At 66.8% G+C, this 114307-nt stretch carries 102 protein-coding genes, 2 tRNA genes and 5 pseudogenes (2 of these 109 only partly in view); 54 read left to right on the top strand and 55 right to left on the bottom strand.

What is annotated here, in order from left to right:
- The 4 genes from KW83_RS00765 to KW83_RS21315 all read left to right on the top strand — a co-directional run.
- Nucleotides 1-374, top strand: partial view of an NADH-quinone oxidoreductase subunit D gene (locus KW83_RS00765; protein ID WP_200879649.1) — the 3' portion only. It extends 838 nt beyond the left edge of the window; only the last 374 of its 1212 coding nucleotides appear in the window; the start codon falls outside the window, past its left edge; its stop codon occupies nt 372-374.
- Nucleotides 371-778 (top strand): hypothetical protein, encoded by a 408-nt coding sequence (locus KW83_RS20345; RefSeq protein ID WP_152563434.1) that lies wholly within the window; start codon nt 371-373, stop codon nt 776-778. The genes KW83_RS00765 and KW83_RS20345 overlap by 4 nt, the downstream gene beginning before the upstream one ends.
- Nucleotides 779-871: 93 nt before the next feature.
- Nucleotides 872-2380 carry an NADH-quinone oxidoreductase subunit NuoE gene (gene nuoE, locus KW83_RS00760; RefSeq protein ID WP_036173147.1) on the top strand — a complete coding sequence of 503 codons (1509 nt, stop codon included), beginning with the start codon at nt 872-874 and terminating at the stop codon, nt 2378-2380.
- A gap of 62 nt (nt 2381-2442) precedes the next feature.
- Nucleotides 2443-3639 (top strand): hypothetical protein, encoded by a 1197-nt coding sequence (locus KW83_RS21315; protein WP_051928080.1) that lies wholly within the window; start codon nt 2443-2445, stop codon nt 3637-3639.
- A gap of 48 nt (nt 3640-3687) precedes the next feature.
- Here the strand turns inward: KW83_RS21315 and KW83_RS00750 are convergent, their stop codons facing one another.
- On the bottom strand, nt 3688-4131 hold the full coding sequence (locus tag KW83_RS00750) for a GNAT family N-acetyltransferase (protein WP_036173144.1): 444 nt from the start codon (nt 4129-4131) through the stop codon (nt 3688-3690).
- 97 nt (nt 4132-4228) lie between these two features.
- Between KW83_RS00750 and KW83_RS00745 the strand changes: the two genes are divergently transcribed.
- The 16 genes from KW83_RS00745 to KW83_RS00670 all read left to right on the top strand — a co-directional run bounded on the left by KW83_RS00745 (nt 4229) and on the right by KW83_RS00670 (nt 20766).
- On the top strand, nt 4229-4447 hold the full coding sequence (locus tag KW83_RS00745; protein WP_036173129.1) for a DUF5337 domain-containing protein: 219 nt from the start codon (nt 4229-4231) through the stop codon (nt 4445-4447).
- Between the two features lie 31 nt (nt 4448-4478).
- Nucleotides 4479-5774 carry an NADH-quinone oxidoreductase subunit NuoF gene (gene nuoF, locus KW83_RS00740; protein ID WP_036173126.1) on the top strand — a complete coding sequence of 432 codons (1296 nt, stop codon included), beginning with the start codon at nt 4479-4481 and terminating at the stop codon, nt 5772-5774.
- Between the two features lie 154 nt (nt 5775-5928).
- Nucleotides 5929-6285: a hypothetical protein gene (locus KW83_RS00735; protein ID WP_036173123.1), complete on the top strand. Its 357-nt coding sequence runs from the start codon at nt 5929-5931 to the stop codon at nt 6283-6285.
- 176 nt (nt 6286-6461) lie between these two features.
- Nucleotides 6462-6869: a DUF5333 domain-containing protein gene (locus tag KW83_RS00730; protein ID WP_036173120.1), complete on the top strand. Its 408-nt coding sequence runs from the start codon at nt 6462-6464 to the stop codon at nt 6867-6869.
- Nucleotides 6869-7297, top strand: coding sequence for a hypothetical protein (locus tag KW83_RS00725; RefSeq protein ID WP_036173117.1), 429 nt, complete (start codon nt 6869-6871; stop codon nt 7295-7297). The genes KW83_RS00730 and KW83_RS00725 overlap by 1 nt, the downstream gene beginning before the upstream one ends.
- A gap of 153 nt (nt 7298-7450) precedes the next feature.
- Nucleotides 7451-9472 (top strand): NADH-quinone oxidoreductase subunit NuoG, encoded by a 2022-nt coding sequence (gene nuoG / locus KW83_RS00720; RefSeq protein WP_036173114.1) that lies wholly within the window; start codon nt 7451-7453, stop codon nt 9470-9472.
- 186 nt (nt 9473-9658) lie between these two features.
- Nucleotides 9659-10696: an NADH-quinone oxidoreductase subunit NuoH gene (gene nuoH, locus KW83_RS00715; protein ID WP_036173110.1), complete on the top strand. Its 1038-nt coding sequence runs from the start codon at nt 9659-9661 to the stop codon at nt 10694-10696.
- Between the two features lie 4 nt (nt 10697-10700).
- Nucleotides 10701-11195 (top strand): NADH-quinone oxidoreductase subunit NuoI, encoded by a 495-nt coding sequence (gene nuoI / locus KW83_RS00710; protein ID WP_036173108.1) that lies wholly within the window; start codon nt 10701-10703, stop codon nt 11193-11195.
- Nucleotides 11196-11279: 84 nt separating this feature from the next.
- Nucleotides 11280-11891 (top strand): NADH-quinone oxidoreductase subunit J, encoded by a 612-nt coding sequence (locus KW83_RS00705; protein ID WP_036173105.1) that lies wholly within the window; start codon nt 11280-11282, stop codon nt 11889-11891.
- A 198-nt stretch (nt 11892-12089) separates the two neighbouring features.
- The gene (gene nuoK / locus KW83_RS00700) at nt 12090-12395 is read left to right on the top strand and encodes an NADH-quinone oxidoreductase subunit NuoK (protein WP_036173102.1); all 306 of its coding nucleotides are present in this window, start codon (nt 12090-12092) and stop codon (nt 12393-12395) included.
- A 4-nt stretch (nt 12396-12399) separates the two neighbouring features.
- The gene (gene nuoL, locus KW83_RS00695; RefSeq protein ID WP_036173099.1) at nt 12400-14577 is read left to right on the top strand and encodes an NADH-quinone oxidoreductase subunit L; all 2178 of its coding nucleotides are present in this window, start codon (nt 12400-12402) and stop codon (nt 14575-14577) included.
- A 1-nt stretch (nt 14578) separates the two neighbouring features.
- Complete coding sequence (locus KW83_RS00690; protein WP_036173096.1) at nt 14579-16129, top strand: NADH-quinone oxidoreductase subunit M; 1551 nt, start codon at nt 14579-14581, stop codon at nt 16127-16129.
- A 13-nt stretch (nt 16130-16142) separates the two neighbouring features.
- Entirely contained in the window at nt 16143-17582 is a 1440-nt protein-coding gene (gene nuoN / locus KW83_RS00685) for an NADH-quinone oxidoreductase subunit NuoN (protein ID WP_036173093.1), read from the top strand.
- Entirely contained in the window at nt 17572-18309 is a 738-nt protein-coding gene (locus KW83_RS00680; protein ID WP_036173090.1) for a biotin--[acetyl-CoA-carboxylase] ligase, read from the top strand. Before nuoN ends, KW83_RS00680 begins: the two co-directional genes overlap by 11 nt.
- Before the next feature lie 13 nt (nt 18310-18322).
- On the top strand, nt 18323-19099 hold the full coding sequence (locus KW83_RS00675; protein ID WP_036173087.1) for a type III pantothenate kinase: 777 nt from the start codon (nt 18323-18325) through the stop codon (nt 19097-19099).
- Entirely contained in the window at nt 19099-20766 is a 1668-nt protein-coding gene (locus tag KW83_RS00670; protein ID WP_036173083.1) for a ribonuclease J, read from the top strand. The genes KW83_RS00675 and KW83_RS00670 overlap by 1 nt, the downstream gene beginning before the upstream one ends.
- A 57-nt stretch (nt 20767-20823) precedes the next feature.
- Here the strand turns inward: KW83_RS00670 and KW83_RS00665 are convergent, their stop codons facing one another.
- The 10 genes from KW83_RS00665 to KW83_RS00620 all read right to left on the bottom strand — a co-directional run bounded on the left by KW83_RS00665 (nt 20824) and on the right by KW83_RS00620 (nt 30800).
- Complete coding sequence (locus tag KW83_RS00665; protein WP_036173080.1) at nt 20824-21465, bottom strand: hypothetical protein; 642 nt, start codon at nt 21463-21465, stop codon at nt 20824-20826.
- Between the two features lie 94 nt (nt 21466-21559).
- Nucleotides 21560-22141, bottom strand: a complete 582-nt coding sequence (locus KW83_RS00660) for a hypothetical protein (protein ID WP_051928076.1) — start codon at nt 22139-22141, stop codon at nt 21560-21562.
- Between the two features lie 40 nt (nt 22142-22181).
- A complete protein-coding gene (locus tag KW83_RS00655) occupies nt 22182-23237 on the bottom strand; it encodes an NAD-dependent epimerase/dehydratase family protein (RefSeq protein WP_036173076.1) in 1056 nt (351 codons plus the stop codon).
- A 30-nt stretch (nt 23238-23267) separates the two neighbouring features.
- Nucleotides 23268-24761 carry a GMC family oxidoreductase N-terminal domain-containing protein gene (locus KW83_RS00650; RefSeq protein ID WP_200879637.1) on the bottom strand — a complete coding sequence of 498 codons (1494 nt, stop codon included), beginning with the start codon at nt 24759-24761 and terminating at the stop codon, nt 23268-23270.
- A 71-nt stretch (nt 24762-24832) separates the two neighbouring features.
- Entirely contained in the window at nt 24833-25201 is a 369-nt protein-coding gene (locus KW83_RS00645; protein ID WP_036173074.1) for a hypothetical protein, read from the bottom strand.
- 4 nt (nt 25202-25205) lie between these two features.
- The gene (locus KW83_RS00640) at nt 25206-25541 is read right to left on the bottom strand and encodes a DMT family transporter (RefSeq protein ID WP_036173071.1); all 336 of its coding nucleotides are present in this window, start codon (nt 25539-25541) and stop codon (nt 25206-25208) included.
- Between the two features lie 33 nt (nt 25542-25574).
- Nucleotides 25575-26597, bottom strand: coding sequence for an NAD-dependent epimerase/dehydratase family protein (locus tag KW83_RS00635; protein ID WP_036173068.1), 1023 nt, complete (start codon nt 26595-26597; stop codon nt 25575-25577).
- 55 nt (nt 26598-26652) lie between these two features.
- Nucleotides 26653-28164, bottom strand: coding sequence for a UbiA family prenyltransferase (locus KW83_RS00630; protein ID WP_235191333.1), 1512 nt, complete (start codon nt 28162-28164; stop codon nt 26653-26655).
- Complete coding sequence (locus tag KW83_RS00625; protein ID WP_036173065.1) at nt 28133-29659, bottom strand: glycosyltransferase family 39 protein; 1527 nt, start codon at nt 29657-29659, stop codon at nt 28133-28135. Before KW83_RS00625 ends, KW83_RS00630 begins: the two co-directional genes overlap by 32 nt.
- Before the next feature lie 208 nt (nt 29660-29867).
- Nucleotides 29868-30800 carry an IS5 family transposase gene (locus tag KW83_RS00620; RefSeq protein WP_036173063.1) on the bottom strand — a complete coding sequence of 311 codons (933 nt, stop codon included), beginning with the start codon at nt 30798-30800 and terminating at the stop codon, nt 29868-29870.
- A gap of 50 nt (nt 30801-30850) precedes the next feature.
- Between KW83_RS00620 and KW83_RS20840 the strand changes: the two genes are divergently transcribed.
- Nucleotides 30851-30994 carry a hypothetical protein gene (locus KW83_RS20840; RefSeq protein ID WP_161785430.1) on the top strand — a complete coding sequence of 48 codons (144 nt, stop codon included), beginning with the start codon at nt 30851-30853 and terminating at the stop codon, nt 30992-30994.
- 305 nt (nt 30995-31299) lie between these two features.
- Here KW83_RS20840 and KW83_RS00615 read toward each other — a convergent pair whose 3' ends face one another.
- Nucleotides 31300-33123: a UvrD-helicase domain-containing protein gene (locus KW83_RS00615; protein WP_036173060.1), complete on the bottom strand. Its 1824-nt coding sequence runs from the start codon at nt 33121-33123 to the stop codon at nt 31300-31302.
- Between the two features lie 11 nt (nt 33124-33134).
- A complete protein-coding gene (locus KW83_RS00610) occupies nt 33135-34931 on the bottom strand; it encodes an ATP-dependent nuclease (RefSeq protein WP_036173056.1) in 1797 nt (598 codons plus the stop codon).
- A 181-nt stretch (nt 34932-35112) separates the two neighbouring features.
- Here KW83_RS00610 and KW83_RS00605 point away from each other — a divergent pair, with 181 nt between their 5' ends.
- Together KW83_RS00605 and KW83_RS00600 are read left to right on the top strand one after the other, a co-directional pair.
- On the top strand, nt 35113-37566 hold the full coding sequence (locus KW83_RS00605) for a ParB/RepB/Spo0J family partition protein (protein WP_200879636.1): 2454 nt from the start codon (nt 35113-35115) through the stop codon (nt 37564-37566).
- Between the two features lie 183 nt (nt 37567-37749).
- Nucleotides 37750-38166 (top strand): hypothetical protein, encoded by a 417-nt coding sequence (locus KW83_RS00600; RefSeq protein WP_036173047.1) that lies wholly within the window; start codon nt 37750-37752, stop codon nt 38164-38166.
- A 386-nt stretch (nt 38167-38552) separates the two neighbouring features.
- Here KW83_RS00600 and KW83_RS00595 read toward each other — a convergent pair whose 3' ends face one another.
- The 3 genes from KW83_RS00595 to KW83_RS00585 form a co-directional block, all read right to left on the bottom strand.
- The gene (locus KW83_RS00595; RefSeq protein ID WP_036173044.1) at nt 38553-39485 is read right to left on the bottom strand and encodes an IS5 family transposase; all 933 of its coding nucleotides are present in this window, start codon (nt 39483-39485) and stop codon (nt 38553-38555) included.
- 505 nt (nt 39486-39990) lie between these two features.
- Complete coding sequence (locus KW83_RS00590; protein WP_081904389.1) at nt 39991-40302, bottom strand: H-NS histone family protein; 312 nt, start codon at nt 40300-40302, stop codon at nt 39991-39993.
- A 112-nt stretch (nt 40303-40414) separates the two neighbouring features.
- Nucleotides 40415-42382 (bottom strand): methylmalonyl-CoA mutase family protein, encoded by a 1968-nt coding sequence (locus tag KW83_RS00585; RefSeq protein WP_036173037.1) that lies wholly within the window; start codon nt 42380-42382, stop codon nt 40415-40417.
- 145 nt (nt 42383-42527) lie between these two features.
- On the opposite strand from KW83_RS00585, the gene KW83_RS00580 reads away from it, so the two are divergent.
- The 6 genes from KW83_RS00580 (at nt 42528) to KW83_RS00555 (ending at nt 48557) form a co-directional block, all read left to right on the top strand.
- Nucleotides 42528-43898, top strand: a complete 1371-nt coding sequence (locus KW83_RS00580; protein WP_036173034.1) for a 1-acyl-sn-glycerol-3-phosphate acyltransferase — start codon at nt 42528-42530, stop codon at nt 43896-43898.
- Nucleotides 43899-44001: 103 nt separating this feature from the next.
- Entirely contained in the window at nt 44002-45279 is a 1278-nt protein-coding gene (gene ccrA, locus KW83_RS00575) for a crotonyl-CoA carboxylase/reductase (protein WP_036173031.1), read from the top strand.
- A 163-nt stretch (nt 45280-45442) separates the two neighbouring features.
- Nucleotides 45443-45631 (top strand): hypothetical protein, encoded by a 189-nt coding sequence (locus KW83_RS00570; protein ID WP_036173027.1) that lies wholly within the window; start codon nt 45443-45445, stop codon nt 45629-45631.
- Complete coding sequence (locus KW83_RS00565; RefSeq protein ID WP_036173024.1) at nt 45603-46316, top strand: helix-turn-helix transcriptional regulator; 714 nt, start codon at nt 45603-45605, stop codon at nt 46314-46316. The genes KW83_RS00570 and KW83_RS00565 overlap by 29 nt, the downstream gene beginning before the upstream one ends.
- Before the next feature lie 88 nt (nt 46317-46404).
- Nucleotides 46405-46992 (top strand): acyl-homoserine-lactone synthase, encoded by a 588-nt coding sequence (locus KW83_RS00560; protein WP_051928072.1) that lies wholly within the window; start codon nt 46405-46407, stop codon nt 46990-46992.
- Between the two features lie 41 nt (nt 46993-47033).
- Complete coding sequence (locus KW83_RS00555; protein ID WP_036173021.1) at nt 47034-48557, top strand: ATP-dependent DNA helicase; 1524 nt, start codon at nt 47034-47036, stop codon at nt 48555-48557.
- A gap of 3 nt (nt 48558-48560) precedes the next feature.
- Here KW83_RS00555 and KW83_RS00550 read toward each other — a convergent pair whose 3' ends face one another.
- The 15 genes from KW83_RS00550 to trpS all read right to left on the bottom strand — a co-directional run bounded on the left by KW83_RS00550 (nt 48561) and on the right by trpS (nt 62379).
- The gene (locus KW83_RS00550) at nt 48561-49322 is read right to left on the bottom strand and encodes a TIGR02186 family protein (RefSeq protein ID WP_036173018.1); all 762 of its coding nucleotides are present in this window, start codon (nt 49320-49322) and stop codon (nt 48561-48563) included.
- Nucleotides 49319-50227 (bottom strand): sulfite exporter TauE/SafE family protein, encoded by a 909-nt coding sequence (locus KW83_RS00545; protein ID WP_036173016.1) that lies wholly within the window; start codon nt 50225-50227, stop codon nt 49319-49321. Before KW83_RS00545 ends, KW83_RS00550 begins: the two co-directional genes overlap by 4 nt.
- A gap of 64 nt (nt 50228-50291) precedes the next feature.
- The gene (locus tag KW83_RS00540) at nt 50292-51098 is read right to left on the bottom strand and encodes a purine-nucleoside phosphorylase (RefSeq protein WP_036173013.1); all 807 of its coding nucleotides are present in this window, start codon (nt 51096-51098) and stop codon (nt 50292-50294) included.
- Between the two features lie 2 nt (nt 51099-51100).
- Nucleotides 51101-52066 (bottom strand): ABC transporter permease, encoded by a 966-nt coding sequence (locus tag KW83_RS00535; protein ID WP_036173010.1) that lies wholly within the window; start codon nt 52064-52066, stop codon nt 51101-51103.
- Between the two features lie 10 nt (nt 52067-52076).
- The gene (locus KW83_RS00530; RefSeq protein ID WP_036173005.1) at nt 52077-53186 is read right to left on the bottom strand and encodes an ABC transporter permease; all 1110 of its coding nucleotides are present in this window, start codon (nt 53184-53186) and stop codon (nt 52077-52079) included.
- A gap of 9 nt (nt 53187-53195) precedes the next feature.
- A complete protein-coding gene (locus tag KW83_RS00525; protein WP_036173004.1) occupies nt 53196-53456 on the bottom strand; it encodes a hypothetical protein in 261 nt (86 codons plus the stop codon).
- A 5-nt stretch (nt 53457-53461) separates the two neighbouring features.
- Nucleotides 53462-55048 (bottom strand): ABC transporter ATP-binding protein, encoded by a 1587-nt coding sequence (locus tag KW83_RS00520; RefSeq protein WP_036173001.1) that lies wholly within the window; start codon nt 55046-55048, stop codon nt 53462-53464.
- Between the two features lie 65 nt (nt 55049-55113).
- Nucleotides 55114-56115, bottom strand: coding sequence for a BMP family lipoprotein (locus KW83_RS00515; protein WP_036172998.1), 1002 nt, complete (start codon nt 56113-56115; stop codon nt 55114-55116).
- A gap of 154 nt (nt 56116-56269) precedes the next feature.
- Entirely contained in the window at nt 56270-56680 is a 411-nt protein-coding gene (locus KW83_RS00510; RefSeq protein WP_036172993.1) for a GNAT family N-acetyltransferase, read from the bottom strand.
- On the bottom strand, nt 56677-57351 hold the full coding sequence (gene tsaB / locus KW83_RS00505) for a tRNA (adenosine(37)-N6)-threonylcarbamoyltransferase complex dimerization subunit type 1 TsaB (RefSeq protein ID WP_036172991.1): 675 nt from the start codon (nt 57349-57351) through the stop codon (nt 56677-56679). The genes KW83_RS00510 and tsaB overlap by 4 nt, the downstream gene beginning before the upstream one ends.
- A gap of 293 nt (nt 57352-57644) precedes the next feature.
- Nucleotides 57645-58205 (bottom strand): NifU family protein, encoded by a 561-nt coding sequence (locus KW83_RS00500; protein WP_036172988.1) that lies wholly within the window; start codon nt 58203-58205, stop codon nt 57645-57647.
- Between the two features lie 252 nt (nt 58206-58457).
- Nucleotides 58458-58913 (bottom strand): universal stress protein, encoded by a 456-nt coding sequence (locus KW83_RS00495; protein WP_036172985.1) that lies wholly within the window; start codon nt 58911-58913, stop codon nt 58458-58460.
- A 173-nt stretch (nt 58914-59086) separates the two neighbouring features.
- Nucleotides 59087-59944 carry a branched-chain amino acid aminotransferase gene (locus tag KW83_RS00490; RefSeq protein WP_036172982.1) on the bottom strand — a complete coding sequence of 286 codons (858 nt, stop codon included), beginning with the start codon at nt 59942-59944 and terminating at the stop codon, nt 59087-59089.
- A 207-nt stretch (nt 59945-60151) separates the two neighbouring features.
- On the bottom strand, nt 60152-60631 hold the full coding sequence (locus tag KW83_RS00485) for a VOC family protein (RefSeq protein ID WP_036172980.1): 480 nt from the start codon (nt 60629-60631) through the stop codon (nt 60152-60154).
- 677 nt (nt 60632-61308) lie between these two features.
- Nucleotides 61309-62379: a tryptophan--tRNA ligase gene (trpS, locus tag KW83_RS00480; RefSeq protein WP_051928070.1), complete on the bottom strand. Its 1071-nt coding sequence runs from the start codon at nt 62377-62379 to the stop codon at nt 61309-61311.
- Between the two features lie 77 nt (nt 62380-62456).
- Between trpS and KW83_RS00475 the strand changes: the two genes are divergently transcribed.
- Complete coding sequence (locus KW83_RS00475; RefSeq protein WP_036172978.1) at nt 62457-63143, top strand: rhomboid family intramembrane serine protease; 687 nt, start codon at nt 62457-62459, stop codon at nt 63141-63143.
- A gap of 26 nt (nt 63144-63169) precedes the next feature.
- Here KW83_RS00475 and murJ read toward each other — a convergent pair whose 3' ends face one another.
- Complete coding sequence (gene murJ / locus KW83_RS00470) at nt 63170-64723, bottom strand: murein biosynthesis integral membrane protein MurJ (RefSeq protein WP_036172975.1); 1554 nt, start codon at nt 64721-64723, stop codon at nt 63170-63172.
- A gap of 1042 nt (nt 64724-65765) precedes the next feature.
- Complete coding sequence (locus tag KW83_RS00465; protein ID WP_036172972.1) at nt 65766-66209, bottom strand: GNAT family N-acetyltransferase; 444 nt, start codon at nt 66207-66209, stop codon at nt 65766-65768.
- Between the two features lie 329 nt (nt 66210-66538).
- Here KW83_RS00465 and KW83_RS18920 point away from each other — a divergent pair, with 329 nt between their 5' ends.
- The gene (locus tag KW83_RS18920; RefSeq protein ID WP_152563433.1) at nt 66539-68149 is read left to right on the top strand and encodes a PQQ-dependent sugar dehydrogenase; all 1611 of its coding nucleotides are present in this window, start codon (nt 66539-66541) and stop codon (nt 68147-68149) included.
- 179 nt (nt 68150-68328) lie between these two features.
- Here the strand turns inward: KW83_RS18920 and KW83_RS00455 are convergent, their stop codons facing one another.
- Nucleotides 68329-69264 carry a nucleoside hydrolase gene (locus tag KW83_RS00455; protein ID WP_036172970.1) on the bottom strand — a complete coding sequence of 312 codons (936 nt, stop codon included), beginning with the start codon at nt 69262-69264 and terminating at the stop codon, nt 68329-68331.
- A gap of 154 nt (nt 69265-69418) precedes the next feature.
- Between KW83_RS00455 and KW83_RS00450 the strand changes: the two genes are divergently transcribed.
- Nucleotides 69419-69949, top strand: a complete 531-nt coding sequence (locus KW83_RS00450; RefSeq protein WP_036172967.1) for a methanogen output domain 1-containing protein — start codon at nt 69419-69421, stop codon at nt 69947-69949.
- Between the two features lie 13 nt (nt 69950-69962).
- A complete protein-coding gene (locus tag KW83_RS00445) occupies nt 69963-71024 on the top strand; it encodes a PAS domain-containing sensor histidine kinase (protein ID WP_036172964.1) in 1062 nt (353 codons plus the stop codon).
- 3 nt (nt 71025-71027) lie between these two features.
- Here KW83_RS00445 and KW83_RS00440 read toward each other — a convergent pair whose 3' ends face one another.
- Complete coding sequence (locus KW83_RS00440; RefSeq protein WP_036172961.1) at nt 71028-72398, bottom strand: M20/M25/M40 family metallo-hydrolase; 1371 nt, start codon at nt 72396-72398, stop codon at nt 71028-71030.
- Nucleotides 72399-72641: 243 nt separating this feature from the next.
- Between KW83_RS00440 and hemA the strand changes: the two genes are divergently transcribed.
- The 3 genes from hemA to ispG all read left to right on the top strand — a co-directional run bounded on the left by hemA (nt 72642) and on the right by ispG (nt 76453).
- Complete coding sequence (gene hemA / locus KW83_RS00435; protein ID WP_036172958.1) at nt 72642-73865, top strand: 5-aminolevulinate synthase; 1224 nt, start codon at nt 72642-72644, stop codon at nt 73863-73865.
- A gap of 126 nt (nt 73866-73991) precedes the next feature.
- On the top strand, nt 73992-75248 hold the full coding sequence (locus KW83_RS00430; RefSeq protein WP_036172956.1) for a helix-turn-helix domain-containing protein: 1257 nt from the start codon (nt 73992-73994) through the stop codon (nt 75246-75248).
- Between the two features lie 74 nt (nt 75249-75322).
- A complete protein-coding gene (ispG, locus tag KW83_RS00425) occupies nt 75323-76453 on the top strand; it encodes a flavodoxin-dependent (E)-4-hydroxy-3-methylbut-2-enyl-diphosphate synthase (RefSeq protein ID WP_036172953.1) in 1131 nt (376 codons plus the stop codon).
- A gap of 106 nt (nt 76454-76559) precedes the next feature.
- Here the strand turns inward: ispG and KW83_RS00420 are convergent, their stop codons facing one another.
- The 4 genes from KW83_RS00420 to hisB all read right to left on the bottom strand — a co-directional run bounded on the left by KW83_RS00420 (nt 76560) and on the right by hisB (nt 79363).
- Nucleotides 76560-77378 carry a LysR family transcriptional regulator gene (locus KW83_RS00420; RefSeq protein WP_036172951.1) on the bottom strand — a complete coding sequence of 273 codons (819 nt, stop codon included), beginning with the start codon at nt 77376-77378 and terminating at the stop codon, nt 76560-76562.
- 238 nt (nt 77379-77616) lie between these two features.
- The gene (locus tag KW83_RS00415) at nt 77617-77994 is read right to left on the bottom strand and encodes a HesB/IscA family protein (protein ID WP_036172947.1); all 378 of its coding nucleotides are present in this window, start codon (nt 77992-77994) and stop codon (nt 77617-77619) included.
- A 68-nt stretch (nt 77995-78062) separates the two neighbouring features.
- Nucleotides 78063-78704: an imidazole glycerol phosphate synthase subunit HisH gene (gene hisH / locus KW83_RS00410; protein WP_036172945.1), complete on the bottom strand. Its 642-nt coding sequence runs from the start codon at nt 78702-78704 to the stop codon at nt 78063-78065.
- Nucleotides 78705-78775: 71 nt separating this feature from the next.
- Nucleotides 78776-79363 carry an imidazoleglycerol-phosphate dehydratase HisB gene (hisB, locus tag KW83_RS00405; protein WP_036172942.1) on the bottom strand — a complete coding sequence of 196 codons (588 nt, stop codon included), beginning with the start codon at nt 79361-79363 and terminating at the stop codon, nt 78776-78778.
- A 290-nt stretch (nt 79364-79653) separates the two neighbouring features.
- Between hisB and aceE the strand changes: the two genes are divergently transcribed.
- From aceE to KW83_RS00375, 5 genes are all read left to right on the top strand, one after another.
- Nucleotides 79654-82308, top strand: a complete 2655-nt coding sequence (gene aceE, locus KW83_RS00395; protein WP_036172936.1) for a pyruvate dehydrogenase (acetyl-transferring), homodimeric type — start codon at nt 79654-79656, stop codon at nt 82306-82308.
- A 30-nt stretch (nt 82309-82338) separates the two neighbouring features.
- Nucleotides 82339-83694, top strand: coding sequence for a 2-oxo acid dehydrogenase subunit E2 (locus tag KW83_RS00390; RefSeq protein WP_036172933.1), 1356 nt, complete (start codon nt 82339-82341; stop codon nt 83692-83694).
- Nucleotides 83695-83704: 10 nt separating this feature from the next.
- Nucleotides 83705-85510, top strand: coding sequence for a dihydrolipoyl dehydrogenase (lpdA, locus tag KW83_RS00385; RefSeq protein ID WP_036172930.1), 1806 nt, complete (start codon nt 83705-83707; stop codon nt 85508-85510).
- 159 nt (nt 85511-85669) lie between these two features.
- Nucleotides 85670-86167 carry a phasin family protein gene (locus KW83_RS00380; RefSeq protein WP_036172927.1) on the top strand — a complete coding sequence of 166 codons (498 nt, stop codon included), beginning with the start codon at nt 85670-85672 and terminating at the stop codon, nt 86165-86167.
- Between the two features lie 178 nt (nt 86168-86345).
- On the top strand, nt 86346-87629 hold the full coding sequence (locus KW83_RS00375; RefSeq protein ID WP_036172925.1) for a DUF3422 family protein: 1284 nt from the start codon (nt 86346-86348) through the stop codon (nt 87627-87629).
- Here KW83_RS00375 and KW83_RS00370 read toward each other — a convergent pair.
- Nucleotides 87595-88998, bottom strand: a complete 1404-nt coding sequence (locus KW83_RS00370; protein WP_081904387.1) for an MATE family efflux transporter — start codon at nt 88996-88998, stop codon at nt 87595-87597. The two genes, KW83_RS00375 and KW83_RS00370, sit on opposite strands and share 35 nt — an antisense overlap.
- 125 nt (nt 88999-89123) lie before the next feature.
- Between KW83_RS00370 and KW83_RS00365 the strand changes: the two genes are divergently transcribed.
- Together KW83_RS00365 and KW83_RS00360 are read left to right on the top strand one after the other, a co-directional pair.
- A complete protein-coding gene (locus tag KW83_RS00365) occupies nt 89124-90482 on the top strand; it encodes an NAD(P)/FAD-dependent oxidoreductase (RefSeq protein ID WP_036172923.1) in 1359 nt (452 codons plus the stop codon).
- Between the two features lie 13 nt (nt 90483-90495).
- Nucleotides 90496-91653, top strand: coding sequence for an amidohydrolase (locus KW83_RS00360; protein ID WP_036172921.1), 1158 nt, complete (start codon nt 90496-90498; stop codon nt 91651-91653).
- Nucleotides 91654-92051: 398 nt separating this feature from the next.
- On the opposite strand, the gene KW83_RS00355 is transcribed toward KW83_RS00360, so the two are convergent.
- The 3 genes from KW83_RS00355 to KW83_RS00345 all read right to left on the bottom strand — a co-directional run bounded on the left by KW83_RS00355 (nt 92052) and on the right by KW83_RS00345 (nt 94799).
- The gene (locus KW83_RS00355; RefSeq protein WP_235191332.1) at nt 92052-93335 is read right to left on the bottom strand and encodes a glycosyltransferase family 4 protein; all 1284 of its coding nucleotides are present in this window, start codon (nt 93333-93335) and stop codon (nt 92052-92054) included.
- A 26-nt stretch (nt 93336-93361) separates the two neighbouring features.
- A complete protein-coding gene (locus KW83_RS00350; protein WP_036172919.1) occupies nt 93362-93826 on the bottom strand; it encodes a CoA-binding protein in 465 nt (154 codons plus the stop codon).
- A gap of 199 nt (nt 93827-94025) precedes the next feature.
- On the bottom strand, nt 94026-94799 hold the full coding sequence (locus KW83_RS00345) for a TrmH family RNA methyltransferase (protein ID WP_036172917.1): 774 nt from the start codon (nt 94797-94799) through the stop codon (nt 94026-94028).
- Between the two features lie 87 nt (nt 94800-94886).
- Here KW83_RS00345 and KW83_RS20340 point away from each other — a divergent pair.
- Nucleotides 94887-94970, top strand: a tRNA-Tyr gene (locus KW83_RS20340).
- Nucleotides 94971-95532: 562 nt separating this feature from the next.
- Here the strand turns inward: KW83_RS20340 and KW83_RS21310 are convergent.
- The 4 genes and pseudogenes from KW83_RS21310 to KW83_RS21670 form a co-directional block, all read right to left on the bottom strand.
- Nucleotides 95533-96495, bottom strand: a pseudogene (locus tag KW83_RS21310) (recombinase family protein); the annotation flags it as partial.
- Nucleotides 96496-96517: 22 nt separating this feature from the next.
- Nucleotides 96518-97087, bottom strand: coding sequence for a hypothetical protein (locus tag KW83_RS20335; RefSeq protein ID WP_152563432.1), 570 nt, complete (start codon nt 97085-97087; stop codon nt 96518-96520).
- A 31-nt stretch (nt 97088-97118) separates the two neighbouring features.
- On the bottom strand, nt 97119-98768 hold the full coding sequence (locus KW83_RS00330; RefSeq protein ID WP_036172911.1) for a type IV secretory system conjugative DNA transfer family protein: 1650 nt from the start codon (nt 98766-98768) through the stop codon (nt 97119-97121).
- 84 nt (nt 98769-98852) lie between these two features.
- A complete protein-coding gene (locus KW83_RS21670) occupies nt 98853-98981 on the bottom strand; it encodes a hypothetical protein (protein ID WP_268745522.1) in 129 nt (42 codons plus the stop codon).
- Between the two features lie 83 nt (nt 98982-99064).
- On the opposite strand from KW83_RS21670, the pseudogene KW83_RS19485 reads away from it, so the two are divergent.
- A pseudogene (locus tag KW83_RS19485) lies at nt 99065-99333 on the top strand (transposase); the annotation flags it as partial.
- Here the strand turns inward: KW83_RS19485 and KW83_RS00325 are convergent.
- Nucleotides 99329-100300, bottom strand: a complete 972-nt coding sequence (locus KW83_RS00325) for an IS481 family transposase (RefSeq protein ID WP_036172908.1) — start codon at nt 100298-100300, stop codon at nt 99329-99331. The pseudogene KW83_RS19485 and the gene KW83_RS00325 sit on opposite strands and share 5 nt — an antisense overlap.
- 93 nt (nt 100301-100393) lie before the next feature.
- A protein-coding gene (locus KW83_RS00320; protein WP_152563431.1) for an IS3 family transposase occupies nt 100394-101541 on the bottom strand; the annotation gives its coding sequence in 2 pieces (ribosomal slippage) (nt 100394-101292 and nt 101292-101541; 1149 coding nt in all).
- A gap of 37 nt (nt 101542-101578) precedes the next feature.
- Here KW83_RS00320 and KW83_RS20330 point away from each other — a divergent pair.
- A complete protein-coding gene (locus KW83_RS20330; RefSeq protein ID WP_161785429.1) occupies nt 101579-102106 on the top strand; it encodes a hypothetical protein in 528 nt (175 codons plus the stop codon).
- Here the strand turns inward: KW83_RS20330 and KW83_RS00310 are convergent.
- Nucleotides 102087-103019, bottom strand: coding sequence for an IS5 family transposase (locus KW83_RS00310; protein WP_036172902.1), 933 nt, complete (start codon nt 103017-103019; stop codon nt 102087-102089). The genes KW83_RS20330 and KW83_RS00310 overlap by 20 nt on opposite strands.
- 34 nt (nt 103020-103053) lie before the next feature.
- On the opposite strand from KW83_RS00310, the gene KW83_RS19480 reads away from it, so the two are divergent.
- The 6 genes and pseudogenes from KW83_RS19480 to KW83_RS21780 all read left to right on the top strand — a co-directional run.
- The gene (locus KW83_RS19480; RefSeq protein ID WP_081904385.1) at nt 103054-103257 is read left to right on the top strand and encodes a DUF2274 domain-containing protein; all 204 of its coding nucleotides are present in this window, start codon (nt 103054-103056) and stop codon (nt 103255-103257) included.
- A gap of 737 nt (nt 103258-103994) precedes the next feature.
- A complete protein-coding gene (locus KW83_RS00305; RefSeq protein ID WP_036172899.1) occupies nt 103995-104927 on the top strand; it encodes an IS5 family transposase in 933 nt (310 codons plus the stop codon).
- 121 nt (nt 104928-105048) lie between these two features.
- Nucleotides 105049-105300: a hypothetical protein gene (locus tag KW83_RS21095; RefSeq protein WP_036172895.1), complete on the top strand. Its 252-nt coding sequence runs from the start codon at nt 105049-105051 to the stop codon at nt 105298-105300.
- A 164-nt stretch (nt 105301-105464) separates the two neighbouring features.
- Complete coding sequence (locus KW83_RS21305) at nt 105465-105683, top strand: hypothetical protein (RefSeq protein ID WP_235191331.1); 219 nt, start codon at nt 105465-105467, stop codon at nt 105681-105683.
- Nucleotides 105680-106075 carry an HVO_A0114 family putative DNA-binding protein gene (locus tag KW83_RS00290; protein ID WP_036172891.1) on the top strand — a complete coding sequence of 132 codons (396 nt, stop codon included), beginning with the start codon at nt 105680-105682 and terminating at the stop codon, nt 106073-106075. The genes KW83_RS21305 and KW83_RS00290 overlap by 4 nt, the downstream gene beginning before the upstream one ends.
- Nucleotides 106072-107163 (top strand): annotated as a pseudogene (locus KW83_RS21780) (recombinase family protein); the annotation flags it as partial. The gene KW83_RS00290 and the pseudogene KW83_RS21780, both read left to right, overlap by 4 nt.
- Before the next feature lie 147 nt (nt 107164-107310).
- On the opposite strand, the gene KW83_RS00280 reads toward KW83_RS21780, so the two are convergent.
- Nucleotides 107311-107547, bottom strand: a complete 237-nt coding sequence (locus tag KW83_RS00280) for a hypothetical protein (protein ID WP_036172884.1) — start codon at nt 107545-107547, stop codon at nt 107311-107313.
- Between the two features lie 141 nt (nt 107548-107688).
- Nucleotides 107689-107778, bottom strand: a tRNA-Ser gene (locus KW83_RS00275).
- A 486-nt stretch (nt 107779-108264) separates the two neighbouring features.
- On the opposite strand from KW83_RS00275, the pseudogene KW83_RS22090 reads away from it, so the two are divergent.
- Nucleotides 108265-108414 (top strand): annotated as a pseudogene (locus KW83_RS22090) (IS481 family transposase); the annotation flags it as partial.
- An 82-nt stretch (nt 108415-108496) separates the two neighbouring features.
- On the opposite strand, the pseudogene KW83_RS19465 reads toward KW83_RS22090, so the two are convergent.
- Nucleotides 108497-109562: pseudogene (locus KW83_RS19465) on the bottom strand (DDE-type integrase/transposase/recombinase); the annotation flags it as partial.
- A 1067-nt stretch (nt 109563-110629) separates the two neighbouring features.
- On the opposite strand from KW83_RS19465, the gene KW83_RS19460 reads away from it, so the two are divergent.
- Nucleotides 110630-111570, top strand: a protein-coding gene (locus KW83_RS19460; protein ID WP_161785428.1) for an IS630 family transposase whose coding sequence is annotated in 2 segments (ribosomal slippage) — nt 110630-110962 and nt 110965-111570 — 939 coding nt in all. Because the reading frame shifts where the segments join, the coding sequence is not laid out codon by codon here.
- Between the two features lie 113 nt (nt 111571-111683).
- On the opposite strand, the gene selD is transcribed toward KW83_RS19460, so the two are convergent.
- Together selD and KW83_RS00250 are read right to left on the bottom strand one after the other, a co-directional pair.
- Complete coding sequence (gene selD / locus KW83_RS00255) at nt 111684-113867, bottom strand: selenide, water dikinase SelD (RefSeq protein ID WP_051928067.1); 2184 nt, start codon at nt 113865-113867, stop codon at nt 111684-111686.
- A gap of 41 nt (nt 113868-113908) precedes the next feature.
- Nucleotides 113909-114307, bottom strand: the 3' portion of a protein-coding gene (locus KW83_RS00250; protein ID WP_036172870.1) for a pyridoxamine 5'-phosphate oxidase family protein. 159 nt of this gene lie beyond the right edge of the window; 399 of the gene's 558 nt are visible here — the last part of the coding sequence; its start codon lies beyond the right edge, outside the window — the gene reads right to left on this strand; its stop codon occupies nt 113909-113911.

Genomic DNA, 114307 nt, shown 5'->3' with positions numbered 1-114307 from the left:
TCAAGATCATGCGCCAGTGCGTCGAGAAGCTGCGCGCGGAGCCTGGACCGGTAATGCACCGCGGCAAGCTGTCACCGCCCACCCGGGCCGACATGAAGACCTCCATGGAGGCGCTGATCCATCACTTCAAGCTCTACACCGAAGGGTTTCACGTGCCCGCCGGAGAGGTCTACGCGGCGGTCGAGGCCCCGAAGGGCGAGTTCGGCGTGTTCATGGTGTCCGACGGGTCCAACAAACCGTACCGCGCGAAGCTGCGCGCGCCGGGTTATCTGCATCTGCAGGCGATGGACCACATCACCAAGGGCCACCAGCTGGCCGACGTGTCGGCGATCATCGGCACCCTGGACGTGGTGTTCGGTGAGATCGACAGGTGACACGTGAATTTGCGATCCGAATAGTTTTCGGATTGTGGATTTATATAGTGGTTGGGGCTGCCTACGGCTTTCTCATCCAGCCTGTTTTGGTAGCGGCAGCAGTGGTTGGTGCAATCGCGGCTCTAGCCCTTCTTGCTGCCGTTCTAGATGATGACGTCGATTTCGACGCGGAACGGCCCAAAAGTGGCTTTAGAAAGAGAGGCTCTGGGCTCTACGTTCCGAGGAGTTTTGATGAAGGTGAAGTTGAAGCTGAAGTTAAAGATCAGCGTTCTTACTCAAAACCCGGGAAGATCACTCGAAGGGAAATCACCTTGATGGTGTTCTCCGCATTGGCCGCAGTTCTTGTAGAGGCTGCATTTGGGCTGTTAACAAAGACCGTAGCCTATCTTCTTCGAGGCCAATAGTTGGAGCTTGGCAGCGTCGCCTAATGACTGCGACTTCACCTCTGCCTGAGTTTTCGCTAGGTCGAACCCGACACGGACTGAAAGGGCCCGCCCATGCTTCGCCGCCTGCATCCCGACCAGCCCGACAGCTTCGCCTTCACCGAGGCCAACCAGAAATGGGCGGAGGCGCAGATCACCAAATACCCGGACGGGCGTCAGGCCAGCGCGATCATCCCGCTGCTGTGGCGCGCGCAGGAGCAGGAGGGGTGGCTGTCCCGGCCGGCCATGGAGCATGTGGCCGGCATGCTGGGGCTGGCCTACATCCGCGCGCTGGAAGTCGCGACCTTCTATTTCATGTTCCAGCTCCAGCCTGTGGGCAGCACTGCCCATGTGCAGATCTGCGGCACCACGTCGTGCATGATCTGCGGGGCCGAGGATCTGATAGCCGTCTGCAAGGAGCGCATCGCGCCGCGCGCGCATCAGCTGTCCGACGACGGCAAGTTCTCATGGGAAGAGGTCGAGTGCCTGGGCGCCTGCGCAAACGCCCCCATGGCCCAGATCGGCAAGGACTATTACGAGGACCTGACCGCCGAGAGCTTCGCGGAACTGCTGGACGCCATGGCCCGCGGCGAGGTTCCGCAACCGGGATCGCGGATCGGGCGCTTCGCGTCGGAGCCGGCCGGCGGGGTCACGTCGCTCCACAATGACAAGGTGAACGATCACAACGCCTCGGTCGCGCTGGCGCTGGATCTGGGCGACACGCTCAAGCGCATCGACGGGACGGAGGTGCCGTTCCGCGCGCCGTGGAATCCGGTGATGGATTCGGCCGCACGGGTGCCGCCGCCGGTCAACGACGACCTGATGCCGCCGAAGGGCGGCAACGACGGGCCCACCCCCGGCGCCCGGCCAGGCGCGGAAAGCCCCGTCACCGACAAGTCGCTGACCAAGCAGGAGACCGACGCCGACAATGCCGCCCGTCCCGATGAGGGCGGCGTGTCCGAGGGGCCGGACGAAAAGCCGATGACCGACCGGATGGAGGGCGCCGGCGAGAGCACGACCCCCAAGGGCGGCGCCGGCCGCGAAGGCTCGATTCATGCCGGCGACGGGCCGTCCGAGCACGACACCGATGCACGCGGATCCGGGGATGCGCGGCGCCCGCCGGACCGGACCGAGGGCCCCGCCGGGAAGGTGCTGTCCGAGGAAGCGGCTCAGGACCGGGCCTCCCGAGGCGCCTCCGGCGGCGCTGCCGCTCAGGACGCCGCATCTCCGGACGGCGACGCGCCGTCTAGGGGTGGCGATGTGGCTGATACAGGCGGATCGCGCGATCCGGTGAATGCCGCGGCTGCCGACGTCCCCGAGGGCGGCGAGGAAAGGCCTGCCGGGCTGGACGCCCCGCGTGCGGACGGGGCAGACGATCTGAAACGGATCAAGGGCGTCGGTCCGAAGCTGGCAGAGTCCCTGCACGACATGGGGATTTACCACCTCGACCAGATCGCAGCATGGCGCGCGGAAGAGCTGGCCTGGGTTGATCGCCACCTGGAAGGCTTCAAGGGACGGGCGCTGCGGGACGATTGGGTGGGGCAGGCAAAACTCCTGTCGCGCGAAGGGCAGACAAAAGACTGATTCGGCGCTACGTTCTTTCCTGAGGGGGCGGAAAAATCGCCCGGGATAGCAGGGATGGACCGATGCAAAGACAGACCCAGAGTTCTTTTCTGATGATCGCCGCGATAGCGGGGGGGATCACCTTCGTGGCCTTCGTGGCGATGATGGTGATGGGCGGGCTGACAGTGTCGCCGGCCTTTTTTCTTGCCATACTGGTGGGGCTGGCCGCAGCGATCGTGCTGTTTCTCGGCTTTCACCGCGGCGAAGAGCCGACGCCCGCCGATCTCAAGCCCTCGACCGACGGCAAGCTGGGGGATGTGACCCGCAAGCCCGGAACGGCCGGGCGCGACAACATCCCGGGCTTGCCGGACCGTGGGCGCGGCCACGACCACGCGGGCGGTGACGCACATGCCGGGGCGGGGGCGGTGCCCGGTGCCGCAGCGCGCGACGGAGCAGGCGCCGGCGGCGGGTCCGGTGCCACGGCCAAGGCCGGTGAGACGGCCAGGGAAGGAACCGACACCGGGTCGGTATCCGCCTCACCCGGGGATGGCGCCCCGGATCGGACCGCAGACAGCGATGCGGCACATGAGCGGCGGGAGGATGCAACGTCCGGTTCGGCGCAAGCCGGATCCGGCACCGATGCGTCTGACCGGCCCGCGGGCCCGTCCGGTGGAGCGCCCGTCTCTCCGGTGGCGCCGGGTGACGCGGCCTCCGATCTGCCGCGCGGTCCGGCGGATCCCGGCGCGCCGGTGGGCGGCGCTGCCCATGACGCGGATCGCGACGCGGCAGTGGGAACGGGGCGCGATCCCGCGGGCATGGACCCGACGGCGGGTGACGCGGCTGGCGGCGCCGCGGGGACGGGAGAGGCCGCAAGGGACCAGGAGCCGCGGTGGAAGTCGTCGCAGCTTGCCGGATCCGAAGAGCTGTCGGGCCGCAAGGGCGCCTGGCGCTACGACGCCGGGGGAGCGGGCGGCGATAGGGACCCGGCCGCGCCCGCCGCCGGCACCGTCGGCAAGGAGCCCGAGCGCCTGGACAGCGCCCGCGAAGGTGGGGCGGACGACCTCAAGAAGATCAAGGGCGTCGGACCGAAGCTGGAAAGCATGCTCCACGGGCTGGGCTTCTACCATTTCGACCAGATCGCGAATTGGTCCGAAGAGGAAGTCGCCTGGGTGGACGAGCATCTGGAAGGGTTCAACGGCCGCGTCAGCCGCGACGAATGGGTGAGCCAGGCCAAGATCCTCGCCGCCGGCGGCGAGACCGAGTTTTCCAACCGAAGCTGACGGCGGGTCCGGGGGCGGGGCGCCCGTCCCCGTCCGACACGGCAATGGTCACTCCAGGGGTTTCTCCAGGTAGATCCGGTCGAAGCCGCCTTCGGTCCGGCTATGCACCGGCGCGAAACCGAGATGCCGGTATATCGCCAGGTTGTCCGCCATCTTCGCGTTGGTGTAGAGCCGCACGCGGGGCAGGCCCAGGCGCCGGGCAACGGCTTCGCAATGGCGGATGAGTGTCGCGCCCAGCCCGCGTCCGGCCATGTCCGGGCGTACCGCGACATTGTCCAGCAGCATGACGCCCTCTTGCGGCCAGAACACCACGAAGCCGTGCAGGTCCCCATTCCCGGTCGCCACATAGACGTGACCGGCGGAGATTCGGGCGCCGTAATCCTCCGTCATCGGAGCCGGTTCGCGTCCGATGAGCGGGACGTACCGTTCGTAGGCCGATCGGGCGCAGGCCAGGACCGCCGCCGCATCCGTCATTCGTGCCGGTCTGATCATCGCCGGGATCCTCCGCGTGCCGGTCGAACTAGGCAATGCGTCCGCCAAGCGCGCAAGCCGGTCTGTTCCCCGCGCCGGATTCGTGATTGGTAGACCTATGAAGGATGATCTGGAAACCGCGAAACGGGCGCGCAACGTGGGCGTGGTCATCGCGCTGACGATGATCGGCTGGATGGGCGCGCAGCTTTTCGGCGCCTCCCTGGGCCTGCCGCCCCGACTTGTCTTCGTCTTCGACGCGATTGCCCTTCTGGTGTTCGTCTGGGCACTGGCCGCGACGTTTCGCATCTGGCAAAAGCGCAGGGACGAGCGCAAATAGCAGCAAATGATCAGCGACGGGGCCGACCACCATGCTCGATGACAAGGACCGCATCTTCACCAACCTCTACGGCATGGGGGACCGGACGCTTGCGGGCGCTAAGGCGCGCGGGCACTGGGACGGGACCGGCGATCTCATCAAGAGGGGCAAGGAGTGGATTGTCCAGGAGATGAAGGATTCCGGCCTGCGCGGGCGCGGCGGCGCGGGATTCCCGACCGGTCTCAAGTGGTCCTTCATGCCCAAGGAGTCGGACGGCCGCCCGTCCTACCTGGTCGTCAATGCCGACGAATCGGAGCCCGGCACCTGCAAGGACCGCGAGATCATGCGCCACGATCCGCACACCTTGATCGAGGGCTGCCTGATCGCGTCCTTCGCGATGGGGGCGCACGCGGCCTATATCTACATCCGAGGCGAGTATATCCGCGAAAAGGAAGCGTTCCAGCGCGCCCTGGACGAAGCCTATGACGACGGGCTTCTCGGCAAGAACGCCGCCGGGTCCGGTTGGGACTTCGACCTCTACATTACCCATGGCGCCGGTGCCTATATCTGCGGCGAGGAGACCGCCCTGCTGGAGAGCCTGGAGGGCAAGAAGGGGATGCCGCGTCTGAAGCCGCCGTTCCCGGCCGGCGCGGGGCTCTACGGATGTCCGACCACGGTGAACAACGTCGAATCCATCGCCGTCGTGCCGACGATCCTGCGGCGCGGCGCGTCCTGGTTCGCCGGATTTGGGCGCGAGAACAACCACGGCACCAAGATCTTTGCCATCTCCGGCCATGTGAACCGCCCCTGCGTGGTCGAAGAGGCCATGTCGATCCCCTTCGAGGAGCTGATCGACAAACATTGCGGCGGCATCCGGGGCGGTTGGGACAACCTCAAGGCCGTGGTGCCGGGGGGCTCTTCCGTGCCGTGCCTTCCGGGCAAGCTGATCCGTGAGGACGGGATCATGGATTTCGACTGGCTCAAGGAGAAAAAGTCGGGGCTGGGGACGGCGGCGGTCATCGTGATGGATCAGTCGGTGGACATGATCAAGGCGATCTGGCGCTTTGCGGCATTCTACAAGCACGAAAGCTGCGGCCAATGCACCCCGTGCCGCGAAGGAACGGGCTGGATGATGCGGGTCATGGAACGGCTGGTCCGCGGCGAGGCGGAGATCGAGGAGATCGACATGCTGCTCGACGTGACCAAGCAGGTCGAGGGGCACACGATCTGCGCGCTGGGCGATGCGGCGGCCTGGCCGATCCAGGGACTGATCCGCCACTTCCGCGATGAGATCGAGGACCGCATCACACACAAGCGCGCCGCCAGAAAGCCCGTTGCCGCGGAGTGATCCGGACCGTCCCACGGCGCGGAGCCGCGGCGGGCGGGAGGCGGGATTGTCGCGCAGCGCGCACCATGGCCCCGCGTCGGAATTGCGCGCAACGCGCAGGCTGTGTATCCGGGAGGCATGACGGCCCGATCGGGTCACTCCTCGGAGGTCGCTCTTGTCGCGCCTGATGCTCTTTGTGCTTGCCCTGTTTGCCGTGTCGGCCTGTGGACGCGTCCCCGTGCCGTCCTTGTCGGTCATGACCCGCGCCGTCCCGTCCGAGAGGCTGCCGTTCCAGACCAGGCTTCTGTCGGACCGCCGTTCGCCCGATCTTTCGGTCGCGGTGGACGCCAGGGGCGCCGGCCTGGATGCGGTGCGCGAGAGCGTCCGGTTCGAGGGCACGCGCTATTGCCTGCGGTCCTTCGGCAGTTCCCGGATTGACTGGATCGCCAGCCCCGCCGATCCGCGCGACTGGATCGCAACGGTGGACGCGCGCGGAAGACAGGTCTATTCCGGGCGCTGCGTGGGCCGCTGATCCTGCCGCGCGGCGCCGCCCCATTGCCGCGCGGCGCGAACGGTGCAGCGCCTACCGCGAATGGGACTGGCTAAATCGTGAGGGTCGCTTGTCTCGACAGCATGATGGGTCTTATCCTACAGCTAGCGCGGGAACGAGTGTGCGGGCTCTCGGAAACTGCATGGTCGGAGACAACAATGAGACCCAAAGCGATCGCACTGGTCACCACGGTATTGCTTGGCGTGGCGGGGCCTGGTGCCGCGCAGACGCCACTGCACGACGATCCGACGGTGCGCCAGGGCTTCTATGCCATCGGCCTGGCGGATGAGGTGCGGCGCAACTGCCCGCAGATCTCGCCCCGGCTCGTGCGGGCCTATACTTTCCTCAAATCGCTGGAAAGCTATGCTCTGAACGCGGGATATTCCGACGCGGATATCGACGCGCTCAGGAATAACGACGCCGAAAAGGACAAGTTGGAGGCGCAGATCCGGTCGGATCTGGCCAGTCGCGGGGCGCGCGCCGGCAACGCCGCGGGGTTCTGCAAGGTCGGGCGGGAGGAAATCGCCCGCGGAACGCAGGCCGGTCGCCTGCTAAAGGTGAACTGATGCACAGAATTCTGCTTACGGTCGCGGCCTCTTTTCTGGCCCTTTCGCCTCTCACGGCCCTCGGCGGGGGCTACGGCCCCGGCGCCTACGGCCCCGTTGGCAGGGACGCCGCGCTGGTGGAGGTGCCCTGCTATCCAGAGGATCCCTTCAAGCTCTGCCCGGTGCCCGCCCCGACGGGGCACCGCCCGGACTATCTGTCGCCGGATGTGCCGGCCCGGGTCCGCCTTGCCACGGTGGACACCGGCCGATTTGCGATCTGGGTGACGCCGAACGCGGTGGCCTACGGGGATGCCGTGCGCCAGGCGGCGCGCGCTGCCGCGGCCCATTGCGGCCTGCGGGGCGGCCCGGTCGTCGCGCGGATCGACACGCGTGAGCGCTACGCGCCAGAGCAGCTGGACGCCTGGAAATTCGCCGGCAGCTGCCGATAGGCGCGCTGCCCCGCGACAAATCGCGGAAGCTGCCCCGCGACAAATCGCGGAATCGGGGCAGGTAGCGGTTTTCGACCCGGCCGAACCGCGCTAGATGATCGTGCAGCGCATGGGCCGCGCGCCCGTCCGCACGGACAGTCTGGAGACCTGGGCATGAGCGAGCTTCGCAAGATCATCATCGACGGGCATGAGGTTGAGGTCGATCCGGCCATGACCCTTCTTCAGGCCTGCGAGCAGGTCGCGGACATCGAGATCCCCCGCTTCTGCTACCATGAGCGGCTGTCCATCGCCGGCAACTGCCGCATGTGCCTGGTAGAGGTCGTGGGCGGACCGCCGAAGCCCGCCGCCTCATGCGCGATGCAGGTGCGCGACCTGCGCGGTGGCCCGGACGGGCAGCTGCCGCAGATCAAGACCACCTCTCCGATGGTGAAGAAGGCGCGCGAGGGGGTGATGGAGTTCCTGCTCATCAACCACCCGCTCGACTGCCCGATCTGCGACCAGGGCGGCGAATGCGACCTGCAGGACCAGGCGATGGCCTACGGGGTCGATTTCTCTCGCTACCGCGAGCCCAAGCGTGCTGTGACCAACATGGATCTGGGCCCGCTTGTCGGCACGCATATGACGCGCTGCATTTCCTGCACCCGCTGCGTGCGCTTCATCACCGAGGTGGCGGGGATGCCCGAACTGGGCCAGACCGGGCGCGGCGAGGATGCAGAGATCACGTCCTATCTGGGCCAGACGCTCGATTCGGAAATGCAGGGCAATATCGTCGATCTCTGCCCCGTGGGCGCGCTGACATCCAAGCCCTATGCCTTCACCGCGCGGCCCTGGGAGCTGACCAAGACCGAGACCATCGACGTCATGGACGCGCTCGGCTCCAGCATCCGCGTGGATACCAAGGGGCGCGAGGTCATGCGCATCCTGCCCCGCAACCACGACGGCACCAATGAGGAATGGCTGTCCGACCGGTCCCGCTATGTCTGGGACGGGTTGAAGCGGCAGCGTCTGGACAGGCCCTACCTGCGCGAGAACGGCAAGCTGCGGCCCGCCACCTGGCCGGAGGCGCTTGCCGCCGCGGCCAGGGCGATGAAAGGCAAGACCGTCGCCGGGCTGGTGGGCGATCTTGCGCCCGTGGAGGCCGCCTATGCACTGAAAGGTCTGGTCGAGGGGCTGGGGGGCCGCGTGGAATGCCGCCTTCACGGCGAGGCGCTGGTCCCCGGCAATCGCGGCGCCTATGCGGGCACGGCGACGATCGAGGACCTGGACGATGCCGGGCGCATCCTGTTGATCGGCACCAACCCGCGCCTGGAGGCGCCGGTGATCAACAGCCGCATCCGCAAGGCATGGCTGCGCGGCGCGACCGTGGGCCGGATCGGGGCAAAGGCCGACCTGACCTACGAGGTGCGCGAGCTTGGCGACGACCGTGCGGCGCTGAAGACCCTGGCCGGCATGGACCACGGCGAGCAGGCGGAGACGGCCGGCGTCATCGTGATCGGCCAGTCGGCCCTGCGCGCCGCCGATGGTGCGGCGGTGCTGAAGACCTGTGTGGACATGGCCGGGGCCGCAAATTCCGGGATCCTGATCCTGCATGGCGCGGCGTCCCGCGTGGGCGCCATGGACGTCGGCGCGGTGACCGACGGGGGACTCGACGCCGCGCTCGACGGGGCCGATGTGATCTATGCGCTGGGCGTCGATGAGATCGACCTGCCGCAGGGGCCGACGGTGATCTACCAGGGCAGCCATGGCGATCGCGGCGCACACCGCGCCGACATCATCCTGCCCGCCGCCGCCTATACGGAAGAGCAGGGAATCTTCGTCAACACCGAAGGCCGCCCGCAGCTGGCGCTGCGCGCCAACTTCCCGCCGGGAGAGGCCAAGGAGAACTGGGCGATCCTGCGCGCGCTTTCGGCCGAGCTGGGGTCGGCGCTGCCCTACGACTCTTTGCGCGACCTGCGCCGCGCGCTTTATGGCGATGTGCCGCATCTGAAGGCCATCGACCAGGTGCCGCTGAACGAGATCGGCCCCCTTGAGGCCGGCGACCTGGGCTCCGGCCGGTTCGAGGAGACGGTCGCGGACCATTACCTGGTCAATCCGATCTGCCGCGCCAGCCCGCTGATGGCCGAGCTTTCGGCCCATGCGAAATCCCGCAAGGCGGCGCCGCTGGCGGCGGAGTAGGCGCATGGCAGGCCAGCCACGGTCCGCGGCCCGCCCCCCGTCGAAGAGGGTGGCATTCGGCGCGGAGATGCGGTTTACACGGTCACGCGCGCGCAGCCGGCCCCAGGGCCGGCCCACGACGCCGAGACACGGTTGGCCGGGAGCCGCCTTGCCGGCGCCCCCACGATCTGACCCGAGGGTTACTTGATGGACGGTTTCTTTTCCACACCGCTGGGCGTTACGCTGATCGTCGCCGCGCAGTCGCTCATGGTGCTGGGCTTCGTCATGGTGTCGCTGCTGTTCCTGGTCTACGGCGACCGCAAGGTCTGGGCCGCGGTCCAGATGCGGCGCGGTCCGAACGTGGTGGGCGTGTTCGGGCTGCTTCAGACCGTGGCCGACGCCCTGAAATACATCCTCAAGGAAATCGTCATCCCGGCCGGATCGGACCGGACCGTGTTCCTGATGGCGCCGCTGGTGTCCTTCGTTCTGGCGGTCCTGGCCTGGTCGGTGATCCCCTTCGCCGACGGCTGGGTTCTGGCCGACATCAACGTGGCGATCCTGTTCATCTTCGCGGTCTCGTCGCTGGAGGTGTATGGCGTCATCATGGGCGGCTGGGCGTCGAACTCCAAGTATCCGTTCCTGGGTTCGCTCCGGTCGGCGGCGCAGATGATCTCATACGAGGTGTCGCTGGGCCTGATCATCATCGGCGTCATCATCACCACCGGATCGCTGAACCTTTCGGACATCGTGCGCGCTCAGGACGGGGGTCTGGGGCTGTTCAACTGGTACTGGCTGCCGCATTTCCCGATGGTGTTCCTGTTCTTCATCTCCTGCCTGGCCGAGACCAACCGGCCGCCCTTCGACCTTCCGGAGGCGGAATCAGAGCTGGTGGCCGGCTATCAGGTGGAATATTCCTCGACCCCGTTCCTGTTGTTCATGGCGGGCGAATACATCGCCATGTGGCTGCTGAGCGCGGTCATCGCGATCCTGTTCTTCGGCGGCTGGCTGTCGCCGATCCCGTTCCTGCCGGACGGCGCGTTCTGGATGATCCTGAAGATGGCGTTCTTCTTCTTCCTCTTCGCGATGGTGAAGGCGATCGTCCCGCGCTTTCGCTATGACCAGTTGATGCGGCTGGGCTGGAAGGTATTCCTGCCGTTCAGCCTGATCTGGGTCGTGCTGGTGTCGTTCTTCGCGCATTTCGAACTTTTCGGCGGCGCCTATGCCCGCTGGGCCACAGGAGGCTGATCCCATGTCGGATTTCGACTATGTCCGCGCCGGCCGGTACTGGCTGCTTTTCGACTTCTGGAAGGGGATGCGCCTGGGGCTGAAATATTTCTTCGCCCCCAAGGCGACGCTGAACTATCCGCACGAAAAGGGGCCGATCAGCCCGCGGTTCCGGGGCGAACACGCGCTGCGCCGCTACCCCAACGGTGAGGAACGCTGCATCGCGTGCAAACTGTGCGAGGCGATCTGCCCGGCGCAGGCCATCACCATCGACGCCGAACCGCGCGAGGACGGGTCGCGCCGGACCACCCGCTACGACATCGACATGACCAAGTGCATCTACTGCGGCTTCTGCGAGGAAGCCTGCCCGGTGGATGCCATCGTCGAAGGGCCGAATTTCGAATTCGCCACCGAAACCCGCGAGGAGCTGTTCTACGACAAGGCCAAGCTTCTGGAGAACGGCGACCGCTGGGAGGCAGAGATCGCCCGCAATCTGGAAATCGACGCGCCCTACAGGTGAGATGATGACAGACGAACCCGACACCCTCACGCTCCGCGACATGGCTCGGACCGCGCGCCGGACGGACAGGATCGAGGACCCGCAATGACCCCCGCCGACTTCGCCTTCTATCTCTTCGCCGTGCTGGTGGTCAGCGCCGGACTGTTCACCGTGATCGCGCGCAACCCGGTCCATTCGGTCCTGTGGCTGATCCTGGCGTTCTTGAGTTCCGCGGGGCTATTCGTGCTGCTGGGCGCGGAGTTCGTGGCGATGCTGCTGGTGATCGTCTACGTGGGCGCGGTGGCTGTGCTGTTTCTCTTCGTGGTGATGATGCTCGACGTGAATTTCGCCGAACTGAAGGCCGAGATGGCGAAATACATGCCGCTGGCGCTGCTGATCGGTGTGGTGATCCTGATGCAGCTGGGAATCGCCTTCGGGGTCTGGCAGACCAGCGACCTGGCGGCGGCGAACGTGGCCGCCCCCTCGGGCGGTGCGGAGACAACCAACACGCGCGCCATCGGACAACTGGTCTATGACAGGTATCTGCTGCTGTTCCAGCTGGCCGGGCTGATCCTGCTGGTCGCCATGATCGGCGCCATCGTGCTGACCCTGCGCCACCGCACCGACGTCAAGCGGCAGAACATCGTCGATCAGATCCTGCGCGACCCGGCCAAGGCGATGGAGCTGAAGGACGTGAAGTCGGGGCAGGGCCTCTGACCCGGCAATCAACCCATGGCGCCCTGCGCCGCACCCAGGAGATAACTCATGTCCAATACCACCATCATCGTGATCGTCGTCGTTGTCGTCGTCGTGGCCGTCGGCGGGTATGGCTTCCTCTGAGTTTCCGCAGGCAGGCGATGGACCATCGCGGGGCGACGGTCTAGGACCGGCGGCAAAAGAGCCGAGGGACAGAAGATGATCGGACTTGAGCACTACCTGACCGTGGCCGCCGCGCTGTTCGTGATCGGCATCTTCGGCCTGTTTCTGAACCGCAAGAATGTCATCATCATCCTGATGTCGATCGAACTGATGCTGCTGGCGGTGAACATCAACCTGGTCGCGTTTTCGGCGCATCTGGGCGATCTGGTCGGGCAGGTGTTCACGCTGTTCGTGCTTACCGTCGCCGCCGCGGAGGCCGCTATCGGCCTTGCCATCCTGGTCTGCTTCTTCCGCAACCGCGGCACCATCGCGGTCGAGGATATCAACGTGATGAAGGGCTGAGGCCATGACCACGATCATCCTCTTCGCCCCGCTGATCGGCGCGCTGATCTGCGGGTTCGGACATCGTTTCATCGGCGAAAAGCCGGCCCAGTGGACCGCGACGGGCCTGCTGTTCCTGTCGGCGCTGCTCAGCTGGGTCGTGTTCATCGGCTTCGACGGGGACATGCAGCGCATCCAGATCCTGCGCTGGATCCAGTCCGGCAGCCTTTCGACCGACTGGGCGATCCGGCTGGACCGGCTGACGGCGATCATGCTGATCGTCATCACGACGGTCTCGGCGCTCGTGCATCTCTACTCGTTCGGCTACATGGCCCATGACGAAAACTTCCGTGAGACCGAGAGCTACCGGCCGAGGTTCTTCGCCTATCTGTCGTTCTTCACCTTCGCCATGCTGATGCTGGTGACGGCCGACAACCTGGTGCAGATGTTCTTCGGCTGGGAGGGGGTGGGCCTTGCGTCCTACCTGCTGATCGGATTCTACTATCGCAAACCGTCGGCCAACGCCGCCGCGATCAAGGCCTTCGTGGTCAACCGGGTCGGCGACTTCGGCTTTGCCCTGGGGATCTTCGCGCTGTTCCTGCTGGTCGATTCGACCCAGTTCAACGACATCTTCGCCGCCGGGCCTGAGCTTGCGAACACGCAGTTGCGGTTTTTGTGGCGCGACTGGACCGCGTCAGAGGTGGTGGCGGTACTTCTGTTCATCGGCGCCATGGGCAAGTCGGCGCAGTTGTTCCTGCACACCTGGCTGCCGGACGCCATGGAGGGGCCGACGCCGGTCTCCGCGCTGATCCATGCGGCCACGATGGTGACGGCGGGCGTGTTCCTGATCGTCCGCATGTCCCCGATCATGGAATTCGCCCCGAACGCCACCGCCTTCGTGACGGTCATCGGCGCGTCCACCGCGTTCTTCGCGGCGACCGTGGGGCTGGTCCAGACCGACATCAAGCGCGTCATCGCCTATTCGACCTGTTCGCAGCTGGGCTACATGTTCGTGGCCGCTGGGGTCGGGGTCTATTCGGTGGCGATGTTCCACCTGCTGACCCACGCGTTCTTCAAGGCGCTGCTGTTTCTGGGTGCCGGTTCGGTCATCCACGGGATGCACCACGAGCAGGACATGCGGAACTACGGCGGTCTCAGGACCAAGCTGCCCTACACGTTCTGGGCGATGATGATCGGCACGCTGGCGATCACCGGCGTGGGCATTCCGCTGACGAGCATTGGGTTCGCCGGGTTCCTGTCCAAGGATGCGGTGATCGAGAGCGCCTGGGGCGCGCAGTCGGGCCCCGGAATGTATGCCTTCTGGCTGCTGGTGGTCGCCGCGCTCTTCACCAGTTTCTATTCTTGGCGGCTGATGTTCCTGACCTTCTACGGCAAGCCCAGGGGCGACAGGCACACCCATGAGCACGCCCACGAAAGCCCGATGAGCATGCTGGTGCCGCTGGGCGTGCTGTCGCTGGGGGCGGTGTTCTCGGGTATGGTCTGGTACGGGTCGTTTTTCGGCGACGAAGCGCAGGTCGACCGGTTCTTCGGCGTGCCCACCCACACCGCAGCGGCAGAGGGCGAGAGTGTGGCGGCCGCCGTGCGGGCGGCGGCGGAGGGCGATCTTGCCGAGGCGGCGTCGGACGTGACCGAGCCGACGTCGGGCGCCGCAGGCGAGCAGGCCGCAGCGTCCGATAATGCAGAGAGCGGCGAGGGCGCGGAACCGGATGCGACGGTCGCGGGCTGGGCGCCCGGCTCCGGCGCGATCTACAAAGCCCCGGAGAACGAGGTCATGGAAAAGGCCCATTATTCGCCGGTCTGGGTCAAGGTCAGCCCGTTCGTGGCGATGCTGCTGGGCTTCGGCGCGGCATTCCAGATGTATATCCGCGACCCGGCCATGCCGGGGCGGGTCGCGGACGCGGCCCGGCCGCTCTACCTGTTCCTGCTGAACAAGTGGTATTTCGACGAGATCTACAACGCGGTCTTCGTCAGGGGCGCGCGCTGGCTGGGGCGGTTCCTGTGGCGCCGGGGCGATGGGTCGGTGATCGACGGCGCGATCAACGGTGTGGCCATGGGGATCGTGCCGTTCTTCACCCGCCTGGCGGGGCGCGCGCAGAGCGGGTACCTGTTCCACTATGCCTTCGCCATGGTGCTGGGCATCGCCATCCTCATTACCTGGATGACCCTTGGAGGGTCCAACTGATATGGACAGCCTGCTTTCCATCGTCACCTTCCTGCCGGTGGTGGCCGCGGTCATCCTGGCGCTGTTTCTGCGGGGCGACGACGCCGCGTCGCAGAAGAACGCCAAGTATCTGGCGCTGATCGCCACCACGGCGAGCTTTCTTCTGTCGCTGATCCTGCTGGCACAGTTCGAGCCGGGCGCGGGCTTCCAGTTCGTCGAGGCGCACACCTGGATCGGCGGCCTGACCTACAAGGTGGGGGTTGACGGGATCTCGATCCTGTTCGTGCTGCTGACCACCTTCCTGATGCCGCTGGTGATCCTGTCGGCCTGGAATGTGGACACCCGCGTCAAGGAATACATGATCGCGTTCCTGGTGCTGGAGACGTTCATGCTGGGCGTGTTCGTGGCGCTCGACCTGATCCTTTTCTACCTGTTCTTCGAGGGCGGCCTGATCCCGATGTTCCTGATCATCGGCATCTGGGGCGGTCAGAACCGGATCTACGCCGCGTTCAAGTTCTTTCTCTACACGTTCCTCGGCTCTGTTCTGATGCTGGTCGCCATGCTGGCGATGTATGTCGATGCTGGCACCACCGACATTCCCGCCCTGCTGGAGCATGAGTTCAGCTCCGGCACCATGAGCGTGCTTGGCTTCCAGATCGTCGGCGGATTGCAGACGCTTCTGTGGCTGGCGTTCTTCGCCAGCTTCGCGGTCAAGCTGCCCATGTGGCCGGTCCACACCTGGCTTCCCGACGCCCACGTTCAGGCGCCGACGGCCGGATCGGTGGTTCTGGCGGCGATCCTGCTGAAGCTGGGCGGCTACGGGTTCATCCGCTTTTCCCTGCCGATGTTCCCGGTCGCCTCCGACCTGCTGTCCGGATTCGTGCTGTGGATCTCGGCCATTGCGATCGTCTATACCTCCCTGGTCGCGCTTGCGCAGACCGACATGAAGAAGCTCATCGCCTATTCCTCCGTCGCGCACATGGGATACGTGACGGCGGGCATTTTCTCGGCCAACCAGCAGGGGCTGGACGGGGCGATCTTTCAGATGATCAGCCACGGTTTCATCTCTGGCGCGCTTTTTCTCTGCGTCGGCGCGATCTACGACCGGATGCACACGCGGGAGATCGACGCCTACGGTGGCCTGGTGAACCGGATGCCCGTCTATGCGCTGATCTTCATGCTGTTCACGATGGCAAACGTGGGCCTGCCGGGGACCAGCGGCTTCGTGGGGGAGTTCCTGACCCTCATGGGTCTGTTCCAGGCCAACACCTGGGTCGCCGCCGTGGCGACGTCCGGCGTGATCCTGTCGGCGGCCTATGCGCTGTGGCTCTATCGCCGGGTGGTGATGGGCGACCTGATCAAGGAGAGCCTGAAGACCATCAAGGATCTCGGCCCGCGCGAGAAATGGATCTTCGCGCCGCTGGTGGCCATGACGATCCTTCTGGGCGTCTATCCCAGCCTTGTCACCGACCGCATCGGACCGGACGTTGCGGCGCTGCTCGACAGCTATCAAACCGCGCTGGACGCGGCGGGCGCCGCGTCCGGTCCGTCCCTGGCGTCAACAGATCAGTGAGAGGCCAGGTGCCATGAGCTCTGCCGATTTCTCGACCATCCTGCCTGAGTTCCTGCTGGCGCTCTACGCCCTCGGCGCGCTGCTCTTCGGCGCCTATGCGGGCAAGGACAGGCGCGCCTCGATGCTGCTGTGGGTCACTGCCGGACTGTTCGTCGCGCTGGCCTTCTGGGTCGGCGTGTCGGGCCATGCGGGACGCGCAGCCTTCGGAGGGCTGTTCATCGACGACGCGTTCTCCCGCTTTGCCAAGGTGATGATCCTGATTTCCGCCGCCGTCGTTCTGGTGATGAGCGAGGAATACATGTCGCGCCGCGATCTTCTGCGGTTCGAGTATCCGATCCTGGTCGCGCTTGGGGTGATCGGGATGATGGTCATGGTCTCCGCCGGCGACCTGATGACCCTCTATATGGGGCTGGAGCTTCAGTCGCTGTCGCTCTACGTGGTCGCGTCGCTGCGGCGCAACTCGATCAGGTCCACAGAGGCCGGGCTGAAGTATTTCGTTCTCGGCGCGCTGTCCTCGGGGCTATTGCTCTATGGCGCGTCACTGACCTACGGGTTCGCGGGCACGACGCTGTTTTCGGGCATCATCGCCGCCGCGGGAGAGGGCACCATTTCCCTGGGACTGCTGTTCGGGCTGGTGTTCATCGCGGCGGGGCTGGCCTTCAAGGTCTCTGCCGCGCCGTTCCACATGTGGACGCCAGATGTCTACGAAGGCTCGCCCACCCCGGTCACCGCCTTTTTCGCCACCGCGCCGAAGGTTGCGGCCATGAGCCTTTTCGCGCGGGTGCTGCACGATGCGTTCGGCGGCGTGGTGAGCGATTGGCAGCAGGTCATCGCGGTCCTGTCGGTGGCGTCGATGTTTCTGGGCGCCGTCGCCGCCATCGGGCAGCGCGACATCAAGCGGCTGATGGCCTATTCCTCGATCAACCACATGGGCTTTGCGCTGATGGGGCTGGCGGCGGGCACGGCCTTCGGCGTGCAGGCCATGCTGATCTATCTGGCGATCTACGTGACCATGAACATCGGAACCTTCGCCTTCATCCTGGGGATGGAGAAGGACGGCAAGCCGGTGGTGGAGATCGACGCGCTGAACCTTTACGCCCGCAATGAGCCGACGAGGGCCCTGGCGATGCTGGTGCTGATGTTTTCCATGGCCGGGGTGCCGCCGCTGGTCGGGTTCTTCGCCAAGTACTACGTGCTGACGGCCGCCGTCGGCGCGGATCTCGGCTGGCTGGCGGTGCTGGGCGTCGTCGCCTCCGCGATCGCGGCCTACTACTATCTGCGCATCGTCTATCTGATGTATTTCGGTACCGAGAGCGACGCGCTCGACAGCACCTCGCAGCCGGTGCTCTGGGGGGTGTTGATGGTCTCGGCGCTGATCATGGTGGTAGGCGTGGTGAACCTCTTCGGCATCGAGGGTCCCGCCGCCGCCGCGGCCAGTGCCCTTGTCGAGTGAACCCGCCTGGCCGGAGGGCTACCGGCTGATCGTCCGCGACACCTGCGACAGCACCAACGCAGAGGCGGCCCGGATCGCGTCGGAACTGGACTACCCGACCTGGATCCTGGCCCGCGAACAGACCGGCGGACGGGGACGCCGTGGACGGACCTGGCAGACGCCGATGGGCAATCTGGCCGCGACGCTGGTGATGCGGCCGGGCGGGACAGCCGGCTGGGCGGCGCTACGCTCTTTCATGGCGGCCAACGCGGTGTTCGAGGCGCTGGCGATGCTGGTGCCGCGGTCGCGCCTGTCGCTGAAATGGCCCAACGATGTGCTTCTGGACGGTGGCAAGGTGGCCGGCATCTTGCTGGAATCGGCCGCCAGCGGCGACCGGATCGACTGGCTGGCCATCGGCATCGGCGTGAACCTGGCGGCCGTTCCGGACGGTCTGCGCGACGCGGCCTTTCCGCCCGTGGCCCTGGGCCGGGATGTCGATGTGGAGGTGTTCCTGACCACGCTGGCCGGCTTCTATGCCACGCAGGAGTCGATCCTGACCCGCCTGGGGTTCGAGCCGATCCGCGAATCCTGGCTCCGCCACGCCGCCCGCCTGGGTGAGATCATCACCGCCCGTACCGGGAATGAGGAAATCACCGGCCGGTTCGAGTCCGTGGACGAGGCCGGGCGCCTGGTACTCTCGACCCCCGCGGGAGAGCGCCGCATCCCCGCCGCGGACGTGTATTTCTGAGAAGGAACCGCCCGTGCTTCTGGCTATCGACGTGGGAAACACCAACGCGGTCTTCGCCCTCTGGGACGGGACCCGCTTCGTCGAGACCTGGCGCACCGCGACCGAAGTCAACCGCACCGCGGACCAGTATTACGTCTGGCTCTCGACGCTGATGCAACTGCGCGGGATCGACGCCAAGGTGTCGGAGGTCATCGTCTCATCCACCGTGCCGAGGGTCGTGTTCAACCTGCGCGTCCTGTGCAACCGATACTTCGATTGCCGCCCCGTCGTCGTGGGCAAGCCCGACTGCGCCCTCCCGATCGAGACTCGGGTGGACGCAGGCACGCAGGTGGGTCCCGACCGGCTGGTCAACAGCGTCGCCGGCAACGATCTCTACGGCGGCGACCTGATCATCGTCGATTTCGGAACCGCCACCACGTTCGACGTGGTGGACCGCGACGGAGCCTATGTGGGCGGCGTGATCGCGCCCGGCGTGAACCTGTCGCTGCAGGCGCTCCATGAGGCTGCGGCGGCATTGCCTCTTGTGGACGTGACCATGCCGCCCCATGTCGTTGGCACCAATACCGTGGACTGCATGCAGTCGGGGGTGTTCTGGGGATATATCGGCCTTGTGGGAGGTGTGGTGCAGCGCATCAAGGATGAGCGCGCGCGCCCCATGAAGGTCATCGGAACCGGCGGCCTGGCGCCTCTCTTCCAGCAGGGTGACACGCTCTTCGACGTGTTCGAGGACAATCTGACGATGCACGGCCTGACCGTGATCCATCGCTACAACAAGGAAATGCAAGAATAATGGCCAAGGATCGCTTGATCTACCTGCCCCTCGGGGGGGCGGGCGAAATCGGTATGAACTGCTACGTTTACGGATACGGGGCGCCGGGCAAGGAGCGCCTGATCGTCGTGGACCTGGGCGTGACCTTCCCGGACATGGACACGACGCCCGGCGTGGACCTGATCTTTCCCGACATCGCCTGGCTGGAAGAGCGCAAGGATCGCGTCGACGGGATCTTCATCACCCATGCCCATGAGGACCACGTCGGCGCCGTCGGGCACCTGTGGTCCCGCATCGGCGCGCCGGTCTATGCCCGCGCGTTCACCGCGCTCCATGCGCGGCGCAAGATGGAAGAGCAGGGCCACAACCCCGACAAGGTGCAGACCCGCCAGCCCTGGCCGGAGACGATCCAGCTGGGACCGTTCTCTGTCGGCTTCCTGCCGGTGTCGCATTCGATCCCGGAAAGCTCCAGCATGGTGATCGATACGCCGGAAGGGCGCGTCATCCACACCGGCGACTTCAAGATCGACTACGCCCCCGGTGTCGGAGAGGCGTTTGACCCGGACCTGTGGCGTTCCGTCGCCAAGGACGGCGTCAAGGCGCTGGTCTGCGATTCGACCAACGTGTTTTCAAAGAACGAAGGCCGCTCCGAATCGACCGTCGGTCCGGAGATCACCCGCTTCGTGTCGGAACAAAGCGGCATGGTCGTGGCCACCACCTTCGCCTCGAACGTGGCGCGGGTACGGACCCTGGCGCGCGCCGGCGTGGATGCGGGACGCTCGGTCTGCCTCATGGGCCGCGCCATGCGCCGCATGATAGAGGCCAGCACCGAAGCCGGGGTGCTGCAGGAGTTTCCCCCCACCATCAGCCCCGACGATGCCGCGCAACTGCCGCGCGGCAACGTCATGCTGATCGTGACCGGGTCGCAGGGCGAACGCCGCGCCGCCTCCGCGCAGCTGAGCCGCGGCAAGTACATGGGCCTGAAGCTGGATGAGGGCGACACGTTCCTCTTTTCCTCCAAGACGATCCCAGGCAACGAGCGCGGCGTGATCGCGGTCATGAATGCCCTGTCGGAACTCGGTGTGGATGTGCAGGACGACGATGACGGGCGCTACCACGTCTCCGGCCACGCCAACCGGCCCGACATACTGGCGATCCACGATATCGTGAAACCGCAGATCGTCATCCCCATGCATGGCGAACACCGTCATCTGCGCGAACACGTGAAGCTGGCGAAGGCGCACGGCCGCACCGGCGTGATGGCCCCCAACGGCACCTGCATCTCGCTCTCGGGCAACGAACCCCAGGTCGTCGAGTATGTTGAGACGGGGCGCAGCTACCTCGACGGGTCGGTGCAGATCGGCGCCATGGACGGCGTCGTCCGCGACAGGATCCGCATGGCGCTGAACGGCCAGGTCACCGTGTCGGTGATCCTGGATGAGGACGACAATCCGCTGGGAGAACCCTGGGTCGATGTCATGGGCCTGCCGGAAACGGGCCGCTCCGGCACCGCGCTGACAGAGGTGATGGAGGCCGATCTCGACCAGGCGCTGCGCCGCGCCGACGACAGGACCATCCTGGATGACGACAAGCTTGACGACCTGCTCCGCCGCGTCGCGCGGCAGACCGCCAACCAGGAGATCGGGCGCAAGCCCGAGGTCACCGTGGTGGTCTCGCGCCTGTCCTGACCTTCATCTTTCCGGAAATATCCCGGGGAGCGCGAGGGGCAGGCCCCTCGCCCTTTCTCACTCCTCGGGCGTGCCGTCCGAACACAGATAGACGGCACCGCCAACGGCCACCAGGCTTACCGCGGCGGCGCCTGCGACGGCCGGGGCGGCCAGCGCGGCGGTAACGGCCGTGCTCGCCCCGGTGCCCAGCGACGTCAGGATCGAGGCCGCCGAGCCGGTAAGGATCGACGCCCCCGAGGCATGGAGCACGGCCCGCGTCCGGCTCTGGCCGGCGCTGCGCTTCGTGGCGATATCCGTCGCCGTGCCCGCCACCGCAACAGCCCCGTCCCTGGCCGCGTTCACCCGGTCGCAGGTCGTCTTGGCGCAGCGCCCGCGATAATCCCGCGCGCCCGGCGCCAGAATATATCCCAGCGTCGGATCGGGGGCGAGGCAATAGCCAGAGATATCCTCCGCGTCGACCTCCTCCGACAAAAACGCGATCAGCGTCTCGCTGTCGCAGACCGGCGCCTTGCCGCGCAGACGGTCGAACCCGCGGGTGGGCCAATTGCCCAGTCGCTCCCGCAAACCAGGTCGGCCGGTCTTCAGCGCGTCGCGGTCGATCATCAATTCGGTCGAGTTTATGTCGGCGCGGCAGACATCCTGTGCCCGGGCGGGCAGGGCGGCGACGGCAAGGAAGGCAAGCAATACGATTCGCGTCATGGTAGAAGAACTAGGCCCGCGCAGTGTCCCCGGCAACCGACCCAGTGCCGCCCGGGCGGGTTTCGTTCCTGTGCCCGGGCGGCAGCGGTGCGGATCAGCCCGGATCGGTGCCATAGGCCAGATCGGCGCGGAAGATGGATAGAAGCGCCTGATGCAGGTCATAGACCGACCGGCCCCGGGGAATCAGCCGGTAGGTGTCGCCGTCGCGGGCAAGGTTGCCGGAGACGACCTGTTCCTCAAGCCGCCGGGGGATCGCGCCATTGGCCAGCAGGAACTCGTCGTAGAAATCCTGCTCGAGAGAGCGCACCGTCACGCCGTTTTCACCAGCCTCCGCGGCCTTGGCCAGCATGAAGAAAGAGATCGACCGGTCGATGAGCGCCGGCACGGTGATGGCAAAGGAATATCCGATGAACAGGGCCAGCACGATGGCGATGGGGACATGGCCGCGCCGGTCGGACCGGCCGGAGAGTGCCGCAGCCGCCCAGATGGCGGCCAAGACCGCCGTCACCAGGAACAGGCAGACCAGCGCGTTGTAGAAGATGATCTCCCGCGCGAAGAGCTGTCGGTCGATCACGAAGACCGCCAGGAAGATCGCGAAGAACACCAGCGCCAGCCCGACGACCCGTGACGTCGCCTTGATCTGTGCCCCGATGGTGCCCGAACGGTGCTCGCTCATAGGTGTCTCCTTGAAGGACGCGGGTCTGGATGCCGGTGCGTCAGATGTCATGGCCCTGCTCCAGGCACCAAGCCACGCTCCTGCGCATCCCTTCGCGCAGCTCGACCAGCGGCTCGTACCCCAGGTCTCTCTGCGCCTTGGATATGTCGCAGGCGATGGTCAGGTTCATCTCCGACAGCACGTGAATCTTCTGATGGTAGAGACCGAGGCCCTGCAGCCCGGCGTCGGCGACCCGTGCCATGTCCGCCACGATGCCGGGCACGCGCAGCGACCGGTCCGACACCCGCATCCCGAAATCGTCCCGGAGAACGTCGCGCACGGTCGCCACGATCTCTGTCATGGGATAGGGGCGCTCATCGGCGATCCAGTAGGTCTGCGCCGCCGCGCGCGGAATCTCCGCCGCCAAAAGCAGCCCCAGCGCCAGTGAGTCCACGTATCCCATGGACCGGCGGTTGTCCCCGGACCCCAGGATCGGGAACTTGCCGTCCTTGATCATGGTAAAGAATTGCGTTTGCCGGGGTGGCTGGCCCGGCCCGTAAAACCACGGCGCGCGGCAGATGACGATCTCCGGCGCGCCGGCCGCATCCATGGACCCGCGCAGCATGTCCTCCATCCGGCGCTTGGACCGGCCGTAGCCCATGTAGGGGTTGTAGGGGCTGGTTTCGTCGAAACGCCCCTCCGGCGTCCGGTTCGCGCCGAACGGAGAATTGGAGGACATGACGACCATGCGCGCGCATCCGGCCCGGGTGGCGGCGTCGAGGACGGCGCGCGTGCCCAGATGGTTGATCGCGTCGAAGTCGCGTACCTTGCCGGGATGGATCACACCGGCAAGGTGGATCACCGCCGCGCCCTCTGCTCCGTCCATCAGGTTGGTCACCGCGTCCGGGTCGCGCAGATCGCCGCGCACGATCTCCGCACCCAGTCCGGACAGGTCGGACACGTCCTCACCGGCGGGAACGAAGCCGCGCACCGCGCTGCCGGCGAAACCGCGCAGCCCGGGCCAGTCGAGCCCCAGGGTCAGGGCCCGGACCACGCGCCGTCCCAGCCAGCCATTCGCGCCGGTGACGATAATGCGGGGAAAACGATCCAGTGTCATTGCAGGTCCTTGATGGGGATTGGGAGCGGGTCAGGCGGCGCTGCGTTCGCGGAAGGCCGTTCGGCGCGTCTTTGTCCCGGAGGCCGCCAGAAACGCCTCAGCGTTGCGGTACGCCATGGCCATGACCGTCGCCTGCGGGTTCACGCCCGGTGCTTCCGGGATCTGGCTGGCATCCGCGATCCTGAGGTTCTCAACCCCCGACACGCGGCCGAAGGAGTCGGTCGCCACACCGTCGGAACGCTCGCCCGGCGGCAGGCTGGAGAAAAGGTGAATGGTCATCAGGCTGGTCCGGGTTCTCGGCAGGGGCGCGTCGGCCTGGGCCAGGACCTCCTCTGGGCTGGCCCAGCCGGGATGTCCGGCGATGGACGGATAGACGTGCCGTGCGCCCGCCGCGAACATCACCCGGGCCAGTTCCGTCGCGCCCCTGGCAAGCTGCGTCCAGTCGCTCTCGGTCAGGGCGTAGCGCACCAGGGGCTCGGCCGAGAGTGGCAGGGGCCGCACCGTGCCGGTCCCCGCGGCGCGGATCATGGTGTAATACTGGCCGCAGCGGCGCCATTCGGGCATGAGCCAGGACCGCTCCGCCCAGTCCTCTGCCAGGGACATGGCCAGCAGGCCCGGTTGCGTCACCGACCCGCCGATCCGCCGGTCCGGCATGAATTCGGAAATCGCGGTCAGCGGCAGGCGCGCGTCGTGGGCGTCCAACACCTCATCGAAGAGCGCCGTCGCCTTCAGGGTCGGATGCAGGCGCAAGGTGTCGCCCACGCAGCGGGTCAGGCCGCTGCGGCGCAACAGCGCGGGGCTGTGGATCGCGCCCGCGCAGACGAAGACCTCCCGCGGGCGCAGGACCACCCGGTGCCGGCGCCCGTCCGCGCCGCGCGCCTGCGCGGTCACCTCCACGACCCGGCCGCCGCGCAGGCGCAGGCGCGCGGCGCGGCAGTCGGCGATGAGCCGCAGGCCACCGGACAGGGCGTCGGGGATCTGCGTGGCGGTCATGGATTGCTTGCCGCCCGTGGGGCAGCCGAGGGAGCAGTAGTTGGTGCCGACGCAGCGCCGCGTGCCGCGGTCCAGCTCGACCACCTTCCAGCCGAGCGCCGCGCCGCCGCGCCGCAGGATATCCGTCGGCAGCCCGGCATCGGGGGGCGGGGGCGTCGCGTTCACCACCTTGGCCGCGCGATCGTAATAGGGACCGAGCGCGGCCGCCCCGAACTCCGCGATGCGGTATCTCTTCGCCCAGTCGTCCAGAAGCGTGTCCGGCGCGCGCTGGAAGATGGCGCTGTTGATCTCTGTCCCGCCGCCGACGCAGCGGCCTTCGGCATAGGCCACAGGCGGCGTGCCGAGGGCGGCCAGGATCCCGCTGCCGCGCCACATCCGGCGGAAGGACTCCGGCACGCTGGCCGGTGCGTGGGCCGCGTCGAGATGCGCGCCCTCGTCCAGCATCAGCACATCCCGTCCGGCTTCGACCAATGTCGCGGCCACGCTGGCGCCGCCCGCGCCGGAGCCGATCACCAGCACGTCGCAGGACAACGTCGCAGGGCCCCCGATGCGGTGCGGCGCCCAGCCCGACCCGGCCGGTCCCGCCGGCCTGGCCCCGCCTCTCATCGCAGGACCCCGTCGGCGCGGAGGGCGCGCATCCGCGCCTGCCGGTCGGGGCCCCGCTCGACCCGCAGCGCGTCCTTCACGGCCGGGTGCTCGAACACCGACAGGAGCGTCAGCGACCGGACCAGACGCTCAAACGACCGGAACGGCCCGCCCAATCCCGCCGCCGTTCCGCGGACCGCCATGGCCGCCGCCGCGGCCAGCGCCAGCAGCGTCACCGCCGCGCGGAAATGCGGCGGTGCCCCACGGATCGCCCGCACCGTGTCAGAGAGCGACGCCTCCCTCACGGTGGCGCGGTCGGCGGCGGAAAGCACCGGCCAGTCAGGCTGGAATTCCGCGACGATGGGTCGAAGGACGCGTTGCAGCATCGGCCTACCTGCTGATGAAGTAGAGGGCGGCCACCAGGAGCAGGTAGCCCACGAAACGCTCTGCGGTCACACGCTCATCGAAGATCACCGAAGAGGCGAGCGCGAGTCCGAAGGTGCTGAACCCGACCAGCATGGGATAGGCGACCGACAGGGGGATCTTCTTGAGCGCCTGCATATAGGCCAGAAGGTTCATCCCGAAGAGCCCCACCGCGACCAGGAAGAGCACCGATCCGAACACCGCAACCCCCGCCGCCTGGCTTTCGCCAGTGTAGCGCAGCACGACATTGGCGGCCATGTTGAGGGTCGCGGCCAGCGCGAGGAAGATCCACTCAGCGGCCATGCGCGGACCTCCCGGGACCGGCAATGCGACCGCTCATGTCAGCCTCTTCATCAGGCGCAGGGCGCCCTGCTTGACGGGACTCTTGTGGGCGGAGGTGCCGGAGGCCGCCTTGGCGTCGTAATTCGCCACGTACCAGTCGTAGCTGTCCTTCAGCATGTCCTGGTTGCTGAAGCGCGGGGTCCAGCCCAGCCGGTCGGTGACATGGGCGGAGTCGAAATAGAGCGGTTTGTGATAGGTCATGTAGTGGTAGGGACCCAGCGGCGACAGGCCCATCTTGTCCAGAAGCCGCAGGGTGCCGACGGTCGGTCCGGCGGGCAGGCTCTTGACCTTCGAGCCGGTCCCGGCATGGGCGCAAAGCGCCTCCAGGTCACCGCGCAGCGTTCCGTAGCGGTCGGTGCCGACATTATAGAGACCGGGCTGTTCCTTCAGACAGGCCAGGACGCTGACGGCGGCCAGATCGTCCATCTGCACGAATTGCAGCTCATTGGCCCCGGACCCCAGCACGAAGACGTTCGCCCCGTCCTTGATCCAGTCGAACAGGATCTGGAAGATCCCCAGCCGCCCGGTGCCGATCACGGTGCGGGGGCGGATGCTGGCGACGGGCAGGCCGGCCTCTCCCGCCTCCAGAACCAGATCCTCGGCGGCCTTCTTGGCGCGGCCGTAGATCTCGATGGGCTCACGCGGGGTGTCCAGCGTCACCGGCAGCGCCCGGGGCCGGCCGAACACCGCGCTGGAGGACATATTGGCGAACATCCGCACGCCTTCGGCGCGCGCGGCCTCCAGCGCCACCCGGGTTCCGTCGACATTGACCTTCCAGAACCGCTCGCCGGCCTTGGCGATGGGCACCAGCGCGACGTTGTGATGGACGTATTCCACCCCCTGCATCGCCCGGCGGACGGCGGGCGCATCGTTGATGTCGGCCTCGACATACTCGACCTCTTCGGGAAGGTCCGGCGAGCGCCACAGATCCAGGACCCGGACCCTTTGCTGGCGCGCGAGCAGTCCGCGCACGATGGCCGAGCCCACGTAGCCGGATCCTCCTGTCACCAAGTGCATAGTGTTTCCTTACCTTCGGATTGCCCCTTGCGGGCGGGATTGAAAGACATGCCGGCTAGTCCAGCGCTTCGATGTTCAGCCATTCCAGCGACCCCGGGGGGGCGCCCACCGTGGCGACAACGAACAGTGCCAGCACGATCACAAAGCAGATCCGGCTGACCGTGTCGCGAAACGCGAAGACAATGGGATCATCGTGGATCAGTCCGCGCTGGGCGATTCCGACCATCCGGCTGGACCAGTAGATGAGGACCGGGGCCACCAGCCAGAGCGCCTCGCTGAACGGATAGAGGGCCGCGGCCGTCCGGGTGTTGATGTAGAGCGCGAACAGCAGCACCGCAGAGAAGCTGGCCGAGATCGCGATGGACGCGACCATGTGCAGATCTTCTGTGAGATAGGCGCGGCCCTTGATCTCCCCGGTCTCCGTCGATGCCTTCAGCACGATCTCGGAATGGCGCTTCACCGCCGCGAGACCCAGGAAGAAGAACATCGAGAACCCGAGCAGCCAGACCGAAGTGGCAAGTCCCGTGGCCACCGACCCGGTGACGATGCGGATCGTGTAGAGCCCGGCCAGAACGCAAATGTCGAGGATGATCTTGCGCTTGAGGTAGATCGAGTAGGCGGTGGACAGGGCCACGTAGATCAACGCCATGGTCAGCAGCGGAAGGCCCCCGGCAAGCCAGCTCAGCAGCAGGGCCGTCGCCATCAGCCCCGGGGCGAACGCCGTGCCGACGGCGAGAGGCAGCGCGCCCGAGGCGAACGGGCGGAACCGCTTGCGCGGATGGCTCCGGTCGGATGCCAGGTCCAGCAGGTCGTTCAGCAGGTAGACGCCGGACGCCAGCAGGCAGAACGCGACGAAGGCCACCGCCGACAGGAGCCATTGCTGGGTGCTGGTGGCGTGGGCGGCCAGGGCCGGCAGGAACACCAGCACGTTCTTCGACCATTGGTGCGGCCGCATGGCCCGGACCAGTGCCCCGAGCCGGGGGCGCGACAGACCGGTGGCAAGGCCCCCCGGCGCGTCGCCGTGCGGGAGGCCGCGCACGCGGGAGGCGCCGTCGACCACGTAGGATCGACGCGCGCGGGCCCAGACCGGCAAATCGGCGCGCGAGTCGCCGATGTAGTCAAAGGCGTCCTCGCCATAGTGGGAGGCCAGGAACTCCGCCTTCTGCGCGCCTTTGAGATTGACCCCGTCACCGGAGCCGTGGACCTCATCGAAAAGTCCGAGATGCGCCGAGACTCTCTGCGCCAGGCCGCGATCGGCCGCCGTGACGAGGGCCGTCGTGCCGCCACCGGCGCGGTGGGCGCGAACAACGTCCAGCACGTCCTGGTTGTAGGGCAGATCCTCTACCCGCAGGGGGGCGCAGCCGGCCAGTTCCGATTTCAGCGCTGCACGTCCGTGCCGCAGCGCCCCCGTGGCCCTGAGGGCCGCGAAGGGCGAATGTGCGACGGCAGCCCAGAAGCTCTCGAACAGCAGGTCCGTGCGGATCAGGGTCCCGTCCAGATCGACGGCGAGGGCGCCGGAGGTCCGTGCGGGGGCGTTATCTGCCGGACAGGACATCGCCATTCCCATAGATCCGTCCGTCTTCCTCATCGAAGAGCGCGTTGAGATCGAGGGTGTCGATCATCTCCTGTTCCGTGGCCAGATATTTGCGCCAGTCGACCCCGTCGAAGGCGACCACGACGGCCTCGCCCCGGGCGAGCTCTTCGCGGATCGTCGCCATCTGGCCGTCGTAGGGGTAGTCTGGGTGGGGCAGGCCGGTCCGGCTGTCGTAGTGGCGCGGCCAGAAATCGGCCCTGCGGCGGGCGATGATCCGGATGGCGTCCGGACCGTCGGAATAGATCTTCGTCTCAGGGGGCAGGTCCCTGACCCGCGCCAGGGTCGGCGACTGGCGCCAGTCCTCAGACTGGTAGTAGTTGCCGTCGACCATCAGCTCATAGGACGATTCGGTGCCGCGTACGACGTTGAGCGCGGCAACGGCGATCACCGCGGCCACGAATGCCCTGGCAAGGCGCGGCTGCGCACGGGCGAAATCGCGGTCGCCGAAAAGGGCGAGCGCGGAAAACAGGACCATGGCATAGACCGGCAGGATGTAGCGGGAATGGACCGTGAGACCGTATTCCACGAAGAGCGTGAAGACGACAAAGGCCAGATAGAGCGGCACGAAGAGCATCGACAGCCGCACGATCGCAGGTGCGGGCTGCGACAGCCCGGGCCGGGCGGGCAGGAACGCGGCCACCATGCACAGCACGATCGCCGCCAGGAACAGGGTGACGGTTCCGGCCAGGATCGCCATCGGCAGGGCGGCCGGCAGAAAGAACGTGGCCACGGTGGTCACGGCGTTCATCAGGGTGGACAGGTCCGGCTCTCCCAGAAGGGCGAACTTCCGGTCCACCCCGGCCCCACCCATGATCCGGTCCACCGCCACCCAGGCCAGGAACGCCCCGCTGGAGATGGTGCCGTAGACGACCGACTGGATCAGCCTGGCGCTCAGCGGCTCCCGCCCGTAAACCAGGATCGCCAGGGCGCAGGCGCCGATCAGGGGCGCGGAGGAGAACCGCGTCAGCAGCGCCAGCGCCGTCAGCACCGCGGCCAGGACGAGCGCCGTCCAGGAGCCGGTCTCCATCACCCGCGCGGTGAAGATCAGCGCCCCCAGAAGAAGCGCCAGCGCCAGAGGCTCCGACAGGACGGTCTGATGGACATAGAGGAACTGCGGCAGGAACAGCAGTGCGACCATTCCCGCGATCATCGGCACGGTGCGGACCCTGGCCGCGACCAGGATATGGGCGAAGAGCGAGAGGTTCAGCAGCAGCAGCCCCAGATTGACCAGCCGCGCCAGAACCACCCGGTCGCCGCCCAGCTGGGCGGCGAGGTCGATCAGCATGCTGTAGACCGGTCCCTGCTGGCGCCCCTCGTCCCAGAAGCTGAGATAGATGACCGAATCCGGGCGCAGCCCGATTCCCTGCCACGTTCCAGCGACGTAGAGAATCAGGCCCAGCAGAAACACGGGCCAGACACCCTTCGGAAAGAGCGCGTCTTGCCGTTGCACACTGTAATCGGCCGACATCAGCCGTCCTCCATGCGTTCCTGGGACGCCTGCGAGAATGAGGCTAGGGGCTCTGTGCCGCAATCGCCCAAAGGCATATCCGCACGCCCCAAATGCGCTTAATCCAAACGAATGATGTCGCACGGCCTAGCCGTTTGCTCCTACGGTTTGACGGGGCTCTGTTGCACAAAGCTTTTAATACCCGAGATTCCCCTTTCCCCGGACGGATTCATCCCACGGCCTCTGTGACAGGGATGCCAAGGGCGGTGTAGCCGTTCATGACGGCGATGCGGACCTGGACTTCCGCGACTTGTCGGTCGAAGTCCCGCGCCATGAGGCGCTGCCCCAGCAATTTAACGCAGTGCATCTTGGTTTCGACGCGGCTTCGGCGGTGGTATCCGCTCCAGTTTCGCCAGATCGCKCGACCGAGATATTTCGAAGCTCGCAGGGCCTCGTTTCTGGCCACGGCACCCGCAGTGACGGTCTTCCACGGCTTGGCGTTCTTGCGGGGTGGGATGACGGCATTCGCCCCGCGGTCAGCGATGGCGTCGTGGCATTTGCGGGTATCATAGGCACCGTCTGCAGTGACGCTGCCGATCGCCTCGTCCGCCGGAATYTGGTTGAGCAGATCGGGCATCACCGGCGCATCACCGATGTGGCTTCCGGTAATCTCGAGCGCCCGAACCTCCAGCGTTTGKTCGTCGATCCCAAGATGGATCTTGCGCCAAACCCGCCGCTTGGGCCCACCATGCTTGCGTGCGTTCCACTCGCCTTCACCCTCGACCTTGATGCCSGTGCTATCGATCAGGAGATGCACTGGGCCGTTGGAGCCACGATACGGGATGTTCACGGCCAGCGTTTTCTGGCGGCGCGATAGCGTGCTGAAGTCGGGCACCGCCCAGTTCAAACCGATCAGACGCAACAGGCTCTCGACGAACCCGGTCGTCTGGCGCAACGCCATGCCAAACAGAACCTTCATCGTCAGGCATGTCTGGATGGCGGTATCGCTGTAGGTTGGCTGTCGGCCGCGTTTGCCGGTCGGCGCAGCATCCCAGATCATCTCTGGGTCAAACCAGATCGTCAGCGAGCCACGGCGCTTGAGCGCTTCATTATAGGCCGGCCAGTTCTTGGTCTTGTAGGTTGGCGGTGTGGGTCTGCTCATGTCGTCCAGCTACCACGCTGGACTCACGACATGAATCCCTCACCGGATTTGTGCAACAGAGCCGCTGGTCGGTCTACCGGGTGCAGAAGTATATCGGTCACGGATCGGTGGTGACGACGGAACGCTACTACTTCCGGTATCTCTCACAAAAGCAGCAGAAGATCGCGAATGCCGACGGCAACGTCGGTCTCTGATGGCACATCGACACCTCGGCTCGAAGCCCCGCCCGGAACGGCGGGGCTTCGTCGTTTGCGGCGGGCTCGAATTAGCGGGCTTCAAGGCCAGATTGCATGGTGACATGGCATAGCCGGTGCACGCGGCGATGCACAAAGTCGTCATAGTATGACAGGTTTCGGACGTCGGAGCCAATCACGACCCAAGCGGCTAACTACCCAACAAACTATGTAGATCAGGATGTTAGTGGCGGGGCACGCGGGATAGCGATGAGAACTACGTTTACTCTATAGCCCTCCATGACCCTCTAAAATAGCCCGGCGACCTATCCAGATGCCGTGAGCAACACACAAGGATCATCCTCCGGCGTGAGGATTGTGGTGCGTAGCTTTGCGCGTGTAACGCTGACGCGGAAATTCTGTCGAGCCTGCATCATCGGCCCGGCAGCAATATTCTCACGCACGATCCGGTCGAAGTTGGCCACGACCTTGCCTTTTGCACGCCTTGGCCATCCCTCGAAGATGATGACCTCATCGAATTGCTTCCCCTTGGCCTTGTGCATATTCATCACCACCACGCCGGTTTCCGGCTTGTGCGCCGTGGCAAAATGCTCCTGCACAAAGGATTGCCGCGTGATGGCAAGAGCATTGAGATAGCCGCCGGTATCTCGCCAATCTTGAGTTAAGCCCTGCCGAAGCTGGGTGCCGCGCTCGAGCAGGCGGACGTTGCGAACGTCTCCAGCTATCGCCCGCAATCTCGCACAACCGCCGGCCTCCAACGCCGCGCGGATCGCAGCCCAATCGCGGTCAGGATCGCCGGTCAGGCCAACATCTAGGGCGGTCGCATAAACCGCGGCAGTCGCGTTCAGCACGGAGTTTTTGGGAGGTGCCTTCCCCACTGCCAAGCACTGATTCCATTTCCCGAGCGCTGCATTGAGACGCGCCGCTTCCGTCAGATCGCCCGCTGTCGGCGCTGCGCCACCCCGGCCATGGTAGTAACTACAGAGCAGGTCCAAGAATTCGTCGAAATGGCCGGCATGACGCCCCTGTTGAAGCAGGAAGGCTACGATCTCCGCCGCGAGAATCGGCCCATCCATATCAACGGCCGCCGTATGTCCGATTGCTGGCACCTGCCCAAAGGGCTCGCGCAACACATCCGACACCAACCGGGTCATCTTCTTCGTAGGCACAAGGATCGCGAGCGACCAATTAGGTTTGCCGCTGTCTATCAGACGCTTGCGTGCTTGGAGCACATGACCAACCAAGCTAGCAAAGGCTTGGTTCTGGTTCGATTTAAACCCCTGAAAAGCGATGCCACTGTAGTTGCTTTGCCGGAATTTCCCGCTCAGGACATCGTTACCGAACAGGGCGATTTCGGTGCCTTTGCTGCGGTGGTTGTCTCCGGCTAGGTCATGTTCTGAGGGGTGAAACGCGGCGCGAAAATGATCCAAGCGTTCGGGGTCAGCACCGATGAAGTCGAATATCCGCTGCTCGGGATCAGCCAGTGCGATTAGTGTGCTGTTCGCGCCAAGCGCCTGGACTACGCGCCATTGATCCGCGCTAGTGTCCTGAAACTCATCGAGGATGATAAATGGATACATGGTTGAGATCAGTGTCCGAACCTTCGCCGAACCATGCAGCAACGTCGCAACCCGGTCGGCGAAAAGATCGAAACAGACCCGGCCTTCCTCCTTCGCCAGACGGTTCCGTTCAGCCTCTTCGCGCGCTTTCTTTTCGGCCTTCTCCGCGTCACTGAGCTTGGAGTTGGCCTTGTAGCCACTCCGCACCGCCGATAGGGCGATGGCCTCGTTAGGTGGTGTCAGGATCGCCAGCCGGCGCGGAAAGCCTACGAGATAGCCGTGCGTCTTGAGGATGCGCCAGAAGAACGCATGGTAGGTGTCCACCTCAATACGTCGCTTTTCGTCTCGTGAAATCCGGCTTTCCTCATCCATGGCCTCCAGGACGCGGGATACGGTTGCACGGGCGAAGCTGAGAAAAAGGATACGTTGCTCCGGTCGCAATGCCTCACGCGCGATTTTCGCTGCCTTGAGGATAGAAACCGTGGTCTTGCCCGATCCGGGGCCGCCGGTGACGAGTTGATAGCCGTCCGTGGCAAGCACATCCTGTTGGGCCTTCGTCAACTCGACCATAGCAGAGCACTCTAGCCAAAAATGTCAGCGAACAGGTCGCCACCATTAGCGCCCGCCGCCGGCGGCGCCGGCGGAGGATCGCATCGCTTGCGCAGTTCGATGCAGGCATCGCGTATCCATTGCGGAATCTCCGCCTCCGTGCATTGGGCGAGAAACTCCGCAATTCCCCAATTTCCCTTGGACCAGCCAAAATATGCCTTAAGAGCGGCGACAGCTTGAGCTTTGGGGTCAGGATATTGCGCGAGTAGATGCGGCGGCCAATCTAGCATCTCTGCGAACCGCCCAAGCGCGGCCGCCGTTGTGTTGTTCAGCACCAGATCCTCGATACCCTTTTCCTCGTGCATGAAAAGATGCTCAACTTGCGCCTCGATAGCTCCTTTGGCGGCATCGGTCTGCTTATCGCAAACCGCGAAGGTCCGCTTACCAAGACGTCGGTAAAGCAATGCCAGATCGGCAATCTGGCTTTCGCTACCGGCGTCGATGATGCACAGCCCCAACGCTTCCAGAGATGAATAGATTGCCGGGTTCAACTCCGCTAGCCGGCGCGCCGCTGCCGGAAAGGCGGTCGCCTCGGTCGCCCCCTCTGCGATCAGCACCCGCCGGGCGAGCAGCCCTTCGCAGAAACGTGTGCGGAACTCCTGGCGATAGCGCTTGTGTTTCACGCTGTCAGGCAGCGCGATCTTCGCTTGGCTGAGGTCGCCGCCGTCGGAACGCGCCAAAATTACGGTTTGCTCCAGCCCGAACTCCTCCAGCACATAGGGAGAGTGGGAGGTGATGATCGACTGCGCGGAGAGCTTGCGTAGCTCATGCACGATGCGCTTCTGCGCATAGGGCGGGATCGCGGTCTCGACCTCCTCCATAGCGAAGATCACGTTCTGCTTGTCCTCGGCAATTTGCGAAAGCATCGCCAGCACCAGCATGTTGATGGTGCCCGTGCCCTGTCGGTAGAACGGTGCCGCATGGTCGCCGTTGCCCGTGGCTATGAACGCGGTCACGACCTTGCGCAGATGCTCACGGGTGAGGCTGGATACTTTGAGGTGCGGCTTCGCTCCCCATTCTTGCGGGACATATTTTTTCAAAGACGTGTTGATACTTTCCAAGACGCCGGAAATCCCCAGCTCCGGGTCACTCGCCACGTCAAAGCCCGCGAGCGTCGCGATGGTTGCTTCCCACATCTGCGGCCGGATTTCCTTTAGGCGCAGGATAATGTCGAGCAGGCTGCCATGTTCGAGGCTGAGAGCGCGTGATCCGGTCCTGAGCGAGCGCAGATAGAGGAACCCGCAATGCTGCTTGTCCTTCTTTGAGAAGGTCGCTGGGGGATCGTCCTCCGTGAGACTGCGCGTGTAGTAGGTGTTGCCGTCGAAATCATCCTCATCGAAGTTGTATTCGCCAATGAATGTTACACGCAACGCTGCCACGATTGCGGCGGCATCGACACCTGCTGGGTTAGCCTCTGCATAAAGATCGCCGGTCTCGACGTTCAGCCACTCGATATGTCCGCCGAACCGCGCCTGCTGTTCGATGGAGAGATGAACGATAGTGACGTTAATCCTGATCTTGGGAGCATCGCCCTCGACGGCGTTCTCGCCCTCCGGCACGGCGGCGACATAACGACCCTGCCAGAAATCATGCTCATCCACGGGTGGACGACGGTTGAGGCGATCCGGTCCCAGAACTAGGTCGATGGCCTCGATCACCGACGACTTTCCCGTATTGTTGTCACCGATGAGCACCGCATGATCGGGCAACACGATTGTAGCCGTGCGGATGCCACGAAAGTTCTCGATGGCCACAGAGTAGATTTTCATTGCTCGCCCCCAAACATGGCAAAGTCGCTCGCCCCACTCAGGCATTTCTTCCTTGTTTGCCCACGACCCGCCGTATCATTTCGATATTCGATTTCACGGTGCTTAGAAAGGACTGAGCCTAAATCTCAGTTGCAAGGCGAAGCGGACTTGCTGCGCGGACGAGGCACTTCCGCATGGTCACGTGAAGACCTCGCCCGGCATTATGCGGCGATCAGTGTGTCAGGGCCTTCGGCTTTCCGGTTTCCCACATCCTGATCCTGTTCATACACCCGGCCGCCGCTTTGCTCTGGCCGGGCCGGTTGCTTGGGGGCGCTGCCCCCTGGCGCGGCACAAGGGCGGCCGGGCGGTATCCCCGACCTTCCGCGCGGATGCCAGCATCGCACCTTCGTCACGACTTCGATCCGCTTGTGCAGGCCGGGTGATCCCCCTCCGCCCGTCCGCCCTTGCACCTTGCACCCCCCGGTCTCGCCGACGGGCAGGGTTGCAGCGCAGCGCTGCGCTCCAACCCGAGCCCATGAAAGGAAAGACCATGACGACGAAGACACAGACCCCGACCGTTCCCGAACATGGCGAAACGGTCTTCATCCCGCTCAACAAGCTCAAGAAGCACCCGCAGAACGCCCGGAAGACCCCGCACAGCGAGGCGTCCATCGAGGCGAAGGCGGCGAGCATCGCCGCCAAGGGCATCCTGCAAAATCTGGTGGTGGAGCCGGAAACTGATGCGGAGGGCGAGCCGACCGGCTGCTATCTGGTGAGTGTCGGCGAAGGCCGCAGGCTGGCGCAGTTGCTGCGCGCCAAGCGCAAGGAGATCAAGCGGACCGAGCCCGTCCGCTGCGTCATCGACACGGCGAACGATCCCGCCGAGATCAGCCTTGACGAGAACGTGACCCGCGAAGACCTCCACCCCGCCGACCAGTTCGAGCGCTTCCGCGAGCTTGCGGAAACGCGCGGATGGGGCGCGGAGGAAATCGCGGCCCGCTTCGGCTTCACCGCGCATGTGGTGAAACAGCGGCTTCGCCTTGGCGCGATCAGCCCCAAGCTGATGCAGGTCTATCGTGACGGCGATCTGACCTTGGATCAGTTGATGGCCTTCGCCATTACCGAGGACCATGCCCGGCAGGAACAGGTTTACGAAAACCTGTCCTACAACCGCGAGCCGTGGATCATTCGCCGCGACCTGACCGCCAGCAACGTGGCGGCAACCGACCGGCGCGCGATCCTTGTCGGCGCGGAAGCCTATTCGGAGGCGGGCGGCACCATCATCCGCGACCTGTTCACCGAGGATCGCGGCGGCTTCTACGAGGATGCCGCGTTGCTCGACCGACTGGCCCTCGACAAGCTGGAAGGCATCGCGGCGCAGGTTCAGGAAGCCGAGGGATGGAAATGGGTTTCGCCCCATATCGACTGGCCCCACGCCCATGGACTGCGCCGCACCTATCCGCAGCCGGTGGAGCTTTCGGAAGAAGACAAAGCCGCCTACGACGCCGCGCAGGAGGAACTTGAACGCCTGTCGGCGGAATGGGAGGACGCGGACGTGGACCTGCCGCCGGAAGTGGATCAGCGCTTCGCGGAGCTTGAAGCCGAAATCGAGCGGATCGACGGCAAGCGTCATGCCTATGAGGCCGACGAGATCGCGCGCGCTGGCGTGTTCGTGGTTCTGAACCATGACGGAGAAGCCCGGATCGAGCGCGGGTTCATCCGCCCCGAGGACGAAGCCCCGGAACCGGAGGAACCCGACGCGGAGGACGGCAGCACCGTCATCGACGGGGTGCGCGTCAACGCCCATGGCGAAGTCATGGACGATGGCGAGCATGACGAGGACGGGAACCATGTTTCCGCGCTCGAGCCCGAGGACGAGGATGCGGAGGAAGACGGCAAGCCGCTGTCGGACTCGCTCATCCGCGACCTGACTGCGCATTGCACCCTTGCCCTGCGTCTCGCCCTTGGCGAGCAGCCGGACATGGCGCTAATCGCCGTCACCCATGCGCTTGCCGCGCAGACCTTCTATCGCGGTGGCGGGGATGCCCATTGCCTCGAAATCCGCCCGACGAGCAGCTACCTCGCCAGCCACGCGGACGGGATCGAGGACACGGCGGCGGCGAAGGCATTGGAGGATCGCCATGCCGGATGGGCGGCAGACATGCCGCGCGACGTGGCGGACCTTTGGGGCTTCATCGCCGGACTGGATCATGCCAGCGTCATGGCCCTGTTCGCGCATTGCGCTTCGCTGACCGTCAATGCCGTCAAGCAGCCGTGGGAAACCCACAAGCGCCATGCGCTCGCCACCGCCGACAGGCTGGCGACGGCGGTGGCGCTCGACATGACGGCGCACTGGACGCCCACGGTTCGGGCCTATCTCGGGCGTGTCACCAAGGCGCAAATCCTCGCCGCCGTGCGCGATGCCCTTGGCGACGAGGCGGCGGAGCGGATAGCGGACAGGAAGAAGCCGGAAATGGCGGAAGCCGCCGAGCGGCTTCTGGCCGGAACCGGCTGGCTGCCGCCCGTGCTGCGCACTGAACGGCCCGCATGGCTGGCCGACGAGCAGCCGAAGGCTTCCGCCTTGGCCGAGGACATGCCGGACGCCGAGAGCGCCGAGGCCACGGAGGACGAGGCTTTCCCCGTCGCGGCGGAATGAAAGGTGGGCCGGGGTCGCGCAAGCGGTCCCGGTCTTCCGCCCCCAAAAATCGCGGCCGCGCGGCTTCCCCGCGCGGCCGGATGACCTCGACAGTTTGGAACGATAACGGCACCATAAAGATGCGCAGCGACGGTGTTGACGACTGCGCGAAAGGCGGTGCTGCAAAGTCAAAGGAACAAAATCATGGTCGCCGTCATGTTCATGAGCGTTGCGCTGGTCGCGCTTCTCTGCCTTCTCGCCTACACGCTCGCCATTTACGCGCTACCCTTCTTCGTCGGGCTGGCCGCCGCGCAGTTCGCCTACCAGACCGGCTCCGGCCTGATCGGCGCGGGGCTGGTCGGGCTGTTCTCCGCAGGCGTCGCCTTCGGCATCCTGGCCGTGCTGTTCGAGACGATCCGCACACCTATCATCCGCCTGATCGTGGCGCTTGTCTTCGCCGCGCCCGCCGCCGTGGCCGGTTATGCATTGGTCCATGGCATCACCAAGGAAGCCGTGCCGTCCGAAATCTGGCGGCAAATCTTCTGCATCGTCGGCGGCGGATGCGTCGGCATCGCGGCATGGATGCGCCTGGCGACGGGCGTCGGCCAGCTCTCGGGTTAGCCGTGTCGCGCGATGCTGATCCTACCTTCGCCAGTTCTGTTTGAATTCATCGTCAAACCACATCTCCACGTCATAAGAGACGGAGGTGGTGGTGCGGAAATCAAGGTAAGATGAATAATTCTGCTGGACCCATGACAGGAAGCTGCCGAAGCTCAACTGGTCTGCCGGAGTGGACGAAAAGCCAGATTCTTTCCGCCATTGATGGCACAAATGCCGGACAGCCTGTTCGCATTCAGCTTTTTTCACGCGTGGTCCCCGTTCGCCGCGAAGATCACGATTTCAGGCTCCCAACCGGCAGAAAGCTCCGGTGGACTCACCGAGTCCAGATCGAGGGCTTTGTTGCACGGCCCGGCTGCCGGGCGGACTGCCCCTTTCCCCTGACGGACTTATCCTACGGGTTTCGTGACGGGGATTCCGAGTGCGGTATAACGGTTGAGCACGGCGATGCGGACCTGGAGCTCGGCGACCTGTCGCTCGAAATCCCGCGCCATGAGGCGCTGCCCCAGTAGTTTCATGCAATGCATCTTCGTCTCGACGCGGCTGCGGCGGTGGTATCCGGTCAGGCGTCGCCAGAGGGATCGGCCCAGGTACTTCGACGCCCGCACGGCCTCGTTTCTGGCCATGGCGCCTGCGGTGTCCGGCTTCCATGGCCGCGCGTTCCGACGGGGCGGAATGACGGCATGGGCACCGCGATCGGCAATCGCATCGTGACAACGGCGGGTATCGTAGGCGCCGTCGGCCGTGACCGAGCCGATCTGCTCGTCCGCAGGGATCTGACCGATCAAGTCCGGCAACACGGGCGCATCGCCAACATGGCTGCCGGTGATCTCGACGGCCCGGACCTCCATCGTCGCTTCGTCGATACCCAGATGAACCTTGCGCCAAACGCGCCGGCGGGCACCGCCATGCTTGCGGGCATGCCACTCGCCYTCCCCKCKGACCTTGATSCCGGTGCTRTCGAYCAACAGGTTCAGCGGCCCATCTGAGCCGCGGTAGGGAATAGTCACGGACAAGGYCTTCTGGCGCCGGCTCAGTGTGCTGAAGTCGGGCACCGCCCAGTCGAGGCCGACCAGGCGCAGGAGGCTTTCAATGAACCCGGTCGTCTGTCGGAGCGCCATGCCGAAAAGGACTTTCATCGTCAGGCATGCCTGGATCGCGGCGTCGCTATATAACGGCTGCCGGCCTCGCTTGCCGGTCGGCGGCGGCACCCAGACCATGTCCGGATCGAACCAGATCGTCAGGGAACCACGCTGCTTCAGCGCTTCGTTGTAGGCCGGCCAGTTCTTTGTCTTGTAGCTCGGCGGGATCGGTCTGCTCATGCAGGACAGCTACCACGCTGGATTCACGAGATGAATCCCTCACCCAGTCTTTGCGCAACAAAGCCGTGCCGACCCTTTCGGAAGGGGGCAGATCGCGGCTATTCACCAACGCCGCGATCCCAGACCATGGCCGCCGTGCTTCGCCACGCCGTCGACATACTCGCGGAGAGCCGCGTCACCGCCGATGACCGCGAGCGACCGGCCCATCGCGAAACTCCGGTTCCGCGCCCCGTCGACAATGCCGCCAAACGGAACCGCCGTGGACGGCATCGGCCAGAGGGTGACCCCGACCGCGGCCCTGCCAGAGCTTCAGGCGTCCCGGAAACAAGCCGCGTACTGCAGACGCTTGCAAAACATGAGGTCTGCGTGTTGGCTGGCGTAGTCAGATCAGGGCCGGGCACCGACTTGTTCTGCCGGCGGTCCGACGGACATTGCAAATCGATACCGACAGTTTGAAAATCGCCGTCATTCGGCCCAGAGAATGGATCCCGTCCGTATTAAACTTTCAGATCTCGAAAGCGTCGAGAGATTTGCCTTCGTTCAGGGCATCCTTGATCCAGGCCGGCTGACGTCCGCGACCGGACCACGTCTGCCGGGGATCCTCGGGGTTGCGATATTTCGGCGGATTTTTCTTTCCCGACTTCTTCTGCGCGGCGATGATCTCATCCAGAGAAAAGCCATGCTCCCGGGCTGCCTTTTCCGCAGCCGCGCGCGCGTCCGCCCGACGACGCTCTTCGAGAGACCCAAGGGCCTTGTCAATGTCCTGACGCAGGCTGAGCAATTCTTCACGGGACATGTTGTCGATGTTCTTTGCCAAGGGCTCGTTCCTCATTCATTGATTCGCTGGAATTAGCCATATGAACAAAACAGACGGCTGGCAATGGGAACGGGGCCTAAAACGTGCACCGGCAATAGTGCCGTTCCATCGCCTATTGGGCGGCGATCGACTCCGGATCGGCCAATGTCACGATGTCATCCATGATCCTGGTCATCTCGAAATCCTTCGGCGTGTAAATCCGCGCGACACCCTTGCCTGCCAGAAGGCGCGCGTCGGCTTCCGGGATAATGCCGCCGACCACGACCGGCACGTCAAGGCCCTCTTCCCGCAAACGAGCCATGAGATCGCCGACCAACGATACATGACTGCCGGACAGAATCGACAACCCCAGCACATGCGGCGCCTCTGCCTTTACCCGCTCGACGATTTCGGCGGGGGTCAGCCGAATTCCCTCATAGCTGATCTGCATTCCGCAATCGCGCGCGCGCGCCGCGATCTGTTCGGCGCCGTTCGAATGACCGTCCAGCCCCGGTTTGCCGACCATGAAGCTCAGCCTGCGGCCGAGCCGGGCCGACACGGCATCGACGCGTTCGCGGACGGCGTCGAGCTCCTGAACCCGGTTCGAAGGCGCCGCAGACACGCCTGTCGGGCCACGATACTGCCCGAAGGCCTTGCGGATCATCTCTCCCCATTCACCGGTCGTGGCGCCGGCCCTGGCGGCCGCTATGGAGGGCGGCATGATGTTCGAGCCGTCCCGCGCCGCCTGCCGCAGGGCCTCCAGAGCTGCGTCGACCCGGGGCTGATCGCGGGCCGCGCGCCATTGGGTCAGGCGGTCGATCTGATCAGCCTCCGCCGCCGGGTCCGCGACCATGATCGCCTCCGGCCCCGAGGTCAGAGGCGACGGCTCTCCGTCCCGATAGCGATTGACGCCGATCACCGGCGTGCTTCCGCCCTCGATCCCCAGAATGCGCGTTCCGTTGGACTCCACCAGACGCGATTTCATGTATTCGATCGCGCCCACCGCACCGCCCATGGCGTCGATCTGCGCGAGTTCGGCCCGGGCGCTTTCTTTCAGCTGTCCGACCTTTCGTTCGATCGCCGGATTGCCGTCGAATAGATCGTCGTATTCCAGAAGGTCGGTCTCGAAAGCCAGGATCTGTTGCATTCTGAGCGACCATTGCTGATCCCACGGGCGTGGCAGGCCCAGCGCCTCGTTCCAGGCAGGAAGCTGAACGGCGCGGGCACGGGCGTTTCTGGACAGGGTGACGGCCAGCATTTCTATCAGGATGCGATAGACGTTGTTTTCGGGCTGCTGCTCGGTCAGCCCGAGAGAATTTACCTGCACGCCGTAGCGGAAACGACGGTATTTCTCTTCGTCCACGCCGTAGCGCTCTCGGCAGATCTCATCCCAGAGATCGACGAAGGCACGCATCTTGCACAGTTCGGTGACGAAACGGATGCCTGCGTTCACGAAAAATGAAATCCGCCCGACCATTTCGGGGAAGTCGTCCGGATCGACCTTGCGCCGGAGATCGTCCAGGACGGCCGTGGCGGTGGCAAGCGCGAAGGCAAGTTCCTGCTCGGGCGTCGCCCCGGCCTCCTGCAAATGGTAGGAGCAGACATTCATCGGGTTCCAGCGGGGCAGGTGTTCGCGCGTATAGGCCGCGACATCCGTGATCATCCGAAGGGACGGTTCCGGCGGGCAGATATAGGTGCCGCGGCTCAGGTATTCCTTGATGATGTCGTTCTGGACCGTACCCTGCAACGCAGCGACGTCCGCGCCCTGCTCTTCTGCCACGGCGATATAGAGCGCGAGGAGCCAGGGCGCCGTAGCGTTGATCGTCATCGAGGTGTTCATCTGCTCCAGCGGAATGTCCTGAAAGAGCATCCGCATATCGCCCAGATGGGCGACGGGCACGCCGACCTTGCCGACCTCTCCGCGGGCCAGTTCGTGGTCGCTGTCATATCCCGTCTGGGTCGGCAGGTCGAAGGCCACCGACAGTCCGGTCTGACCCTTGGCAAGGTTGCCCCGATAGAGCGCGTTGGACGCGGTGGCGGTGGAGTGGCCCGCATAGGTGCGGAATAGCCAGGGGCGGTCTTTGGTGGGGCGCTCGGACATCGTTGGCCTTTTCGAAACTTCGTTCCGAGGCGTGATACGCGCAACAATGTTTCGTGTCCAGATGCTGCGAGAGCGAAGACGGTTTCGCATCGGCGGCACGGCGAAAGGCTTTCCAAACCCGGCGCCTTTCGCCACAGGTTATGCGATGTTCGATCCGGTGACCCTTCCATTCTGGCTGTTCTGGCTGATCCTTCTGTTCGCCGCGGTGACAGCGCTCAGCCACGTGTTCATTCCTCCGGTGCGCTGGTTCCTCCGGCGGCGACTGGAAAAGGCGGTGGCGCGCCTGAACCAGAGGCTGGCGCAACCCATCCAGCCGTTCAAGCTGCTCCGCCGGCAGGACATGATCCTGCGGCTCAGCTACGATCCGGCGGTCCTGCAGGCGGTTCAGGACCATGCGCGCGCGACCGGCATCCGCGAAGATGTCGTCCATACCGAAGCCCGCTTCTACGCGCGCGAGATCGTACCTTCGTTCAGCGCCTCCGCCTATTTCGGCTTCGCTATCCGGGCGGCGCGCTGGCTTTCCACCCGGCTCTACGACGTTCATCTGGCGCGCGTCGATGAGGCGGGGCTGGCCGCGATACCGAAGGATGCCACGGTTGTCTTCGTGATGAATCACCGATCGAACATGGACTACGTGCTGGTCACCTATCTGGCGGCCGAGCGTTCGGCCCTGGCCTATGCGGTGGGGGAATGGGCGCGGATCTGGCCGGTATCCCGGCTTCTGCGGGCCATGGGGGCGTATTTCATCCGCCGCCGGTCGCGCAACCCGCTCTATCGCCGGGTGCTGGCGCGCTACGTGCAGATGGCGGTGTCGGGCGGCGTGACGCAGGCGATCTTTCCGGAGGGCGGTCTGTCGCTGGACGGGCGCGTCGGTCCGGCAAAGCTGGGCTTGCTGAGCTACATCTCGGAGGTGGAAACCGAACGCGAGATCGTTTTCGTCCCGGTGTCTCTGAACTACGACCGGGTGCTTGAGGACAACGTGCTGATCGACGCGGGCCGGTCGGGAGAGCGTCGGTTCCGCGGCTCCTTTCGGACCGGCACGGCCTTCGTGCTGCGCTGGTTGTGGCGGCGGGTCTTCGGGCGGGTGCGCCGCTTCGGCTGGGCGGCCGTGACGTTCGGAACGCCGCTGTCGCTGTCCTCCGTCGCGCCGGGCGACGTGAAGGGGCTGGCACGGGAGTTGATGGCGCGCATCCGCGACGGCGTTCCGGTGCTGCCTGGCCCCCTGGTGGCCGCGGCACTGCTCGACGGCGTGACCTCGCGCAGCGCGTTGCACGAATGGGTCGGGATCCGGGCGCGCGCGCTGGCGGGGCAGGGCGTCTACGTGCTGCTGCCGGAGGGTGCGGTGGAGCGCACGCTTCACATGCTGCAGCTTCGGCGGCTGGTGACCGTCCGCGACGGCGAAATCGCGCTGGCGGACCGCGCCGGAAAGGTTCTTCCGTTCTACGCGGCATCGGTTCCGGAAAGCGATGCTGCATCGCAGGAGGCAGACAGGCCGCCGCCGCTCGTCGGGACATAAAGTTACCGATATCGCCCATCGTGCTATTGCAATATTGCCCGCCGCCCCATAATCCGGGGCAAGCAGAACGGTGCCGCACTGCGGCAGAGACGGAGGGCAAGATATGCCGATGGATGCCGACACGATGAGCAAGGCCGAGGTCAAGGATCTGTACGACGTCGGGGAGATCCCGCCACTCGGCCATGTGCCCGGGAAGATGCACGCCTGGACGATCCGCCGCGAGCGGCAGGGCGAACCCGACCAGGCGTTCCAGCTGGAGGTGGTGGACGTCCCGACCCCGGACAGCCATGAAGTGCTGGTGCTGGTGATGGCGGCCGGGGTGAACTACAATGGCATCTGGGCCGGGCTCGGCATCCCGATCAGCATGTTCGACGTCCACAAGGCCCCGTATCACATCGCCGGATCCGATGCCTCGGGCATCGTCTGGGCCGTGGGAGAAAAGGTCACCCGCTGGAAGGTCGGCGATGAGGTGGTCATCCATTGCAACCAGGACAATGGCGATGACGAGGAATGCAACGGCGGCGATCCGATGTTCTCGCCCTCCCAGCGGATCTGGGGCTATGAAACGCCGGACGGCTCCTTTGCGCAGTTCACCTGCGTCCAGTCGCAGCAGCTCATGCCGCGCCCCAAACACCTGACCTGGGAAGAGTCGGCATGCTACACACTGACGCTTGCGACCGCCTACCGGATGCTTTTCGGACACCATCCGCATGAGCTGAAGCCCGGCCAGAACGTGCTGGTCTGGGGCGCGTCGGGGGGCCTTGGCTCCTACGCAATCCAGTTGATCAACACCGCCGGCGCCAATGCCATCGGGGTGATCTCGGAGGAGGACAAGCGCGACTTCGTCATGGGGCTGGGCGCGAAAGGCGTCATCAACCGCAAGGATTTCGACTGCTGGGGTCAGCTGCCCACCGTCAATACCGACGAATACAAAACCTGGTTCAACGAGGTTCGCAAGTTCGGCAAGGCGATCTGGGACATCACCGGCAAGGGCCAGAACGTCGACATGGTGTTCGAGCATCCCGGCGAGGCCACTTTTCCGGTCTCGACTTTCGTGTGCAAGAAGGGCGGCATGGTCGTCATCTGCGCGGGCACCACGGGCTACAACCTGACCATGGACGCGCGCTACATCTGGATGCACCAGAAGCGCATCCAGGGCTCTCACTTCGCCCATCTCAAGCAGGCCGCCTCTGCCAACAAGCTGATGGTCGAACGCCGGCTCGACCCCTGCATGTCAGAGGTGTTCCTGTGGAAGGACGTTCCGGCCGCCCACACGAAAATGCGCCAAAACCAGCACAAGCCCGGCAACATGGCGTGTCTGGTGTCGGCGCCCAAGACCGGCCTGCGGACCGTCGAGGATGCGATCGAGGCGCGCAGGTAGGTTCGCCCCGCCAGAAACAGCCGACGGCCCGCCATGGCGGGCCGTTCTCGTTTTGGACTTCCCCAAAATTGGCGAGGAGAATTTTGGAGAGAGTTTGAGGCAATATGAACCAGTCAACCGCTAGTTAACCAATCATTAACCTTTCATGTCGAAGGCTACTCCCATGCAGAACGACTGGATGCTTCACGTACTCAAGGATCTCAAATCGTTTGCTGAGTTGAACGGGATGGAGGAACTTGCCGGCAAGCTCTCCGAAGCGGCGGTGATCGCGCGCTTCGCGATGATCGAGCCGGCGATGACCTCCCGTGCGGGACAGAATATTCATGCGCTCACGCTTGGAAACAGCAATTGATTCACTTTCCGGCGCGACGGATCGCGCCAGCTTTGCGACCACGGTCCTCAACCTGAGGGACATACTTGAGACCGACCACATCGTCTATCACGCGGTCAATCATCCCAGCCGCGAATACGCCGTGGCGTCCTATTCGGACGCGTGGCAGACCCACTACGCCAAGGAAGCGCTGACCCGCATCGATCCGGTGGTCCGCGGATGTCTCAGCACCTATGGGCCGGTTCACTGGGAATCGCTCGACTGGAGCGGGCGCAGGGCCTCCACGCTGATGGCCGATGCCATAGACGCGGGGGTGGGCAGCAATGGCCTGTCGCTGCCGCTGCGCGGTCCGGACGGCCAATTCTCGGTCTTTTCGATCAGCCATGCGGCGAAGCCGAAGGACTGGAAGCTGAAGATCGATGAGCTTCTGGGAGATGTGATCCTGATCTCTCACTACGTCAATCAGAAGGCCCTGGATCTGGTGGACGACACCAAGACATCGTCCGTCGGCGATCTGTCGCCGCGCGAACGGGACGCGCTGAACCTTCTGGCGGTCGGCATGAACCGGGCGCAGGCTGCCAATTATCTGGGGATCTCCGAGCATACGCTAAGGGTCTACATCGAGAATGCGCGACTGAAGCTGAGCGCGGCCAACACGGTCCACGCGGTTGCGCGCGCCATGTCCCTGGGTCTGCTGTCGCCGTAGGGTAAAACGTTAACGGAGCGTACGCAGCCCACCTTGGGCGTTAACCGCGGCCGGGTCTCCCTCTGTCCACCAAGACAGGGGAAACCACATGATCCGGATCTTCGACGGCGCTCAGATCGACAGCCAACCCGCCCTCCGGGACGAGATGTTCCGCCACCGCGCCACGCAGTTCGTCAACCGCCTGGGATGGCCGCTGGCGGTCGACATCGCCGGGCGCGAGATCGACCAGTACGACGCCATCGGGCCGCTCTATCTCGTTTCCACCGGCGCGGACGGACGCCACCGCGGGTCGCTCCGTTTGCTGCCGACCATGGGGCGCACCATGACGGCGGAGCATTTTGCCCCTCTCGCTCCCGCCGGTTTCGCCGATCCCGGAACGCTGGAATGCACCCGTTTCTGCATCGCGCCCGATGCGCCCGCGACCGTTTCGGCCGAACTTTTTCTGGGCGTGCTGGACTTGGGCCTGTCGCGCGGACTCAAGGGGGCCTACGGCGTGTTCGACGCCCGGATGATGCGCGTCTACCAGCGGCTCGGGACGCCCACGACGCTGGTTTCGACGCTGGGAGAGGGCAAAGGCGCGCTCTGCCTGGGGTATTTCGACTTCGATCCCGCGCTGCGCGCCGGGCTTGCGGCGCGTGCCGCCGAAGACCGCGTTCCCATGCGGCGCGCTGCCTGATCGGCTCGACCCCGGCCCAGGCGCGGTCTAGAACCGCGTCCATGGCCGACGAACCATCCCTTCCCGCCCTGTCGGAGGACCAGGCCCGCGCAGAAGCGCGGGTCACCGAGATCCTTCTCGGCGCGGGGATCGATCTGGCCCAGAACCGCATCACTCCCCTGACCGACGGCAAGGCGTCGGTCATGGCGGTGACCGGCAAGGCCGGATCCGGAAAGACCCTGCTGCTGGCGCAGCTCTACACTGCGCTGAAGGCCGCCGGGGTCGATGTGATCTCTGGCGATTATGAGTCCCGCCGGCGCAAGGATCGCCGGACCCTGGCGATCCTTGCACCGACGAACAAGGCGGCGAGCGTTCTCAGGACCCGCGGCGTTCCGGCGACGACGATCCACCGCATCCTCTACACCCCCGTCTACGACCCCGAGTACGAGAAGATCGCCCAGTGGCTGGCGGAGGGCGCCGAACGCCCGGTGGTGGAGGGTTTGACGGATCTGGCACTCGACCGGGCACATGCGTTCTACCAGCACAACAACTCAATCCCCGGCGCGCTGGCAGCGGCCGGGCTGCGCGGATCGGACTTCATCACCGGCTGGAAACGCCGCGACGAGCCGCTGGATGTCGGCATGGTGGATGAGTCCTCCATGCTCGACAAGAAGCAGTTCGAGGATCTCCAGGAGATCTTTCCGACGCTGGTCCTGTTCGGCGATCCCGCACAGTTGGCCCCCGTCCAGCAATCCGGTGAGATGGTGTTCGACACGCTTCCCAAGGCCAAGCTCGTCCATCTGAGCCGGATCCACCGGCAGGAGGCGGACAATCCGATCCTGGACCTCGCCCATGCGCTGGCCGATCCGGACCTCAGCTTCGAGGGGTTCGAGCGGATGATCGAAGTGCGCGCCGCCCGTGACGACCGGGTGGTGATGGCGGGGAGGGTCGAGGCGCAGAAGATGGCCCGCTCGCCGGTGCTGGTCTGGCGCAACGCCACCCGCATCCGGCTGATCCACGCGTTCCGCGCGGCCTACGACGCCCCCGCCGACGCGCTGCTCCCGGGTGAGCCGCTGATCTGCGACGGGATCGAGCTGCCCCTGAAGCATCGCAAGAAGCGGATCGACCTGGAGGCGCGCGGCCTCATCAAGGGTGCGCAGATGATTTATGTGGGTCAGGGCAATCGGCCCGGCTTTTCCAAGCTGCATGTCGTCGGCGCGCTGGAGCCGTCGGTCAACGTCGCCTCCATCGTCAAGATCGAACTGCCGGACGAAGAAGAGCCGTTCATTCCCTTCGCCGCCCGCATGGGGGCCACGTTCCTTCACGGCGCGGCCTGCACCATCCACAAGGCCCAGGGATCGCAATGGCCGGAGGTGCAGGTCTTCGCCCCCGACCTCTGGGCCGCGGCGCGCGTGGGACGGATGGAGGCCGGCCAGCCGCTGTGGAAGCGTCTTGCCTATGTGGCGATCACCCGGGCGGAAGAGCGGCTCTTCTGGGTCATGCGCAACCGTCTCGCCCGCCCGACGGAGCCGCTGTCGGTCGATGACCTGAAGGCGCCGCCGCCGCTGCGGCTCGACGGGGGCTGACGCTCAGCCCTGCAGGTATCGAAACACCGCCGAGGCCCCCCATCCGGCGACGACGGCGATGGCAAGCGACAAGAGCCCGTAGAGGAGGGCGTCCTGATGGGCCAGCGCGTAGAGGAACCGCTCCAGCCCGACCTTTTCCACGTTGATCGCCGCCGACGCCTGGGCCACGACCACGCCGTTGCGGGTCAGGAACAGCCGCGAGGTATAGACCCCCTCTACCAGATTGGCGGGAAGCACGACCGAGGTGTCGAAAAGCGTGCTCTCCCGCACGGTCACCGCGCTGATGTTGGTCTGGTACAGCCCGTTGCGTTCCCGGATGCGGATCAGCGCCTCGGTGAACCGGCTGGGATCCTCGACCAGGCCGGAGGCGCCGACCAGGCGGATTGCCTGCTCTACCGTGATCGAGTGGCGCATGTCCGACGTGTGGGTCAGCACGTCGCGCAACGGCCCGGAGCTGTTCACCGCATAGAAGCTGGGGGCGCGGTCGACCTCGACCGTATCGACGTTCACCCAGATCGGTCCCATCCGGTCCTTGCGGCGCAGGGTCAGCGGGGTTTTCGGCCCCTCGATCGTGACGATCACGCCGGGGGGATCCTCTGCCGCCGGTGCGTCGCGCTTGACCGCCCCGAAGATCAGGATCTCCGAACCGTCGAAATTCGCGGAGATCGAGATGCGATTGCGGCTGAGCCCGGCGATCAGCTCTTCCTCTGCCGGTGCCTTCACCGGGACCAGCAGCAGAACCAGGAGCCAGAAGAGACGCGTCATGCGGCGCCCGCGATGGAGTAGAGTTCCGCCGGTTCCAGCAGCAGGTCGAGCGCAAGCTTGCCGCAGACCGCAAGGACCAGGATCGCCAGCAGGATGCGAAGCTGCTCTGCCTTCAGCAAGGTCCCGATCCGCGCGCCGAACTGCGCGCCCACGACCCCCCCGACCAGCAGCAGCAGCGCCAGCATCAGATCCACGGTCTGGTTGGTGACGGCATGGAGCAGCGTGGTGAAGGCGGTGACGAAAATGATCTGGAACAGCGACGTGCCGATCACCACCTTGGTGGGCATTCCCAGCAGATAGATCATCGCCGGCACCATGATGAACCCGCCGCCGACCCCCATGATCGCGGCCAGTACGCCGACCGAGACGCCGACCAGAAGGGGCGGAATGACCGAGATATAGAGCCCCGAGGCGCGGAACTTCATCTTTAACGGCAGGGCGTGGATCCAGTTGTGCTTGCGTCGCTTGGGCGGCTTTCCCGACCGCGCGTTCCTGAGCGCATTGAGGCTTTCCACGAACATCAGCCCGCCGATGGTGCCCAGAAACACCACGTAGCTGAGGCTGACCAGCAGATCGACCTGGCCCATGCCGCGCAGGATATTGAAGATCACGATTCCGATGGCGGCCCCGATGAGGCCGCCGACGAGCAGCACGAGACCCATGGGGAAATCCACGGTCTTGCGTCTGATATGCGCCAGGACGGCCGAAAATGAGGAGGCCACGATCTGGTTGGCCGAGGTCGCGACCGCCACCGCCGGGGGAATGCCGACAAAGAACAGCAGCGGCGTGATGAGAAATCCGCCGCCCACACCGAACATGCCCGACAGGATGCCGACCACGCCGCCCAGTCCCAGAAGCAGGAACGCGTTGACCGAAACCTCTGCTATCGGAAGGTAGATCTGCAAGGCACGCTCCCGCTGGCCGCTGGGGTATCATTCACCGTCTCGCGCGTCCTGACCAGAGGCGGCGTCAGAGGTCGGGCAGAGCGGCCTTGAGAATCCGGGCGATCTTGGCGGCGGCGATCGGGGCCATCTCTTTGGTGTGTTCATGTCCGATGACCTCATCGGACATGCCTGCGGCCATGTTGGTGATGGCCGATATGGCGGCGACCTCCAGCCCCAGGAACCGCGACAGGATCACCTCTGGCACGGTGGACATGCCCACGGCATCCGCGCCCAGGGTACGGATCGCGCGGATCTCGGCCGGGGTTTCGAAGGAGGGGCCGGAATACCAGGCGTAGATCCCTTCGAACAAGGTCTGCCCCGCGCGCTCGGCGGCCGCGGCCAGGGTGGTGCGCAGGTGGGGCGCGTAGGCGTCGGTCATGGGCACGAAGCGGGCGTCCGTGGACTCTCCGATCAGCGGGTTCAGGCCCGAAAAGTTGATATGGTCGTTCAGCATCATCGCAGAGCCGGTGGGCATTCCGGGATCCAGCGAGCCCGCGGCGTTGGTCAGCAGGATGCGGGTCGCCCCGAGCGCCTTGACCACCTCCAGCGGCAGGCGCATCGCGGCGGCGTCGCCGCGTTCGTAATAGTGCGCGCGCCCCCCAAGAACGGCGACCTGCCGCCCCTCCAGCCGGCCGATCACCAGATCCGCCCGGTGCCCCGAAACGCCGGTGCCCGGAAATCCGGTCAGCTGATCGTAGCCGATGGCGATGCCGTCCACGTCATCGGCAAGGCCGCCGAGCCCCGATCCCAGGACCAGAGCGATCTCTACCGGCGTGTCGCCGGCGCGGTCGCGGATGAATTGCGCCAGGTCGGAGGCCGTGCGATCGGGCATGGTCAGCGTTCCTTCACATAGGGTTCCCCGCCGGCGCGGGGCGGGATGGCGCGGCCGACGAACCCCGCAAGGATCACCACGGTCAGGATGTAGGGCAGGGCCAGGACGAAGGCGTTGGGAATCTCGACGATCCCCAGGTCGAGCGTCGAATAGCGGTTCGACACGGCCTGTAGAAAGCCGAACAGCAATGAGGCGAAGAGCGCGTACCAAGGCCGCCACTTGGCGAAGATCAGCGCCGCCAGCGCGATGAAGCCGCGGCCGGCCGTCATGTCCTTGGTGAACCCGGCCGCCAGACCCGTGGCAAGATAGGCCCCCGCCAGTCCGCAGAGCAGGCCGCAGATCATCACGGCGGCATAGCGCAGCCCGGTGACCGACACGCCCGCCGTATCTACCGCAGCCGGATTCTCGCCCACCGCGCGCAGGCGCAATCCGAAGCGGGTGCGGAACAGGATCCACCAGGTCGCCGGAACCGCCAAGAGGCCCACATAGACCAGGATCGTATGTCCCGACAGGGCGTCGGCGTAGAGCGGCCCCAGGATCGGCACGCCCGAGAGCATGTCGGCAAGCGGCAGGTCGATGGGCGAGAACCGGGCGCTGCCGGTCAGTGCCGGCGTGCGAGAGCCTTGCTGGAACCAGTCCTGAGCGATCAGCACGGTCATTCCGGCGGCCAGGAAGTTGATCGCCACCCCCGATATCAGCTGATCGCCCCGGAAGGTGATCGACGCGATGCCGTGGATCAGCGCAAAGACCATCGATGCCGCGATCCCCGCCAGAAGGCCCAGCCAGACCGACCCGGTGGCCGCCGCGACGGCCGCGGAAAAGAACGCCGCCACCAGCATCTTGCCTTCAAGGCCGATGTCGAACACGCCAGACCGTTCGCTGAACAGTCCCGCCAGGCAGGCCAGCAGCAGCGGCGTGGCAAGCCGGATCGTCGAATCGAGGATCTGGACGATGTCGATGACATTCATGCGCCGCGCCTCATTCCGCCGCCACCCCCGGCTTGGGCTTGCGCCGGAACCTCAGGAACATCCCCTCCAGCGGCCGCCGCACCATCCCGTCGAGCGCGCCGGTGAACAGGATCACCAGCGCCTGGATCACCACGACCATCTCGCGCGGCACGGCCGTTTCGAATTCCAGTTCGGCGCCGCCCTGGTAGAGCGCGCCGAACAGGATCGCCGCGATCAGCACGCCCACCGGATGCGACCGGCCCATCAGCGCCACTGCGATGCCCACGAAGCCCGCGCCGAGCACATTGTCCTGGATCAGCCGCTCCTGCTCGCCCATCACGGCGTTGATTGCCATCAGCCCCGCCAGCGCGCCGGAGATGAGCATGGCGATCATGGTGATCCTGAGCGGTGAGATCCCTGCATAGCGGGCCGCGGGCTCCGACCGGCCGAAGGCGCGTATCTCGAACCCCAGCCGCGTCCGCCAGAGCAGAAGCCACAGCGCCCAGCAGGCGAAGAGCGCCACCAGGAAGGACACGTTGAGCGGCGTGCGCGAGAACGGGACGCCGATCACCGCCAGCACGTCGCGGGCCGATGGCAGCCGCGCGCCTTCGGGAAAGCGCGCGGTTTCCGGCGCCATGGAGCCGGGGACCTTCAGCGTCTCGACCAGAAGGTACACGAGCAGCGCCGAGGCGATGAAGTTGAACATGATCGTGGTGATGACGATGTGGCTGCCGCGCGTCGCCTGCAGGTAGGCCGGGATCGCCGCCCAGGCCGCGCCGAAGACCGCGCCGCCGACGATCGCGGCCGGCAGGGCCAGCGTCCAGTGCGGCCAGGGGATCATCAGGCTGACCAGCGCCACGCCCAGGCTGCCCAGCTGCGCCTGCCCCTCGCCGCCGATGTTGAAGAGCCGGGCATGGAAGGCGATGGCGACCGCCAGTCCGGTAAAGACGAAGTTCGTGGCGTAGTAGAGCGTGTAGCCCCAGCCGTAGGTCGAGCCCACGGCCCCGTTCACCATGATCGCCAGGGCCTCGAACGGGTCCTGCCCGATGAAGGTCACCACGATCCCCGAGACGATCAGCGCCAGCGCCAGGTTGATGGCCGGGATCAGCGCGATGTCGGCCCAGCGCGGCAGCTTATCCATGGCAAAGCCTCACGGGGTCACGTCCGACGGGCTCATCCCGACCAAGATTCCGATGAGCAGACCGACGCCGAGCCCGACGACCATCGCGATCGTCATGAGAAGCGGCGGCGCCCAGCCGCCCGTGAGCCGCGCGAACTTTGCCTCGCGGATCAACCACAATTCCTCCTTGCGGCTCAGGATGGCCCGGGCGTCCCCGACGGACATCTCGCGCGCCCGAGCGGAACGCTCGTCGCCGCGACGTGCCTGGCGCAGGGGATCCTGGGCTGCCATCCGGGTCATCCTCTCGTTTCAGCCGTCTTGGCCAGGTTCGCCTCCACCTCCGCGACGGGATGCGCCATATCGGTGTCGGTGATGCCCGCCATCAGCAGGCCCAGTTCGCGCTCGCTGGTCTTTGCGGGCAGGCGCTCGCCCATGATCCGGCCGTCGAACATGACCGCGATACGGTCGGACAGGGACATGATCTCATCCAGTTCCACCGACACCAGCAGGATCGCTTTTCCCTCGTCGCGCAGCGCGACGATCTGCTCATGGATGAACTCGATCGCTCCGATGTCCACGCCGCGGGTGGGCTGGCCGACCAGCAGCAGGTCCGGCTTTCGCTCCAACTCGCGGGCGATGACGATCTTCTGCTGGTTTCCGCCAGAGAAGTTTCTGGCTGTCTGCCAGCAATCGGGGGGGCGCACGTCGAACTTGTCGATCTTCGCCCGGGCGTCGTCGCGCAGCGCGTCGTTGTTCATCAAGAGCCCGCGATTGTAGCGCGGATCGTCCTGATAGCCGAAGCCGACATTCTCCCACACGTGGAAATCCATGATAAGGCCCTCGCGCTGGCGGTCCTCCGGGACGTGGCCGATGCCGCGCTTGCGCCGGGTGCGGGCGTCGGACTTCTTGCCGCTCAGATCCAGCGGTACGCCGTTGAGCATCACCTTGCCCCGTCCCTCACGCATCCCGCCGAGGACCTCCAGCAGCTCCGACTGCCCGTTGCCCGCCACCCCCGCGATGCCCAGGATCTCTCCGCGTCGCACGTGCAGCGACACGCCGCGCAGGCGTTCCACCCCCGCGCCGTCCACCACCCGGAGGTTCTCGACCTCCAGCACGGTTCCACCCGGGTCCGCCGGCGCCTTGTCCACGCGCAGCAGCACGGCGCGGCCGACCATGAGTTCGGCCAGCTTTTCGGGACTGGTGTTGGAGGTTTTCACCGTCGCGGCCATCTCGCCGCGCCGCATGACGCTGACCGTGTCGGTCACGTCCATGATCTCGCGCAACTTGTGGGTGATGAGGATCACCGTCTTGCCCTCGCCCTTGAGGCCCTGGAGGATGCGGAACAGGTGATCGGCCTCCGACGGAGTCAGCACCCCGGTGGGCTCGTCCAGGATCAGGATGTCGGCGCGGCGGTAGAGCGCCTTGAGGATCTCGACCCGCTGTTGCATGCCGACGCCCAGATCCTCGATCAGCGCATCGGGATCGACGTGGAGTTCGTAGTCGTCGGAGAGCTGCCTGAGAAGCGTGCGCGCCTTGCCCAGGGACGTCTTGAGCAGCGCGCCCTCTTCGGCGCCCAGCACGATGTTTTCCAGAACGGTGAAGTTCTGCACCAGCTTGAAGTGCTGGAACACCATGCCGATGCCGGAGCGGATCGCGGTCTGGCTGTCGGCGACGTCGGTCTTTTCGCCGCGGATGAAGATCTCTCCGCTGTCGGCCGTGTAGAACCCGTAGAGGATGGACATCAGCGTCGATTTTCCAGCGCCGTTCTCACCGATGATGCCGTGGATCGTGCCGGGCATCACGCGCAGCGCGATGTCCTTGTTGGCCTGCACGGCACCGAAGGATTTGGAGATTCCCTTGAGCTCGATGGCGGGTGCCGTCATGGCGATGTCCCGTTCCGGGGTGACGGCCCCCGCGCGGCAACGCGGAGGCCCTTGGGAGCGCCGCCTCAGAACGTCAGGGCGGGGCAGCTGTCGTCAGAGGTGTAGTCATGGACCTCCAGCTCGCCCGAGATGATCTTGGCCCTGGCCTCGTCCACCGCGGCCTGCATCTCCTCGGTCACCAGATCGGCGTTGTACTCGTCCATGGCGACGGCGACGCCCTCATCCTCCAGACCCTTGACCTGAACACCGGTTTCCAGATCGCCCGCCTCGGCCGACTGGAACGCGTCGTAGACGGCGTTGTCCACGCGCTTGACCATGGAGGTCAGCATGGTGCCGGGAAACAGGTAGTTCTGGTTGCTGTCGACGCCGATGGCCAGGATCCCCTCATCCGCGGCGGCCTGCAGCACGCCCACCCCGGTACCGCCGGCGGCGGCGAACACCACGTCGGAGCCTTGCGAGATCTGGCTGCGGGTGAGTTCCGCGCCCTTGACCGGATCGTTCCATGCGGCCGGCGTGGTGCCGGTCATGTTCGAGATCACCTCGATGTCGTCGGCGACCGACTTGGCGCCCTGTGCGTAGCCGCAGGCGAACTTGCGGATCAGCGGCACGTCCATGCCGCCGACGAAGCTGACGGTGCCCGTCTCCGACGCCATGGCGGCCATCAGCCCGACCAGGTACGAGCCCTGGTGCTCGGAGAACACCACCGATTGCACGTTGGGCTGGTCCACCACCATGTCCACGATGACGAAGTTGGTTTCGGGATAGTCGGGGGCGACGGTCTCCAGCGTCGAGGCGTTGGCGAATCCCAGAACGACCACGGGATTGGCGCCGCGCTCGGCCATGCGGCGCATGGTCTGCTCGCGCTGCGCCTCGGAGGCGAGTTCGGTCTCCATGTAGCTGCCGCCGGTCTCCTCGACCCAGCGCTGGGCGCCGGTATAGGCGCTTTCATTGAAGGACTTGTCGAACTTGCCGCCGAGATCGATGATGAGGCCGGGTTCGGCCAGTGCCGCGCCGGCGGACAGCGCGGTGACGGCCGCGGCGGTCGTGAACTTGTGCATGAGGGTCATTCTGGGGGTGTCTCCCTGGTCATTGTCCGGCGGTGCGCCCTGCGCCCGTCCGTTTGATGCCGCCGATAAGGCCGGAGGGCCGGCGAAGGGTCAAGGGAGTCGCGGGGTAAATCGCCCGTCCCCGCGGCGATCGCCGGGAATTCGGGCGATCCGCTCAGAGCCCGCGGGACATGACGATCGCATCGACCGCGGGCGTGGTTTCTGTGTAGTACGCCCGGCGCCGGCCCGTCGGCGCGTAGCCGGCGGCGGTATAGAGCGCGCGGGCCGCTGCGTTGGTCTCCGCCACCTCCAGATGGATGGTCCGTGCGCCGCGGCTGCGGGCGGCGGCATGGCAGGCGCAAAGAAGGTCGCGCCCCACGCCGCGGCGGCGGGCATCGGGACAAACGGCTATGGTGAGAAGCTCGGCCTCATCCAGGGTGACCCGTCCCAGGGCAAAGCCATGGGGGCGGGCGATGTCGATGACGCCGGGCATGAGCCGCAGCGCGCCGATCTCTCCCGCGCTCCATGGGCGCGGCAGGGTCGTCATCGCGGCGGCGTGGATGCGGGCGCGGTCCGCGTCGGTCATCGCACCGGCGGCACCGGTCTGGCCGGGGCGGCATCCGCGGCGCGGACATACAGCGGGGCGGGCCGGGGCGGCGCGCCGTCGGCAAGGCGCCGGGACGCGAGCCGCGCGATGGCGGCCACGAGGATGCCGGTCGGCGGCCCGTCCTCTTCCAGGGGATAGGCCTGGATGCGTCCCTGTCCCAGCCCGGCGGCGCGGTGGCCAAGGACCAGTGCGACATCCGCCAGTGCCGCCGCGCAATCCCCCGGCGCGCCATGGTCGGGCGCGCCCACGGGCAGGCCCCCCGCGAAGCGTTGCAGATACACGTGGTCCCGAGGTGCTGCGACGGACACGATCTGGGTTGCGAAGGGGTCCGGGCTGCACGCGGCATGGATCGCCTCGAACCGGGTGATCCCGACGGCGGGAACGCCCAGTCCCAGGCTCAGCCCCCGCGCGGCGGCAACGGCGATCCTGAGGCCGGTGAAATTGCCCGGACCGATGCCGACGCCGATGGCCGAGAGGTCGCGGTACCCAACTCCCGCGTCCTCCAGCACCTCCGCCAGCATCGGCATCAGCCTCTCTGCCTGCCCGCGGGCCATGGTCTCTGCCCGTGCGCCGACGATCCGGTGTCCGGAAAGCAGCGCGGCCGCGCAATGCGCGGCCGAGCAGTCAAAGGCCAGAACCGTCGTCGTCACGGCCTGGATCGGCCGAGGGGCTTGGCGGTCTGCCGGATCGGCAGGGCCGTGGCCTCCCGGTCACGCGGCACGCACACGATCCATCGGCCCCGGGACGCACGACCGTGGAAGCGATGCCGGTACGGACCGCGGAGCACCGCCACCTGCGTTCGGGCCGCAGGCCGAGCATCGGGCACCGGAGGAACCGCAAAGGTTCGGCGCATGCCCTGACATTCGGCGGGATCGACCCGGGTCGATCCGCAAAGCGTGTTGACGTTTTCGACCGTGGTCTTCGGGGCCGTATCGGGCACGGGTCAGGCGACCGGGCGGACTTCGATCACTTCCGGGATGTAGTGGCGCAGCAGGTTCTCGATCCCCATCTTCAGCGTCAGCGTGGAGGACGGACATCCGGCGCAGGCACCCTGCATGTGCAGATAGACGACACCCTTTTCGAACCCGTGAAACGTGATGTCGCCACCGTCCTGGGCCACGGCCGGACGCACGCGGGTGTCCAGCAGCTCCTTGATCTGCACGACGATCTCACCGTCCGGTCCGGTGTGGTCGGCATGGCCGGAGGTCGGCTGGGCCTCACCGGCCATGACCGGCTGGCCGGACTGGAAATGCTCCATGATCGCGCCCAGGATCGCGGGTTTGACGTGGTCCCATTCGGTCGCCTCGGCCTTGGTCACGGTGACGAAATCGTTGCCGAAGAACACCCCCGTGACCCCGTCGATCCCGAAGATCCGGTTGGCCAGCGGTGAGGCCTCGCCGGCTTCGGCGCTGGGAAAGTCCGCGGTCCCCGCGTCCATGACGGTCTGGCCCGGAAGGAACTTCAGCGTCGCCGGGTTCGGCGTGGATTCGGTCTGGATGAACATGGCGGCGGCCTCTCTGACGGTCCCGACTGATATGCGAAGCGGGCGCGCCCGAGTCAAGGATTGGAACGGTTCTAAAAGAGCTCCCGCAGGGGATCCGGACCCGGCGGAACGGCCGCGTCATGGAAGGCGGCGTCCGACGGGGCAACCATGACCGACAGCGTTCATGCGACGGTTGGCAGCCTGCTGTGCCCGCGCGGGAACGAACGTCGCGGCTCCGGCAGAAGGGCGATGGGGGGGCAGCCGGCGCGACGGTCAGGTGATCGCCTCCAGCTGCTCCTTGGACAGGTTGCCGGGCACGATGGTCAGCGGAATCGGCAGCCCCCCGGCAGAGCGGGTCAGCTGGCTGACGAGCGGTCCCGGCCCCTGCTTGCCATCGCTGGCGCCCAGGACAAGGACGCCGATCTCGGGATCCTCGCGTATCTGGGCGATGAGCTGCGGCAGCAGCTCGCCTTCGCGGATCACCAGGTCGGGATGCACCTCCTGCCGGTCGCGCATCCACTTGGCGAAGACCTCGAAATGCGCCTCGATCCGCTCGCGCGCCTCTTCGCGCATCAGGGTGCCGACGCCGAGCCAGTGGTTGAATTCGTCCGGCGGAATGATCGACAGGATGGTGACGCCGCCGCCGGTTTTGGCCGCGCGCATGGCCGCGTAGCGCATGGCGTTCAGACATTCGCGACTGTCGTCGAGCATGACCAGAAACTTGCGCATCGGGGCCTCCTGAGGCGCGATGATGTCCGACGCGCCGCGGTGTGTCCACCGGGATCGACCGCCGTTTCAGCGGCCCCGCGAGCGGCGCGGGATCGCGGCGGGCGGAGCGGTTCGGAACGGCCCCCGCCGGGCGCCATCCGGCCCGCCGGCGCCGGAGCGGTGCGGCCGCCGGGTCAGCCCGAAAGCGCCCAGTCCCAGTAGAGCCGCCGCGCCCGTCCGGCCATGGGTCCGGAGGGATAGGTCACGTCGTCGAAGGCGGTGACGGGCGTGATCTTGGACATGTTGCCGGTCAGGAACACCTCATCGGCGGCGCGCACGTCGTCGAAACTCAGCGTCGTCTCGACCACCTCGACCCCGTCGCCGCGCAGAAGGTCGATGTGGCGGGCGCGGGTGATCCCGGCCAGGAAGGTGCCGTTCGGGACCGGGGTCAGAACCACATTGCCCTTTGCGATGAACACGTTGGACGTGGCGCTTTCGGCCACGTTCCCCGCCGCGTCGGCCACCAGCGCATTGCCGAACCCCTTGGCCGTGGCCTCCCGGATCATCCGGGCGTTGTTGGGATAGAGGCAGCCGGCCTTGGCGTTGACGACCGCGCACTCCAGCGTGGGGCGGCGAAAGCGGGTGGTGGTCAGGGTGGTGGTCGCATCCTCCGGCGCCAGGGGGACGGCTTCGAGGCTGATGCAGAACGCGGTGGTTCCCCCCGGAGAGATCGCGCCGTGGCCGGCGTCCACCGCCCAGTACATCGGCCGGATATAGACGGCTTCGGCGGCGGGGTAGGGGGCCAGGCCCTCCCGGATCAGCGCCTCCATCGCGTCGGCCCGCATCGTCGGCTCCAGCGTCAGCGCGCGGGCCGAGCGGTTGACCCGTTCGCAATGGGCCAGCAGGTCCGGCGCGACGCCGCGGGCGTAGCGCGCGCCGTCGAAGACCGAACTGCCGAGCCACGCGCCGTGGTCGGCGGCGCGCATGACCGCCGGATCGCCGTCATGCCAGCGCCCGTCAAACCAGGTGCGGATATTCGTGCCGAGAGCCATGTCGGAACCTCCTTTCGGCGGAGTAAACAGGCCGGGCGGGGACATGTCCACTCATCCGCCGCCAGAGCCGGCCCGGCGTTGAAAAGAAGGGATTCGGCGTGTCGGAACCCTGTCGGAGTCCTGTAGGAGTCCGGTAAGAGTCCGCGCCGGAGGCGGCGGGATGTGAACCCGGTGCGACCGCAGCGTGCGCAGACGCGCGCCCGGCGGTCAGTCCGGGCGCGCGGCGGCGAGGTCTTCGAGGTCGAGACGGCGGTTGGCGAGCATCAGCGCGCCGGTCGCCGTTCTGGGCCAGTCCGCGCGGGGACGGTCGCGGTAGAGTTCCACCCCGTTGCCGTCCGGATCGTCGAGGTAGAGCGCCTCGGACACGCCATGATCGGATGCGCCCGTCAGCGGCCAGCCCGCGGCGCGCAGCCGGCGCAGGGCATCGCCCAGATCGGCGCGGCTGGGGTAGAGGATCGCCAGATGGAACAGGCCGGTGTGGCCCGGCGGCGGCGGCGCGGCCCCGGCGCTGTCCCAGGTGTTGAGCGCGATATGGTGGTGGTAGCCCCCCGCCGACAGGAACGCGGCCCCGCCCGTTCGCTGCTGCACCTCGAAGCCGAGAATGCCGCGATAGAACGCGATGCTGCGGTCGAGATCCGCGACCTTCAGGTGGACATGGCCGATGCGGGTCTGTGGGGGGATGGACATGGTGCGGCTCCGCTGTGAGGGCTGGCGGAACCCTAATGCGCCCCCGGCCGGAACGATACGCGCACCCGCGGACAGCGGATGTGCGCGGACACGGGCCTTTGCGGTGGCGGGCGGGCGCTTTGAACCCCCGGCCGATCAGGCGGGGTGTCGTTCCGGTACGGTGGACGGTTTCCGGCGTGATGTGCGCGGACACGGGCCCCGGCGCGGCCCCTTGCGGTGGCGGGCGGGCGGGTGGAACACCCGGCCGATCGGGCCGGGTGCCGTGCCGTTGCGGTGGACGGTTTCCGGCCTGCGGTCGGAAGGGGCTGTCCCGCGCGGCCGGATCGCCCTTTGGCCCGACCGGGAACCCTGCGCCCGCCCCCTGGCGACGCGCGGGCGCTCGACCGTTCCGGCGCCCGGACGAGCGCCGCCGGACCGTCCGCGGACAGGCCGATGCGGTTGTCCGACGGTCTTCGGGCGCATCGCCGCGGCCGGCCGACCGCTATCGCAGCATCCCGACGATGTCGTAGGTCCGCGCCAGGACCGGGGCGGCGATGTCGCGGGCGCGACCCGGTACCCTGGCGACGCGCGGGCGCTCGACCGTTCCGGCGCCCGGACGAGCGCTGCCGGACCGTCCGCGGACAGGCCGATGCGGTTGTCCGACGGTCTTCGGGCGCATCGCCGCGGCCGGCCGGCCGCTATCGCAGCATCCCGACGATGTCGTAGGTGCGTTCCAGGATCGGGGCGGCGATGTCGCGGGCGCGGAGGGCGCCGGCGGCAAGGGTGCGGTCGATCTCGGCCGGGTCCTGCATCAGGCGCGCCATCTCTGCGGAGATGGGGGCCAGTGTCTCGACCGCCAATTCGGCCAGGGCGGGCTTGAAGGCGCCGAACTGGCTGCCGCCATGGGTGCGCATCACCTGGTCGGTGCCTTGGTCCGACAGGGCCGCGTAGATGTTGACCAGGTTGCGCGCCTCCGGCCGGTCCCTCAGGCCCGCGTAGTCGGACGGCAGCGGCTCCGGGTCGGTCCTGGCCTTGCGGATCTTTCTGGCGATGGTGTCGGCATCGTCGGTCAGGTTGATGCGGCTGGCGTCCGAAGGGTCCGATTTGGACATCTTCTTCGTGCCGTCGCGCAGGGACATGACGCGGGTGGCCGTGCCCTCGATCACCGGTTCGGTAACGGGAAAGAAGTCCACGCCGTAGTCGTGGTTGAACTTGGCCGCCACGTCGCGGGTCAGCTCAAGGTGCTGTTTCTGGTCCTCGCCCACGGGGACATGGGTGGCGTGATAGAGCAGGATGTCGGCGGCCATGAGCGCAGGGTAGGCGAACAGGCCCAGCGACGCGGCCTCGGCGTTCTTGCCGGCCTTGTCCTTCCACTGGGTCATCCGGCCCATCCAGCCCATCCGCGCCACGCAGTTGAACACCCAGGCCAGCTGCGCGTGTTCGGGCACGCGGGACTGGTTGAACAGGATCGAGCGCGCCGGGTCCAGCCCGGCGGCCAGGTAGCCGGCGGCCAGTTCGCGGGTGTTGCGGCGCAGCGCGTCCGGGTCCTGCCAGACGGTGATCGCGTGCATGTCCACCATGCAGTAGAGCGTCTGCGCGAACCCGCCCTGGTCCTGCATGGTGACGAACCGGCGGATCGCGCCGAGGTAGTTGCCCAGCGTCAGCCCGCCCGAGGGCTGGATCCCCGAGAAGATGCGCGGCGTGAAGGCGGTGCCGGACGCGGCATCGGGCGTGGGGGCGGAGACGGGGGCGGACACGGGGGCGGGCATGGGGGCGGATCTGGGCTTTCCTGACGGCTCGGCCTCGCTTACCGAGGGGCCGGATACCCGTCAAGGAAGCCCGGCCCATGAACCCAGACCATTTCGAAAGCCCCCTGAACGCCCTTCCGCCGGTGGTGGTGGCACTGTCCGCGCTGATCGTGGGGCTGGAGATCCTGTTCCAGGCCGGCGCGGCGGGGATCGTCGGCGGCCCGGCGGGGGTCGGGCTGCGGCTGGAGGCGCTGAACGGCTGGGCGTTCTCGCCCCGGCTGATGGAGCGGATGTTCGAGACCGGCACCTATCCCCCGCGGCAGTTGCTGCGGCTGGTCAGCTATTCGGTGCTGCACCTGAGTTTCGTCCACATGCTCTTCGTGCTCGTGTTCCTGCTGGCGCTGGGCAAGATGGTGGCCGAGAGCTTCGCGGCCTGGGCCGTGGCGCTGTTGTGGGTGGTCTCCAGCGTCGCCGGCGCGCTGGCCTATACGGTGCTGCTGTCCACCGACCGGGCGCTGGTGGGCGGCTATCCGGCGGTCTACGGGCTGATCGGGGCGTTCACCTTCATCATGTGGACCGGGCTCGGCGCCATGGGAGAGCGGCGGATCCGGGCCTTCACGCTGATCGCGTTCCTGCTGGGCATCCAGCTGGCCTTTGGGCTTCTGTTCGGCGGCGGGCCGGACTGGGTGGCGGATCTGGCGGGTTTCGCGGCGGGCTTTCTGCTCAGCTTCGTGATCTCGCCGGGCGGCTGGGGACGGGTGATGGCGAAGCTGCGCCAGCGCTGAGGCGCGCGCCCGCGGCCCGGCGGCCCTCAGCGGCGCAGCGCGCCCCGCAACTCGCGGAAGGACACCGCGCCGATCATCTGCGCCGCGGCGAAGTAGCTGACGATCCCGATGGCCACCAGGATCGCCAGGGCCAGGGCCTGCCAGGGTCCGTCGAACAGCGGCGTCAGCGCGATGTTGGCCCCCCAGAGCACCGCCCCCATGACCGTTGAGGCCACCAGGACGCGCGGCAGCCGGCGGCGGTAGCGGTCGTCGGGGCGGGCGGCTTCTCCCATGGGGCGGGCGCCGCGGATCAGCAGGGCCGCCATGGCCCAGGCCGCCAGGGTGGTGCCGAGTGCCGCGGCCACGTAGCCGATCACCGGGGCAAGGCCGATGGCCACGGCGGCGTTGACCACCAGCGACACCAGCGCGTAGCGGAACGGGGTGCGCGTATCCTCACGCGCGTAGTAGAGCGGCTGCCAGACCTTCTGCAGCACGAAGGCCGGCAGGCCCAGCCCGTAGACGGCCAGGATCAGCGCCGTCGCGGCGCTGTCGTCGGCGTCGAAGGCGCCGCGCTGGAACAGGGTGGTGACCAGCGGCAGCGGGATCAGCAGGAAGGCCACGGCGCAGGGCACGGTCAGCACCAGCGCGAACTCCGCCGCGCGCGACAGCGCGTCCCGGCCCCCCGCCGCGTCGCCGGCGCGCAGGCGGCGCGACAGGTCCGGCAGCAGCACCACGCCGATGGCGATGCCGACCACGCCCAGCGGCAGCTGGTAGAGGCGGTCGGCGTAGTTGAGCCAGGCGATGGCGCCGTCGAAATAGCTCGCCACCTGGCGGCCGACGATCAGGTTGACCTGCATCACCCCGCCCGCCAGCGCCGCGGGAAGGGCGATGACGGCAAGGCGCCGCAGCTCCGGCGTGAGGCGCGGGCGGCGCGGGACCAGGCGGAAACCCGCCCGCGACGCGGCGACCCAGACCAGCGCCAGCTGCGCGACTCCGCCCACGGGCACGGTCCAGGCAAGCGTCAGTCCGGGATCCCAGCCCAACCGGTTGCCCAGCCAGAGCGCCGCGACCAGGGCGACGTTCAGCAGCACCGGGGCGGCGGCGGCGGCGGTGAACCGGCCGGCGGAGTTCAGCACCCCCGACAGCAGCGCGGCGAGCGAGATCAGCAGGATATAGGGAAAGCAGATCCGTCCGAAGAGCACCGCCATGTCGAAGCGGTCGTCCTCTGCAAAGCCGGAGGCCATGGCCAGGACCAGAGCCGGCATGGCGATCTGTGCCGCGAGCGTGAAGGCGATGAGCACGGTGGCAAGCCCCGAGAACGCGTCGCGGGCGAAGTCGGCGGCGCCCTCTCCGCCCTCCAGCTTCTTCGAGAACAAAGGGACGAACGCCATGTTGAACGCGCCTTCGGCGAAGAATCGGCGGAACATGTTGGGCAGCGAGAAGGCGACGAGAAACGCCTCGGCCACCGGTCCCGCGCCCAGGAAGGCGGCGATCATGATGTCGCGCAGAAACCCCAGGATGCGGCTGGCGAAGGTCCAGGTGCCAACGGTGAGAAAGCCGGCGATCAGGCGCGCGGGCTTGGGGGAGGCAGGCGAGGACATGGATCGTCTCATCGGCGCGGGGGTCGGCGCAGCTATGCGACGGGCAGGGCCGCGCGGCAAGAGGGGGAGGGCAAGGTGCCGCGAATGCCCGGATGGCGCGGCTCGCCCGCGACGGAGCGAAGCCCCGAAAGGTCTCCCCCGAGCGCTCCGGCGGCGCGTTCGGGCCCCGCTTGCCGGGTGCGCCGGGCGACATGCGGGAATCGGTGGGTCTGTCGCGGAAGAGACCCGGCGTCCGGGGCCTTTCAGGAGTGGTGGGGCGCGGGATACGGTCACGATCGAGGCGCCGCCGTCCGCCGGTATTTCCACCGCGCGTGGACTGCCGATCGGCCGTCGCGGCGGGTGTCGCGGTTTCCTGTCGTGACAGAGCTTCGGTTCGTGGACGCGGTCCGCGCCGTTCGGGCGCAGGATCTCTTCGTCGCGGGCGCGGGCGCGGGTAAGGACGGGGACCGGCCGCGCACAGGCGCTGATGCGCAGTGCCGACATGCACGGGCTTGACGCACGCGCTCGGCGCGGCCCCGGAGATTGGGTCCAGCGTGGGCGCCTTTCATGGCGGCACGGTCGTCCGCCGTGCCTGACGGCCCCGCAAGGGTGCGTTCGGTGTCCGGGCCGTCCCGGAAGAGCAAGGCGCAGCCGGACACCCGGGGAACGCCTTCGGCTTTGCTGCCCGCATCGGGGATGCGACGGATGGTGCCGCCCGCTGCCGGATGCCCTGCAACGGCCGATCCGTTGGCAGCGCCGAGACGGGCGGCGTTGCCGTGCCGCTTGCAGACACCGACGGACATCGCTGCAAATTCGCACGCGAACGGCGAACCGGCAGACGCCGGACGCAATCGTCGGGTAGGAAACGGACAGCGGACCCGTGCAACGGATCCTGTCCGATGCGACCAATCGGTTGAACTCCGATCCATAGCCTGTTGGTTTCGTGTGTCTTTCCTGGGGCGGTGACAGATCGCGCGAAAGCGCACGGAGGTGGTGCAGGGGGCGGCATCCCGCCCGGCCGGCCGCGCGGCGGCGCACCGCGCTCTGGAACGGGCGTGCCGGTTCAGAGCATCCGGGTCAGGCGGGTGCCCTCGGTCGGGGCGAAGCGCAGGCGCGGCAGGAAACCGGGCACGGGGCCGGGGCCGGGAACGCGCACATGGAGCGCCTTGACCCCGTGCTGGGACAGCATCTTCGACAGCGCCCGCAGCGCCTCGGCGGCCATGCCGCGGCGGCGGACATTGGGGCGGACGAAGAGCTCGTCCACATGGGCCTCGGTCCCGCCGACCGAGATCGCGTGGCCGAAGCTGACCGCCAGATAGCCCACGGGCGAGGACGGCGGCCCGATCAGGTAGAGCGCGCCGGGCGTCTCGCCCTCCAGCAGGGCGGCCACGGCGATTTCGCGGTCCTCCGGGTCCGGATTGAGCCCGATCTCTTCGTGGCAGGCCAGCACCATGCGCATCACGCGGTCGGCGTCGGCGGGCTGGGCGATACGGAGGGTGGCACTCATGGGTCTGTCCTTGCGCTGACCTGTCCGTCCTAGACCCCGGCGCGGCCGGGGGCCAGCCCCGCCGCGCGGCCGCGGGCCGCCGATCCCGCCGGCGCGCGTCCCGCAGAGGGGCGCTGGCCCGGCCGGGGGCGGGCCCTGTCGCCCTGGGGGAGAAACGCCCGGCGGTTCGCGCACGCCGGAGAAGAGCGTCATGCGCGGACATCCGCCAATGGTCTGGTGCCCGTCCGATTCGGATGAGACAGCGCAGCGTCTGAACCGTAGTGACGCCTTGCCCGTGCCGTAGTCTCCGGGCTGTCACGATGTTCACGACCCCGTAAAAGGTGCCCCCCTTGCGAAAACTGATGCTGCTGGCGTTCGGAGCTGTCCTGGTGGGATTTCTGTCCTTCGCGGTCGGCCTGTTTTCCGGGGTCTATCGCAACGGCCTGTTCGACGTGGCCTTCGCGGCCAAGTCGGCGCTGCTGCCGCCGGAACCGGACGGCCCGCCGGGGGCGGTCGAGCTGGACCTGTCGGACAGGGGGCTGGTGGATTCCACCCTGCTGCCCCTGAGGCGGACCGATTTCGTCATCACCGACGAGGAGGGCGCGCCCGTCGCGCTGGCGGCCGTGGTGGCCGGAGAGGGCGGCGAGGCGATCGTGCTGGACCAGCAGGGGCGGCTCTTCCGGCTGGCCGGGCCGGGTTGCACGGGCGCGGATTGCATCACCCGGATCGGCCGTCTGCTGCGGCCCGACGGCGCCACCATGGACGACAGCTACGACATGGTGTCGGTCGCCGGGGCGGACGGCATCGCCTTCTACGTCGCCTACGGGCGCGAGGATTCCGACGGGGCGTTCAAGCGCCTGGCCGTCAGCCGCTTCGCGCTGCCCGCGGACGCCGGCGCCGAGACAGAGGTGACGCTGGACGCGCCGCTTTTCGAGACGCGGAAGTTCTCTCTGGCGAACGGCCATGCCTGGCGCTCCGCCGGCGGCGCCATGGTCCACGATCCGCGCGACGATTCGCTGGTCGTGACGGTGGGGGACTTCAGCATCAACGGCTTCGCCAACGCCTATGAGGGGCCGGTGCCGCCGGCCCAGTCCGACGACAGCGACCTGGGCAAGATCCTGCGCATCGACCGCGCCACCGGATCCGCCACCGTCCTGTCCAAGGGGCATCGCAACCCGCAGGGGCTGGCCCTGTCGCAGGGGGGCGAGCTGGTATCGACCGAACACGCGCTGAAGGGCGGCGACGAGATCAACGCCATCGCGCCGGGGGGCAACTACGGCTGGCCCTATGTCTCTCTCGGCGCGGTCTACGGCACCTACGCCTTTCCGCAGAAGCCGCGCGACCCCGGCGCGGTCCACGGCGGCTACGTGCCGCCCGTGGTGGCCTATCTGCCCAGCCCCGGCATCGGCGCGGCGATCTTCGTGGAGGACTTCCAGCCGGCCTGGGACGGCGATCTGCTGGTCGCGACCCTCAAGGCGCGGTCGCTGATGCGGGTGCGGCGCTGGGACACCGGAAACTATACCGAGCAGATCTATCTGGGCGAGCGGATCCGCGACCTGGAGATCGTGGCCGGGCGGCTGGTGCTGGCGACCGACAGCGGCAAGATCGTCGTGCTGGTGCCGGTCGAGAACCCCGAGCTTGCGCTGACCGAGACGGGGCTGAACACCAACCTCAACGCCGTGTCGACCTGCGGATCGTGCCACAACCTGAACTATCCCGTCTCCACCGAATACGCGCCGCATCTGCGCGATGTCGCCGGGCGCCGGATCGCGTCCGCGGAGGATTACGACGGCTACAGCGACGCGCTGCTGGCGCGCGGCGACGAGGACTGGACCATCGACACGCTCGAATCCTACCTGCGCTCGCCCCAGGACTTCGCGCCGGGCACCACCATGCCGGACCCGGAGCTGTCGGAAGCCGATCTGGCGGAGATCCTGGGCTCCCTGGCGCTGCTGCGCTGAACGCCCTTCCGCCCGATCCGCCCGATCCGCCCGATCCGGCCGGGGGCCGGGGGCGGCACGGGGTGGCGCGCGGACGGGGCGCGCCGGGGCCGGCGCCGTCCGGCAGGGGCCGCAGCGGGAGCGGACCGACGCCGGAGCCGGCCGGGTTCGCGTGCTGGACCGGACCGGTGATGCGGGGGCTAGGCCGGGAGCCTGCCCAGACGCTCGGTCAGCAGTGAAAAGAAGCCGTCCGCGTCCAGATCGCCGATAAAGAGCGCGTTGGGCGCGCGGTCGGTGACGCCCCACCAGTCGGCGACGGTCATTCCCAGGGTGAGGGGAGAGGCGGTCTCGACCGCCACGTTGACCTCACGCCCCGAGAAAAGCTCCGGGGCCAGCAGCCACGCCACGGTGCACGGATCGTGGAGCGGCGCGCCGTCGGAGCCGTATTTCGCCAGGTCGAACCGTTCGGAGAAGGATGTCATCTGCGCCACCGCGCGGCCCACCGGCGTGCCCAGCGCGGCGAAGGCCTCTGCGCGGGGCCGCGTCACCAGCGCCTTGTGGGTGGCGTCGAGCGGCAGCACGGTGAGCGGCACGCCCGCGCCGAACACGGCGGCGGCGGCCTCCGGGTCCACGTAGATGTTGAACTCGGCCGTCGGGGTGATGTTGCCGACCTCGAAATAGGCGCCGCCCATGAGCACGATGCGGGCGATCCGGGGCGCGATGTCCGGGGCCAGCCGCAGCGCCAGGGCGATGTTGGTCAGCGGCCCGATGGGCACCAGGGTGACGGTGCCCGCAGGCTCTCGCCGCAGGGTGTCGATGAGGAAATCGACGGCATGGGCGTCCTGCAGCGCCATCGTCGGGTCGGGCAGGTCGGGCCCGTCCAGGCCGGTGCGGCCGTGGACATGCTCGGCGGTGACCAGCGGGCGCAGCAGCGGCCGGCTGGCCCCCGCGAAAACGGGGATGTCGCGGCGGTTCGCCAGTTCGCAGACGATACGCGCGTTCCGCGCGGTCAGCTCCAGCGGTACGTTGCCGGCGACGGCGGTCAGCCCCAGCACCTCGATCTCGGGCGATGCGAGGGCCAGCAGGATCGCCACGGCGTCGTCCTGTCCGGGGTCGGTGTCGATGACGATCTTCATGGCGCGGCCCTCAGCGGTGCGGATGCCATCCGTGCATAGCCAATCGGGCAGGGCGGGGCCACCGGGGATGCCGCGGGCCGATGTCCAAAAACATATGGCGCGAATTGGCACGTCTGATAGATATGGCTGCGCTCACCATAGCTTGGAGGCTGCCATGGGCCATCTGCCCCCCGCGGAGGCGTCGATCGACCTGACCGGCGACATCTTCATGAGGCGGATGCTGCGGGAACTGACCGGGCTGCTTCAGGACGTGGTCGGGCTGGACGAGGCGGAGGGGTATATCAACAGCGTCGGCGCGGCCATGGGCGAATGGATCGAGTCCCAGTACCGCGCCGAGATGGGCGCGGAGGACCTGGACCCCGAGGCCGTCGCGGCGGTGTTCGTGGACCTCAAGAGCCGGATCGGCGGCGATTTCTACGTCGTCGAGGTCTCGCAGGAGCGCATCGTGCTGGGAAACCGGGCCTGCCCGTTCGGAGACATGGCCCGGGGGCGGGACGCGCTGTGCATGATGACGTCGAACGTGTTCGGCCGGATCGCGGCCGAGCATCTGGGATACGCGCGGGTCGAGCTGCAACAGACCATCGCCCGCGACGACAGGGAATGCCGCATCGTGGTCGAACTTCGGCCCGATGCGGACGAGGACGCGGACGGCCGGGAATACTACAGATCCGCGAGAGCGGGCTGACGGATCGCCGACGATGCGCAAGGGAATGTACCAAGAGCTGTTTTTCAGGAGTCCGACGCCGTGCCTGGTGGTGGACAGGGACGGACGGGTGGTGGAGGCGAACGCGGCCTGCGCGCGGCTTTTCGGCATGACGCCGGAAAAGGGCAGTCGGCTGTCCGATCTGCTGGAGGATCGGGGCGACCGGCTGGCCACGGATCTGGCCCGGGCCGCGGGCTCCGACGGGCAGATGCCGTCGGCGGGCACCCTGGCCACCGGGTCGCTGGCCGGTCTGCGGATTAGGCTGTCGATGCGCGGGATGCGCCTGCCGGACCGGGACGCGCCGCTGGTGACGATCCATCTGCGCGAAAACGAGCCGGGGGCGTTCCGCGCCCATACCGACCTGATCCGCCGGCTGAACGGCGAACTGCGCCGCCAGCGGGCGCTGCAGGACCGGCTGGAGACCGCTCTGGAGCGCGAGAAATACCTGCACGGCGAGCTGATCCACCGGATCAAGAACAACCTTGCGCTGCTGTCGAGCCTGATCCGGGTGCGCGGGCGCCGCCACGAGGACCCGGAGGTGCGGCGCGTCCTGGAAGAGGTTGACCTGAGGACCCGCTCGATCGCGCTGGTCCACGACCTGCTGGACCGCAACCAGACACTTTCGGTGGTCAATTCCGAAGAGCTGATCACCGAGCTTTGCGCGCTGATGAGCCGGTCGCTGGTGCCCGACAGTGTCGAACTGCACTGCGACGTCGAGGCGCTGGAACTGCACAACGAGGACGCCACGGCCCTGTGCCTGCTGATCAACGAGTTGGTGACCAACGCGCTCAAGCATGCGTTCGTCGACGGGCGGAAGGGGCGGATCGACCTCGACTTCCGGCGGAACGGCGTCGAGAAGATGGAGCTTCACATTCGCGACGACGGCCGCGGAATGCAGGGCGACGCGCCGCCGATGGCCCAGGACGGCCACGGGACCGGGATCCTTCATGCGCTGGCCGAGCAGCTCCGCGGCGAGCTGATCGCGGACGTGGACGAAGGCACGGCGTGGCGGCTGATCTTTCATCCGCGCGCGCCGCAGGACATGGCGGCCGAGTAGCCCTCAGGCGATGGCGTCGAGGATCCGCGCCCAGCTGCGGGTGCCGCGGTGGAACGACGCGACGTCGTATTTCTCGTTCGGGGAATGGATCGCGTCGTCGTCGCGGCCGAAGCCGATGAGCATCGAATCCATGTTCAGGATCTGCTGGAAGTAGCCGGCGATGGGGATCGAACCCCCGGCGCCGATATAGGCCGCCTCCTGCGGCCATTCGTGGCTGAGCGCCCGGCGCGCCGCCTCGAACGCCGGATCGTCGGTGCGCATCCGCGACGCGGGCGCGGCGCCGTGGTCGTGGAATTCGACCCGGCAATCGGCCGGAACCATGGCGCGGACCATGGCGCGGAACGCGTCGCGGATCGCCAGCGGGTCCTGGTCGCCCACCAGGCGGAACGACACCTTGGCCGCCGCCTCCGCCGGCAGCACGGTCTTGAAGCCGCGGCCCGCGTAGCCGCCGCGGATGCCGTTGATTTCGCAGGTCGGGCGCGACCAGACCTGTTCGAGCGGCGTGCGGTCCCGCTCTCCGGCCGGCAGGAACAGGCCCACGCCCGACAGGAAGGCGGCGCCGTCGAAGCCAAGGCTCTCCCACTGGCGGCGCAGCTCCGCCGACAGCTCCGGCACGCCGTCGTAGAAGCCGGGCACGGTGACGCGCCCCCGGTCGTCGTGGAGCGACGCGAGGATGCGCGCCAGCACCCTGATCGGGTTCATGGCCAGGCCGCCGAAAGAGCCGGAATGCAGATCCTTGGCGGCGGCGGTGATGACGATCTCTTCGCCCAGAAGGCCGCGCAGCTGGGTGACGATGCCGGGCCGATCGTGGCTGTAGAGACCCGTGTCGCAGATCAGCGCGAGGTCGCGGGAAAGTTCGTCCGCGTTCTCCTTCAGGAACGGCACGAGGGAGGGGGACCCGGACTCCTCCTCGCCCTCGAAGAGGAACGCGATGTTGCCGGGCAGCGTGCCGTGGACGTCCTTCCAGGCGCGGCAGGCCTCGATGAAGGTCAACAGCTGGCCCTTGTCGTCCGCGGCGCCGCGCCCGCGGATGACCCGGCCGGCGCCGGTGTCCTCTATCGCCGGGTCGAACGGATCGCGGTGCCACAGCACCAGCGGGTCCACCGGCTGGACGTCGTAATGGCCGTAGAACAGGATCGCGCGGCCCGGGCCGCCGGTGCGTCCCGTCACCATGGGATGGCCGGGCGTGTCGCGGATCTCGGCGTCGCAGCCCAGCTCCGCCAGCGCGGCGCGAAGCCATTCGGCGGCGCGCCGGGTCTCCGCGTCATAGTCGCTGTCGGTGGAAATCGACGGGATCCTGAGAAACTCCAGCAGACGGTCCAGCGCCTGCGGCAGCTGCCGGTCGATGCGGTCGAGAACGGCGTCAAGGCTCATCCTGGGCTCTCCTGGGCGGGGGTCGGGCGGACGGTAGCAGCCGCGCCGGCCATGTCCAGCGGTGCCGCCGTCGCCCCGCCCGCCGGCAAACCCGGTGCCGCGGGGCGTCGCGCTGGACGGGCCGGGTGCGCTCGTCTAGGGTCGACGGAACGGTTCGCGCGCCGATCGGGGCGGCAAATTGGCCGGGTGACACGGCCCGCCCGCGGGTTATCTAGGACACGACACGACGAAAAGGCCATTTCCTTGACCTACGACGCCAGCATCGACGCCGCGATCCGCAAGCTCCATGAGGAAGGGCGGTACCGCACCTTCATCGATATCGAGCGCGCGCGCGGCAACTTCCCCCATGCGGTCTGGACCCGTCCGGACGGGACCAGGCGGCCCGTGACGGTGTGGTGCGGCAACGACTATCTGGGCATGGGCCAGCATCCGGCGGTGCTGGAGGCCATGCATGAGGCGCTGGACGCGACCGGGGCGGGATCCGGCGGGACGCGCAACATCTCCGGGACCACGGTCTATCACAAGCGGCTGGAGGCGGAGCTTGCGGACCTGCACGGCAAGGAGGCGGCGCTGCTGTTCACCTCCGCCTATATCGCCAACGACGCGACGCTGAGCACGCTGCCCAGGATCCTGCCGGGTCTGATCATCTATTCCGACGGTCTGAACCATGCCTCGATGATCGAGGGCGTGCGGCGCAACGGCGGCGCCAAGCGGATCTTTCGCCACAACGATCCCGACCACCTGCGCGAACTTCTTGAGGCCGACGACCCGGCCCTGCCGAAGCTCATCGCCTTCGAGAGCGTCTATTCCATGGACGGCGACTTCGGCCCGATCGCGGAAATCTGCGACCTGGCCGAGGAATTCGGCTGCCTGACCTATATCGACGAGGTCCACGCGGTGGGCATGTACGGCCCCCGCGGCGGCGGCGTGACCGAACGCGACGGGCTGGCCGGGCGGATCGACATCATCAACGGGACGCTCGCCAAGGCCTACGGGGTCATGGGCGGCTATATCGCGGCCTCCGCGCGGATGTGCGACGCGGTGCGGTCCTACGCGCCGGGCTTCATCTTCACCACGTCGCTTCCACCTGCGGTTGCGGCCGGTGCCGCCGCCAGCGTCCGCCACCTGAAGGGCGACGCGGGACTGCGCGCGCGCCACCAGACCCAGGCGAAGATCCTGAAGATGCGGCTCAAGGGGCTCGGTCTGCCGCTGATCGACCACGGCAGCCATATCGTGCCCGTCCACGTGGGCCATCCGGTGCACTGCAAGATGATGTCGGACATGCTGCTGGAGGATCACGGCATCTACGTCCAGCCGATCAACTTTCCCACGGTTCCGCGTGGTACGGAGCGGTTGCGGTTCACCCCGTCTCCGGTGCACGGTCCGCGCGAAATGGACGCGCTGGTCTCCGCCATGGATGAGCTTTGGGCGCAATGTGCGCTGAATCGCGCTGAAGTCTCTGCCTGAACGGGAAATACTTGTGTCAAATCCACCGCATCCGGTGTAACCTCTTAGCCAAACATAAAGGTCAGCGTGTTCTTGTGAGACTCACGGGACTGGCGTAAGGCCGGTGAGCAGCCTAGAGGGCAGGGCATGATCGGGCGGTTCCGACAGCAAGACGACACGGATCCCGTCGAGCCGAAGGGTTTCGACGACTATGAGTTCCGCCTTGGGGACGTCATGCGCGGGGAGCGTGCGACGCTGGGCAAGTCCCTGCTCGACGTGCAGCGCGAGCTGAAGATCAAGGCGACCTACGTGGCCGCGATCGAGAATTCGGACCCTACCGCCTTCGAAACCCCCGGATTCATTGCCGGATACGTGCGCTCCTACGCGCGCTACCTGGACCTGGACCCGGAATGGGCGTACCGGGCGTTCTGCGCCGAAAGCGGCTTCGCCACGGCGCATGGGATGAGCCAGGCGGCCTCCTCCAGGCGCGCGGAACCGGCCCGGGAGGAGGACGCCCCCTTCGGCAGCCGCAACCTGGGCGTGTCCCCGCCGGGCGAGAGCCTGTTCTCCCGGATCGAGCCGGGGGCCATCGGCTCGGTCGCGGTGCTGCTGGGGCTGATCGGCGTGCTGGGGTACGGCGGCTACAGGGTGCTGAACGAGGTCCAGAAAGTGCAGTTCGTTCCCGTGGATCAGGCGCCGGAGGTGGTGGCCGACATCGACCCGCTCGACGGGGCCGCGCCGATCCCGACGGAGACCGACGATCCCGCGCGGACTGCCATGATCGACGACGGTTTCGACCGGCTCTACCGTCCCCAGGCGCTCGACGTGCCGGTGATGGTGGCCCGCGACGCCCCGATCTCGACCCTGGATCCCCGCCGCGCGGGCGCGCTGGCGGGCCAGGGCACGGTCGGCACGCCTCCCGGAACCGAGGCGCCGGCGCCGGTGATGGACCTCGCCGGACTCGACGCGTTCGGCGGACCCGGGCCCGACAGGCCGGAAGAGCCGGCCGCCCCCCAGGTGGTGGCCGACACGGTGCCGGAGGTGGTCGTCTTCGCGGTGCGTCCGTCCTGGGTCCGGGTGCGCTCTGCCGACGGGACCACGCTTTACGAGAAGATCATGGATGAGGGCGACCGCTTCGTGCTGCCCCGGACGGAAAAACCCGCGACCCTGCGCACCGGCGAATCCGGCGCGATCTTTTTCGCCGTCAACGGCCAGCCCTACGGCCCCGCCGGCCCGGCCGGCCAGGTGACCGGCAACCTGGCGCTGTCGGCAGAGACCCTGACGCAGGCGTACGGCATCGCGGACCTGTCGGCCGATACCGCGCTTGCCCGCGTGGTGGTGGAGCTGCAGCAGGATCCGCCGCGCCTGCCCGGCCGCGCGGACCCCGTGCCCGCGGGCGACTGACCGGGCGCTTGGCAGCGCGGCCGGCAGCGCCTAGGTAGGGACCACCTGACCACGCCCCGCCGCGGAGCCGCCCGATGTCGCTGAACCACATCCGCCCCTGGAAGAACATCTATCGCCGCGCGTCCCGGCAGATCATGGTGGGCAACGTCCCCGTGGGCGGCGACGCGCCGATCTCCGTCCAGACCATGACCAACACCGACAGCGGCGACGCGCGCGCCACCATCGCCCAGGTCGTGGCCTGCGCGGAGGCCGGGGCCGACATCGTGCGCGTGTCCTGTCCCGACGTGGCCGCGACCACGGCGCTGCGGGAAGTCTGCCGCGAGAGCCCCGTGCCGATCGTCGCGGACATCCATTTCCATTACAAGCGCGCGATCGAGGCGGCGGAGGCGGGCGCGGGCTGTCTGCGCATCAACCCGGGCAACATCGGCGACGAAAGCCGGGTCAGGGAGGTCATCCGCGCGGCCAAGGACCACGGCTGCTCGATCCGCATCGGGGTGAACGCCGGCAGCCTGAAGCGCGACCTGCTGGAGAAATACGGCGAACCCTGCCCCGAGGCGATGGTGGAAAGCGGGCTCGACCACATCAAGCTCCTGCAGGACAACGATTTCCACGAATTCAAGATTTCCGTGAAGGCGTCCGACGTGTTCCTGTCCGCCGCCGCCTATCAGGGCATCGCAGAGGCGACCGACGCGCCGATCCACCTGGGCATCACGGAGGCCGGGTCGCTGAACGCCGGCACCGTGAAATCCGCCATCGGCCTGGGGAACCTGCTGTGGATGGGCATCGGCGACACGCTCAGGGTGTCGCTTTCGGCCGATCCGGTGGAAGAGGTGCGCGTCGGCTACGAGATCCTCAAGGCGCTGGGTCTGCGGCACCGGGGGGTGAACATCATCTCCTGCCCGTCCTGCGCCCGGCAGGGGTTCGACGTGATCCGCACCGTGGAGGTTCTCGAGGACCGCCTGGCCCATATCAAGACGCCCATGAGCCTGTCGATCATCGGCTGCGTGGTCAACGGCCCGGGAGAGGCGCTGATGACCGACGTGGGCTTCACCGGCGGCGGGGCGGGATCCGGCATGGTCTACCTGGCCGGCGCGCAGAGCCACAAGCTGTCGAACGAGCAGATGGTGGAGCACATCGTCGAACAGGTCGAAAAGCGCGCCGCCGAGATCGAGGCCGAGACGGCCGGGGACGTGGCGGCGGAGTGATGCCGGGACGGACCCGGCAGGTCGCTGGTCCAGTCTGGCAAAGTCGGGTCCGCTGACGCGCACGGATGGTCCGGCTGCCTGCCAGACCCGAGTGCGCGATGCCGACTCAGGCGCTGCGCGACCGCAGGTAGCGCGCCAGCACCGCCAGCGCGCGGCGCACCGGCGGCAGGTGACGGCCCTCGTGGTGACAGACCAGCCATCCCTCGTTGCGCAGCTCCGGGATCGGGTCGCCGATCCGGACCAGACCGGGGCGCGACGCGCCGATGAACGTCGGCAGCACCATACGGCCCAGTCCCGCCTCCGCCAGGGCCGCCGCGAGGATCGGGGAATTGGCGCGGGTCGAGATCGCGTCGCCATGGTTGGCCGTGATCCAGAGCGCGGAGGGGAGGGGAGGGGCCGCGTCGTCCTGTCCGATCCAGCCCGAAACGTCCGGACCCGTGGCATAGACGGCGTGGTCCACGTAGCCCGTCCGGCGGCCGGCGAGCCACGGCGTATCGGGCGCACGGTTCCGGATGCCGATGCCGACCTCGCGCCGGGCGATGTCGAGCATCCGGTCGCAGGTGACGAACTCCGGCACCCAGCCCGCACCGGGGCGCCACAGCGTGCCCATCCGGGTCGCCAGATCGAGCGCGGTCCAGGAGCCGGCCGAGATCCGGACCCGCTGGACCTGTCCCGGGCCGATCGCGGCGGCGGCCTCTTCCATCGACCGGACCCGCACGGCCAGCGCGCGGCCGTCGGCGGTCAGAGCGTAGGCCGCGGCGCCGCGGCGGAATAGCACCTGACCGAGATCCGCTTCGAGCTGCCGCATCCGCCGGCTGAGGATGGCGGGACTCGTTCCGGCGACGGGTGCCGCACGCATGATGCCGCCCTCGCGGGCGACGGCCGCGAAGAGGCGAAGGCTGTCCCAATCGGGCTGTGCTTGCATCTGCGAAAGCCGACTTGCGGTCCCGGCGGCGGATGGAGGCGAATCCGGAGGCTATCCTGTCATCAGCGTAAGGAGATTGCCATGCGACAGACACCCAATCAGTTTCGGGACGTTCGCCCCCTGACCGGATACGAGCGCGAGCGGATCCTGTTCCGCGGGTTGGAACGCGGGGCGCGCCAGTCCCGCCGGGCAGAGATGTGGCGCCGGATCCGGGGCTTCGCCTCGGCTTGGACCGGGCTCAGCCCTCGCGCTCGGCGGCCAGTTCCTCGACGTCCTTGAACTTGATCGACTCGCCGCAGCCGCAGGCGTCCACGACGTTGGGGTTGCGGAACCGGAAGCCGGACTCGAGCAGGCTGGTCTCATAGTCGATTTCCGTCCCGAAAAGGAACATCTGCGCCATGGGCGCGATCAGCACGCGCGCGCCGTCCTGTTCGACCATCTCATCGTGGGGATCGACCTCATCCACGTAGTCCATGGTGTATTCCATGCCGGCACAGCCGCCCTTCTTGACGCCGACGCGCAGGCCCTGATGGCCCCTGGATTCCATCAGCCTGACGATCTGGCGGATGGCCGCCGGGGTGATGGTGACGGCTTGCTTGCCCGGGATCGCGAACATGGCGGTCTCTCCTGACTGGACAGGGGTAATGTAAGGGGCCGGGCGGCGCGGCTCAAGGTGCTGGCGGGTCACGGCGTCCAGGACAGGAAATTGCGGATCAGCCGCAGCCCGGCGGACTGGCTCTTTTCGGGATGGAACTGGGTGCCGACGCGCGTGCCGGAGGCGACGATGGCGGTCACGCGCGCGCCGTAGTCGCAATGGGCCAGGCGCTGCGCGGGATCGTCCAGCGCCATGTGGAAAGAGTGGACGAAATAGGCGTGATCGCCGGTGGCGATGCCGTCCAGCACCGGGTGGGGACGGTCCAGCACAAGGTCGTTCCAGCCCATGTGGGGGACCTTCAGCGCGGGATCCGCGGGGACGATGGGCACCACCTCACCGTCGATCCAGCCAAGGCCGGGGGTGGGGGCGTATTCATGGCCCCTCCGCGCCATGAGCTGCATGCCCACGCAGATGCCCAGGAACGGGCGGCCGTGGGTCTCGACCGCTTCCACAAGCGCTTGGTGCAACGCCGCGCGGTCGCGCATCAGCGCGCGCGCGCAGGCCGGAAAGGCACCGTCGCCCGGCAGCACGACCCGGTCGGCGCGGGCGACGGTCTCCGGGTCCGACGAGACGACGACCGGTCCGGCGCCGCAATCCCGCGCCATGCGCTGGAACGCCTTTTCCGCGGAGTGCAGGTTGCCGCTGTCGGTGTCGATCAGGACCGTGGTCATCGAGTCACGCCGCCGCAGAAGGGGCGCGGCGGGGATTTCGCGGAACCGGGGCGGGGCGGGGCGCGCATGGTCTAGAGCGTGCCCTTGGTCGACGGGACGGCATGGCCCTTGCGGGGATCGGGCTCTGCCGCCTGCCGCAGGGCGCGGGCCACGGCCTTGAAGCTTGCCTCCGCGATGTGATGGCTGTTGAGGCCGCGCACCAGATCCACATGCAGCGTGATGCCGCCATGGGTGGTCAGCGCCTGGAAGAACTCACGCACCAGCTCCGTGTCGAACGTGCCGATGGCGGCGGCGGTCATGGGCACGTTCCAGCCCAGCCAGGGCCGCCCGGACAGGTCCAGCGCCGCCGTCACCAGCGTGTCGTCCATGGGCAGGGCGGCGTCGCCGTAGCGGGCGATGCCGCGCTTGTCGCCCAGCGCCTCGCGGAGCGCCTGCCCCAGCGCGATGCCTGTATCCTCCACCGTATGGTGGGCGTCGATGTGAAGATCGCCGCTGGCGCGGATGTGCATGTCGATCAGCGAGTGGCGCGCAAGCTGGTCGAGCATGTGGTCGAAGAAGCCGACGCCGGTGGCGATCTCGGCCGTGCCGGTGCCGTCGAGATCGACCATGACCGTGATGTCGGTCTCTGTCGTCCTGCGGGTGATGCTGGCGCTGCGCATGGGCGTGTCTCCGGTGCCGTTCGGCCCCGGTCCTAGCCGCCGGAGGGGCGCTTGGGAAGGGCGCGGCAAAAACGGGCTGGCCCTGCGATGCGTTTTGCGCTCCACTCCAGCGTGCCGTGCGGGTAGGGCCGGAGCCATGCGCCTGCCTCATGGCGGGACTGCTTGCGCATGGCTGCCCGGGTGGATGAGGGTCGGCTACGGTCTAGGTGGCGCAAGGGAACAACAAGGGGGGAGCGGACGGCGCCAGGCGCCCGCGATCCGTCCCCCTGCAATCAGCTGAGGGGGATCCCATGAAGGACGGTCAAGAGGATATCGACCCGACGGAAAGCCAGGAATGGCAAGAGGCGATCGAGGATGTGATCGCCCGCGACGGCGCGGACCGGGCGCATTTCCTGCTCGACAAGGCGGTGAGCCAGGCGCGCGCTTCGGGCGCCGCGCTGCCGTTCTCATCCACCACGCCCTATCAGAACACCATCCCCGCCGACGACCTGCTGGAGATCCCGGGCGATGCGGACATGGAAAAGCGCATCCGCTCGATCAACCGCTGGAACGCCATGGCGACGGTGGTGCGCGCCAACAAGGCAGAGGACGGCATCGGCGGGCACATCGCCTCCTTCGCCTCTGCGGCGGTGATGTACGACCTGGGGCTGAACCACTTCTGGCGGGCGCGGTCGGCCACCCATGGCGGCGATCTGGTGTTCTTCCAGGGCCATGTCATTCCGGGCATCTACGCGCGGTCCTTCATGGAGGGGCGCATCTCGGAGGAGGATCTGGCGCAGTTCCGCATGGAGACCGGCGGCAAGGGTCTGTCGTCCTATCCGCATCCCTGGCTGATGCCCGACTACTGGCAGTTCCCCACCGTTTCCATGGGGCTGGGCCCGCTCATGGCGGTCTATCAGGCGCGGTTCATGAAGTACCTTGAGAACCGCGGCCTGATCGAGAAATCCGACCGCAAGGTGTGGGCGTTCCTTGGCGACGGAGAGATGGACGAGCCGGAAAGCCTGGGCGCCATCAACATCGCCGCGCGGGAAAAGCTCGACAACCTGATCTTTGTCATCAACTGCAACCTGCAGCGGCTGGACGGGCCGGTGCGCGGCAACCACAAGATCGTCCAGGAGCTTGAGGGATCGTTCCGCGGCTCCGGCTGGGAGGTGTTCAAGGTGCTCTGGGGCAAGGGCTGGGACGACCTGTTGGAGCGCGACACCTCCGGCAAGCTGCGCCAGCTGATGGACGAGACGGTGGATGGCGACTACCAGACGTTCAAGTCCAAGGACGGCGCCTATATCCGCGAGCATTTCTTCGGCAAGTACCCGGAGACCGCCGCGCTGGTCGAGGACTGGAGCGACGAGGAGGTGTTCGCCCTGCGCCGCGGCGGGCACGATGCGCAAAAGGTCTATACGGCCTACAAACGCGCCGTGGACACGAGGGACAAGCCGTCCTGCCTGCTCATCAAGACCGTCAAGGGCTACGGCATGGGTGGCGCGGGAGAGGGGCTGAACACCGCGCACCAGTCCAAGAAGCTGAACGAGGATCAGCTGAAGGCGATGCGCGACCGCTTCAAGATCCCCGTGGACGACAAGGACATCGCCAAGGCGCCGTTCGTGACGCTCAACAACGCGCAAAAGGCCTATCTGGCCGACCGGCGCAAGGATCTCGGCGGGCCGTTCCCGTCGCGCTACACCGGCGCGCCCAGCCTGGAGGTGCCGGAACTGGACGCCTTCAAGCGTGAGCTTCAGGGCTCTGGCGACCGGGAATATTCCACCACCATGTCCTTCGTGAAGATCCTCACGACGCTTCTGCGCGACAAGAAGATCGGCGACCGCGTGGTGCCGATCGTGCCGGACGAAAGCCGCACCTTCGGCATGGAGGGGCTGTTCCGGTCGGTGGGCATCTACAACCCGCTGGGGCAGAACTACACGCCCCAGGACGCCGACCAGATGTCCTATTACAAGGAATCGAAGGACGGCCAGGTGCTGCAGGAGGGCATCAACGAGGCCGGGTCCATGGCCGACTGGATCGCCGCCGCGACCGCCTATTCCAACCACGGCGTGCCGATGGTGCCGTTCTACATCTTCTATTCGATGTTCGGGTTCCAGCGCGTGGGAGACTTGTGCTGGGCCGCGGGCGACAGCCGGGCGCGGGGCTTCCTGCTGGGCGGCACCGCGGGGCGCACCACGCTGAACGGCGAGGGGTTGCAGCATGAGGACGGGCACAGCCAGGTGCTGGCGTCGGTCGTGCCCAACTGCATATCCTACGATCCGACCTTCGGCTATGAGGTCGCGGTGATCGTCCAGTCCGGGATGAAGCGCATGTTCGCGGACCAGGAGGACGTCTATTACTACATCACCCTGATGAACGAGAACTACCACCACCCGGAGATGCCCATGGGCGCCGAGGAGGGGATCATCAAGGGGCTCTACCGGTTCGCCAAGACCGACAAGCCCGGCAAGAAGCACGTGAACCTGATGGGATCGGGCACGATCCTGATGCAGGCCATCCGCGCGGCAGAGATGCTCAAGGAGGATTTCGGCGTCACGTCCGACATCTGGTCGGCCACGTCCTTCAACGAGCTGGCGCGCGAGGGGCAGGACTGCCTGCGCCACAACCGGCTCAACCCGATGAGCGACCCCAAGGTGCCCTACGTGACGCAGACGCTGTCGGGGGCCAAGGGTCCGGTGATCGCGGCGACGGATTACGTCAAGGCCTTCTCCGAGCAGATCCGGCCGTTCGTGGAACAGCCCTACACCTGTCTCGGCACCGACGGCTTCGGGCGGTCGGACAGCCGCGCCAACCTGCGGCGGTTCTTCGAGGTGGACGCCGACCACATCGCGGCCACGGCGATGCACGAGCTCTACAAGGCCGGCGAGGTGTCGAAATCCGACATGCAGAAGGCGCTGAAGACATACGACATCGACGGCGCAAAGCCCAATCCACGCCTGAGCTGATCGACGATATAAACGAGGGAAAACAATAATATGGCAACCGAAGTGAAAGTGCCCGATATCGGCGATTTCGACGACGTTCCGGTGGTGGCCGTGCTGGTCTCGGAAGGCGACACCATCGCCAAGGAGGACCCGCTGATCGAGCTGGAAAGCGACAAGGCGACAATGGAGGTGCCGTCCTCCCACGCCGGCGTGGTCAAGGAGATCAAGCTGAAGGAGGGCGACAGCGCCTCCGAGGGGACCGTCATCCTTCTGGTCGAGGAGAGCGACGAGGGCGGATCGGGCGGCGACGCGGACGACGGCGGCAAGGGCGGTGCGGAGCCGTCGGGCGCGGATGAGGATGGCGGCAAGACCGCCGGCGGGTCGTCCGGCGGCCAAAGCGCCGATGGCGGCGGCCGGGAAGGCTACGGCGACGGCGGCAAGGAGTCCCAGAGCGCGGCGCCCCCGTCGGGGTCGAACACCGTGGTCGATACCGGATCGTCGAAGTTCCACGCCTCGCCTTCGGTGCGCGCCTTCGCGCGGCGGGTCGAGGTGGACCTGCGGCAGGTCAACGGCTCCGGCCGCAAGGGCCGGATCCTGCGCGAGGACGTCGAAAAGGCGCTGAAGGGACAGGCGGCCCCCGCGTCGGGCGGCCAGGCGGCACAGGGCGGCATGGGCATCCCGCCGATTCCGGCGGTGGACTTCTCCAAGTTCGGGCCGGTCGAAGAGGTCGAGATGACCCGGATCCAGAAGCTGTCCGGTCCGGCGCTGCACCGCTCCTGGCTCAACATCCCGCATGTGACCCATAACGAGAGCGCCGACATCACCGAGCTCGACACATACCGCAAGGAGCTCGACACCCAGGCCAAGGAAGAGGGCTACCGCGTCACGCTGCTGTCCTTCGTCGTCAAGGCCAGCGTGTCGGCGCTGAAAAAGCACTGGCAGTTCAACGCGTCGCTGCATCCCGACGGCGACAAGCTGATCAAGAAGGACTTCTACAACATCGGCTTTGCCGCCGACACGCCGAACGGCCTGATGGTGCCGGTGATCAAGGACGCCGACCGCAAGGGGATCGAACGGATCAGCCGCGACCTGATGGAGCTCTCCAAGGCCGCGCGCGACGGCAAGCTCAAGGGCGACGACATGAAGGGCGCGACCTTCACGATCTCTTCGCTGGGGGGGATCGGCGGCACGTCCTTTACCCCCATCGTCAACGCGCCGGAGGTGGCGATCCTGGGTCTGACGCGCTCGGCCATGACGCCGGTCTGGGACGGCACGGAGTTCCAGCCGCGCAACATGCTGCCGATGAGCCTGAGCTACGACCACCGGGCCATCGACGGCGCGCTCGCCGCCCGCTTTGCGGCGCATCTGAAATACCTGCTGGGCGACGCCCGGCGCCTGATGCTGTGAGGAGCGCGCGATGACAGAGGTCAAGGTTCCCGATATCGGCGATTTCGACGACGTGCCTGTGGTGGCGGTCCTTGTGGCGGTGGGCGACACCGTGGAAAAGGAAGACCCGCTGATCGAGCTGGAATCCGACAAGGCGACGATGGAGGTGCCCAGCTCCCACGCCGGAAAGGTGACGGAGATCAAGGTCTCCGAAGGCGACAAGGTGTCTGAGGGCAGCGTCATCCTGGTGCTGGAAGGTGCCGATGGGGACGGCGGCGGCAGGGGGGGCGGCGGCTCCGGCGACCGGGCCTCCGATGACAAGGGGGCGTCCGGCGACACGGCGTCCGGCGACGGGAAAGCGGCCGGGACCGGCGACACCCCCGCGCCGAAGGCGGCACAGGGGTCGAGCGCCGGATCCGGCGATTACCACGGTGAGGTGGTCGTGCTGGGCTCCGGTCCCGGCGGGTACACCGCGGCGTTTCGCGCCGCCGATCTGGGCAAGAAGGTGGTGCTGATCGAGCGTTACGCGACGCTGGGTGGCGTATGCCTGAACGTGGGCTGCATTCCGTCCAAGGCGCTGCTCCATGCCTCCAAGGTCATCACCGAGACCGAGGAGATGGGCCGCCACGGCATCAGCTTTTCCAGACCGGAGATCGACGCCGACAGCCTGAGGTCGTGGAAGAACGACGTGGTGGGCAAGCTGACCGGCGGCCTGGCGGGCATGGCCAAGCAGCGCAAGGTCACCGTGGTCGAGGGGGTCGGCCGGTTCACCGGCGCCAATTCCATCGCGGTGGAGACCGGCGACGGCACCACGACCGTGACCTTCGACCGGTGCATCATCGCCGCCGGCTCCCAGCCGGTGAAGCTGCCCTTCGTTCCCCATGACGATCCGCGCGTGGTGGACAGCACCGGCGCGCTGGAACTGGATCCGATCCCCAAGAAGATGCTGGTCCTGGGCGGCGGCATCATCGGCTTCGAGATGGCGACGGTCTACGAGGCGCTGGGATCAGAGGTCACGGTGGTCGAGATGATGGACCAGATCCTGCCCGGTGCCGACAAGGACATCGTCAAGCCGCTGCACAAGCGGATGGAGGGCCGGCTGACCATCCACCTCAAGTGCAAGGTGACGGAGGTCAAGGCGCAGAAGAACGCGCTCAAGGTCACCTGGGAGGACGACAAGGGCGAGACGACGACCCAGCAGTTCGACAAGATGCTGGTGTCGGTCGGGCGGGTGCCCAACGGCGGCAGGATCGACGCCGACAAGGCCGGTGTGAAGGTCACGGATCGCGGCTTCATCGAGGTCGATCACCAGCAGCGCACCAATGTGGACCATATCTTCGCCATCGGCGACGTGGTGGGGCAGCCGATGCTCGCCCACAAGGCGGTGCATGAGGGCAAGGTCGCCGCGGAGGTCTGCGCCGGAGAGAAACGCGCCTTCGACGCGCGGGTGATCCCGTCCGTCGCCTATACCGATCCGGAGGTTGCCTGGGCCGGCCTGACCGAGTCCCAGGCCAGGGAGCAGGGCATCAAGGTCGAGAAGGGGGTGTTCCCCTGGGCGGCATCGGGCCGGGCGCTGGCCAACGGGCGGTCCGAGGGGATCACCAAGCTGCTGTTCGATCCCGAAGACGACCGGATCGTCGGCGGCGCCATCGTCGGCACCAGCGCGGGGGATCTGATTTCGGAGGTGGCGCTGGCCATCGAGATGGGCGCCGACGCGGTCGATCTGGGCCACACGATCCATCCGCACCCGACCCTGTCGGAGACGGTCAACTTCGCCGCGGAGATGTTCGAGGGCACGATCACCGACCTCATGCCCCCGAAAAAGAAGAAGAAATAGGCCCCCGGGCGCGGCTGCACCGCCGCGCCCGGAAACGCACGGTTTCTTGAACGCCCCTCCTTGCGGGCTAGGTTCCAGCGCGATCGGGCGCGCCTTCGGGCCGCGCCGGAGCCGATTTCCGCCGGCCGCACGGCCGGCTTCAAAGGAGGAGACACCGCCATGGCACAGTCAACCAATCCGTTCGACATGTCCGAGATGATGAAGGCCTTCGATCCGGAACGGATCGCGAAGATGTGGAACCCGCAGGTGATGATGCAGGCCTTTCAGCAGCCCCAGGCGCAGATGTTCGACATGGAGCAGGTCATCAAGGCCAACCAGCGCAATTTCGAGGCCATGGGAGAGGCCAACAAATCCGCCGCGGAAGCCTACAAGGATCTGTTGGACAAGCAGATGGAGATCTTCGAGAAGATGACCAATGCCGCGCGCCAGCAGTACGAATGGGCCGAGGAGAACGCCGGTCCGGACGCGATGACCTCGCGCACGAAGGCGGTGAACGACGCGGTCGAGGAATCGCTCAAGCTGATGCGCAAGATGGCCGACAACGCCCGCGAGGCGAACGAGGAGGCCTACAGGTCCATGTCCTCTCAGGTGGAGGAGTCGGTCAAGAAGGTCGAGGAGACCGCGAAGAAAGCCGCGAACTCCGCCAAGAAGTCCTGAGCGCCCCGTTCCCGGCACATCGGACCCCGGTCGGGTGTGTCGACGGGCGCACCCGCGATGTAACCGGACCCGGATGACGACGGTGTGCCGACGCATACCGTCAAGGCCCCGAAAAGGTTGTGGTTTTGGCGGGCAGGTCGTGTAGCGTCCGGGTCGACGGGGCATTGGCGGGACGCGCATGACCAACATCCAGGACCACACGCTGCGCTACGCTCTGGCCAATGAGCTGCATGCGCGTCCGTTCCCGTCGCTCAGCGCGCCGTGCTTTGCGGCCTATCTTGCGATCAAGCAGCCCGCCGACGCCGCCCGGCGGGACCGCGAAAGGGACCGCGCGCATCTGATCGCGCTGCTCGACCGGTTCGGCGCCCAGCACCCCAGGGCCGATGCCACCCACTGGTTCGGGCAGATCGGGCGGTTCCGCCTGAAATGGGAAAGCCACACGGAGTTCGTGACCTACACCGTGTTCGGCGACGGGGTGGCCGGCCGGGCGTTCGACCGCGACTCGTTCTCGGTCTTTCCGGCGGCCTGGCTGGCCGAGGCGCCGGGGGTGCGCATCACCTCTGCCCTGATCCGGGTCGAGGCCCGCGAACCGGACGATGCCGGCATCGACGACAAGCTTGGCGCCTGGTTCGTCCCCGAAAGCCTGGCCGTGAGCGAGGTCCTGGAGGGCGCGGCGCTGGTCGCCAGCGACTTCCGCATCGACCCGGCGGGCCACATGCGGATGGCGGTGTTCACCGATCCCGCGATCGGCCAGCGGCGCACCGGCCGGATCGTGCAGCGCCTGGCGGAGATCGAGACCTACAAGACCATGTCGATGCTGGGTCTGGCCCGCGTCCGGGACCTGTCGGAGAAGATGAGCGCGCTCGACCGCGACCTGAGCCGGCTCATGGACGCGATGACCTCTGAGGGCGCGCGCCCGGAGGAGACGTTGCAGGGCCTGCTGCGGGTCTGGGCAGAACTGGAGACGGTGCAGGCCCAGAGCTCTTTCCGGTTCGGCGCGACCGAGGCCTACGAGGCGCTGGTCACCCAGCGGATCGGCGCCCTGCGCGAGAGCCGGTACCGGGGGCGGCAGACCTTCGGCGAGTTCATGATGCGCCGGTTCGATCCGGCCATGCGAACGGTCAAGGCGACCCGCCGGCGGCTGCGGGAGATGAGCGACCGCGCACTCCGGGCGGGCGATCTGCTGCGCACGCGGGTGGATGTGGCGCGGTCGGCCCAGAACCAGGAGCTTCTGGGCAGCTTGGACAGGCGGGCGGATCTGCAGCTGCGGCTTCAGCGCACGGTGGAGGGGCTGTCGGTGGTGGCGATCTCCTATTACGCGGTCAGCCTGGCGGCTTATGCGCTGGAACCGTTGATGACGCTTGCCGGGATCTCCCAGACCGTGGGCACGGCGCTTCTGGTGCCGGCGGTGGTGGCGCTGGTCTGGGTCATGGTGCGCCGGGTCCGGCGGCGCCTGGACTGACGGCGGCGGCGCGGGCGCCAAGGGCCGTGCGGCGCCCGAACGGGGTCAGGCCGGTACGCACCGTGGCCCAGAGCGCGGCGAGCGCCGCGCCGGTATTGGCGGCGGCCGCGGCGATGGCGATGCCGGCAAAGCCCAGCGGTCCCAGCAGCAGCCAGGCCAGCGGCAGGTACAGCGCGAAGATCCGCCCCAGCGACAGCCCCATGGACCAGAGCGCCCGGGACCGCGCGTTCATCGCCGCGTTGGCGGTGACCACCACCCCGTAGCCGAAGAGCGACAGCCCGACGATCCTGAGGTAGGTCGCGGCGATCGCGGCATCCTGCGGCCCCGAGGCGATGGCCGCGGCGATGGGTCCTGCCAGCGTCAGCAGGACCAGCGCGACCGCCGCGCCGTAGCCCGCGCACATCAGGAACGTGACCCGCACGGCGCGCCGCGCCCGGTCGGTGCGCCCAGCGCCCCAGTTCTGCCCCACCACGGGACCGACGCCCGAGGACAGCGCCAGAAGCGGCACCAGGGCCAGGGTCTGCACCCGCGTCGCGGCGCCGAACCCCGCCACCGCGCTTTCCCCCAGCGTGGCGACGGCGGCGGTCACCAGAGCCATCCCGGCGGGGTTGATGGCGTTCGACAGGGATGCCGGCAGGCCGACCTCTCCGATTCGGCGGACAGAGGCCGCCATGCCTTTTAGCGGTGCGCGGCAGGGCCCCAGGAGGCCTTTGTGCCAGGCCCATGCCAGGCCGCCCACGGTCGCGCCGATCCGGACCAGGCAGGTGGCCAGTCCGGCGCCCCCGGTGGACATTTGCGGCACCGGACCCAGCCCGTAGATCAGCACCGGGTCGAGCGCGATGTTGCCCAGCGCCTGCATCCCCATGACCACCGCCGCGGTGATCCCGTCGCCCCGCGCCCGGAACATCGCGCCGACCAGCATGGAGGTCACTAGAAAGGGGAACGACACGGCCCACCACAGAACGTAGGCGGCGATTTCCGGGGCGACGGCCTCTCCGGCGCCGATCAGCGCAAAGAGCGGCGCCTGCACGACCCAGAGCAGGACGCCCACAGCGACCCCCAGCGCGCCGCCCAGGGCCAGGGCGTGGAGTCCAATGCGCAGCGCTGGGTCGTCCCCGTCGCCGCGTCCGATCGCCTGGCTGAGTGCGGCGTTCGCCCCCGCCGACAGGCCGATGGACAGGGACGTGACCGCCACTGTCACCGGGTAGATGTAGCCTACCGCGGCCAGTTCCGTCCGGCCGACGCGGCCCAGGAAATACGCATCCGCCAGGCCGACCGCGATCACGCCGAGGATCCCCAGGGTCATCGGCGCCGAGACGGCCAGCACCGCGCGTGTCACGGACCCGTCGGTGAGGGATCGGTCGGACATGGGCGCTCCTTCGGGGCGATGCGGCGGGACGTTGCCGGCCCGGGCCGAGATAGGGCGCGGGTGCGGCGGCGCCACCGCTTGACCTTTGCGCCGCGCGGCCGGAGCCTGTGGCAAAAGGAGGCACGATGCGCGAGCTGACTCATGGCACAGGCCCCGTGACGCTCGACACACCCCTTGAGCATGGCGACCCGCTCCCCCGGGACGCCGATCTGGTGGTCATCGGCGGCGGCATCGCCGGCGTGACGGCGGCGATCTTCGCGGCCCGGAGCGGCGCGCGTGTGGTGCTGTGCGAGAAGGGGCGCATCGCCGGGGAGCAGTCGTCGCGCAACTGGGGCTGGATCCGCCAGCAGGGCCGCGACCCGGCGGAACTGCCGCTGGTTATGGACGCCGTGCGGATCTGGGACGACCTCCAGACCGCCACCAACGAGGATCTGGGCCTGCGCCGCACCGGCACGCTCTACCTTGCCCGGGACGCGGAAGACGTCGCGCGGTACGAGGGCTGGCTGGCCCATGCGCGGGACCACGGGCTCGACAGCGCGATCCTGTCGGCGGCAGAGGTCGCGCGGATGCTGCCCGGCGCCCGGGCGGGCTGGACCGGCGCGCTCTGGACCGCCAGCGACTGCCGCGCCGAGCCCTGGGTTGCGGTGCCGGCGCTGGCCCGGCTGGCCCGCCGCGACGGCGTCGCGCTGCGCGAGGGCTGCGCGGTCCGCGGGCTCGACATCGCGGATGGCCGCGTGGTCGGCGTGGTGACGGAGGCGGGCCGCATCCGCGCGCCCCGCGTCGTGCTTGCGGGCGGGGCCTGGTCGGCGCTGCTGCTCCGGCGTCACGGTGTCGCGCTGCCGCAGCTGTCGGTGCGCGCGACGGTGGCCGCGACCGAACCCTTGCCGGAGGTCTTCGCGGGGCAGGGGGTGGATGCCCGCGTCGCCTTCCGCCGCCGTGCGGACGGCGGCTATTCCCTGGCGCCGTCCTTCGATCACGATTTCTTCGTCGGACCGGCGGCCCTGCGCCACGCCCGCGCCTACTGGCCGGTGTTCCGGGGCGACATCCTGTCCACGGGGCTGCGCCCGGCCGCCCCGCGCGGCTATCCCGACGCCTGGACGACACCGCGCCGCTGGTCGGCGGATGCGCCGTCGCCGTTCGAGGCGATGCGCGTGCTCGACCCTGCCCCCTCGCGCCGTTTCGCCGCGCGCATGGCCCGGGATTTCGGCGATGCCTTTCCGGGATTAGGCGGGGTACGCCTGCGCAGGACCTGGGCCGGCATGATCGACGCGCTGCCGGACATGATCCCGGTGATCGACGCGGCCGCCGCGCTGCCGGGGCTGGTGGTCCTCACCGGCCTGTCCGGTCACGGCTTCGGGATCGGTCCGGCGGCGGGCCGGGCCGCCGCGCGCCTTGCGCTCGGCCGCGATCCGCGCCACGACCTGACGGCCTTCCGCCTGTCGCGGTTCCACGACGGAACCCGCCGCGCCGCGTATCGCCTGTGAAAGGAAAGCGTCCATGTCCGTAGAAGCCCGCATCGCCGCGTGGCAGCCAGAGATCGCCGGCTGGCGCCAGGCGCTTCACCGCCGCCCGGAAACGCTGTTCGACACCCATGAGACGGCGGCCTTCGTGGCCGAAAAGCTGCGCGCCTTCGGCTGCGACGAGGTGGTCGAGGGCATTGGGCGCACCGGCGTCGTGGGTCTGATCCGCGGCCATGCGGACGGGCGCTGCGTGGGCCTGCGCGCCGACATGGACGCGCTGCCGATCACCGAAACCACCGGCGCCGCCTATGCCAGCGAAATCCCCGGCAAGATGCACGCCTGCGGCCATGACGGGCACACGGCGATGCTGCTGGGCGCGGCGCGCTACCTGGCCGAGGCGCGGGATTTCGCGGGCCGGGTCGCGGTGATCTTCCAGCCGGCCGAAGAGGGCGGCGGCGGCGGGCTGGAAATGGTGCGCGACGGGATGATGGAGCGCTTCGGGATCGAGGAAGTCTACGGCATGCACAACTGGCCGGGATTGGAGCGCGGCGCCTTCGCCATCCGCCCCGGCGCGTTCTTTGCGGCCACCGACATTTTCGAGATCGACGTGATCGGGCAGGGCGGGCACGCCGCCAAACCGCATGAGACGGTGGATCCGGTCGTCGTCGCGGCGCAGATCGTCACCGGCCTGCAGAGCATCGCCGCGCGGGCGGTCGACCCGGTGCATCAGGTGGTGGTGTCGGTGACCGGCATCGAAAGCGCGTCGGGCGCGTTCAACGTCATCCCGTCCCGCGTGCATCTAAAGGGCACGGTGCGCAGCCTCTCGCCCCAGGTCCGCGATCTGGCCGAGTCGCGGCTCGCCGCCATCGCCGGCGGTATCGCCGCCGCCCATTCCGCCCGCGCCGACACCCGATACGAGCGCAACTATCCGGTCATGGCCAACCACGCCGCAGAGACGCGCCACGCCGCCGAGGCCGCCCGCGCGGTCGCGGGCGCCTGCGCGGAGGCCGAGCTGGTCATGGGCGGAGAGGACTTCGCCTACATGCTGGAAGCCCGCCCCGGCGCCTATATCCTGGTGGGCAACGGACCGACCGCGCCGCTCCACGCTCCGGACTACGATTTCGACGACGCGGTGATCCCGGCCGGCGTCTCCTGGTGGATCCGGATCGCCCAAAGCCGCCTGGCGGCAGACTGACGCAAAGAGTCGAACCGCGCCGCGGTCACCCTACCGACCGCCCCCCAACGCCCGCGCCGGCGGCTCCGCCGATCCACCGACGTCGGCCTTCATCTTTCCGGAAATATCGGGGTCCGGGGCAGAGCCCCGTGGCGCAGCTTGGCAACGGGCGCCCCCGTGTCGTCGCGGGCGCCGAACCCATCCGGGTTGCCCGGGGTTCGCGACACATGTTGCTGGACGCCCCCTGCGGCGCCTCGCCGGCGCCCGGCACGGACCTGCCGACGCGCGGGATGCGCCGGGAACGGGCCCGCCACTTAATCCCACATGATCCGTGCTGAAGACGGCGTCCCATTCGCGTTCCCGTCTTCGTATTTCGGGATGCGCCCGCGCACCGGGGGGCACCCACCGGAAAAAGCCCATCAGCGGACGGGCCGGTGAACGGCAAGGTCCTCTCCGGCCCAGAGCCGTTCGTAGATCTCGGCCGCGCCCCCGGCCTCCCGGTCGATGGAATGGTCCGCTTCGGCCTTGGCGCGGGCGGCGTGGCCCATCGTTTCGATCCGGTCCGGGTCGGCAAGGAGCTCCCCGATGGCTGCCGCGGCCGCGGCCGCGTCGCCGGCGGGTACGATCAGGCCGCAACGACCGCCGTCGGAGAACTCCCGGTAGTAGCCCGTGTCAGAGCAGACGAAAGGCGTGCCCGCGGCCATCCCTTCGGCCGGGACGACTCCGAACGGCTCGTATCGGGCGACATTGGCCACCAGGCTCAGGGCGGGCAGGATGCGCGCCTTGTCCCCATGGCTGACGAAACCCGGAAAGAGGATCCGGTCGCCCAGACCCGCCGCCGTGACCTTGCCGGTCATGGATCGCAAGTACGGCTCTTCCGCCGGCTTGGTCATGCCCAGCACCAGACCGGTGGCCTCCGGGTCCTTGCGGCAGACCTCGATCATGGCATCCACGAACACGTCGGTGCCCTTTTCGGGGCGAATCCGGCCGATGATCGCCACGCCCTTCGTGCCGCCGTACCCCAGCGCCCGCCACGCGGCGCGGCGGTCCGCGACGGGCCGCGCCGCCGACAGGTCGACCCCGTGGGGGAGCGTCGCGGCGACCCCCGGAAAGAACGCCGCGGCCTCTGGCGATGTGGCGATCACCGCGTCCATGCGGCCGATCAGCCAGCGCGGAAAGGCCGAATGTCGGTGCTTGGCCGCGGAGGTGAAGACCGTGCGGATCGGCAGGCGCAGCACGTCGCGCGCCCAGATGGCCGAGATCATCTCGGGGTCGCGCCGGACGTGCCAGATCGCGTGGCTGCGCCCCTTGGACGGCGCGCGCGACAGACGCCGCGCCCGTGCCGGCGTCAGCGGCGGGGGCAGCCCGTCGAGCGGGTGTCCGACGAGCGCGAGGTCGTAGCGGTCGGCGTGCCATCGCGCCATGCGCTCGGCGGTGGCCGAGACGCCGGTATAGCGCGGGTTGTAATTGGCGACGAACAGCTCCGGCATGGCGGGGATGTGGCGCGCCCGCCGCGTCTTGTCGAGGGGCACGGGCCCGAAAGGCCCGATCCGGCGCGTCGTCGGGGCAGCTCTCATGGCCGGAACGAAGGTGGCCGGGAACGCCTGCCCGGGCATGGCCGCGGGAGCGTGGACGCGGACGGGATCGACATCGGCGGGCGTCCCCCCCGGTGCATCGCGGATCGGCGATCCCCTGGTCTGCAATGCGTCCCCTGCGGCCGTCCTGCCGCTCAGTTCAATCGGGAGGAGATCACGCCGGTCGCGAAGCCACCCATGCGCAGCTCACCGAAGAGCCGCTGATACTCGATCTTAGGACAGCGGTTCATCACCACCTCCACGCCGCGAGCGCGTGCCCGGTCGGCCGCCGCCTCGTCCGCGACGCCGATCTGCATCCAGACGACGCTGAGCGAGGGCATGACCTCTAGCGCCTCGTCGACGATCGGGCCCACCACCTCCGATCGGCGGAAGATGTCGAGCATCTCGACGTCGTCGGGGAGGTCGGCCAGACCTGCCGATACCTCCCGCCCGAACAGCATCTGCCCGGCGATGCCGGGGTTCACGGGATGGACGCGAAAGCCCTTGAGCGACAGATACCGCGCGACGTAGTGGCTGGGCCGAACCGGATTGGCCGACACGCCGAGACAGGCGACGGTCCGGACGGAGGTGAGGATACGGCGGAAATCTGCGTCTGTCATGGTCCGATGATCCGTCCTGCCCCCCTGCGGCGCAACGAAAAAACGGGGGCGCAACGAAAAAGCGCCCGGACGGTGATCCGGGCGCGAGTGTGGAACGAGGGACAGTGATGACGCGTCGGGTGTTCCGGCCCGACGCCTGACACTGAAGCTGGTATGCAACGGTCGCGCGGAAAAGAGCGTATCGCGGTTTCGTGAAGCGTCAGGAGGCGGCGAGAGCGTAGAGCGCCACCGCCGCCGCGTTCGACACGTTGAGCGATCCGAAGCCGCCCGCCGCCCCGATTCGCACTAGCTGGTCGCAGGTCTCGCGCGTGCGGGCGCGCAGGCCCGGCCCCTCGGCGCCCAGGACCAGGCAGACCGGACGACCCGCAGCCCGGCGCGCCGCGGCGCCGATCTCCACCTCGGCCGCGCCGTCGAGCCCCAGACAGACATAGCCCATCGCCTGCAGAGCCCGCAGCGTGTCGGACAGGTTGCCGACCCTGAGATAGGGCTGCCTTTCCAGCGCGCCGGACGCGGTCTTGGCCAGGGCGCCGGTTTCCGGGCAGGCCCCGCGCGCGGGCGCGATCACCGCACGGGCGCCGAACACCTCTGCCGAGCGCAGCACGGCGCCCACGTTGTGCGGGTCGGTCACCCGGTCCAGCGCCACGATCGGCCCGGTGCCGTCGACGGCGATCCGGTCGAGCGGCCCCCAGTCCAGCGCGCGCACCTCCAGCGCCGCGCCCTGGTGGACCGATCCGGGGTCGAGCGGTGCCGGAAACCTGCGCGGATCGGCCTCTTCGGGCGCGATGCCGGCGGCCGTCACATGGTCGCCCAGCCGGTCGAGCGCGTTCTTCGTCACCACCAGACGCAGCTTCTCGCGCCGCGGGTTCGCCAGCGCGTCGCGCACCGCGTGCAGTCCGAAGAGCCATACCGTCTCACGCCCCGCATCGCGGCGGGCCTGCTCCTTCTCGACCACCCATTTCGGTTTCTTCACCATGGTTGCCGACCTGCGCCGGAGCGCGGCCGGGATCAAGCGATTTCGCCTTGACGCGTTCCCGGCCCGGCGATAGCTGACCACCCCAGTGGGCGACAGGCCGCAAGGTGTGGCAGGGGACTGTAACTCCCTCGCGGAGACGCACGCCTGGTTCGATTCCAGGGTCGCCCACCATCCCGCACTTCGGGGTTGAAAAATCCGCTAACACCTTGAACGGAAAGGTGATTTCAGCGGTTCGATAACCATTTTCACGGCTATATCGCAGGGGCTCCGCAAAGGCTAAACGCAGCACTGTTTGACGCAGTGCGAAGCTGCCTTTTTGGTAAATATTCCAAGGGTTTGACAAGAACTTCAGGGCTGGTTCGATAAATTCGTCCAGGTGCCCCTTCGGCGCGCCTGCTTTTTCGAGCTGATCGGCCAGACGCAGCTTCTCGCGCTCCAGCTTCTCGATCTTCGTCTCATAGGCCCGGATCACAGATGCGCTGGAGGCATCCACAAGGCGATCCAGCAGCGAGTCGATCTGCTTTTCGACGCCCTTGACCTGGATTGAGAGCGCCTGACGCGCATTTTCAGCCTCAGAGAGGCGCACAGCCCAAATCTCGGTGAACATCGCCTTGGCCATTGCAAAGAGCTGGCTGACAGGCTGGAGGCTCCGCAGGATGGCTTCCGCGCCGTCCTCAATCTTGCCTCGCGCAATTGACTTGCGCTTGGAGGCGCAGCGCGGCGTGTCGCAGAGATAATACGGGTAGTGCTTGTTGCGGCCCTTCGACCAGCACGAGGTCATGGCTTCTCCGCAATCATCACAGAGCACAAAGCCCCGAAGCGGGAAATCTTCGTTGATGTCTTTGCGCGCAGGTGCATAGGTCTGGCCGTTCAGCACGCCCTGAATGCGCTCGAAGGTCTCGAAGCTGATCAGGGGCTCATGATGGCCTTTGCGCAGTGTGACGCCCCAATCCGGCGCGTCCACGCAGCCCGCGTAGACGGCGCGCTGGAGCATGTCCTTGACCTTGGTCGGATGGACGTAGCCCGAGGCTCCGCTCTTCGGGAAGTCCGGCTGACGCTCCAGGAAGCGCTTTACCTCGACTTGAGAGCGAAAACGACCGCTCGCAAAGCCCTGCAAGGCTTCGGCGATGATGGAGGCCACCGGCTCATCCCGCACGAGCAACTTGCCGTGTTCTTTCGTTTTTTCATAGCGATAGCCCACAGGCGGATGAAAGACGTAATAACCTTTCTCCACGCGGGCTGTCATCTTTTGGATCACCTGACGGCGGTTTTGTTCGCGCTCCAGATGGCCTTGCGCGGCCATGATGGCTTCTACGAACTCGCCTTCGGGGCTGTCATCGAAGTTGAAGTTGAGACATTTCGGCGTTGCGCCATGCTTGGCCAACTCGCGCCGCAGCTTCCAGTGGAAATCACGGTCGCGGGCAAAGCGCTTCAGATCATCAAAGATGATCACATATCGCTTCCCGGCTTGGGCTTCCAAATACGCCAGCATGGCCCGCATACCGGGGCGGCGCATAAAATCACCGCCTCCGGTATGATCATCAGGAAACATCGCCTCAACCACATAGCCATGATTTTCGGCGTATTGGCGGCAGCGATGCTCCTGACTTTCCAGGCCATGTCCATCCGTCTTTTGTTTTTTATCGGAGACGCGGCAATAAATTAGCGCCGCAATATCAGCCTCCTGGACTTTCATGGGTTTATTCATGTTTACTCCTTTATTCTTCTTGGGCGGGCCGCGAATGTCCATCGCGGCTAGCCGAATTGAATGCATCATGCATCTTCGTATGTGTGGCTTGGTCTCCATTAGAATCCCCTTTCGCTTGCTCATCAAGCGTTTCGTTGACTTGTCCACAGGCTTCTTGGATCGGGTGGATACCAAATCCAAGGTCCACGAAGGCCATCATGATCGACCAAAGGGCGCGGATGATTTCTTCTTTCTGATCATCGCTGAGCGCCGGATCATCCAAGTATTTCTGATACTTATCAACATCGACCTCAATGCACCGCTTGGTGCTAGTCTCACCCGTCAGGCGTAGCGCGGGGCTCGCAAGCGGGCTGTCATCAAAGCTATCATCAGGCATAGCAACACCATCCTTTCCCGCGCGCGGCAAAACCATGCGCGAAAGTTCATCCGCACAATGCGGATCAGTGTTCCGTCCATTTCCCTTGAAGTGTGCTTTGCTCTGAGCAGGCAAAGCGGTATGTTCTAGTTTCATTTTACCATCCTTTTGTTGTGCGGCGCAAATTTCTGCGGGTTTTGAGAAGTTTCGTTCGATCATGGTCATGGTTCGGTTCTCCTTATTGCTGATTTTGATTTCAGGATTTCGGACGATAGCCGTCGATAAACGACCTTTGCCCATTCGCGTATTGAGGAAGATGCGCGTGGCTTTCGGCCACGGGCTCGGTGATCACGCGCGCGCTTGTCTTCGTTCCGAAGCGCCGACCGAGGCCCACCTTGGTAAGATCGCGGTCAAAATACGGGTTCGGTCCGTAGAGGCCTCGATATTCGCTCCGCGCGTAGTACGGCACTTTCTCCGCCAAGAAGGGTGGGATGCCGTAGCCCGAGGCCATAACAAGCGCCTGAGAGTGCGGCATGCCTAGGATTTCATCCGGCGTTCGGAGAGGCCGCGCCTGCTTGCGCTGGTGTCCGCGCTCGTATGAGAGCGCCTTCATCGAAAGCCCGGTGCGAATGCCATTTCCGCCTTTGCCGAAGAGCGCATCATGCATGGCTTCGCGCATGGCGCGGCCCGCGCGCTGTTGGGTAAGGTGGTCATCCAGATTGAGTGTCTGGTTGCCGAGCTTCTGGGAGAGATGGCGGGCCGTCTCCAGATCGGAAATGCCGCCGCCCAGATAGACTTTTAGATCGGCGCTGGCTGAGAGCGTCATCGCTCCAGTTGGGCCCAGGTTGTTTCGGATTTGGCCGATATCCTGGTAGACGCAGACCGGACACAGACCAAAGCCCCGCCCAATCGAGTAGAACTCGGCAATTTCCGGGAAGCGCCCGAGCTGGGCAGCTTCATCGATCACCAGATTCAGCGTTGGCGCGTCGGGCCGGGCTTGCTTCAGGGTCCGCAGCGTCGAGAAGAACTGCCGAATGAGCGCCGCGTTCTGCACCGTCATCTCCGGCGGCATCACGAAGAAGACGAAGACCGGATCGGCGTTGTCTTCGCAGAGCACATCCAGGGTAAAATCGGCATGTTCACTTGCCACCAACGCTGATTGCAGGCGCGGATCGTTCATGAAGGCGAGCCCGTTGGTGATCTCGCTCATCACCGAGTCGAAGGTCCGGCGCGAATCCTCGGCCATCTCCATCATCTCGGCATACGCAATAGTCAGATCAGGTTCGCCGAGCGCGGCCATGATCTCTGCCGTTTCGGCGAAGCCCTCCGGCGAGACGCGGATCATGCCCACCAGGTCATAGAGGGATGTCGGGGAGACTCCGCCATCCATGTGTACGAGGCCCCGCATCAGCGGATCGAGCCAGTTCTGGGCCTTTTGCTCGAAGAACTTGGCATCCCCGCCGCCGCTTTCGGGTAGCAGCGTGCGCGCCGCCCGGCGGCAATCAGCAACGAGGCGCGGGCTGGTCGGGGTGAGATGGCTCAGGATGGAAAGCGTCTGCCCCTGCGCCCCGTGGGTGAAGTACGGATTGATCTCGTACACGCGTGCCTTGATGTGCGCGAAGTACGGCTCCAGCACGGCCCGCAGCTCGCGCTTAGGATCAAAGATCGCATAGCGCGCAGGCTCACCACCGCGCCCAGGCGCATCCATGAGATGGGCGAGCACGCTTGTGAACTTGCCCGAGCCCGCGCCGCCAATCAGGAGCATGCCCGCATTCTTCGCATGGAAGAGCTTGCGTCCCTGGTGGAAGGCGAAGGGCACGCCGCCATGAGACCGGAAGGCGCGGGAGATTTCTAGGGGCTCCGCAAATCGCGCCGAGCCATAGGGGTATCGTTCCTCAAAGTGCATGAGGGTTCCTTTCTTGGTTTGATTGTTGTGGAAGGTTTGAGGGTGATGGCCACCGCTAAGATGAAGCGGCCATCACGGAGGGGCTCACCAGTTGTTGGCGATGAAGGCCACCAGGCCGATCCCGAGGATCACAAGCGTGCCTTTGGCGAAGATATCGGCGATGGCCGCGCCAAGGGATTCGAGCGGTCCTTTTGGTTTCCGGGTATGGTTCATTGTTCGTCCTCTCCTTTGTTTGGACCTGTCGCGGTTTGATGCCGCTCCTTTGATAGCATTTACTGCAACAAAGGAGACGAACTATGGGATTGAAACGGACGGACGAATTCCGCCAGGATGCGGTGCGTATTGCGCTGACCAGCGGGCTGACGCGCAAGCAGGTGGCTGATGATCTGGGCGTTGGAATGTCGACGCTGAACAAATGGATCACAGCGCATCGAGACACGAACGTGGTTTCACAAGAGGATTTGGACCTCGCCAAAGAGAATGAGCGGCTTCGACGTGAGATCCGGCTTCTCAGGGAGGAGAGGGAAATCCTAAAAAAGGCCACCCAGTTCTTCGCGGGCCTAAATGTCAGATCCCGCTTGATTGTATGGCCGCTTTTTGAAGAGCCTTGGCTTTTGGCGATGCCAGTCCTTGAGGGCGTCGATAGGCGTTCTGCCCTTCAGGACGGATTGCGGGAGCTGGCCGTTGTAGAGGCGGACATAGCGCAGGATCGTCTGCTCAAGGTCCTCGCCTGATCGGAAGCGATGACTCTGCAGGACGTCCTCGATCCGCCCGTTGAAGCGCTCCACCATGCCGTTGGTTTGCGGCCGCATCGGTGGTGCGAGGCGATGCTCGATCCCGAGGTCGGCACAGAGGCGGTCGAACTCGTGGTTGCCCGTGGCCGCGCGCTTGCGCAGGCCGAACAGCCGGTCGGTGAACTCCTTGCCGTTGTCGGTGAGAACACGTGTGATCTTCATCGGCGCGGCGCGCTCCAGGTCACGCAGGAAGCGGCGCGCGTTGGCGGCCGTCTTCGCTGGGTAGATGCGGACGAAGACCCATCGGGTCGCACGGTCAATCGCCACGAAGAGGTAGCGTCGCCGCTGCTCGTCCGGCATCTGCGGCAGGTATTTCACGTCGACATGCAGATAGCCGGGCTCATAGGCCCTGAAAGGCTTGTGCGCAGGCTTCGGCGCCTTTGGTGTGAGGTCGCGGAGCTTGCTCACCCCATGTCGCCGCAAACAGCGATCCAGCCCGGAGCGCGAGACGTTCGGGTTCAGGAACTCGCGAACGACGGACAGCAGGTCGTCGAGCGGCAACAGCAGAGCCTTCCGCAACGCTACGGCAACCGCCTCCTGGGCAGGGGTCAGCGTCGTCTGCAGCCTGTGCGCGGTGTGGCTGTGGTCGTGAACGCCATCCCGCTTGCGCCACTTCCAGACCGTCTGTTCGGAGATGCTGTAGCGCTCCGCAACCATCCACGCCGGCTCATCGCTCGCCTGCATCGCAGCTCTGATCCTGGGTGTCGTCGTCGCCTGCTTGTGAAGAGAGATCAGCATGATCGTCCCCCATCCCGAACCTCACGCAGAAACGACCTTGCCATGAAGAGCGCAGACCGGCGAGAGTCTATGTGATCGTCCGGGACTGAACAGTTAGGGTTGCATGGCGCGGTCCTCGAACGCCATGGGGCTGAGATAGCCCAATTTCGAGTGGCGTCGTCTCGGATTATAGAAGCGCTCAATGTAGTCGAAGATATCCGCGCGTGCTGCGTTGCGGGTGCGGTAGACCTTCCTGGCCGTCCGCTCGCTCTTCAGCGATGAGAAGAAGCTCTCCATCGCCGAGGTGTCCCAGACATTGCCCGCCCGGCTCATGGAGCAGGTGATGCCGTTGTCGAGCAGCAGGCGTTGGAACTGCTCGCTGGTATATTGCGATCCCTGGTTGGAATGGTGGAGCAGAGCGTCGGCCTTGCCGCGCCGCCAAACCGCCATCATCAGGGCATCCATGACCAGCGTGGCGTCCCGGTCCGCCTTCATCGACCAGCCGACGACGCGCCGGGAGAAGAGGTCCAGCACGACCGAGACATAGAGCCAGCCCTCTGCGGTCCAGATGTAGGTGAAGTCGGCCAGCCATTTCTGGTTCGGCCGGTCGGCTTGGAAGTCGCGGTCGAGGATGTTGCCGGCGATGACCGAGCGTTCGCCATCATCCTTCGGATTCCCGCGCCGCTTTGGTCGCGCTCTCATAGCGTTCTGCCGCATGAGGCGCTCGATCCGGTGCAGCCCGCAGGCCAACCCTTCCTCGAGCACGTCGCGCCAGACCCGACGTGCGCCATAGGTGCGGTCGCTGGCCTTGAAGCTCTTGTCGATCTCCAAGACGAGCTTCGCATCGTAGATCGCCCGGGCGCTGATCGGTCGCTTGAGCCAGGCGTGGAAGCCAGACCGAGAGACGCCCAGCACCGCGCACATCCAGCTGACGGGCCAGATATGCCGGTGCTTCGCAACGAACGCGAACGTCATGTCGCTTCCCGCGCGAAGAAGGCCGCGGCCTTTTTTAGGATGTCACGCTCCGCCCTGAGCTTGGCGACCTCTTTCTTCAGGGCCGCGATCTCGGCCAGCTCGGCGCGCTGCTGGCCATTGCCGGGGAAGGCACTGGCAGACGCCACCGTCGCTTCACGCATCCACCGCCGCAGAACACTCTCCGCCAGGTCCAGATCTCGGCACGCCTGGGCCACCGTCACGCCCCGCTCGGTCACCAGCTTCACCGCCTCGATTTTGAATTCGCGGCTGAACTTCCGTCTCGTCATATCCAATCTCCAGTTCCATGGTCACGATCTTATCTTCGTGTCCACGAAACCGGCAGCAGGCCACGCCAAGCTTTCGGCCCTGTGCCTGCGGGCGCTGCAACTCATGCAACAGGATGAAACTATCCAAGTCAGGATTGCACCCGACGCCGACGCACTACTTGAAGACTTCCGGGTAGCAATCCGCACGGCGCTTAAGGATGCACGCGACGAAGTTTCCCGCCACCTGTGGAGCCGGTCGCACTTGCGGGCCGTCAAGCTGGCGTCCCTTGCCGCCGTCGGCGTCGATATGGAAGTGCCCACAATCACCCGCGACATAGCACTGTGGGCAATCCAAGTAGAGAAAATGGCGACCAACGGTGTATCGGCACGCTTTGACCGGGGCGACGCAGGCGGGTCCGAAAACAACGAAGCGAAGCAAGAGCGCGAACTTAAGGCGGCAATCAAACGGTATCTGACAACCGATTACGACGCGCTAAAGAACACTGCCCGGAGGCTCTGTTACACAAAGCTTTTAATACCCGAGATTCCCCTTTCCCCGGACGGATTCATCCCACGGCCTCTGTGACAGGGATGCCAAGGGCGGTGTAGCCGTTCATGACGGCGATGCGGACCTGGACTTCCGCGACTTGTCGGTCGAAGTCCCGCGCCATGAGGCGCTGCCCCAGCAATTTAACGCAGTGCATCTTGGTTTCGACGCGGCTTCGGCGGTGGTATCCGCTCCAGTTTCGCCAGATCGCGCGACCGAGATATTTCGAAGCTCGCAGGGCCTCGTTTCTGGCCACGGCACCCGCAGTGACGGTCTTCCACGGCTTGGCGTTCTTGCGGGGTGGGATGACGGCATTCGCCCCGCGGTCAGCGATGGCGTCGTGGCATTTGCGGGTATCATAGGCACCGTCTGCAGTGACGCTGCCGATCGCCTCGTCCGCCGGAATCTGGTTGAGCAGATCGGGCATCACCGGCGCATCACCGATGTGGCTTCCGGTAATCTCGAGCGCCCGAACCTCCAGCGTTTGGTCGTCGATCCCAAGATGGATCTTGCGCCAAACCCGCCGCTTGGGCCCACCATGCTTGCGTGCGTTCCACTCGCCTTCACCCTCGACCTTGATGCCCGTGCTATCGATCAGGAGATGCACTGGGCCGTTGGAGCCACGATACGGGATGTTCACGGCCAGCGTTTTCTGGCGGCGCGATAGCGTGCTGAAGTCGGGCACCGCCCAGTTCAAACCGATCAGACGCAACAGGCTCTCGACGAACCCGGTCGTCTGGCGCAACGCCATGCCAAACAGAACCTTCATCGTCAGGCATGTCTGGATGGCGGTATCGCTGTAGGTTGGCTGTCGGCCGCGTTTGCCGGTCGGCGCAGCATCCCAGATCATCTCTGGGTCAAACCAGATCGTCAGCGAGCCACGGCGCTTGAGCGCTTCATTATAGGCCGGCCAGTTCTTGGTCTTGTAGGTTGGCGGTGTGGGTCTGCTCATGTCGTCCAGCTACCACGCTGGACTCACGACATGAATCCCTCACCGGGTTTGTGCAACAGAGCCGCATCGCGACCTGATCGCCTATGGTGAAATCCTCGGCCGCCAGGCCGGACAGGGGCCGATCGAACCGAAGAAGCTGATTGTTCCCATGCTGGAGCGATTCATCGCGACGGATCGTGGCTTCGCCAAGGCGCGACGATTGCTTCCGAAAGGTGAGGTGGCGAAAGAAAGACCATGATGCACGGCTCCGGCTCCCATAAGAACAGATCTGTTGCAGCCGGACAGCGTGACTATCGGTCTGGTGATGGATGGTGGCGATTGGTTATTTATTTCAATTGGTTGCTCGGCATCGTGTGCATCTCATGTTCATGTTTCGATCGCGTGATTTCGCGCTGTGGCGCGGGCATTTCGGTTCGGCGGCAGAGACGGGTTAAGGCGCGGCCACACGGTGTGCAACGGGGAGGAGCAATAGATGACAGCTCGTTGGTTAGGGCCGCATTTCCTGCTGAAGGCAGCCGTTCGATGTTTTGGTTAACCAAGGCTGCGATGTGAACGGAGCGGGACTGTGCTGCCGCAACACTCAACGTCGCAACCACTTTGCTCGTGGTCAGGACGTCCGCGCAGAGCACGGTAACCGCGTGGTAGCCCATTCGATAATCGCGAAGCGATCAGCGCGCGTCTCGGGTAAAGCGCATTGAACGCCGCGTCCAGGTTCGCGCTCCGGGAAGCGTCTCGGCGAGGGACACAATGGGCCAGAAGCCGGCCGCGCTCAGGTCGCGGATAGCCTTCGGTCGTGTGAGAGAGCCGTCTTGAATAAGTAAGCGCCGCAACTGGTGCTGGCCCCGGTCAGCAGCACCGGAAACCAAGCGGCGTTTCCTGGCCGGTTTAAGACCCGGAAATGGCGTGACTTGGCTTTGTTGCGCAAAGACTGGGTGAGGGATTCATCTCGTGAATCCAGCGTGGTAGCTGTCCTGCATGAGCAGACCGATCCCGCCGAGCTACAAGACAAAGAACTGGCCGGCCTACAACGAAGCGCTGAAGCAGCGTGGTTCCCTGACGATCTGGTTCGATCCGGACATGGTCTGGGTGCCGCCGCCGACCGGCAAGCGAGGCCGGCAGCCGTTATATAGCGACGCCGCGATCCAGGCATGCCTGACGATGAAAGTCCTTTTCGGCATGGCGCTCCGACAGACGACCGGGTTCATTGAAAGCCTCCTGCGCCTGGTCGGCCTCGACTGGGCGGTGCCCGACTTCAGCACACTGAGCCGGCGCCAGAAGRCCTTGTCCGTGACTATTCCCTACCGCGGCTCAGATGGGCCGCTGAACCTGTTGATCGACAGCACCGGCATCAAGGCAGAGGGTGAAGGCGAGTGGAACGCCCGCAAGCATGGCGGCGCGAAACGCCGTCTATGGCGCAAGATCCACATCGGCGTCGAYGAACRSACGCTGGAGATCCGAGCCATCGAGATCACCGGAAGCAACGTCGGGGACGCGCCCATGCTGCCCGAGTTGCTCAACCAGATCCCCGCCGGCGTGGAGATCGGATCGATCACCGCTGACGGAGCCTACGATACGCGCAAGTGCCATGACGCCGTCGCCGACCGCGGCGCCCATGCCGTCATACCGCCGCGCAAGAATGCCAAGCCGTGGAAGCCATCAACCCCAGCCGCCATTGCCCGGAACGAGGCTCTGCGCGCATCGAGATACCTCGGCCGCGCCATCTGGCGAAAATGGAGCGGATACCACCGCCGGAGCCGCGCCGAGACGAAGATGCATTGCGTGAAGCTACTGGGGCAGAGCCTCCTGGCGCGCGACTTCGATCGCCAGGTCGCCGAACTTCAGATCCGCGCCGCCGTGCTGAACGGCTACACCGCGCTCGGCATACCCATCACAGAGCCTGCGGGATAAGTGCGTCCGGGGAAAGGGGAAGTCCGGGATTTACGGTCTTTGCGCAACAAAGCCCCGCCGACCCCGCTTCGCCCCGCCGTGTGGCGTTCAATCGGAGCGCGGCATGAGGCAAGGTCGCAGAATGTCCGCCTTCGCCAACAATCGCCGCCGCGCCCGGAACCGGTCGACCAAGATCGATTTGTATGATTATTGCCGCTTGCCGGAACCGAAGCCGCGCGGCCGTCCCGTCGCGGACGATCTTTCCGACTGGCGCGTCATCGACGACTGGCCGGACGAGGTGCCGATGACGCCCGACGAGGTCGACGTCTTCGAGGCCTGGTTCGGCGATATTCTCGAAGAGCTGTTCGCGCCGGAAGACTCGGTTCGCGATTGACTTTGTTATCACCCAGAGATAACATAACATGCCGAGGAAGACGCGCGATCCAAGCCTCCACGCTTTGCTCGATTTCGACGGTCAGGTCCTGGTAGTCGATCCGGACGGTGGGCACTGGGAGAAGTTCGCGGTCACGCAAGTGCCGGTCAGCCCAGAGAAGCCGCATGGGCTACGCGCTGACGCTGCAAGGGTCTGACGGCGCGCGTATCGCCGGCTTCGACAATGACCACTCGGTGGGAAGGCGGAAGCGCGGCGAACCGCAGGATCACCGGCACCAGCTGCGGACCGTGCGTCCCTGTGACTACCAGGATGCGGCGACGTTGCTCGCCGATTTCTGGATGCTGGTTGATGCGGTGCTGAAGGAACGCGGAGTGTTGAAATGACCACGCTGAAAGTCGGTATCGCTGATTGCGAGGCGATGAAGGAACGGACGATGCGGATCGCCCGCGGCGAGGAACGCCAGAGCCCGCACGATCCGAAGGTCTGGTTTACCTCGACGGAATCCTTCGCCCAGGTCCTGTCGGCCGGCAACCGAGAGCTGCTGCGCACCATCGCCGAGCGCGAACCGGCGTCGCTTGACGAGCTCGCGCAAGTGACCGGTCGCGCCAAGTCGAACCTGTCTCGCACGCTCAAGAAGATGACGCACTACGGCTTGATCGAGATGCAGCCCGGAGACGGGCGGCGCCTCAGGCCGAAAGTCGTCTATGACCGCGTCTCGCTCGACTTGCCGCTCATCGAACCGGCTGAACAAAAGGCCGCGGGAGGGCGATCGTGAATGCGCCACAGCCTGCCGTGAAGCTTCGCGCGGCGCTCTATCTGCGTGTCTCGACGGCGCGACAGGCCGAGCACGACGTCTCGATCCCTGATCAGCGCCGGCAGGGGGAAGCCTATTGCACCGCCCGGGGATACGAGCTGGTCGAGACCTATGTCGAGCCGGGGGCGTCGGCGGCGAACGACAAGCGTCCCGAATTCCAGCGGATGATGGAGGCCGGCACGGCGAAGCCCGCCGCCTTCGATGTCGTGGTCGTGCACTCGTTCAGCCGCTTCTTCCGCGACCATTTCGAGCTCGAGTTCTACGTCCGCAAGCTGGCCAAGAACGGCGTCAAGCTCGTCTCCATGACGCAGGAGCTCGGCGACAATCCGATGCACGTGATGATGCGCCAGATCATGTCGCTCTTCGACGAGTACCAATCGAAGGAGAACGCAAAGCACACGCTCCGGGCGTTGAAGGAGAACGCCCGCCAGGGCTTCTGGAACGGCTCGCTGCCGCCGGTCGGCTACCGCGTCGTCGACGCGGAGAAGCGGGGGCAGAAGATGAAGAAGGTGCTGGAGATCGATCCGCTCCACGCCGACACGATCCGCCTGATGTTCAAGCTGGCGCTGGAGGGCGACGGCACGAGGGGCCGCATGGGCGTCAAGTCGATCGCCAAATATCTCAACGAGCGCAATCGCTACACCCGCACCGGCGGACGCTGGGGCGTCGGCACGGTCCACCGGATCCTGACGCGGCGGACCTATATCGGCGAGCACCAATGGGGGAAGAGCTACAGGGACGGAACGTCGAAGGCCAATGCTGAGGTGATCACCGTCTCCGTGCCGCCGCTGATCGACCGCGAGACCTTCGACGCGGTCCAGGACCTCCTGAAGACGCGAAGCCCGATGGTCACGCCGGGCCGAACCGTCAGCGGGCCGACCCTGCTGACCGGCATCTGTTTCTGCGCCGAGTGCGGCGGCGCGATGACGCTGCGCACGTCCGGCAAAGCCAAACACTATCGCTACTACACCTGCTCGAGCGCGGCCCGTCAGGGCAAGACCGGCTGCAAGGGCCGGACGATTCCGATGGATAGGCTCGATCATCTGGTCGCGGAACGTCTGGAGAAGCGGCTACTCAAGCCCGAGCGTCTGCGCGATCTGCTCGCCATCCATCTCGACCGGCGCGAGGAGCGCGACGAACGCAGGCGCGCGCATGCCTCGGAGCTGACCAATCGCGCCGCGGCGGCCGCGGGCCGATTAAAGCGCCTTTACGACGCGATCGAGACCGGTGTCGCCGACATTGCCGATCCGTCGCTCAAGACACGCATCGAGGAACTGAAGGCGACCCGCGATCAGGCGCGCATCGACGCCGAACGGGCAAGGACCGCGATCGAGAGCGCCGGGCAGTCCATCACGCCAGAGCAGATAGGCAAGTTCGCGACTGTCGCCCGCCGCCGGATGCGTGGAAAAGACGGCGGATTTCGGCGCGACCATCTGCGGGCTTTGGCACAGCGGGTCGAGGTCGCCGATCGGGAAGTGCGTATCGTGGGCTCGAAAAACGAGCTGCTTCGGGCCCTGGCGACTTCGAATGGCGTACAATCGGCGGCGAACAGCGTTCGCATTTATATTCCAGGGTGGCGGAGAGGAAGGGATTCGAACCCTCGAGACGGTTCCCCGCCTACACACTTTCCAGGCGTGCGCCTTCGACCACTCGGCCACCTCTCCGCTGGCGGGTCTAGCCTGTGGTCGTAGGAAGTTTCAAGGGGGCAGTACGTCCGGAACAGCACAGTGGACAGAGGATCGCGGGATGGGTCGGACCGCTTGCCAAAATATGCGGAACGTACGCCTGCGGACAGCAGCTGGTCCGAACACCGGCGGTGAAAATGAGACTTCGATACGCGTCCGCGCGCGGGGCCGCCCGACCGAAGAGGCGGGTGTGACCATTCGAAAAGAGCTATGACGCGGTCGCGGGATCTACTCAGGAAAGGATGGGCCCCGGGCGGCCGCCATTGGGCTTGGCGGTCCCGTTGGCGCCCGGAAACCGGTCGTCGCAGTCAGGCGGGCGAAGACGCAGCGCGCCCGAAAATCGCAGCACCCTGGCAGGGCAGGCGCAGCCAGTCGCGGCATGGACGCAGCGGCGGGACCCGTTGCGACAGCAGCGCCCCAGCTGTTTGACGGTGTGATCCCTTCTTTGGAACGGAAGGAAGCGCTATTGGACAATGTCACGGCTGTGCCACGACGACGTTGGCCGTCAGAGCTGCAAGACAGCGATCGCAAGCTTCGCTTTCGCAGCTGAGCGTGGAGTTGGGGATCGATCCAGCGACCGCCGCCAAGTGGCGGAAGCTGGCGACGGTGGAGGATCCGACTGAGGTGGCGCCCGGTTCCCGGACAGGTTGGCGGCGCTGCCAGGCTTGCCGGTTGATCGTGCCGCCTTCAGACCGGGGCCCTGGTGGGCCTTTATCGGTCCGCCGAGCGCGGAGTGTGGGCGCTCGGTGTTGTGAACGTCGATCCACCTGCCGATGTCCGCCCGTGCCGCGGACCCTGTTTCGAAGGCGCGCAGGCAGACGCAGTCGTGTTTCGGGGACCGCCATGGCCGCTCGATCGTGACGTTGTCCATCCGGAGCGCGGCCGTCCACCCAGACCTTCACCGCCGCATCCGGCAGGGCTTGCGTGAACCGCGGGCTGGTGAATTGGCTGCCCTGGTCCGTGTCGAATCCGGTCGCCCGGAGCCGAAGAGCCCCGGAAGAGCATCGTCCGGTGCCTCGATGCGAAACTCGGCGTCCATGGCGTTCGACAGCCGCCATGCCGGCACCCGGCGTGTCGCCCGGTCCACGATCGCGACCGCCGCATCGGAATGCAGGCGATATCCGCGCACCAGGCTTGGTTTGGCCGGTCGATCGGCAGACCCCGGAGCAGAGACGGATACTTGCGGTGCTCCGGGTGAGGCACAGTCGTGCGCGGCCGCCGGTGGACGGCCCGCGGATCCATCCGGGCCATCGGCCGCCGGACCGCAGTGGCCCTGGTTGCGCAGGTGCCTCGCCATCCGGCGGCTGCCGTGGAACGGCGTCTCCATGAACCGCGCGTCGATCGGCTTCGTCAGCGCCAGGTTCAGCGGGCTCTCGCCCTTGCCCGGGCGACCGGCTGATGCCGATCAGGGCGCATTGTCGGGGGATCGACAATGCCGGGTGGGGGGCGGCGATCGTCTCAGGCCTCCCGGGCCGCGCTCACCGACCGGAGGCTTTGGCCGGAAAATCGCGGTCTCCCCCAAGCTGGCCGATCCTGGCGTGCAGCTTCTCGATCTCGCCCTCCTTCCCGACGGCCTTCGCCTCGGCCTTGCCCGGAAAAATCCCCGACATGCCCGCGAGCGCCTGCCGCTTCGAGGTGTCGATCGGAGCCCGATGCACGCCGCGCTTCGCCACCGGCCCGGCCACCGTCATCTCACCACGGATCGGCTCGAGCGCCACCTTCGCCTCGCACTCGGCACCGCAATTCCTTCGTTTGCCAGCCACGCTATCCGTCCTTGCCACCGTTGGCGGCAAACTTGGCCGGACGACCGGTTTTCGGGGGCCACGTCACCATAAGCGCCCTGGCGGATACCGAACAGGCCGATGTTGCTTGAGATGCCCGGATCCGATCGCGCATCCGCAGGGGGTGCGCGGAACCGCCGGGGCGGTCACCTTGCGTGACGTAGGCGTCTGCATTGCAAGTCTTTTTCCGGAACGCTTGAAGCTCTGGCAGGGCCGCGGTCGGGGTCACCCTCTGGCTGATTGCGCCCACGGCGGTTCCGGCTGGCGGCACTGTCGCCGGGGTGCGGAAACGGAGTTGCGCGATGAGCCGGACGCTCGCGGGGTTCGGCGGTCACGCGGCCCGCCGCGAGCATGGCGATGGCGCGGCGAAGCACGGTGGCCGTGGCGTCGGCTCCCCGCCCGATCGCATCTAGCAGGCGTGCTGAAAGCACCGCCGGCACCGATCGGGCCGGCCTGGATCGACCGGCCCGACGAACGATCCGGCTTCGGTCCAGACCGGGAACGGAAGCTGCGGGCCATGACCCGCGGCGAGCGTGCGAGGACCCTACCGGGTCCGGATCCACGAGGGACTCCCCTGATCGGATGATCCCACCGGCGACGATCAGACTGCGTGCGACGGCCGCCATGTTCGCTGCTGCGTGCGCCAGCCAGTCCCCTCCAGATGCAAGGCGCATTGCGCGGGGCTTGGCGCTATGCGGCCCTCCTTGGCCGGTGGCACACGAAGCGGTCCTTCTCCAGTCGCTTCGGGCGTTGCCATTGGAGCGCCGCCGATCCGAGCGGCAATGGCGACGCACGACCCCTGACCGCCGCGCGGAATCACCGCGATCAGGTCGCCCCGCCGGCCGCGGAAGGCGAACAGATGCCCGGCAGAGGGATCGGGCTTGAGCGCCGCCCCAGCTCGCGCCGTCAGACGCCTACGGCGCGACCACGACGTGAAGGTCCACGGGCGGGATGCTAGAGCGGGATGAAATCAGCCTGAATCGATAGAGGATTCACAGGCCTGCATTTTGGTGATTCACTGTTGCCGACCACAAGATGGAGGGCGAGTAGTGGGTAGAGCACTTTCAATGGACCTTCGAGAGAGGGCAATGGCGCGGCTGTTGGGGGGCGAGAGCGTGCGTCAGGTCGCAGCGGCCCTGGATGTGGCTCCGTCCAGTGTTGTGAAGTGGTCGCAGCGTTTGCGTGCGACCGGGAGTTGCGCTCCGGCAGGGACAGGCGGCCACCCGCCACGCAAGATTGCAGGCGGGCATGAGGCGTGGCTTCTGGAGCGGATAACGGAGCCGTTCACACTGCGCGGACTGGTGGTGGAACTGGCCGAGCGCGGGCTCAAGGTCGACTACCGCACCGTCTGGGCCTTCGTGCGCCGCACGGGCTACTCGTTCAAAAAAAGACCCAACTCGCCGAGGAGCAGAACCGCCCCGACGTGAGCCGCCGCCGTGTGCGCTGGAAGCGGCACCAGGGCCGGATCGACCCCCGTCGTCTCGTGTTCATTGATGAAACCTGGGCCAAGACCAACATGGCCCCGCTGCGCGGCTGGGCTCCCAGAGGTGAACGCCTGATCGGGCGGGCCCCGCATGGTCACTGGCGCACCATGACCTTTATCGCAGCGCTGCGTCATGATCGGATCGACGCGCCCTTTGTTTTGGACGGTCCCGTCAACGGCGAAGCGTTCCGGGCTTATGTCGCGCACGTGCTCGTCCCAACCCTGCGCCCGGGCGATGTGGTGGTTATGGACAATCTGGGCAGCCACAAAGGGCAAGCCGTGCGGCAGGCGATCCGTAACGCGAAAGCGCATCTACTTTTTCTGCCGCCCTACAGCCCCGACCTGAACCCGATTGAACAGGTCTTCTCGAAGCTCAAACACATGCTCCGCAACGCAGCCGAGCGCACAATGGAGGCAACGTGGCGCAGGATCGGGACACTGCTCGACCGCTTCAGCCCACAGGAGTGCGCGAACTACCTCGCCAATACTGGATACGCTTCAAGCTAATCTCATCATGCTCTAGACGAACGCCTTTTCCGGCGTATCGCCACCCGCCGCGAAACGCATACAAACGGTTTCCTTGCCGCTGTCGCCCCGCTTCCGCGCGGATAGGGTTGCGATCACTCCGGTCCGCGTTCTGGCGGGCCTTCACGCGGCGCGCCGCCGGTCAGCCGCAGGGCAGGGGGGCCGTCGGCGATCCGCCCGATCCGGGCCGCGCCGGGCAGGTCCGCCAGCATCGCCGCCGCCGCGTCGGGCGCCACCGCGGCAAGCAGGCCTCCCGCGGTCTGCGGGTCGTAGAGGATCTCGGCCAGCGGCCCCTGCGCCCCCTCCACCCGCACCGCATCGCGGTTGGCGGCGTGGAGCGTCGAGCGCACGCCCGCGCGCAGCAGCCGCGCCGCACCGGGCAGAAGCGGCAGGCGATCCAGCGCGATCTCCGCCGCGACGCCGGAGGACTCGCAGATCCCCATCAGATGCCCGGCCAGACCGAAGCCGGTCACGTCGGTCATGGCGCGCGCGTCGCCCAGGACCCGCGCCGCCGCCCGCTGGGGTGCCGCCATGGCGGCCAGCGCGGCCGCGACCTCCGGCCCGGTGGCGGTCAGCGCCATCTCCGCGGCCAGGACGACGCCGGTGCCCAGCGGCTTGGTCAGGATCAGCGCGTCGCCGGGCCGCGCCCCCGACAGCTGGATCGGGGCGCCGTCCAGAAGGCCGGTGACGGCGAAGCCCAGCTGCATCTCCGGTCCCGTGGCGCTGTGCCCGCCGACGATGGCCGCACCCGTGTCCGCCAGCGCCGCCTCTGCCGCGCGCAGGATCTCGGCAAGGGTGCGCGCCTCCAGACGGGGCGACAGGCGCGGCAGGGTGAGCGAGGAGAGCACGGCCTGCGGACGGGCGCCCATGGCCAGACAATCGCCCAACGCGTGCAGTATGGCGACATGGGCCAGCAGGCCGGGGTCGTGGGTGAAGGCACGCAGCGTGTCCACGGTCAGGACTTGGCCGACGCCGCCGATGCGCAGGATCGCCGCATCGTCGCCCGCGCCGCGCTCCACGTCCCTCCGGACCGCCGGCGCCAGCCCCGACAGGGCCGCCCCCAGCGCCCCGCGCCCGACCTTGGCGCCGCACCCCGCGCAGGGCGCCTGCAACGCGGCGGCATCCAGCCCGTCGGCCCGGGGGACGGGCAGGCGGGGCGCGGGCGGCGCGGGAAGGTCCGACAGCCGCGCCATGAACCGGCGGTCGATCCGGTCCTTCCAGCGCCACAGCCACGGCCCCGACCAGGCCAGGCCGAACTTGTCGGCCACGGCGGATCTGCCGCCCGTGGAGATCAGCTTGAGGTAATCCTTCTGGGGCCGGTAGGGCCGTAGCCGCCCGCCGGAGACCGCCGCGCGCAGATTGTCGTGCAGGACCGGCGCCTGGCGCACGGCGAAGACCCCGGCCTTGGGGCGCGGCGCGTGGGTCAGATGCGCGCAGTCGCCCACGGCGAAGACCGCCGGATCGCCGGTCCGAAGGGTCTCGTCCACGGCCACATAGCCCCGGTGCAGCGGCAGCCCGGTCTCGGCCAGCCAGCCGTGGGGCCGCGCGCCGGCCGCGCCGGTGACGAACCCGGCCGGGATCTCGCGCCCATCGGCCAGCACCACCGCGCGGGCCGTCAGTCGCGCCACCTCCTCGCCCTCGATCAGCGTCACGCCCGTTTCGGCCATCGCCCGCCGCAGCCGGTCCGCGGCGCGGCGGCCCAGTCCCGACAGCGCCCGGTCGCGCTCGATCACCGTCACCGGCCGCCCGCAGGTCCCGTGGCGCATGGCCATCGCCAGTTCCACCCCGGCGACCCCGCCGCCGATCACCGCGATGGGGTCACCCCCATCCCGGACCGCCGCCCAGCGTGCCGCGAACCGGCCCAGCGGCTTGGCGGCGACGCCATGTTCGGAAAAGCCCGGCAGGTCCGGCATCTGCGAATGGATCCCGATGTCGAGCGAGGCCACGTCATAGCCGATCCGCCGCGCCCCGATCAGCCTGTCGTCGATGGCGATTTCCCGCGCCGCCGGGTCCAGCCCCGTGGCCCGTCCCAGGATCAGCCGCGCGCCGGCGAAGCGCGCCAGCCGCACCAGGTCGATCTCCAGCGTGTCGCGGTCGTAATGGCCGGCGACGAAGCCCGGCAGCATCCCGGTGTAGGGCGCCGTCGGGCCGGGATTGATGACCGTCAGCCGCGCGCCCGGCAGCGGATCCATCCCCCAGCGCCGCAGCACCAGCGCATGGGCGTGACCGCCGCCGATCAGCACGATGTCTCGGGTCAGGGGCAGGGAGGGGGTCAGCATGGGCGCTCCGTGTCAGGCCACCGGCTGTAGCGCGGCGCCGCTCAGGGCGCCAGCCACCCGCCCGTGAAACCGTCCCGCCGGTCGTAGACCGCGCGCCGGTGCGCGGTTCCCAGATGCAGCAGGTCGAGCGTTTCCACATGGCCGCGCAGCAGCGCGAACCGGTCGCGCTCCGCCGTCTCCCTGTAGTCCCCGGACCCGGCCATGGGGGTCGAGGGCGGCGGCCGGCCGCCGTAGTTCCGCCGCGCGGATGCGGACAGCGCCTCCCATACCGGATCGATCTCGGCGCCGGTCACGATCCTGACCCGCACCCGGGCGCGGATCTGCAGGGCCATGTCCGGCCACCAGAAGAGCAGGGTGGCGAGCGGACGCGCCGACAGGTCCGCCACCTTGCGCGACGCGCGGTCGGTGTGGATCTCCAGCAGCGCCTTGTCCCGGACGGT

It is taken from the genome of Palleronia rufa (assembly GCF_000743715.1).
In the GTDB taxonomy this organism is placed as follows: Bacteria; Pseudomonadota; Alphaproteobacteria; order Rhodobacterales; family Rhodobacteraceae; genus Palleronia; species Palleronia rufa.
This window is presented reverse-complemented; position numbering and strand designations above follow the sequence as displayed.

What these genes read in the sequence shown, in the direction of transcription:
- nuoN (WP_036173093.1), top strand. Translation starts at nt 16,143, where the DNA reads ATGAGCTCTGCCGATTTCTCGACCATCCTGCCTGAGTTCCTGCTGGCG.
- ispG (WP_036172953.1), top strand. Translation starts at nt 75,323, where the DNA reads ATGTCGCTGAACCACATCCGCCCCTGGAAGAACATCTATCGCCGCGCG.
- KW83_RS00730 (WP_036173120.1), top strand. Translation starts at nt 6,462, where the DNA reads ATGAGACCCAAAGCGATCGCACTGGTCACCACGGTATTGCTTGGCGTG.
- murJ (WP_036172975.1), bottom strand. Translation starts at nt 64,723, where the DNA reads ATGTCCTCGCCTGCCTCCCCCAAGCCCGCGCGCCTGATCGCCGGCTTT.
- KW83_RS00750 (WP_036173144.1), bottom strand. Translation starts at nt 4,131, where the DNA reads ATGATCAGACCGGCACGAATGACGGATGCGGCGGCGGTCCTGGCCTGC.
- nuoI (WP_036173108.1), top strand. Translation starts at nt 10,701, where the DNA reads ATGTCGGATTTCGACTATGTCCGCGCCGGCCGGTACTGGCTGCTTTTC.
- KW83_RS21315 (WP_051928080.1), top strand. Translation starts at nt 2,443, where the DNA reads ATGCAAAGACAGACCCAGAGTTCTTTTCTGATGATCGCCGCGATAGCG.
- KW83_RS00280 (WP_036172884.1), bottom strand. Translation starts at nt 107,547, where the DNA reads ATGGTCGCGCCGAAATCCGCCGTCTTTTCCACGCATCCGGCGGCGGGC.
- KW83_RS00570 (WP_036173027.1), top strand. Translation starts at nt 45,443, where the DNA reads ATGCAGAACGACTGGATGCTTCACGTACTCAAGGATCTCAAATCGTTT.
- KW83_RS00495 (WP_036172985.1), bottom strand. Translation starts at nt 58,913, where the DNA reads ATGCGCAAGTTTCTGGTCATGCTCGACGACAGTCGCGAATGTCTGAAC.
- hisH (WP_036172945.1), bottom strand. Translation starts at nt 78,704, where the DNA reads ATGACCACGGTCCTGATCGACACCGACAGCGGCAACCTGCACTCCGCG.
- KW83_RS00465 (WP_036172972.1), bottom strand. Translation starts at nt 66,209, where the DNA reads ATGAGTGCCACCCTCCGTATCGCCCAGCCCGCCGACGCCGACCGCGTG.
- KW83_RS00440 (WP_036172961.1), bottom strand. Translation starts at nt 72,398, where the DNA reads ATGAGCCTTGACGCCGTTCTCGACCGCATCGACCGGCAGCTGCCGCAG.
- trpS (WP_051928070.1), bottom strand. Translation starts at nt 62,379, where the DNA reads ATGCCCGCCCCCGTGTCCGCCCCCGTCTCCGCCCCCACGCCCGATGCC.
- KW83_RS00655 (WP_036173076.1), bottom strand. Translation starts at nt 23,237, where the DNA reads ATGACACTGGATCGTTTTCCCCGCATTATCGTCACCGGCGCGAATGGC.
- KW83_RS00660 (WP_051928076.1), bottom strand. Translation starts at nt 22,141, where the DNA reads ATGAGCGAGCACCGTTCGGGCACCATCGGGGCACAGATCAAGGCGACG.
- KW83_RS00565 (WP_036173024.1), top strand. Translation starts at nt 45,603, where the DNA reads ATGCGCTCACGCTTGGAAACAGCAATTGATTCACTTTCCGGCGCGACG.
- KW83_RS00325 (WP_036172908.1), bottom strand. Translation starts at nt 100,300, where the DNA reads ATGCTGATCTCTCTTCACAAGCAGGCGACGACGACACCCAGGATCAGA.
- KW83_RS00555 (WP_036173021.1), top strand. Translation starts at nt 47,034, where the DNA reads ATGGCCGACGAACCATCCCTTCCCGCCCTGTCGGAGGACCAGGCCCGC.
- KW83_RS00560 (WP_051928072.1), top strand. Translation starts at nt 46,405, where the DNA reads ATGATCCGGATCTTCGACGGCGCTCAGATCGACAGCCAACCCGCCCTC.
- KW83_RS00370 (WP_081904387.1), bottom strand. Translation starts at nt 88,998, where the DNA reads ATGTCCGACCGATCCCTCACCGACGGGTCCGTGACACGCGCGGTGCTG.
- KW83_RS00630 (WP_235191333.1), bottom strand. Translation starts at nt 28,164, where the DNA reads ATGGGAATGGCGATGTCCTGTCCGGCAGATAACGCCCCCGCACGGACC.
- aceE (WP_036172936.1), top strand. Translation starts at nt 79,654, where the DNA reads ATGAAGGACGGTCAAGAGGATATCGACCCGACGGAAAGCCAGGAATGG.
- nuoG (WP_036173114.1), top strand. Translation starts at nt 7,451, where the DNA reads ATGAGCGAGCTTCGCAAGATCATCATCGACGGGCATGAGGTTGAGGTC.
- KW83_RS00380 (WP_036172927.1), top strand. Translation starts at nt 85,670, where the DNA reads ATGGCACAGTCAACCAATCCGTTCGACATGTCCGAGATGATGAAGGCC.
- KW83_RS00485 (WP_036172980.1), bottom strand. Translation starts at nt 60,631, where the DNA reads ATGTCCATCCCCCCACAGACCCGCATCGGCCATGTCCACCTGAAGGTC.
- KW83_RS00725 (WP_036173117.1), top strand. Translation starts at nt 6,869, where the DNA reads ATGCACAGAATTCTGCTTACGGTCGCGGCCTCTTTTCTGGCCCTTTCG.
- KW83_RS00530 (WP_036173005.1), bottom strand. Translation starts at nt 53,186, where the DNA reads ATGGATAAGCTGCCGCGCTGGGCCGACATCGCGCTGATCCCGGCCATC.
- lpdA (WP_036172930.1), top strand. Translation starts at nt 83,705, where the DNA reads ATGACAGAGGTCAAGGTTCCCGATATCGGCGATTTCGACGACGTGCCT.
- KW83_RS00580 (WP_036173034.1), top strand. Translation starts at nt 42,528, where the DNA reads ATGTTCGATCCGGTGACCCTTCCATTCTGGCTGTTCTGGCTGATCCTT.
- KW83_RS00645 (WP_036173074.1), bottom strand. Translation starts at nt 25,201, where the DNA reads ATGCTGCAACGCGTCCTTCGACCCATCGTCGCGGAATTCCAGCCTGAC.
- KW83_RS00525 (WP_036173004.1), bottom strand. Translation starts at nt 53,456, where the DNA reads ATGGCAGCCCAGGATCCCCTGCGCCAGGCACGTCGCGGCGACGAGCGT.
- KW83_RS21670 (WP_268745522.1), bottom strand. Translation starts at nt 98,981, where the DNA reads ATGAACCATACCCGGAAACCAAAAGGACCGCTCGAATCCCTTGGCGCG.
- KW83_RS00310 (WP_036172902.1), bottom strand. Translation starts at nt 103,019, where the DNA reads ATGAGCAGACCCACACCGCCAACCTACAAGACCAAGAACTGGCCGGCC.
- KW83_RS21095 (WP_036172895.1), top strand. Translation starts at nt 105,049, where the DNA reads ATGTCCGCCTTCGCCAACAATCGCCGCCGCGCCCGGAACCGGTCGACC.
- KW83_RS00445 (WP_036172964.1), top strand. Translation starts at nt 69,963, where the DNA reads ATGCGCAAGGGAATGTACCAAGAGCTGTTTTTCAGGAGTCCGACGCCG.
- KW83_RS00455 (WP_036172970.1), bottom strand. Translation starts at nt 69,264, where the DNA reads ATGAAGATCGTCATCGACACCGACCCCGGACAGGACGACGCCGTGGCG.
- nuoE (WP_036173147.1), top strand. Translation starts at nt 872, where the DNA reads ATGCTTCGCCGCCTGCATCCCGACCAGCCCGACAGCTTCGCCTTCACC.
- KW83_RS20335 (WP_152563432.1), bottom strand. Translation starts at nt 97,087, where the DNA reads ATGACCATGATCGAACGAAACTTCTCAAAACCCGCAGAAATTTGCGCC.
- KW83_RS00490 (WP_036172982.1), bottom strand. Translation starts at nt 59,944, where the DNA reads ATGGCTCTCGGCACGAATATCCGCACCTGGTTTGACGGGCGCTGGCAT.
- KW83_RS00345 (WP_036172917.1), bottom strand. Translation starts at nt 94,799, where the DNA reads ATGGTGAAGAAACCGAAATGGGTGGTCGAGAAGGAGCAGGCCCGCCGC.
- KW83_RS00475 (WP_036172978.1), top strand. Translation starts at nt 62,457, where the DNA reads ATGAACCCAGACCATTTCGAAAGCCCCCTGAACGCCCTTCCGCCGGTG.
- KW83_RS00365 (WP_036172923.1), top strand. Translation starts at nt 89,124, where the DNA reads ATGCGCGAGCTGACTCATGGCACAGGCCCCGTGACGCTCGACACACCC.
- KW83_RS00745 (WP_036173129.1), top strand. Translation starts at nt 4,229, where the DNA reads ATGAAGGATGATCTGGAAACCGCGAAACGGGCGCGCAACGTGGGCGTG.
- KW83_RS00670 (WP_036173083.1), top strand. Translation starts at nt 19,099, where the DNA reads ATGGCCAAGGATCGCTTGATCTACCTGCCCCTCGGGGGGGCGGGCGAA.
- KW83_RS00420 (WP_036172951.1), bottom strand. Translation starts at nt 77,378, where the DNA reads ATGCAAGCACAGCCCGATTGGGACAGCCTTCGCCTCTTCGCGGCCGTC.
- KW83_RS00600 (WP_036173047.1), top strand. Translation starts at nt 37,750, where the DNA reads ATGGTCGCCGTCATGTTCATGAGCGTTGCGCTGGTCGCGCTTCTCTGC.
- KW83_RS00520 (WP_036173001.1), bottom strand. Translation starts at nt 55,048, where the DNA reads ATGACGGCACCCGCCATCGAGCTCAAGGGAATCTCCAAATCCTTCGGT.
- selD (WP_051928067.1), bottom strand. Translation starts at nt 113,867, where the DNA reads ATGCTGACCCCCTCCCTGCCCCTGACCCGAGACATCGTGCTGATCGGC.
- hisB (WP_036172942.1), bottom strand. Translation starts at nt 79,363, where the DNA reads ATGCGCAGCGCCAGCATCACCCGCAGGACGACAGAGACCGACATCACG.
- KW83_RS00375 (WP_036172925.1), top strand. Translation starts at nt 86,346, where the DNA reads ATGACCAACATCCAGGACCACACGCTGCGCTACGCTCTGGCCAATGAG.
- KW83_RS00615 (WP_036173060.1), bottom strand. Translation starts at nt 33,123, where the DNA reads ATGGTCGAGTTGACGAAGGCCCAACAGGATGTGCTTGCCACGGACGGC.
- KW83_RS00550 (WP_036173018.1), bottom strand. Translation starts at nt 49,322, where the DNA reads ATGACGCGTCTCTTCTGGCTCCTGGTTCTGCTGCTGGTCCCGGTGAAG.
- nuoH (WP_036173110.1), top strand. Translation starts at nt 9,659, where the DNA reads ATGGACGGTTTCTTTTCCACACCGCTGGGCGTTACGCTGATCGTCGCC.
- KW83_RS00510 (WP_036172993.1), bottom strand. Translation starts at nt 56,680, where the DNA reads ATGACCGACGCGGACCGCGCCCGCATCCACGCCGCCGCGATGACGACC.
- KW83_RS00665 (WP_036173080.1), bottom strand. Translation starts at nt 21,465, where the DNA reads ATGACGCGAATCGTATTGCTTGCCTTCCTTGCCGTCGCCGCCCTGCCC.
- ccrA (WP_036173031.1), top strand. Translation starts at nt 44,002, where the DNA reads ATGCCGATGGATGCCGACACGATGAGCAAGGCCGAGGTCAAGGATCTG.
- KW83_RS00625 (WP_036173065.1), bottom strand. Translation starts at nt 29,659, where the DNA reads ATGTCGGCCGATTACAGTGTGCAACGGCAAGACGCGCTCTTTCCGAAG.
- KW83_RS21305 (WP_235191331.1), top strand. Translation starts at nt 105,465, where the DNA reads ATGGGCTACGCGCTGACGCTGCAAGGGTCTGACGGCGCGCGTATCGCC.
- nuoL (WP_036173099.1), top strand. Translation starts at nt 12,400, where the DNA reads ATGACCACGATCATCCTCTTCGCCCCGCTGATCGGCGCGCTGATCTGC.
- KW83_RS00430 (WP_036172956.1), top strand. Translation starts at nt 73,992, where the DNA reads ATGATCGGGCGGTTCCGACAGCAAGACGACACGGATCCCGTCGAGCCG.
- KW83_RS00540 (WP_036173013.1), bottom strand. Translation starts at nt 51,098, where the DNA reads ATGCCCGATCGCACGGCCTCCGACCTGGCGCAATTCATCCGCGACCGC.
- nuoF (WP_036173126.1), top strand. Translation starts at nt 4,479, where the DNA reads ATGCTCGATGACAAGGACCGCATCTTCACCAACCTCTACGGCATGGGG.
- KW83_RS00290 (WP_036172891.1), top strand. Translation starts at nt 105,680, where the DNA reads ATGACCACGCTGAAAGTCGGTATCGCTGATTGCGAGGCGATGAAGGAA.
- KW83_RS00350 (WP_036172919.1), bottom strand. Translation starts at nt 93,826, where the DNA reads ATGACAGACGCAGATTTCCGCCGTATCCTCACCTCCGTCCGGACCGTC.
- KW83_RS00610 (WP_036173056.1), bottom strand. Translation starts at nt 34,931, where the DNA reads ATGAAAATCTACTCTGTGGCCATCGAGAACTTTCGTGGCATCCGCACG.
- KW83_RS00705 (WP_036173105.1), top strand. Translation starts at nt 11,280, where the DNA reads ATGACCCCCGCCGACTTCGCCTTCTATCTCTTCGCCGTGCTGGTGGTC.
- KW83_RS00640 (WP_036173071.1), bottom strand. Translation starts at nt 25,541, where the DNA reads ATGGCCGCTGAGTGGATCTTCCTCGCGCTGGCCGCGACCCTCAACATG.
- KW83_RS00635 (WP_036173068.1), bottom strand. Translation starts at nt 26,597, where the DNA reads ATGCACTTGGTGACAGGAGGATCCGGCTACGTGGGCTCGGCCATCGTG.
- KW83_RS00390 (WP_036172933.1), top strand. Translation starts at nt 82,339, where the DNA reads ATGGCAACCGAAGTGAAAGTGCCCGATATCGGCGATTTCGACGACGTT.
- KW83_RS00330 (WP_036172911.1), bottom strand. Translation starts at nt 98,768, where the DNA reads ATGCACTTTGAGGAACGATACCCCTATGGCTCGGCGCGATTTGCGGAG.
- nuoK (WP_036173102.1), top strand. Translation starts at nt 12,090, where the DNA reads ATGATCGGACTTGAGCACTACCTGACCGTGGCCGCCGCGCTGTTCGTG.
- KW83_RS00360 (WP_036172921.1), top strand. Translation starts at nt 90,496, where the DNA reads ATGTCCGTAGAAGCCCGCATCGCCGCGTGGCAGCCAGAGATCGCCGGC.
- KW83_RS00515 (WP_036172998.1), bottom strand. Translation starts at nt 56,115, where the DNA reads ATGACCCTCATGCACAAGTTCACGACCGCCGCGGCCGTCACCGCGCTG.
- KW83_RS00585 (WP_036173037.1), bottom strand. Translation starts at nt 42,382, where the DNA reads ATGTCCGAGCGCCCCACCAAAGACCGCCCCTGGCTATTCCGCACCTAT.
- KW83_RS00500 (WP_036172988.1), bottom strand. Translation starts at nt 58,205, where the DNA reads ATGTTCATCCAGACCGAATCCACGCCGAACCCGGCGACGCTGAAGTTC.
- KW83_RS00415 (WP_036172947.1), bottom strand. Translation starts at nt 77,994, where the DNA reads ATGTTCGCGATCCCGGGCAAGCAAGCCGTCACCATCACCCCGGCGGCC.
- KW83_RS00450 (WP_036172967.1), top strand. Translation starts at nt 69,419, where the DNA reads ATGGGCCATCTGCCCCCCGCGGAGGCGTCGATCGACCTGACCGGCGAC.
- KW83_RS00690 (WP_036173096.1), top strand. Translation starts at nt 14,579, where the DNA reads ATGGACAGCCTGCTTTCCATCGTCACCTTCCTGCCGGTGGTGGCCGCG.
- KW83_RS00535 (WP_036173010.1), bottom strand. Translation starts at nt 52,066, where the DNA reads ATGAATGTCATCGACATCGTCCAGATCCTCGATTCGACGATCCGGCTT.